Origin of the sequence: Stenotrophomonas rhizophila, from assembly GCF_007667275.1 — a bacterium.
In the GTDB taxonomy this organism is placed as follows: domain Bacteria; phylum Pseudomonadota; class Gammaproteobacteria; order Xanthomonadales; family Xanthomonadaceae; genus Stenotrophomonas; species Stenotrophomonas maltophilia_AE.
This window is the reverse complement of the sequence record NZ_VDQT01000003.1, coordinates 114332-226187: the sequence shown is the minus strand read 5'-3', so window position 1 is coordinate 226187 and position 111856 is coordinate 114332. Positions and strand designations below refer to the sequence as shown.

The window sequence follows — 111856 nt, the reverse complement described above, 5'->3', positions numbered from 1 at the left end:
CTGGTCGGCGACAGCGCGGTGCTGCAGGTGGCGCGGGCGGCGCTGCGCAAGTTCGCGCCGGTCGAGCTGCCGGTGTTGATCACCGGGGAAACCGGAACCGGCAAGGAGCTGGCGGCGCAGGCGCTGCATGCGCTGTCGCCTCGCCATGGGCGCCCGTTCCTGGCGGTCAACTGCGGGGCGATTCCGCCGGCGCTGGTGCAGTCGGAGCTGTTCGGGCATGAGCGCGGCGCGTTCACCGGGGCGGCGACGCGGCGGCTGGGCCTGTTCGAGACCGCCAGCGGTGGCACCGTGTTCCTGGACGAGATCGGGGACCTGCCGCTGGATGCGCAGACCAATCTGCTGCGGGTGCTGCAGGAAGGCACGATCGAGCGGGTGGGCAGCAACCATCCGTTGTCGGTGGATGTGCGGGTGGTGGCGGCAACGCATGTGGACCTGGAGCAGGCGGTGGAACGCGGGCAGTTCCGCCGCGATCTGTTCTACCGGCTCAATGTGCTGCGCCTGCCGATGCCGCCATTGCGCGAGCGCGGCACCGACATCCTGTTGCTGGCGGAACACTTCCTGGCCAGCTTCCGGCGCCGCCATGTGACCCGCGCGCGCGGCTTCAGTACCGAGGCTGCACGGGCGCTGCAGCGCTTCAACTGGCCAGGCAATGTCCGCGAGTTGTTGAACCGGGTGCAGCGGGCGGCGATCGTGAGCGAAGCCGAGCTGATCGGCGTGGCCGACCTGGAGCTGTTGCCGCCGCAGGTGGAGATGCCGCAGCGGCTGCTGCACGATGCACGCCAGGCGGCCGAACGCGATGCCCTGCTGCAGGCGCTGCGCGACAACGCCTTCAACATCACCGCATGCGCGCGCACCATGCAGGTGTCGCGGGTGACGGTGTACCGCTTGTGCCGCAAGCATCAGTTGGCGTTGCCTGAGCTGCGTTGACCTCAAAGCATGTAAGGCACTTTGAACGCCAGGGTGAAATCCGGCGCGTCCGGGGTCAGGCCGATGCCCAGCAGGCTGACCAGCGTGGTCTTCTGGTTCAGCGCATAGGTGATGCCCAGATTCAAGGTGGCGGCATTCGCATCGCTGCCGACGATCTTGACCCACTGGCCGCCCTTGTAGCGGGTGGAGGCGCGGGCGCTGAGCTTGTCGCTGAAGGAGATGCTCAGGCTGGTGCGTTCGTTGAAGGCGAAGGCGACGCCGGCGCCGAAGTAGTAGGAGCCGCCGAGTTTCACGTCGCCGGGGTTGACGGTGTCGGGGTTGGCGTCGAGGTCGTCGAAGCTGTTTTCGAAGGAGTGGACGTAGCCGATGTTGGCGAACAGGATCGCCGGATCGGCGGTCTTCACTGCGGACAGGCCGATGTTGGCCTGCCACACGCCGTTGCCGGTGGGCTGCTCGCTTGGTACGGCGAAACGGATGAAGTCATCGTCGTCGCGCTGCAGCACTTTCCAGTCCAGGCCGTAGGGTTCGCGACCGGTGGGTGCGGTGGCGCCCACGGTGAGCACGGTTTCCGGCAGGCGACCGCGTTCGGAGAACAGTTTGTAGTTGGCGCTCAGGCTGACGTCGCCGATGCCGTTGCCGGTGGTTTCTTCCTGGGCGATGGCCGCGGCCGCGCCGCCGGCGCCGCCCTTCTGGAACACCGTCTTGCGCGCCAGGTAGGGCACGTCCAGGTTCAACGCCAGGCGCGGGGTAAGGCCCCAGCGTGCGGCCAGGTTGTAGGTAAGGGTGTCGGACTCGACGTTCTCGATCGCAATGTTGCCGAGGAAGATGGCGTCGAGCGCGAGGAAGCCGTTCAGGGTGAGCTGCTTGCGGTCGTAGCGCGCGTAGGTGAGGCTGTTTTCCAGGGTGAAGCGCCGGGTGAACAGCGTGGCGGTCTGCTGCTTGACGTCGTCGACGCTGCGCCGCGAGGCCTGTTTGGCTTCCTGGGCTTCTGCCGCGCTGCTGGCGTAGCCGTCGCCGCCGACCGGTGCGGCCGGAGTGGTCGCAGGCAATGGTTCGGGCGCGGCGGCAGCGGCGGCCAGCGGCGCGGTCTTGCCGCTCAGGCGGGCCTGCATGGCCTGCACCTGCATGTCCAGTTCGCGCAGCCGGCGCACTTCCTGGGCGTAGTTGGCCTTGAGCGTTTCCAGCTGCTGCATGAGCGCTTTGACATCGGCTTCGTCGGCCGGCGATACCGGCGCGTTCTGTGCGCCGGTGGGGGCCGGCGATGCCGGGGCGGTCTGCGCGGCGGCGGTGGTCGCCGATGCGAGTGCCAGCGCCGCCAGCGCCAGCGGGGTGCTGCGTATCGAGGTGTGCATTTCCTTGCCCTGCGGTTCTGTGTGGTTCCCCCACCGACCAGGATTACTGGCCGGGCCCAATGCCAACACCGCGCACCAGGTTCATCGCCTGGGCCACGTTCTGGTTGAGCGATCCGCTGCTGGCCAGCGTCTGCCGGACCAGGTCGATCTGCATGCGGTTGCGTACCGCCTGGCCGTCGCTGCTGATCGCGATGCTCTGCCCGACGCTGCCGTTGCGGATCCACTGCTGCACCTGGCCAACGCCCTGGATGTCCAGCTTGACGCTGGCGCTGCTGCCATCCTGCTGGGCCACGGCGCTGACGCCACCCTGCTGCGCGCTGGCCTGCTGCACGCCTGCCTGCTGCACCACGGCTGGCTGCACGCCTGCCGGGTCGGACGCCGGCGGTGCGCTGCCTTCGCGCACGTTCAACTGGGTGCTGTTGCTGGCCACGTTGTTGTCGCCGGCCACCTGCACGCTCTGGGTCAGGCCGGCCACGTTCTGCAGGCCGCTGGAATCCACGCTGCGTCCGGGCGTCACCGGCAGCGGCGCGTCGGCGGCGGTGACGGTCACGCTGGGCGTGAAGCTGACCTTCGGGGCCTGGGTGCCGTGGCTGAAGTCCATGCCCAGGGTCAGCGCGCTCTGCGCCGACTGGTTGCCGGCCTGCCACTGCGACACCATGGTCACGCCGAACCAGGCGACCGACGTCCCGTTGACCGTGTAACGGCCGCGCATGAGGTTGAGTTCCGGATCGGGGATCTCGCTCAATCCCTTGCCGGGCCGTCCCTGCTCGGCGCGCGGCGCATCCGCTGCGAGGACCGGGGCCGTGCCCAGCAGGGCAAGCAGCATCGCGACCGGCGTCCATGGGGTGGTGTTCATGATGTCTCCTAGAACAGATCTGCGTGGGTGAAACCGAAGTCGACCAGTTCCGCGTCGGTGATCGGCCCCTGCCGCGCATACAGCGAACGTGCACTGGGCCGTTCACCGGGCTGCAGCAACACCGTGTTGCGGTCGAAATCGGTACCGATCACGACGAACACGGCCCGCGACGGCCATGATTCGAGAAATTCGTTGATGGGAACGCTGCGGTTGCCCAGGATCGGGTCGGCCACGTCCACCAGATCGCCACGGACCTGCTTGAGGACCACGAAATGGCGGAAGCCGCGTACATCCATCAACACCAGTCCGGGCACGCGCAGTGAGCGCAGGCGCTCTTCGTTGACGCGGTAGCCGCGCCCACGCATGCCCATCGATTCCACATACCGTTTGATGTCCAGCAGCGAAAAGCCGCGCTGGTGGACCAGTTGGGGGTCCGAAACCCCCATCATGCCTTCGATGACCGTGCCTTCGTCCGCGTCCAGGTGGTAGGCGTAACGCAGGATCGTGGCCAGTGCGGCCGCGCCGCAGCTGTAGTCGGTGTGCTGGCGCACCACGTTGCGGAAGCGCCGTTCCTGCATGCTCTCCACCTTCTGGGTGAACACCGCACCATTGGGCAGCACGCCACTGAAGGCCACGTCGCCCGCGCGCGAGGCGCCGACCGGCAACATCAACAGCGACAACGCGCAGCACAGGGCTCGGGTGGACCACATCGGCGAGGCTCCGGGGATGACGCAGGAAAGGAAAGGAAGGAGCCCCTGCCCCAAAGGGGGAGGATGGGACAGGGGCTCCCGGGGGAACCCGGCCATTGGCGGATGACCGGGCTTGTTGCGCTAAACGCGTACTGCTTGCGAAAGCGGACAGGCTTACTCGCCGCCACCGCCGCCCGGGTTGCCGCCGGTGGACGGCTGCGCCACGGCCAGGGCCAGGCTGTTGGCCTGCAGGTTGCCGGTGCCGGCCGCCACGTTCACCCCGATGTTGCCGGAGGCGCCGCGGAACGCATCGCCGGACAGCGAGGCGTTGTTTTCGGCCTTCTCGACCACCCAGCGGGTGGTGGCCACGGTGCCGCTCAGGCTGGCATGCAGGTCGGCATAGCCGACTTCGCCGTAGGCCAGCACACCCTGCTCTTCGGTGTCGAAGGCAAACCCGCCCACGCCTTCGCGGTTCGGGTTCTGCACGGCGCCCTGGGTATCGGAGTCGAAGTCGATATGCCCGGTCGAGTCGCCGCCGGAATGGCTCTCGCCGCTCCAGCTGTCGGCGTACAGGTTCGACTGCTGGAAGGCCTCGCCTTCGCCACGGTAGGCACCCACGCCGATGGCCGCGGTACCGCCGCGCACGTTGCCACGCAGGGTGACCTGGGTGGTGTCACGCATCGCCTTCACGTAACCCTCGTTGGACACGCTGTTCTCGGCGGAGACCTGGTTGGAGCTGATGCTGGCGGTCGCCATGCGCGCAGTGGACACCGAAGCCGCCAGGGCGTTCTTCTGCTCGTTGTTGTTGCCGGCAGCGCTGTTGACGCCGATGTTGCCGGTGGCGCCGCGGAACGCGTTGCCGCTGAGGCTGGAGTTGTTGGCCACGCCGTCGTTGTAGGTGCGGTTGCCGGCGCCGTACTGGTTCACGTACACCTGCGCATCGGACATGCCGAAGGTGAACGATGCATCGGCAGCGGACAGCGACGCGGCGTTGTCCTGGGCATTGTTGTCACCGGCGGCGGTGTTGAAGCCGAGGTTGCCCGACGCGTCCTGCGCCACGTTCTCGCTGATCGACGCGTTGTTTTCCAGCAGCTCGTTGTCGCCATGGTTGTCGGTGATCGACTGGCGGTTGTCGATGATGGCGATCGCCGCCGAGTCGACGGCCAGGTCACCCGACACGGTCGGACGGCCACGGAACTGGATGTCCGCGCCCACCTGCAGGTCCGATTCCAGGTTCACGTCGACGCCGTGGTTGTTCTTTTCCTTGCGCTCGTCGGCGCGGATGTCGCTGTTCTTGGTGACGTTCTCGTTGACGGTGACGTCACGGTTGTGGGTCACGTCGCGGGTTTCGGTGTAGCTCTTGGTGGTGGTTTCGGTGTTGGTGTCGCTGCTGGCGTTGGTGGTGCTGTTGTTGCGTACGCGGGTGCGCGAATCCCAGTCGTTGCGGATGTTGGTGTCGATGTTGGTATCGATGTCCGTATCGATGCTGGTATCGATCGCCGTGGTGATGTCGGTGTCGATGTTGGTGTCGACGTCGGTATCGACGTCGGTGTTGAGGTTGGTGCGCGTCTCCCACACGTTATGGATGTGGTTGATGAACGCACTCTGGTTCTGGTTGTCCTGTGCGGAAGCAGATGCGGTGGCCACAACAGCGATGGCCAGTGCCAGTACCGTCTTGTTCATGGTGTTCATGATGCCCTCTCTCTTCACGGTCAATCGGGTGGATGGAACTGCTCACGGGGTGGATTGCACCGACATGCTCAATTGATTGGCAGTGGTGTTGCCGGTACCCGCGATTTGATTGAGTTGCAGAACGCCGTCGAATCCCTGCAGCGCGGTGTCCTCCACGGCGACACTGCGGGTTCCGGCGGTTCCACCGCGTGCTGCGGTGCCCTGCCCCCCTGCTGACGCGAGTGCCCCCGACGCGGCCAGGGCCTCGTCGTTCGTCTCGCGTATGCCCTGTTGCGCCAGCGTGGCCGTGACGATGTTGAGCGTCGCGTTGCCGATACCGCTGGCCTGGTTGATCATGGCGACGCCGTTGGCGCCGCCGAGTGCCTGCCCGCCAATGCTGGCGCGGGCGTCGAGCGCGGCAGTGGCGCGTACACGGTTGTTGGAATGCAGTTGCCGCGCGTCGATGTCGACCTGCGCGGTGTCGCCGCTGGCGATCCCCAGCAGGTTGGCCTGCTGGTTGAGATCGCCCGCGGCCATGTTGACCACGATCGCGCCATCGGCTCCGCTCAGCGCGCGGCCGTCCAGGCGGGTGTGGTTGAGGTAGCCCAGCATGCCCGCGTAGTCATCGACCTGCTGCGCGCACAGCGGCAGCGGCACCACGGACACCAGGCCCAGCGACAGCAGGACGGCCATGCGCTTCATTTGCCGTTCCCACCGGTCGGCTGGCCCAGCGGGAACTGGGCCAGGGCGCCACGCACCTGGTCGCCGATGCCGCGGGTGGCATTGCCCACCGCCCCCATCGGGCCGCCGATGCTGCGGCCCAGTGAATTGCCGGACAGCACGCCGCTGGTGGTGGCGCGTCCGAGCGTGTTGTTGACCGTACCGGTGGTGACGCGCTCGACCGTAGTGGGGTGGTGGGGCGATGCGATGCCCGCATTGGAGCCAAGCGAGGCGTAATCGTCGTCGCTCAGTTCGTCCATGCCGTTGGGCGTGCCCAGCGCGCCGCTGACTTCGCGGCGCGGCGAGGGATCGGCGATCAATGCCACGCCCGGCGGTGCGGGCCGGTACGCCGGTCGCGCTGAGACGTCGCGCAGCAGGACGATTTCGCCCGGTTGCGGTTTCACGCCCTGGCGTGCGCCCGAGGCCTGTACGGCTGCCGGTGCCAGCAGCAGCGCCGCCACCACCCACGCCATCGTGCCTGCCCTGCCTGCTGCGTGAACGCTGTCCATTGCGACCTCCCGTCAAGATGCGGAGGGAGGGAGCAGTTATCGTGCCAACTTCCAAAGCCACGTTTCATGGGGGTTTCGGCCCGTCTCTGGAGCGCTGCTGCAACGTTGTTGTTACACCTGCGCGGCGTTCACGCCGCCTGAACACGTCGACCACGCTGGCCGAGCCCTTATGACGCCTGCTTCACACCGGGGTGTATCAGGACTGTTACAGCGCGCGATACAGCTGTCACAGCGCGCAGTCAGCCAATGAAAAACGGGCCGGCAGTGCCGACCCGTCCGTATCCAGCCCGTGCCGCTGCGCTCAACGCGCGGCCGGCTCGTCGCCTTCGTCCACGCCAAGACTGGTGGACGGGTTGTCGTACACCTCGCGGTCGAGCAGGCCGGTTTCCTTGGCCACCAGCACCGGCACCAGCATCTGCCCGGTCACGTTGGTCATGGTGCGCATCATGTCCAGGATCCGGTCGATGGCGTACAGGTAACCGATGGTCTCCAGCGGCAGGTTGGCCGCGCTCAGCACCACCGTCGCCATCACCACCGCCGTGCCCGGCACCCCGGCGGTGCCGAAGCTGCCCAGTACCGAAGCGATCAGCACCACCAGATACTGCTCCGGGCTGAGTGGCACACCGGTGTACTGGGCGATGAACACCGCGCACAGCGCCGGGTAGATCGCCCCGCACCCATCCATCTTGATGCTGGCGCCCAGCGGCACCGCGAACGAGGCATAGTCCTTGTTCACGCCCAGGTTGTGGGTGATCGAGCGCATCGCCGCCGGCATCGCCGCGAAGCTGGACGAACTGACGAACGCCACCTGCATGCCCGGCGCGGCGCCGCGGAAGAACTTCAGCGGGTTCAGTCCGTGCACCAGCAGCAGGCTGCCGTACACCAGCACGATGTGCAGCGCGCAGGCGACGTACAGGGCCAGCACGAAGTTGCCCAACGGCAGCAGCTTCTCGAAGCCGTAGCTGCCGACCAGGCCGGCGATCAGGCCGAACGTACCCAGCGGGGTCATCTCCAGCACGAAGCGGGTGACCTGGATCATGATGTCGCTCATCTGCCCGGTCAGCCTGCGCGCCTCGGCGACCTTGTCGCCCAGCTTGACCATGGCAAAGCCCAGCAGGCCGGCGAAGAAGATCACCGGCAGGATCGAACCGCGCCCTGCGGCCAGCACGGTTTCACCCGCCGCGTTGACCCGGGTGCCGATCCCGGTCAGTGCGTAGAACACGTTGGACGGGACCACGTCCATCAGCACCTTGACCACGCTGGGCACCTCGCGCGGGGTGTAGCCATGGTCCATGCTCAGGCTGAGGTTGCCGGTGCCCGGCTGCATGATCGTCCCCACCAGCAGGCCGATGCCGACCGCCAGCGCGGCGGTGATGATGAACCACAGGAAGGTGCGCCCGCCGAGCGCGGCGACCGACTTCTGGCCGTGCAGCGAGGAAATCGCGTTGATCACCGCGAAGAACACCAGCGGCACCGCGATCATCTTGATCAGGGTGACGTACAGGTCGCCAAGCGGGCCGAACCAGACTTCGGCCGCGGGACCCAGCAGCCAGCCGGCCAGCGCGCCCAGCACGAAACCGCCGAGTACACGCTGCCAGAACGGGATCCGCAGCCAGGCAGACACCAGCGCCATGAGCATTCCAGGAAGAGAGTGATACAGCGGATCACCTTAGCCGAACCGGCCCGCGCGGACGAGGCGCACAGGGAAAATCAGCGTGTCATCGGCGTGCCTTGCGGCGTTCTGCATAATGAACGCCCGTTTCATCCGTGAGATCCGCGCGTCCATGCCCCGTTCCACCCCCCTGCTGGCGGCTGTCGCCACCACCCTGCTGCTCGGCGCCTGCGCCACCCCCGCCTCCTCCTCCCGCGCCAGCGCCGGCTCCGTTCAGGTCGATGTACCGGCAGTAGCCCATCCGGCCGGTGAAACCCCGCAGTGGTGGTACCGCAGCGGCGCCGCACGCGCCGCCGGCAGTGGCGCGATGGAAGGCCGCGCGAAGAACGTGATCCTGTTCCTGGGCGATGGCATGAGCCTGACCACCGTGGCCGCCGCGCGCATCTTCGAAGGCCAGCGCAACGGCAACCCCGGCGAGGAAAACCTGCTGTCGTGGGAGCGCTTCCCGGCCACGGCGTTCAGCAAGACCTACAACACCGATTCGCAGACCCCGGATTCGGCCGGCACCATGACCGCCATCACCACCGGGGTGAAGACCCACATGGGCGCCATCGGGGTCAGCGCGGGCAGCCGCAGCGACTGCGCGGACAGTCTGGGCAAGGGCCTGCTGACATGGCTGCAGCTGGCCGACAGCGCCGGCATGGCCACCGGCGTGGTCTCCACCGCGCGCCTGACCCACGCCACCCCGGCGGCGACCTATGCCCATGCGCCCGAGCGCAACTGGGAAAGCGACGCCGACCTGCCGGAAGCGGCAAAGGCCGCCGGCTGCCAGGACATCGCCCAGCAGCTGCTGTCGACCTCGCGCTACGGCCGCGGGCCGCTGGTCGCGCTGGGCGGCGGCCGCGCCCAGTTCACCACCGTGGAAGAGACCGACCCGGAGTACGACGACAAGGTGGGCCTGCGCCTGGACGGACGCAGCCTGGTCGGCGAATGGAAGCAGGCGCATCCGCAGGGCGCGTATGTGTGGAATTCCCGGCAGCTGCAGGCCGCGGCCAGCGCCCCGGCGATCCTGGGCCTGTTCGAACCGGACCACATGCGCTACGAGGCCGAGCGCAGGGAAGACCCCTCCGGTGAGCCGAGCCTGGCCGAGCTGACCCGGGCCGCCATCGCCAACCTCTCGCGCCACAAGGAAGGCTATGTGCTGATGGTGGAAGGTGCGCGCATCGACCATGCCAACCACAGCGGCAATGCCTACCGCGCCCTGAGCGATACCGTGGCCCTCTCCGATGCGGTCCGCGCAGCGGCGGAGGCCACCTCCGACCAGGACACCCTGATCATCGTCACCGCCGACCATTCGCACACGCTGAACTTCGTCGGTTACCCCGCCCGCGGCAACCCGATCCTGGGCAAGGTCAAGGACAAGGGCGGCGAAGACGGCGCCGGCGCGCTGGACCTGGCCCGCGACGGCACCGGCCTGCCCTACACCACCCTGAGCTACGCGAACGGCCCGGGCTTCACCGGCGCCAGCAACCAGCAGCCGGCCGGCCCCAAGACCTACCCGCATGCGCCGAGCAGCTTCGACCCGGTCAAGGGCCGCCCGGACCTGACCCACGTCGATACCGAGCACCGCGATTACATGCAGGAAGCGCTGGTCCCGATGAAGAGCGAAAGCCACGGCGGCGAAGATGTCGGCATCTGGGCCCGCGGCCCCGGCAGCAGGGCGGTGCGCGGCACCATGGAGCAGAACGCGATCTACCACATGATCGTGCAGGCCACCCCGCGCCTGCGCGAGCGCCTGTGCCAGGCCGGCACCTGCGACGCCCACGGCGTGCCGGTGGAACTGCCGACGCCGAAGGCGTTCGAGCGCACCGTCGAGTAGCGCCACGTCCACAACGATTCCGATGGCGATGGATTGCGTCAACGCCGATACTGCAGACGTGCCTGACCCCATCGCCCCGATCAGTCCCCTGCCCCCCGTGCCCGACCTGCCCGCTCCGGTGCTGGTCGGGTTCAGTGGCGGGCTGGATTCGACCGTGCTGCTGCACTGGCTTTCGCAGTCCGCCGTGCAGCGTGCGGCGGGGCTGCACGCGGTGCACGTGCACCACGGTCTGCAGGCCGAGGCCGACCGCTGGGCCGCGCATTGCCAGGCGATCTGCACGGCGTGGTCGATTCCCCTGCAGGTGGTCCACGTCAACGTGCCACGCGACACCGGCGAAGGGCTGGAAGCCGCCGCACGGCACGTGCGCCGTGACGCCTTCGCGAGGGTCCTGCGCGACGGCGAACACCTGGCCCTGGCCCACCACCGCGACGACCAGGCCGAAACCTTCCTGCTGCGTGCGCTGCGCGGTTCCGGCGTGGACGGGCTGGCGGCGATCCGCGCGCATGCGCCGTTCGCCGCCGGGTCGATCTGGCGCCCGCTGCTGCAGCTGCCGCGCAGCGCGCTGCTGGCCCACGCCGAAGCGCATGCGCTGCGCTGGATCGAAGACCCCAGCAACGCCAGCGACGCGGCCGACCGCAATTTCCTGCGCCTGCATGTACTGCCGTTGCTGCAGCAGCGCTGGCCGCAGGCCGATGCGGCGTTTGCGCGCAGTGCCGAGCTGAGCGCCCAGGCGCAACGCCTGCTGGACGCCAGCGACCACGACACGCTGCGGCGCTGCACGGTCTCGCCCGGCGTGCTGGACTGCGCGCGCCTGCAACGGCAACCGCGCGAACGCCGCGCACGGCTGCTGCGGCACTGGGTCCGCAGCGCCGGACAACCCCCGCTGCCGGCGGCCGGAGTGCAGGCGATCGAACGCGAGCTGCTGCCCGCCACCCAGGACGCCGATGCGCAGTTCAGCTGGCAGGGTGTGCGCATCCGCCGATGGCGCGGCCATCTGTACCTGCTGCCGATGGCGCTGGCCCTGCCGCTGGACTGGAGCGTGCACTGGGACGGTTCCAGCCCGCTGGCGCTGCCCGATGGCGGTGAACTGGCCCTGCTGGGCTGCCGCCGACTGGCCACCCCGGTGCAGGTCAGCGCACGCCGTGGCGGGGAGCGCATCCAGCTGCCGGGCCGCAGCCATACCCATGCGCTCAAGGACCTGCTGCAGCAGCGTGGGTTGCCGCCCTGGCAGCGCCGCCAGCTGCCGCTGCTGTATGCGGGCGACACCCTGCAGGCTGCAGGTGACCGGGTGATCGCCGCGCCGCTGCAGCAATGGCTGGATGAACACAGTGCGCAGCTGCGCTGGATCCCGGGCGCGGCCTGAATTGACCCCCCGCGGCGAGCGCATCACACTTGTCGCATGGCCAAGAAATCCCCCACTGACGCCTCCCCGGTCGCCCACTTCGAGCATTCGCTGGAAGAACTGGAGCAACTGGTGGAGAAAATGGAAACCGGCGAGATGAGCCTGGAACAGTCGCTCAGCGCCTACGAGCGCGGGGTCGGGCTGTACCGCCAGTGCCAGCAGGCGCTGGAACAGGCCGAGCTGCGCGTGCGCCTGCTCAGCGACCCCGCCCGCCCGGACACCGCCGAGCCGTTCGACCCGCCCAGCCATGACGGTTGAATCCACGTTCGCGCGTTGGCGCGATCGCATCGAAAGCCAGCTCGACGCCAGCCTGCCCCCGCCGCACCACGCACCACAGCGCCTGCATCAGGCGATGCGCTATGCGGTACTGGGCGGCGGCAAGCGCATGCGCCCGCTGCTGGTCTACGCCAGCGGGCAGATATTCGGCGCCGACGAGGCTGCGCTGGACGCGCCGGCAATGGCCGTGGAGCTGATCCACGCGTATTCGCTGGTGCATGACGACCTGCCGGCGATGGACGACGACGCATTGCGCCGCGGCCGCCCCACCACGCACATCGCCTTCGACGAAGCGACCGCGATCCTGGCCGGCGATGCGTTGCAGACCCGCGCGTTCGGCCTGCTCGCCGACGCCGCGTTGCCGCCGCTGCTGCGCGTGCACTGCCTGCAGGCGCTCACCCACGCCTCGGGCGCGGCCGGCATGTGCGGTGGCCAGGCCCTCGATATCGATGCCACCGGCCACGCGCAGCCGCTGGCCGACCTGCAGCACATGCACGCCCTGAAGACCGGCGCACTGATCCGCGCGGCGGTACGCATGGGCGCGTTGTGCGGCGACGCCGCGCAGGCCGACCTGGCCCAGCTGGACGACTTCGCCAACGCGCTGGGCCTGGCCTTCCAGGTGCGCGATGACATCCTGGACGTGGAAGCCAGCTCCGAGCAGCTGGGAAAGACAGCAGGCAAGGACCAGGCGCAGGCCAAGTCCACGTTCCCGGCATTGTTGGGCATGGACGGCGCGAAGGCCGAGTTGGCCGTACTCAGCGAGCGGATGCAGGCAAGCCTTGCCGGGTACGACGAGCGCGCCGATGCATTGCGTGCATTGGGACGTTTGGCAGTCGAGCGCAATCACTGACGGTAGGTACCAAAAAAAACGCCCGGCATTGCCGGGCGTTTTTTGCATTCCTGCAGGACAGGAATTATTTGATCAGGCGCAGGGTGAACGGGTAACGGTAGGCCTCGCCGTTGTTCGCCTTCACCGCGGCGATGATGCAGAACACGATGTTGAGGATGCCGACCAGCGGCGCCAGCAGGCCGCCGATGATCACGATCATCAGGATGAAGCAGATGATCATCGCCAAGGTGATGGTGATCTGGAAGTTCAGCGCTTCCTTGGCCTGGTCGGTGACGAAGCCCTTGCTGCTGTCGTCCTTGCTGATCAGCCAGATGATGAGCGGGCCGATGAACCAGGTGAAGATGCCCAGCAGGTGCGCGGCCAGCGCCATGGTGCGCTGGTCGCTGGGAACCGGGCCGACGCTGGTCGGCGGCGGCGGCGGGGCGGTGACGTTGTCGAATTCGCTCACGTGAAACTCCTTATCCAGTGTGTGGGTGGTGCGTGGCAGGCTCCCCGCCTGCCCAGGCAGCCGCCACAGGATACGTCAATCGATGCCGTCAATCGTTACCGGCCACGGTCATTCGTCCCACCAGGATCGAGCCGACCTGCACGTGCGAGCGGCGATCGATATCGCTGCCCACCGCTTCGATCGACGCGAACATGTCCTTGAGGTTGCCGGCGATGGTGATGCCGTCGACCGGGTACTGGATCTCGCCGTTTTCCACCCGGAAACCACCGGCACCGCGCGAGTAGTCGCCGGTCACGCCGTTCACCCCCTGCCCCATCAGCTCGGTGACCAGCAGGCCCTCGCCCATCTGCCGCGCCATCGAGGCGAGGTCAAGATCGCCACTCGCACGGACCAGCAGGTTGTGCACGCCGCCGGCGTTGCCGGTGGTCGCCAGGCCCAGCTTGCGCGCTGAATAGCTGCCCAGCACGTAGCGCTGCAGGACACCAGCTTCGATCAGCGCCGAATCGCGGGTGGCCACGCCGTCGCCATCGAAGGCGGTCGAACGCAGTCCACGGCGCAGCAGGGGACGCTCTTCCACCGCGAACCAGTCCGGGAACAGCTGCGTGCCCACGCTGTCCAGCAGGAAGCTGGCCCGGCGGTACAGCGCCCCGCCCGACACCGCGCCCAGCAGGTGGCCGATCAGTGAGCGTGCCACTTCCGGCGCATACAGCACCGGCATCTGCGCGGTGGCCATCGAACGCGGCTGCAGGCGGGCCACGGTGCGCTCGGCGGCTTGGCGCCCGATCGACGCGGCATCCTCCAGGTCTTCCCGGGCCAGTGCACTGCTGTACCAGCCGTCGCGCTGCATGCCATCGCCCTGTCCGGCGATCAGCGCGCAGCCCACCGAATGGTGGCTGCTGCGGTCGCGGCCGATGAAGCCGTGCGAGTTGGCGTACACCGACAGGCTGGTGGCGGTGGCGGCCGAGGCGCCGTCGGAATTGCTGATGCGGGCGTCGGCGTCGCGCCCGGCGGCCTCGCAGGCCAGCGCCAGGTCCACCGCCTGGTCGGCCTGCAGCGCCCACGGGTGCCAGCTGTCCAGGTCGGGGAACTCGCGCGCCATCAGCGCCGGGTCGGCCAGCCCGGCGGCCGCATCGTCTTCGGTATGCCGGGCGATCGCGCAGGCCTGGGCCACGGTGGCCTCGAGACTGGCCGGCTGCAGGTCGGCGGTGCTGGCGCTGCCCTTGCGCTGGCCGAAGTACACGGTCACGGCGATGCCGCGGTCGCGGGTGGATTCCACCGTTTCGACCTCGCCCAGGCGCACGTTCACGTCCAGCCCGCGTTCTTCGCTGCAGCTGACTTCGGCCTGGCTGGCGCCCATCGCCCGGGCCCGGGCCAGCAGCTGCTGGGAAATGTCGGCCAGCTGTTCCAGGCGCTGCAGGCTGTCGTCGGCGGCGGGCGCTTCAGGGGAGATCACGTTCAATGCTTTATCCTGTACGGGTGAGTGCCGGGCGCAACGCCGGGCGCAGTTCTGGAAGTGGAAACAAGACGATGCGCGGACGCGACGAAGAAACCGGTGAATTCCTTGATATCAGCCGCAGCCAGAACCGGCGCGACGCGCTGGACGTGCTGGCCCTGGGCGAGAAGCTGGTGTCGCTGACGCCGGCGCAGCTGGCCCGCGTGCCGGTGCCGGAAGACCTGCTGCCGCACATCGCCGAAGCCAAGCGGATCACCGCGCATATCGCCCACAAGCGCCAGCTGGCGTTCCTGGCCAAGCACATGCGCCGCGAGGACGACGCCACGCTGGATGCGATCCGCGATGCGCTGGACGCCAACAGCGAAACCTCGCGCCGCGAAGTGGCCGCGCTGCACCGCGCCGAAGACTGGCGCGAGCGCCTGCTCAAGGACGGCGACAAGGCGCTGGCCACGCTGCTGGAGGAATTCCCGCAGGCCGACCGCCAGCAGCTGCGCACGCTGGTCCGCAATGCGCAGGCCGAGCGCGCGAAGAACAAGCCGCCGCGCGCGTACCGGGAAATCTACCAGGTGCTGCGCGGGCTGCTGGTACCGGCCGCGCTGGGCCTGGACACCGCCGCCGGCGCGGACGCCGGCGACGACGAACTGGCCAGCGACGACTGAACCGGGCAGGCAGGAGGGATGCATCCGGCGATCAGGCCTGGGTGCCGCCCACGGTGATGCCGTCGATCAGCAGCGACGGCTGGCCCACGCCCACCGGTACGCTCTGACCGTCCTTGCCGCACACGCCGACGCCTTCATCGAGGGCCAGGTCGTTGCCGATCATGCGCACCTTCTGCATGGTTTCCGGACCGTTGCCGATCAGCGTGGCGCCCTTCACCGGCGCGGTGACCCTGCCGTCTTCGATCAGGTACGCCTCGGTGGCCGAGAACACGTACTTGCCACTGGTGATGTCGACCTGGCCACCGCCGAAGTTGACCGCGTACAGGCCCCGCTTGACCGAGCGGATCATTTCTTCCGGGTCGTGCTGGCCGGCGCGCATGTAGGTGTTGGTCATGCGCGGCATGGTCATGTGCGCGAACGACTCGCGGCGGCCGTTGCCGGTTGGGGCCACGCCCATCAGGCGCGCGTTGAGCGAATCCTGCATGTAGCCGACCAGGATGCCGTCCTCGATCAGCGTGGTGCACTGGGTCGGGTGGCCTTCGTCATCGATGTTGAGCGAGCCGCGGCGGCCGTCGAGGGTGCCGTCGTCGACGATGGTCACGCCGGGCGCAGCCACGCGCTCACCGATGCGGCCGGCGTAGACGCTGGTGCCCTTGCGGTTGAAGTCGCCTTCCAGGCCATGGCCCACCGCTTCGTGCAGCAGCACGCCCGGCCAGCCCGGGCCCAGCACTACGGTCATCACCCCGGCCGGGGCCGGGATCGCCTCCAGGTTCACCAGCGCCTGGCGCAGCGCCTCGCGGGCGAACGCCTCCGGGCGGCCATCGGCAAACAGTTCGGCATAGCTGTAGCGCCCGCCACCGCCGGCGTAACCGGACTCGCGGCGGCCCTGCTGTTCGACGATCACCTGCACGTTCAGGCGCACCAGCGGGCGGATGTCGCCGGCCAGCACGCCGTCGCTGCGCGCGATCAGCACCGTGTCCACGCCGCCGGACAGGCTCACCATCACCTGCTGCACGCGCGGGTCGGCCGCGCGCAGGTAGCGGTCCAGGCGCTTGAGCACTTCGACCTTGGCTTCATTGCCCATGCCGTCGATCGGGTCCACGGCCGGGTACAGCGCGCGCGCGTTGCCGCGCACCAGTGCACGCGCCGGCTGCGCGCCGCCATCGCGGGAAATCGCGCGCGCCGACTGCGCCGCCGCCAGCAGCGCGTCGCCATGGATGTCGTCGGAATAGGAGAAGCCGGTCTTCTCGCCGGCGATGGCGCGCACGCCCACGCCCTGTTCGATGGAATGCGCGCCGTCCTTGACGATGCCGTCTTCCACGCTCCAGCTTTCGCGGCGTGCATGCTGGAAGTAGAGGTCGCCGAAGTCGATGCCCGGTCCGAGCAGGGTGCCGAAGGTGCGTTCCAGGCCGCCGGCGTCGAGCCCGGCGGGCAGCAGCAGGCGGTCGTGGGCAAGGGTGAGTGCGTTGTCGGTCATGATCCTGATCTATGGGCGCCGGCCGCCTTCGCAAGCCGGGCGCGGCAAATGGAGCGGTAAGCGGGGAACGTCAACGCACCACCGGGGCCGGTGCGGCCGCAGGCGGCGCTTCGTCGCGGTCGATCACGTCGACCTTGGGCTCGGCCCATGGGCCGGTGACGCGATAGGTCTTGGCACCGATCTGCCCCAACGGCTTGGACAGCACGGCGTTGGCCGCCGCGCCTACCGCGGCGCCGACCGGCCCACCGGCCACCGCGCCCACCACGGTGAGCAGGTTGCCCGCACGCGGATTGACGTCGATGGTCTGGTCGAACTGCTGACGGCGCAGGTCGGTGCGGCCGCGGATGCTGATGTTGGCGGCCGGTCCTTCAATCAGCACCTTGTCGGTGGTCGCCATGCCATCGGCGAAGTCCAGCGTGCCGCCGACCTGGTTGAAGGCGAAGCCCTTGGAGAAGAAATCGCGGAAATCGAACATCAACCGCCGCGGCAGCTGGGTCACGCTGAGCAGGCCCAGCACGCGACCGGCGCCGGGTTCCAGCTCCAGCAGCTGGCCGTTGCGCGCCTGGACCTGCATCCGGCCCTGCAGCGCGCCGAGCTGGAAGTCGGACGGCCCGCCCGCCCAGCCGGCGTCGAGGGTGATCTGGCCCTGGCCGCCGCGCAGCTGGCCGCCGTAATCGAGGTTCTGCATCAGACCGCCCAGGTCTTCGCTGTCCACCTTGACCTCGACATGGGTAGTGGCCGCGGTGCCCATGCCCAGCCAGCGGCCCTGGATGTCGATGGCCTGGCGGGGGGCACGGAACTGCAGCCGGTCCACGCTCAGGCCGTTGCCGAACGGACGCGTGCGCAGCACCGCCTGCCCCAGCCGCGCCTTGCCGAACTGCAGGTCGGCCACGTCCAGCGACAACGGCGGAATCTTCGCCGGGTTGGTGTCATTGGCACTGGCCTGTACGCGTGCCGGCAGCGTGGCATCGGCGGGCAGCGCGATCGGCGCGCCGTCGCCGGGAGCCTTGATCGGCGCCGGCGGCGACTGCCAGTGCACGCGGTCGAGCGTGCCGACGATGGCGGCGCCATCGGCGCTGGGCACGCTCAGGCTGCCGGCCAGCGACGGGCCGTCCAGGCGCACGTCCACGCCGGTTGCGGACGGGCGCAGCTGCAGACGGGTCTGCGGGAACATGCCACCGGCCAGCAGCAGCTGGCCGACCTGCACATCGACCTGGCGCAGCGGCATCGGGTCGGCGTCGGGCGTGCCGCCCGGCGAACGCGCCAGCGCGATCCAGTCCAATGCATCCAGCGAGCCGCTGCGTCCGTTGACCACCAGCCCGCTGGCAGGCGGTTCGCGGTCGACCTTGTCGCTGCCCAGCGTGACCTGTACGCCGGTCTGGCTGTTGTGGGTGCGCGCCGCCAGGGCCAGGCGCTGGCCGAATGCCACGTCCACCCGCCCCGCCCCCATCGGCAGCTGTACCGCGACCGCGGTGGCCAGCGGCGTCCCGGCCGGCTTGTCCAGCGGCGCCGGCAGGTCCAGGCGGGTGCCGACCAGGTCCGAGTGCAGGCGCAGCAGCGTCGGCGGCGGCGCCTTGCTGCCGGCGGCCACCTTGGGCAGGGTCACGCCGATGGTCCAGCGCGACGTGCCGTCGATGTAGGGCTTGAGCCAGGCCAGCTCCGGCGCGCGGTCGAGCAGCAGGCCGGCGCCCAGCGCCGCGGTGAGTTCGGATTCAAACGCCTGCTGCGGGTCGCGCACGTAACCGCCGGCGCGCAGGCTCAACTGGCCGTCCTGGCCCAGGTGGCGCACCGCCAGCGCGTCGGCGCCGAAGCCATCCTGGCTGTACCGGGCCTGCCCGCGCATCGCCTCGAAGGTCAGGTCGAAGCGCTTGTCGGACAGCGTCGCACCGTCCAGCTCGACGCTGCCCTGCAGGTGGCCGACGCCCTGGCCCTGATGCAGCGGCTGCAGCAGATCGAAGCTGACCGCGGCCGGCCCTTGGGCGCTCAGGTTGTCCAGCGAATCGGCGTAGGTCCTGTGCAGCGGGCTCTGCTTGAGCATCGCCAGCAGCGCGCCGGCGTCGCTGCGGCTGTTGGCCTTCACGTACAGCGGGGTGGCGCCGAAATCGACGATGCCGGCATCGAAGTGGTCGACCTTCACACCGGCCAGGTCGCCGCGCCCGTGCATTTCAAAACCCGGGCCGATGAAGGCGATCTCGCCATCGACCTTGTCCATGGTCGGCCAGTCGCGCTGGAAGCGGATGATGCCGTCGTCGATATGCCCACTGGCTTCGAAGCGACCGTTGTTGCGGTCGAACGGCCAGTCTTCCAGCTCGCCGGTGACCAGGCCGATCCCACCGCGCACGTGGCCGCCCACCAGCGCGGCGTCCAGCCAGTCGGTGGCGCCCTTGCTCATTTTCGAATGGATCCAGAAGCGCTTGGCCGCGGTCATCGGCACGTCGTCCAGCTTCGCCGCCAGCTGCAGCCACGGGCGGGTGCCGTTGCCCTGGAACCACACCGTGCCACGCACGTCGGCGGCATAGTCGGTGCCCTGCACGCGCAGCGCCGGCGTGCCGACGCGCCAGCCACCGCCTTCGTCGCGCCAGCCGACCATGCTGCCGGCCAGGCGCACGTCGTGGCGCACCCCGAACCCGCTGGGCCAGTCGAACTGCATCACCCGCGAGGGCTGCAGGTCGAGCCGGAAGCCGTTGGCGTCGCCCTCGAAACGTCCGCCCACGCCACTGAGGCCGGGCGCGTGGCCGGCGGGACGGAACCGGATCTGCTCCAGCTCGCCCTCGAACCGCAATGGGCCATCGCGCTCGCCGGCCACCCGCACCCGGCGCATGCGCAGCTCGGGGGCGGCCTGCTGCAGCCAGCCACGCAGTCCCGCATCGATGCGGTCGGTCAACCCGAGCACGGCCAGCAGCGGCGTGGCGTCGATGTTGTCGCCGGCCAGCGCCTGATGCTGGCCGCCCGCGATCAACAGGCCATCCAGCGTTTCGTTGCGCCCGTTCATGCCGATCCGCAGGCGCGGCGCGTCGGCACGCCAACCGCCCTGCACCCAGCGCCAGCGCGCGCGCAGCTGCAGCGTGTCGAACTGGACCGCCGGGGGCTGGCCGCCGGCCAGGCGCGCGCCGCGCAGCCGCACACGCTGCAGGTCGGCGTCGCTGGTGAGCATGACCACGCGGTGGTCGCGCAGGTCCACCCAGGTGTTGAAGGTGCCGGTCCCCTGCACCAGCGAGACGCCGCCGAAGGTCAGCAATGGAGACCACGCGCGGAAGTCGGCCGGGTCGGCCGCCAGCCAGGCCTGGCCATCGCCGGTGCCGCGATCGAAATCGAGGACCGCCGTAAGCGGCGCGCCCTGCAGGTCGGCCCAGGCGCGCGCGCCGACCGACACGCGATCGCCGTTCACGCGCAGGCGCAGGTCGATGCGCGGCAGCTCGGCCTGCAGCTTCAGCGACGGCGCGTCGACCCGCAGCCGGCCACCGATTACCTGCAGCTCACCCAGGCGGCGCAGCGTTTCCAACGGATCGCCGCCGGCCTTGGGCTGTGGCAGGCCGCGCACCGACCAGCGCCCGTCCTCGGCGCGCTGCAGCTCCAGCGCCAGTCCGCGCAGGCGCAGTTCGGTCAGCGAATGCCCGGGCAGCAGGCCGGAATACAGCGACACCAGGACCTCGGCTTCGCCGATGCGCAGGCCCTCACCTTCACCGATGCGCAGGCCCTTGAGCGCCAGCAGCGGGCCGCGCCGGGTCCAGCGCGTCTGCAACTGGTCGAACGCCACCGGCTGGCCGGCGCGCGCGCTCAGCCAGCCGGCCACCTTGTCCGGGTGGCGTTCGGCCAGCGGCATCAGCTGGCTGACGCTGCCGACCAGCAGCGCCACGCACACCAGTACGATCGCCACGGCATACACGGCATGGCGGCGGATCCTTCGCAGTCGCAGGCGCAGCGGCGCGCTCATCGGTCCCCGGGTGCGCCGGCAGGACCGGTCACGGGCATGCCCAGGTCACAGCAGCACGACATCGAACTGCTCCTGCAGGTACTGCTCGTCGGCCTGGAAGCGGATCGACTTGCCGAGGAATTCCTCCAGCTCGGCCACCGCCGCCGACTCTTCATCGGTGATCCGCGCCACCACCTTGGAGGAGGCGATCACCAGCAGCCGCGCGGCATCGAACTGGCGCACGGCCCGGGTGATCTCGCGGAAGATCTCGTAGGTGACCGTTTCGGCGGTCTTGATCGAGCCGCGCCCGCTGCATTCCGGGCAGGGCTCGGACAGCTGCCGTTCCAGGCTCTCCACGGTGCGCTTGCGGGTCATCTCGACCAGCCCCAGCGGCGAGAACTCGTACACCGTGGTCTTGGCATGGTCGCGCGCCAACGCCTTCTCCAGCGTGCGCAGCACCTGGCGGCGGTGTTCGGCATCGTCCATGTCGATGAAGTCGATGATGATGATCCCGCCCAGGTTGCGCAGCCGCAGCTGGCGCGCCACCGACTGGGCCGCTTCCAGGTTGGTGCGGAACACCGTCTCTTCCAGGTTGCGCTGGCCCAGGAACGAACCGGTGTTGACGTCGATGGTGGTCATCGCCTCGGTCTGGTCGATCACCAGGTAACCGCCGGACTTGAGCGGCACCTGCTTGTCCAGCGCGCGGCCGATCTCATCCTCGACCCCGAACATGTCGAAGATCGGGCGGTCGCCGCTGTACAGCTCCAGCTTCTCGGCCAGCACCGGCATGTACTTGGCCACGAAGGCCTGCAGCTGGGTGAAGGTCTCCTTGGAATCCACCTTCACCTTGTCCACGTCCTTGCGGATCAGGTCGCGCACCGAGCGCAGCGGCAGGCTCAGGTCTTCGTAGATCACGCTGCAGGGGGCCGCTTCGCGACCGCGGCGCTCGACGACGTTCCAGACCCGCGACAGGTAGGCGATGTCTTCGGCGATCGCCTCGGCCGGCTGGCCTTCGGCGTTGGTGCGCACGATGTAGCCATACCCGCCGTGCTGGGCCGACAGTTCGGTCACCAGGGCCTTCAGACGCGCGCGCTCGGCCTCGTCCTCGATCCGCGCCGACACCCCGACCACCTTGGATTGCGGCAGCAGCACCATGTAGCGCGAGGGAATGCTGATCTGGGTGGTCAGGCGCGCGCCCTTGGTGCCGATCGGATCCTTGACCACCTGCACCACGATGTCCTGTCCGTCCCGCAGCAGTTCCACGATGGGCACCGACGAGGGGGGCGGCAGCGTGGTGCCTTCGGTGTCGGCGCTGGCCACCGGGGCCGGGCGGACCACGTCGTTGGCGTGCAGGAAGGCAGCACGCTCCAGCCCGACCTCGACGAAGGCGGCCTGCATCCCGGGCATGACCCGCTGCACCTTGCCCTTGTAGATATTGCCGACCACGCCGCGGCGCCAGCCGCGTTCGATGTGCAGTTCCTGCAGCATGCCGTTTTCGATGACCGCCACGCGGGTTTCACGTGGGGTGACGTTGACCAGGATTTCTTCAGACACGGGCGACTCCCTTCGATTCGAATGCCTGCAGCAACTGTTCGGTCTGCTGCAGGGGCAATCCCATGACGCCCGAATAACTTCCCGCCAGGTGGTGGATGTAGCGCTCTGCACCCCCCTGGATGGCATAGGCACCGGCCTTGCCCATCGGTTCGCCGGTGGCGACGTAGGCAGCGATGGCCGCCTCGTCCAGCGCGATGAAGCCGACCTCCGACGCCACGGTGGTCACCTGCTCCTGCCCCGCGGCGACCAGCGCCACCACGGTAATCACCTGGTGGGTGCGACCGGACAGCCGGCGCAGCATCGCGCTGGCGTCGGCGGCATCGACCGGCTTGCCGAACACCTCCCCGTCCAGCACCACTTCGGTGTCCGCGCCCAGCACCCACGCCTGCGGGTCCTCGCCCAGCACCCGGGCCAATCCGGCGCGGGCCTTGTCCACGGCCACGCGCTGCACGTAGTCCAAGGCGGCTTCCCCGTCGGCCCGTACTTCGGGCACGTCAAGGTCGAGCGCATGGAAGGGTCGGTCCAGGCGCGCCAGCAATTCGGTTCGTCGGGGCGAACGGGAGGCAAGATAAAGCATCGCGGAAGCATAACCTGCGCGCCCTGTCTGAATCGCGAGCAACAGCACCCAATCGCTCGCAACCCCACCCCTTCTCACCAGACGTTCATCGCACCGACACCAACCTCAACGCCTTCACAAGGAGATGCACATGCGCCGCAACCCCCTGTCCCCGCTGCTCCTCGCCCTGTCGCTTGCCCTGGGAACCTCGATGACCGCCCACGCCCAGTCCCAACCCGCCATCGCCGTGCCCGCAGACGGCACCCTGCTCAACATTTCGGCCAACGCCGAAGCCCGGCGTGTGCCCGACGTGGCCACGCTGTCGGCCGGTGTGGTCACCCAGGCGACCGACGGCAACACCGCCATGCGCCAGAACGCCGAGCAGATGGTCAAGGTGCTGGCCGCGATCAAGGCCGCCGGCATCGCCGAGCGCGACGTGCAGACCAGCGGGGTCAACCTCAGCCCGCAGTACCGCTATGCCGAGAACGAAGCGCCGAAGATCACCGGCTACCAGGCCAGCAACACGGTCAGCCTGAAGGTGCGCGACATCGCCAAGCTGGGCAAGGTCCTTGATGCCCTGGCCGCACAGGGCGCCAACCAGATCAACGGCCCGCAGTTCGAGATCGACCAGCCCGAGCCGGTGTACGACGAAGCACGCCTCGCCGCGCTGAAGAAGGCCCAGGCCCGCGCCGAAACCTATGCCAAGTCGCTGGGCCTGCGCGTGCGCCGGATCGTCAGCATTTCCGAGAGCGGTGGCGGCAACTTCCGCCCGGTGATGATGCGGGCCGCAGCGGCGCCGATGGCGGCCGATGTCTCCACCCCGGTCTCGCCGGGCGAATCGACCGTGTCGGTAAACCTGGACGTCGTCTTCGACCTGGGCCGGTAAGGGGTAGCGCCGGCCGTTGGCCGGCCTCGTTATCGCGTGGGCCGGCCAACGGCCGGCGCTACCGTTTTCTGACCGGTAGCCAAACGATGGCCCGCCCCCTGACTTCCGGCCCGCGCCGGGCTGCGGTATTGCTGCCATTGCGGGGCCCCGGCCCCTGCACGTTGATGTTCCCGCACGCACATCTGGCAAGGAGAGTGGAGCATGGTCCGTACGCATCCCCCGATGGTCCAACTGCAGATCGACGTCCCGCGCGTGCTTGGCTGGAGCACGGCGATGGCCCTGCACCTGCTTGCACTGATGTTGTTGCTCATTCCTGCCGCGTACATGGCCGCCCCGCTGCCGCGCGAGCGGACGGTGGTGAACCTGATATCCCCGCCGGTGTCGCAACCCGCGCCACCCCCGCCGATCGTGCCGCAGGAACCGGTTCCGGTGCGTGCGCCGACCACCCAACCGCGCGTGGCGCCGCTGCCGCCGCCCACCGCCAGCGCGGACGACGTGCTGGCGGTGCCGCCCCTGCCTGCCAGCGACGTCCAGACGCCGACCCTCGCGCCGGCCGAACCGGCGCCGGCGGCCTCGGGTGACGGTGTGCAACTGCAGTACCGGACGGCGCCGCCGCCGGGTTACCCGATTGCCGCCCTCCGTGCCGGTGAGCAGGGCACGGTGACGCTGCGGGTGCAGGTCGACGCCGACGGCAAGCCGGCCGCCGTGTCGATCGAACGCAGCAGCGGCTCCCGGGTGCTGGACAATGCCGCGCGGCAGCAGGTGCTGCGCCACTGGCGCTTCGTGCCCGCCCAGGTGGACGGTCGCGCAGTGCCCGCGGTCGGGCTGGTTCCAGTAAGTTTCTCGCTGCCGGAGTAACTACCGGGGTGGGGAGCCGCGCGCTCCCCACCCGATCTTGACGTGCGTCACTAATCGTCCCGAATTAAGCATTTTTTCACAGCTTTATCACCCGAAGGAAACCTAGATTGGCTGGACGCGTCAACTTATTGACGGCGCCCAGTCCCAGTTCCAGGGTTCCAGTAAGGAGAGAAACTGTGAAATACCCGACTCAACCCCGCCGCACCTGCCGTCGCAATACGCTGGCCCACTCCGTTTCCTCCGCATTGACCGGCAGCGTGCTGCTGCTCGCCGGTGCGTTCGCTTCGTCCTCGGCCATGGCCCAGGACCCCGCCACCAACCTGGACCGCATCACGGTCACCGGGTCGAACATTCCCCGCACCAACACCGAGACCCCGTCCCCCGTACAGGTGGTGACGCGCCAGGACATCGACCGCAGTGGCAAGACCACCGTGGCCGAGTACCTGCAGACGCTGACCTCCGACGGCGCCGGCTCCATTCCCAAGACCTTCGGCAACGGCTTTGCCGGTGGCGGCGCCGGCATCTCGCTGCGCGGCCTGGGCGCCGGCTCCACGCTGGTGCTGTTGAACGGTCGCCGCATGGCGACGTATGGCCTGGCCGATGACGGCCAGAAGGTGTTCACCGACCTCAGCACCATTCCGCTGGATGCGGTCGAACGCGTGGAAGTGCTGAAGGACGGCGCATCGGCGATCTATGGCTCCGATGCCATCGCCGGCGTGGTCAACATCATCCTGCGCAGCGATTTCCAGGGCGCGATCCTGCGCGGTTCGTACGGCGTGTCCGGCGACGGCGACGGCGATGCGAAGAAGGCGACCCTGACCGCCGGTACCGGCGACATCGCCGAAGACGGCTGGAACGCCTTCTTCAGCCTGGACGTCGGCAAGACCGATGCGATCAAGATCAGCGACCGCAAGAACCGCGACTGGATCGGCACCGGCGACCTGCGCCAGTGGGGCATCACGGCGCAGGATTCGCAGTTCCTGGGCGGCGCCTTCCTCAACGGCGGCACCAGCGGCGGCGCCGGCCCGAACGGCTCGGTGTTCGACGACCGCAACGTGACCACGGCCAATCCCGCGTTCCTCGTTCCACTGCCCGGCTGCGAAGGCCTTACCACCATTCCGGGCCAGACCGCCGCGTCGATTGCCGAAGACGGCTGCCTGTGGAACCCGGCCCAGCTCTACCGCGACCTGAGCCCGAAGGAGGAATACGTCAACGTGTTCGGCCGCGCCAGCTTCGCCTATGGCGAAGGCGGTGAGATCTACACCGAGATCGGCTACTCCAAGAAGGAAACGGTGTTCAGCAACACCCCGTCGGGCGTCTCCGGCGGCTGGGGTTACCCGGGCGGACCGGTCAACGCCAACAGTGGTCCCGGCGCGGTCGTACTCGGGCCGACCCATCCGGACAATCCGATTCCCGGCCAGGCCTCGCGCCTGCGCTATTCGGCCTGGGACGTCGGCCCGCGCGTGACCACCAACACCAATGAGTTCACCCGCTTCCTGGTCGGCACCAAGGGCAGCTGGGGCGACTGGGACTACGACACCGCCTACCTGCATTCCAGCACCAACCTGGTCAACAAGCGCACCGGCTTCCTGCGCTACAGCGCGGTGCAGTGCGCCCTCGGCGACCCGGCCTGCGCAGGCGGCGTGTGGCGCATCGGCGACGACGCCGGGCAGAACTCGCAGGCGCTGTACGACTACATCTCCCCGCTCATCCAGGCCAACGCCAAGTCCAGCCTGGACATGTTCGATTTCACCGTGTCGCGCAGCCTGGCGGACCTGCCGGGCGGCCCGCTTGGCCTGGCGATCGGTACCGAGTGGCGCAAGACCAGCAACAGCCTGACCCCGCAGACCTACACCGACGCCGGCGACATCATCGGCCTGGGCTACTCGGCCTATGACGGCACCCAGAACGTGTATGCCGGCTATGTCGAACTGTCCGCCCCGGTGCTGGAACAGCTGGAACTGTCCGGCGCGGTCCGTTACGACAAGTACGAAAGCGGTGACGGCAAGGCCACGCCGAAGCTGGGCGTGAAGTGGACGCCGGTGGACTGGATGGCACTGCGTGCCACCTATGCGGAAGGCTTCCGCGCCCCCAACCCGGCCGAAAACGGCGACGGCGGCCTGGCGGCGTTCTCCAACGCGGTAGATCCGGTGCGTTGCGCGGCCAGCCCGCCTGCGGACGTGACCACCAACTGCAGTGCACGCCAGGTGGCCATCATCACCAGCCCCAATCCGGACCTGGAACCGGAAGAGTCCAAGAGCTACTCGCTCGGCATCGTGCTGCAGCCCACGGCCACCACCTCGTTGACCGTGGACGCGTGGGAAATCAAGCGCACCAACGAAATCGCCCAGGGCAGCACCGCCGACGCGATTGCGGCGGGCCAGGTGCTGCGCGACAGTAACCTGATCAACGGCATTCCCGGCACCGGCTCGATCCTGGCGGTCAACACCGCCTACGTGAATGCCAACTCGTCGCGGGTCCGCGGTATCGACACCGATATCCGCCAGACCTTCGACATCGGTCCGGGCCAGCTGGAAATGGACCTGCAGTGGAGCCACGTGCTCAAGTTCGAGCGCACCGAAGGCGACAGCACGGTGGATTACGTGGGCACCCACGGCAACTGCGACGTGACCAACTGCATCGGCACGCCGGAAGACCGCGTCAACTTCGGCACCACCTGGAAGCAGGACGCGTGGAGCGTCAGCGGCGTGGTCAACTACATCAGCAGCCTGGAGAACAAGGACAGCCGCGGTGGCGACTACCTGGCGTTCTACTGGGACGGCACGCCGGTGGAGAAGATCTCCTCGTTCACCACCTTCGACCTGTCCGGTCGCTACAACATCACCGACGCCTTCGAGCTGAGCGCCTCGGTGCAGAACGTATTCGACCGCACCGCCCCGCTCGACCCGACCACCTACGGCGGCGTGAACTACAACCCGCTGCACTTCAGCGGCGCGATCGGCCGTTACTTCACCGTCGGCGCGAAGTACACCTTCAACTGATCCGTTGCGCAACAAAAAAAAGCCCGGGCATTGCCCGGGCTTTTTTCCTTATACGTCACCGACTTCGTGATGCTGAAGATCGCGCGATGACAGCCTGGTGCTATCCACGTGGGTCAGGACGTTTGCCTCTGCCCAAGAACAGCCTGGCAAAAGCCCGGGTAGAAAAGGGAATCATCACCAGCGCGACCAGGGCGCACAGCATCATCAGCGCCTGTAGGCCGCCTGGCATGCCGCGGTGATAGTGGCCGAAGAACGGAAGTCCCCAGCCCAGCACCACCACGCCCGTCAAAGCAGCCAGAAACACGAAGAGCTTGAGAAGGTCGCGCCACATATCTTTGTCCTTTGATCCAGACCGCCTGATCGGCAGGCACAGGGTAAATTGATCTTGGCAAGCCACCCAGCTAGTCACCGCAATCGGTCACCTTGGGCTCTACAGCGCGGCCAAGGCGGAGATAAGCAATGCTGCGCGACGACGGGTACCGCAACCTGACATCGAGGCCAGGCGAACATGATGTAAGGCCGTGTGCGGTAAGTTCCATACAAGGGTTCCTAAACCGATTGTCGGTTTGGGCATCGTTGGCAACGGCGCGTTGCCCAGCCTCGGGAACGACGAAGCCCGGGCATTGCCCGGGCTTCCTGCATCCATCGTGCACCACGCCCAGCGACGCAGGGCGTCGCTCTACGGCGAATCGGACGAGCCAGCGTAGCAGCCACGCCCTGCGTGGCTGCGCGACCCGCCCAGGCACGCGCGTATCGAGACCACCCAACGTAGAGCCACGCCCTGCGTGGCTGCGCGACCCGGCCAGGCACGCGCGCAAAAAAAAAGCCTCACATTGCTGTGAGGCTTTTCAAAACCTGGCGCCCGAAGTTGGACTCGAACCAACGACCCCCTGATTAACAGTCAAGTGCTCTAACCGGCTGAGCTATTCGGGCGGGGTGTGCATTCTAACCAGTTTTTCGCGGCTTGTAACCCATCCGCGCCGTTTTTCTTCACGCGCGGTGGTACGGGTGGTTGGCCAGCATCGCCGCGGCGCGGTACAGCTGCTCGGCCACCACCAGCCGCACCAGCATGTGCGGCAGGGTCAGCGGGCCGATCGACCATTTTTCATCCGCCAGCGCGGACACTTCGCTCGAATGCCCTTCGGGGCCGCCGATCAGGAACGCCAGGTCCCTGCCCTGCCCGCGCCAGTGCTCCAGGCGCTGGGCCAGCTGTTCGGAACTGAGCTGGCGGCCGGGCACATCCAGCGCCACTACGTAGGCGTTCTTGGGCAGCGCCGCGATCACCCGCTTGCCCTCGTCGTCGGTCGCGCGGCGCGCGTCGCGCCCCCTGCCACGCAGGCCGGGCTCGATTTCCACCAGCTCGAACGGCAGCCAGTGCGACAGCCGCTTCTGGTACTCGGCAAAGCCCTGCGCGACCCAACTGGGCGCGCGCTCGCCGGTGGCGATCAGCCTGGCTTTCATCGTCGTGCTCCTTCAAATGACAACGGCGCCATCGGGCGCCGTCGTCGTCACCACGTGCGCAACGCTCAGCGCGCGGCGTAGTCGTCTTCGTCGTCGCCCTCGTCGAGCAGGCTCGGCGGCTGGTCGCCGACCGTCCACAGGCGCTCCAGCGCGTAGAACTCACGCACGCGCGGCAGCATCACGTGCACCAGCACGTCGCCCAGGTCGACCAGCACCCACTCGGCTTCGCGCTCGCCTTCCACGCCCAGCGGCATCACGCCCAGGTTCTTGGCGAACTTCACCACTTCGTCGGCAATCGACTTGACGTGGCGGCTGGAGGTGCCCGAGGCGATCACCATGAAATCGGTGACGCTGGACTTGCCGATCACGTCGATCTCGACCACTTCCTTGGCCTTCAGTTCTTCGGTGGCCTTGCGCACGCACTCCAGCAGCTGCTGGGTGGACGGCGCCGGGTTCGGCATGGTGACCTTGATGGTCTGGGGCTGGGCTTGGTCGCTCAAAGCAGGGAGACTCGATAAATGTGGCGACGATTATACGGCCCATGCAACCTGAACGTGTTCACGGCGCGCGGATCCCGTACAGGCGGTGGTGGGTGATGTAGTCGGCCACCCGTTCCGGCACCAGTGCCCGCCAGTCACCACCATGGGCGATGCGCTCACGCACCTCGGACGCCGATTCGCTGCGCAGCGGCGCCTGCAGATGCAGCAGGCGGCCCGCGGGCGCGGCGAACAACTCACGTTCGTGCCGGGCCCAGCGGCCCTGCAGGGCCTTCTGCAGCGGCGCGGGCAGGCGCTGCTCCAGCGGGCTGCCGGGCCGGTCGGCGACGATGAAGTGGGCCAGCTCGAACAGCGCCTCCCATTCGTGCCAGCCGGGCAGCCCCAGCAGGCTGTCGGCCCCCACCAGCCAGGCCAGCGGTTGGCGCGCACCGAGCTCGGCACGCAGCTCACGCAGGGTGTCGACCGTGTAGGACGGGGTCTGCGGCTGGCGCCGGGCGCGTTCCAGTTCGCGCAGGTCCAGGATCAGGCCGGCGTCATCCTCGATGGCCAGCCCCAGCATCTCGGCGCGCTGGCTGGCCGGAGCACCGGGGGCCGGGCGGTGCGGCGGGTCCGCGGCGGGCAGCAGGCGCACCGCCACCTGGAGCTGGTCGCGTGCCGCACGCGCGATGGCGAGGTGGCCCCGATGCACCGGGTCGAAGGTACCGCCGTAATGGATGCGCAGGCCCATCGGGCTCAGGCACGGGCCAGCAGGCGTACCGCGCGTGCTTCCGCCACTGCCACCAGCAGCCGCTCCAGGCCCAGCCAGGGATCGCCGTCGGCGCGTCCCTTGGCCATGCGGTCGACCAGCCCGGCTTCGGCCACGAAGCGCTCCCAGCGCTTGGCCTCGGGATGGCGCTGCAGCGCGCGCTTGAACGGCGCCTGCCGCGATTCCCAGATGCCACGGCTCTTCATTTCCGCGGCCAGGTTGCCGCCCCGGGCCTGCACCCGGGCCAACGCGGCGGTGGCCAGCATTTCACGGATCACCATCGGCATCAGCGCGGCCACCGCTTCGCCTTCGGCGCGCAGGCCGGCCAGCATGCGCAGCACCGCGGTCGGCTGCCCGGAGAAAGTCGCCTCCAGCAGCCGGAACACGTCGTAGCGGGCGGCGTCGGCCACCAGCGATTCCATGGTGTCCACGTCCAGGCTCTGGCCGCTGGCCAGCAGCGCGAGCTTGTCGATTTCCTGCGCGGCCGCCAGCAGGTTGCCTTCGACCCGCTCGGCCAACCGCTGCACGGCCGCCGGGTCGGCACGCAGGCCCTGCTGGCGCAGGCGGCGCTCGATCCAATCGGGCAGTTCGTGCGGCTTGATCGCCCACGCCACCGAGAGCACACCAACGCGGCTGACCGCGTCGGCCCACTTGCCCTGGTGGGCCTTGCTCCATTCGTTGCAGGTGATCAGCAGGACGACGTCCGGCGCGGGGTTGGCGCAGAACTGGCTGATCACTTCCGCGCCCTCCTTGCCCGGCTTTCCGGTCGGCAGGCGCAGCTCCACCAGCCGACGCGCGCTGAACAGGCTGGGCGCGTTGAAGGTGGCGTCGAGCTGGTTCCAGTCGAAGTCGCGCCCGTCGGCGTCGAACACTTCGCGCTCGCTGATGCCCTCGGCGCGGGCCTTGGCGCGCACCGCATCGGCCGCTTCGAGCACGCGCAGGGTTTCCGGCCCGGCGATCAGGTACACCGGCACCAGCGCCTGGCTGGCCGGCTGGCTGGCGAGTTGTTCGGGGCGCAGTTCCATCGTGCGGCCGGTCCGTGCGCGGACCGGTCAGCCGCCCTGCGGCGGCGTGGCCGGGATCGGCGCTGCCGGCGGGGTCGCGGCAGGTTCGGCGGCCGGCGGGTTCAGGCGACCGCGCTCGATTTCGGCGCGGACCACGCTGTCGATGCGGCGCAGGATCGAGGCCGACATTTCGCGGCGCAGTTCATCGGCCAGGATCTCGCGCTCGGTGGTGGTGCCGGTGGCGTCGCTGGGCGGCGACACGTAGTCGCGCGACAGCTCGATCACCTGCTGCGGCACCAAGTCGCTACCGTCTTCGCGGCGGAACACGAAGATCACCGCGTAGCGCAGGCTGAATTCCTGGGCACGGCCCTGTGCGTCGATGGCGATGGGCAGGTCGCCCCAGCGCTCGGACAACACCTGCAGCTGTGCGGCCGGTTCCTTGCTGTCGGCATCGGCAATGGTCGCGCCCGATGCCATCAGGCCGCGACGCAGCAGCTTGGCCAGTTCGCTGTACGGGGCGGTGGAGACCACCTTCACCGCAGCGGTGTCGGCCGGCAGCATCAGCTTGTTGCGCAGGTGGAAGCCACACCCGGCGAGGGTAGCGGTGAGAACGAAGGCAAGCAGGAATCGGGTCATGTTCACAGTCTGGATGAGCCGGGCGGACCCGGCAACAGAAAAATGGTGACGGTACGATGCCCGAACCCACGTGAACGCAGCACGTAGAGCGGGGCCCTGCCGCGCCGACACGTAGAGCGGGGCCCTGCCCCGCTGGCGCCGACGGCGCAGGGCCCGCCCGATCAACCGGCCACGATGTTGACGATCTTCCCGGGCACGATGATCACCTTGCGCACGCTCAGCCCTTCGAGGAACTTCGCCGCATTCGGCTCGGCCAGGCCCAGCGCTTCGATCTGCTCGCGCGGAGCGTCGGCCGCAACCTCGATGGTGCCACGCAGCTTGCCGTTGACCTGCACGGCCAGGGTCAGCGCATCGCGGACCAGCGCGGTGCTGTCGGCCTGCGGGAACGGCTGGTCTTCCAGCAGCGTTTCGCCATGCCCCAGCACCTGCCACAGCGCATGGCTGGCATGCGGGGTGATCGGGTTGAGCAGCAGCACGGTGGCCTGCAGCGCTTCCTGGCGGACCGCACGGCCCTGGTCGGAGGCGTCATCGAACTTGGCCAGCGCGTTCATCAGCTCCATCACCGCGGCGATGGCGGTGTTGAAGCTGTGGCGGCGGCCGTAGTCGTCACCGACCTTGCCGATGGTTTCGTGGGTCTTGCGGCGCAGCGCCTTCTGTTCGGTGGTAAGCGTGGCCGGGTCCAGCGCCGGAGCGGCACCTTCAGCGGCGTGCTTCTGCACCTGCGCCCACAAGCGGCGCAGGAAGCGCGCCATGCCGTCCACGCCGGCTTCATTCCATTCCAGCGACTGTTCCGGCGGCGCGGCGAACATCGAGAACAGGCGCACGGTGTCGGCGCCGTAGCGGCTGACCATGGCCTGCGGGTCCACGCCGTTGTTCTTCGACTTGGACATCTTCTCGGTGCCGCCGATCTCCACCGGCTGGCCGTCGGCGATCAGCACCGCGCCGGTGATGCGGCCGCGCTCGTCGCGCTGCACGTCCACGTCGGCCGGGTTGATCCAGTCCCTGGAACCGTCCGGATTCTGGCGGAAGTAGGTATCGGCGATCACCATGCCCTGGCACAGCAGGTTCTGCGCCGGCTCGTTGCTGTCCACCATGCGCGCGTCGCGCAGCAGCTTGTGGAAGAAACGGAAGTACATCAGGTGCAGGATGGCGTGCTCGATGCCGCCGATGTACTGGTCCACCGGCAGCCAGTAGTTGCCGCGCCTGTCCACCGCGTCGCGGGCACCCGGCGAGGTGTAGCGCGCGTAGTACCAGCTCGACTCCATGAAGGTGTCGAAGGTGTCGGTTTCACGCTCGGCCGCACCGCCGCATTCCGGGCAGGTGGTCTTGCGCCATTCCGGGTCGGACTTGATCGGCGAGCCGGTGCCCACGAAGTTGACGTTCTCAGGCAACACCACCGGCAGCTGTTCTTCCGGCACCGGCAGCGCGCCGCACTTGGCGCAGTAGATCACCGGGATCGGGCAGCCCCAGTAACGCTGGCGGCTCACGCCCCAGTCGCGCAGGCGGTAGTTGACCCGGCGCTGACCCTGGGCCTTGCGCTCGAAGCGTTCAGCCAGAGCCTCGAAGGCGCCCTGGAAGTCCAGGCCGTCGAACTCGTCGGAGTTGACCAGTTCGGTCTCGCGGGTCTTGTCGCCGTACCAGTCCTGCCAGTTGCGCGGGTCGTAGGCGGTTTCGTCCTTGCGCGGCGACTTCAGCGCGATGACCTGTCGGATCGGCAGGTCGTACTTGTTGGCGAATTCGAAGTCGCGCTGGTCATGCCCGGGAACGGCCATCACCGCGCCGGTGCCGTAGCCCATCAGCACGAAGTTGGCCACCCATACCGGCACCTGGGCGCCGGTGACCGGGTGCACCGCGCGCAGGCCGGTGTCCATGCCGCGCTTTTCCTGGGTTTCCAGTTCAGCCTCGGACACGCCGCCCTGCTTCATCTCGGCCAGCAGCGCAGCCAGCGCCGGGTTCGACTTCGCCGCGTGCAGGGCCAGCGGATGCTCGCCGGCGATCGACACGAAGGTCACGCCCATCACCGTGTCCGGGCGGGTGGTGAACACGCGCAGCGAATCCAGCGCGCTGCCGTCGGCATCGCGCACGTCGAACTGGATCTCCAGCCCTTCGGAGCGGCCGATCCAGTTGCGCTGCATGGTCTTGACCGATTCCGGCCAACCCGGCAGTTCATCCAGGCCGTCCAGCAGTTCCTGGGCGTAATCGGTGATGCGCAGGAACCACTGCGGGATCTCGCGCTTTTCCACCAGCGCACCGGAGCGCCAGCCACGGCCATCGATGACCTGCTCGTTGGCCAGCACGGTCTGGTCGATCGGGTCCCAGTTCACCACCGCGTTGCGGCGGTAGGCCAGGCCCTTGCGCATCAGCCGGGTGAACATGCGCTGCTCATGCACGTAGTACTCGGGCGTGCAGGTGGCGAACTCACGCGACCAGTCGATGGCATAGCCCATGGCCTTGAACTGGCCACGCATGTGCTCGATGTTGGCGTAGGTCCACTTGGCCGGGGCGGTCTTGTTCTTGATCGCCGCGTTTTCCGCGGGCAGGCCGAACGCGTCCCAGCCCATCGGCTGCAGTACGTTGTGCCCGGTCATCCGCTTGTAGCGGCTGATCACATCGCCAATGGTGTAGTTGCGCACATGGCCCATGTGCAGCGCGCCCGACGGGTACGGAAGCATCGAAAGGCAGTAGTACTTCGGCTTGTCCGAAGACTCGGTCACTTCGAAGGCACGGGTGGCGTCCCAGAACTTCTGGGCGGCCGATTCAACCTGCTGCGGATCGTATACGTTGGGTTCGACGCTGGTCATGGAAAACACAGTTGCGGCGGCAAAGCGGCACAGCGTACCGCAGTGCGGCAAACGGCTCCAATCGTCGCCACGGCAGCCCCGCGCGTGCAGCCCCATCCCGTTGATATATCAGGGAATTGGCAGGAACGACATTCCATGCAGGCCTGCGCCAGCGCGCATGACCGCGTCGATTGCGGCCAAACCCGTCAGCTCATCCCTGCCGGACCAGGCCTGCCACGGGCAGCACGGCGGCCAGCCACGCCGCCCAGGACACAAAGGCCACGCGCTGGGCGACCGGCGCCGGCATCACGGCCTGCAGCACGAACGCCCCCACCAGCACCGCCAGCCCCGCGGCCACGTGCAGCGCCGCCAATCGCCCCCAGCCGGGAAGACGGCGCGCGCCGAAGCCGGACATCAGCGCGCCCGGCACGAAGGCCAGCACCCAGACCATCCATGCGCTGGCGTGGAACTGGCTGGCCGGGCTTTCGATGTCGGTCGGGTCCAGCGGCAGGATGCCCATGGCGGCGAAGGCCAGGCCGGACAGCACCAGCATCTGCCCGCCCACCCGCAGCGTCCACGGCGCGGTGACCGGCACCCGCACCAGCAGGCGCACCGCCACCAGCGCGGCCAGCAGTCCGGGCAGCACGAAGCCCAGCAGGTCGAAGGCCAGCGCATGCGGCACCCCGGTGGCGCCCAGCAACGCCACCGGATGGCCCAGCGGCAGGTAACCGGGCAACACCGCGCCGAAGCCCAGCACCGACGCCAGGAACAGCACCGCCGCCAGGGCGCCCCACAGGGGATCGAAGCGTTGCAGGGTCTTCATGTGGCCGTTCTCCGCCGCGCGCGCCCGTGATTGGGGTTGCTTCTCAATATGGGCGGCACCATACACTGGGTACATCATTAAATCGTTGATCCCGACCATGAGCGAACTGTCCCACGTCTTTGACGCCACTACCGAAACCTTCGAAGCGCAGGTCCTGCAGACGTCGCTGCAGACCCCGGTGCTGGTCGATTTCTGGGCCACCTGGTGCGAGCCCTGCAAGACCCTGGGCCCGATGCTGGAGAAGCTGGCCGACGAGTACAACGGTGCCTTCGTGCTGGCCAAGGTCGACGTGGACAAGGAACAGCAGATCGCCGCGGCCTTCCAGATCCGTTCGGTGCCGACCGTGTTCCTGGTCAAGGGCGGCCAGATCGTCGATGGCTTCCCCGGCGCGCTGCCGGAAGGCCAGCTGCGTGAATTCCTGACCCAGCACGGGGTGCTGCCTGCCGAAGCGGCCGAGGCCCCCGCCGAGGTGCCGGCCGCGCTGGACCCGCAGGCACAGGTGGACGTACTGCGCGCCAGCATCGCGGCCGAACCGGACAAGGACGAACTGAAGCTCGACCTGGCGTTGGCCCTGCTGCACACCGGCGGCACCGATGAAGCCAGCGCGCTGATCGAAGCGCTGCCGGCCAACCTGTCCACCGACGACCGCGCGGTACGCGCGCGGGCGCGGTTGGATTTCGCCAAGGCGCTGCAGGACGCCCCGGCGCCGGAACAACTGGACGCGCGTATCGCGGCCGATGCCGGCGACCTGGAGGCGCGCCACCTGCGCGGCGTGCAGCTGCTGCTGGGCGGCAACGACGAAGCCGCGCTGGAACAGTTCCTGGCCATGCTGCAGAAGGACGCTGCCTACAACGACGGGCTGCCGCGCAAGCTGCTGATCGATGCATTCAAGGTGATCGACGACGCCGCACTGGTCGGCCGCTTCCGGCGTTCGATGTCGGCCCTGCTGTTCTGAGCGGCGCTGGCGTCCAGCATCCCGGCGCCGGCGCCGGGCAATAGGTCAATGGCGGTCAAGTTCCAGGCGGCGGCGCACGGCTGAGCCCCTTCGCGGGTGCCGGAAACACTGACTCTGCCCCCTTCCGGCGCGGATTGCGTGGAAAGCAGTAGCGCAAGCCACCCCGTACCGGGTAGAAGTGGTGCGCGCCGACCAGCCGGAGATGCCCGTGTTCGCCAGCGACACCGCCGACGCCCCGCCCACCCTGCCCGACCTGCCGCCCGGCCGGTTGCGCCTGTTGCTGCTCCTGCTGCCGTGAGGCCGCTTGCGCTCTCCTGGCCCCGGCGCATCGTGCTTGCGGTGCTGGTGGGCGTTCTGGCGGCCGTGGCGAGCGGGGGCCAGTGGTTCTGGAAACTGGACGAGGCGATCTACGACACGTTCGTGGGCGGCTGGGAGTATCCCGCTGACCCGAACCTGCTGGTGGTGGCGATCGATGACGCCAGCGTGCAGCAACTGGGGCAGTGGCCCTGGCCGCGCTCCACCCATGCCCGGCTGCTCGACCGGCTGACCGCCGCTGGCAGTCGTCGCGTGGCGCTGGACCTGGTGTTGTCCGAAGCGGACCGCCAGGACAGCGCACAGGATGCAGAGCTGGCGGCCGCCATCCGTCGCAATGGCCAGGTGGTGCTGCCGGTGCTGGCCACGCCGTCCAGCGGGCCGCACATGGCCGAGGAACGGCTGCCGATCCCGATGATCGCCGCCAATGCGTCCACGCTGGGCCACAGCGACATCGAAGTGGACGCCGACGGCGTCGCGCGCGGCCTGTACCTCAGCGCCGGGATCGGCTCGCCGCATTGGCCCGCACTGGGACTGGCGCTGGCCAACATGCGCGGCCCGCTGCCGGGCCAGCGCGACGCCAACCCCGCGCCGACCTCGCCCTACCAGTGGCATCGCAACCACTACGTACGCGTGCGCTTCGCCGGCGCGCCCGACAACGTCCAGCAGGTGTCGTACGCGGACGTGCTCAATGGCGACATCGCCCCGGCCCTGCTGCGCGACCGCCTGGTGCTGGTGGGCATGACCGCCAGCGGCATCGCCCCGCGCCTCCGTACCCCGGCCACGCGCGAGCGCTGGATGAGCGGCACCGAATTCCAGGCCAACGTGGCGTCGATGCTGCTCGCCGGCAAGGCCATCAACGTGCCCGGGCTGCCGCTGCAGGCCCTGTTGAGCGGGCTGCTGGTGGCACTGTGTGCACTGGCACTGAGCCGGCGGCGCGCGCTGGCAAGCGCGATGGTCGCCCTACCCCTGACCCTGTTGGCCAGCTTCGTGCTGCTGCGGGTCGGGTATATGTGGTTCGCCCCCGCCGCTGCACTGGCCTGCATGCTGGCCATGATCTGCGCGTGGCTGCTGTGGCGGTTCAACGCCTGGCGCTGCCAGGCCAACAGCGATGTTCTGACCGGCCTGGGCAACCGCCTGCACTTCGAACAGACCCTGCAGCTGGAACACGACGCGGCCCGCCGCAGCGGTCGCCCGTTGACGCTTGCGTTGATCGACGTCGACCACTTCAAGCGGCACAACGACCGCCACGGCCAGCCGGCCGGCGACGTCGTGCTGCGCCGGATCGCCGCCGAGATCCGCGCCCACGCCCGGCGCCCACGCGACATGGCGGCACGTTTCGGCGGCGACGAGTTCGCACTGGTGCTGCCCGACACCACGGCCGAAGGCGCGGTACAGGTGATCCAGGACCTGATCGCCGCCGTACGGCAGATGTCCCTTGCCGATGGCGCGGCGGCCAACGAACAGATCACCCTGAGCGTCGGCCTGTACACCCACGTCCCCACCGCCACCACCGAACCGCGCCACTACTTCGAAGGTGCCGACGCCGCGCTCCAGCGCGCCAAGGCGTCCGGCCGCGACGGCTACGCAATGGACGAAGGCGCGTAACGCCACGCCCTGCGCGCCGTGACGTCCATACGCCTGCGAATGTTAGACTCGCGCCACCTCCCCTGCGCGACCGCCGCCGATGAAAGCCAGCCTGTTCCGCCTCGGACTCAATCTGTGGCCGCCGTTCCTGTTTACCGGGATCCATGTCACCGAGGTCAGTGCCGACTATCGGTTCGTCCGCGTCGAGCTGCGCATGCGGCCGTGGAACCGCAACTATGTGGGTACGCATTTCGGCGGCAGCTTGTTTGCGATGACCGATCCGTTCTGGATGCTGACGGTGATGCAGAACCTTGGGCGGGACTACTACGTGTGGGATCGGGCGGGCGAGATCGAGTTCCTGAAACCCGGCCGGGGCACGGTCAGTGCCGAATTCCGGCTGGATGAGGCGTTGCTGGACCAGCTGCGGGCCGCCACCGCCGACGGCGGCAAATACCTGCACTGGTTCAGCAACGACATCGTGGACGAGAAGGGCGAAGTGATCGCCCGGGTACGCAAGCAGGTCTACCTGCGCCTGAAGCCGAAGGCACGCACGTAGCGACACGCCACGCGTGTCCCAGGGAGTGTATGGGATGCACACAGGACACGCATGGCATGCAGCGACGCAGCGTTCCCGCAATGGATGTCCCGGCAGCGCGGAAAGGCGCCTCACCGGGGCCGCCGCCCCGCTACAATGCGAGGATGTCGCCCGAAGCCCCCCACCTTGTTCCGCGCCCCTCCCTGCAGCGCCTGTTCCTGACCGGCCTGCTCACCCTGCTGCCGATCTGGCTGACCTGGGTGGTCATCAAGTTCGTGTTCGTGCTGCTCTCGGGCATCAGCAGCCCGGTGGTGGTGCCGCTGTCGGCGCAGATCGCCGCTTCGTTCCCGCACTACCTGGGCTGGGTCAAGGTCGAGTGGATGCAGAACGTGATCGGGCTGCTCGCCACCCTGCTGGTGATCCTCAGCGTCGGCGTGCTCAGCCGTCGGGTGATCGGACAGCGCCTGCTGCGCTGGTTCGGCGCGGTGATCAAGCGCATTCCACTGGCCAGCATCATCTATGAGAGCGCCAAGAAGCTGCTGGACATGCTGCAGACCGAGCCGGGGACCACCCAGCGCGTGGTGCTGATCGACTTCCCGCACCGGGACATGAAGGCGGTGGGCCTGGTGACCCGGGTGATCCGTGAACAGGGCACCGGTCGTGAACTGGCGGCGGTATATGTGCCGACCACGCCGAACCCGACCTCCGGCTACCTGGAAATCGTGCCGGTGGAACTGCTCACCCCGACCGACTGGACGGTGGACCAGGCCATGAGTTTCATCATCTCCGGGGGCGCCGTGGCGCCGGAGACGGTGCCGTTTACCCGTGCTGGTGAGCGCTGAATGGGGGCCTGAGGCCTAGCTATCGGCTTCGGGTTGGATGGCGTGGACACGCGTGGCGTGTCTCTACGCTGTACGTGGGTCGCCTGACCGGGGCGTTGGCGCTGGTCGCGCCCGGATGAATCAGGCAAGCTCCCGGGTCTGTATAGGATTTACGGAAGCGTTTCATGCCCTACCCCGCCCGTGCCTTGGCGCTTGCCATTGCGTCGCTGCTGGTCTTCAGCGCCGCCGCGCCAGCCGAGGCCGCCAAGAAGAAGGCCAGCCGTCCGGCAGCCGCGCAGACGCGCCAGGCCAAACCCAAAGCCAAACCCCGGGCACGGCCCGCCGCCGCGCCGGCCCGCCAGCCGCTGGTGCGCCAGCAGAGCAAGGCCGCCCAGCTCGAACGCATCTACGATGAGTACTGGGATGCCTCGATGCGGCTCAATCCGCTGCAGGCCACCTTCCAGGGCGACAGCCGCCACAACGACCAGCTGCCCAACATCCTCTCGGCCGCGTACCGCCAGCAATCGCACGACTTCACCGAAGAGTGGCTGGGAAAGGTTGAAAAGATCGGGCCCGACGGCCTTACCGGCCAGGACCTGCTGAGCTACCAGATCTTCGTGCGCGACGCGCGCATGTCCCTGGCCAATGAAAAGTATCCCGGCTGGATGCTGCCGGTGAGCCAGTACTACAACCTGGGCAGCATCATGGCCATCCTCGGCTCCGGGTCCGGCGCGCAGCCGTTCAACAGCGTGCAGGATTACGACGCCTGGTCGCGGCGCTCGCTGGGCATCCCGCCGCTGTTCGAACAGGCCATCGCCAACATGCGCGACGGCATGCGAGCCGGCGTGGTGCAGCCGCGCGACCTGATGGAGAAGGTGTTGCCGCAGCTGGATGCGGTGATCAAGCCGACCGCCGAGGAGAGCATCTTCTGGGCGCCGGTGCGCAACATGCCCGATGACTTTTCCGAGGCTGACAAGACCCGCATCACCGCCGAATACAAGCGCATGATCGAGTACCGGCTGATGCCGGCCTACCGCGCCCTGCGCGGTTTCATCGCCACCGAATACCTGCCCGCCACGCGCAGCAGCGATGGGCTGTCCGCGCTGCCCAACGGCCTCGCCTGGTACAGCCAGAACATCGTGCAGAGCACCGCCAGCACGCTGACCCCGCAGCAGATCCACGCGCAGGGCGAACAGCGCGTGGCGCAGCTGCAGGAACAGATCGCGGCGGTGATGAAGGAAAACCGCATCCGCGGCTCGCAGCAGAAGCTGCTGCGCACCATGCGCACCGACAAGGACTTCCAGTACGCCAGCCCGGACGCGCTGCTGGCCCGCTACAAGCAGTTGCAGCAGCAGGTGGGCGCGCGCCTGCCGACGCTGCTGGGCACCCTGCCCAAGGCACCGCTGGAAATCCGCGCGGTGGAGGCCGACCGTGCTGCCAGCGCGGCGGCGGTGAGCTACCAGCCACCGCTGCCCGATGGCATGCGACCGGGCGTGCTGTCCGTGAACACCAGCGCCCTGCCCAGCCGCCGGCGCTGGTCAGCACCGGCGCAGTTCCTGCATGAAGGCATTCCCGGCCACCACGTGCAGCTGGGCCTGCAGCAGGAACTGGACAAGCTGCCGCGTTTCCGCCGCTTGGGCGGTGACGTCGCCTTCGTGGAAGGCTGGGGGTTGTATGCCGAATCGCTGGGCGATGCCCTCGGCGTTTACCAGGACCCCTACGAGCGCATCGGCTACCTGCAAGGCGCCCTGACCCGCAGCGCACGCATGGTCGCCGACACCGGCGTGCATGCTCAAGGATGGAGCAAGAAGCAGGCGGTGGATTACCTGGTCAAGACTGCGGACATGCCGGTCGCGGATGCGACCGCGGAAGTGGAACGCTTCATGGCCCTGCCCGGCCAGACCCTGGCCAACGGCCTGGGCGAACTGAAAATGATCGAGCTGCGCGACAAGGCCCAGCGGACCCAGGGCGCCAGCTTCGACCCGAAGCGCTTCCATGCCGAAGTGCTGCGCGATGGATCGATGCCGCTGGATATCCTGGAAGCGAAGATCGATCGCTGGATCGCCGCGCCCGCCGCCGTGCCGGCGCTGACCCCCTGAAACGGAAGCGGGCCGCAATGCGGCCCGCCGTCCTCCTCAATCTTCGTCGGGTTTCGGACCGAGCTTTTCCTCATCGCCCATGATCATGGCCAGCATGAAATCGATGGTCCACTGGTTCTTGATCATTTCATCGGTGATGGCCTTCCGCTCTTCCGGCGTAAGGTGCGCGAAAGGGTCCGGCGGCGGCTTGGTCGGCGACTCCTCCAAGGCCGTCTGCATGCGCTGCAGCAGCGCCTGCGACTGTCCGGCCGGGGTCAAGGAGGCAGCGGGCGCAACGGCCCCCAGTTTTTCCAGCATCATTTTTCCACTCCAGCAAGGTCTACGGGGAACGGCAACCGTTTGAGCCGGGCATCGATCCCGGCGGCATACGCACCGGCGCGCTGACGCGCGGCCGTTTCCAGTGCAGCGGCATCCACGCTGGCTTCCACGGCCGCCGCGATGGCAGTGACCGGGTCCAGTTCAAACAGCAGCGGGCCGGCCTTGAGCATCGGCAAAGCCGAACGCGTGGGCATGAGCTGCAGCGCAGGCGGGGTCGGCATCTGCGCCAAGGCTGCGCGCACCGCATCAGCCAGCGCGGGGGTTCGATCCGGCACATGCAGCACCAGGTCGCTGGAACCCGACCCGAGCAGCTGCTCGCAGCGCCGGACCACCAGGGCCGCGTCTACGCCTTCGGCGGCCAGGCTGGCGCCAATCACCTCGCGCAGCTGCCCCAGCACCGCCGCACGCAGCGCCTGTACATCACCCAGCGCGGCGGCCAGCAGCGGCACCGCTTCGCTGATCGCATCGGCGTAGCCCTGCTCGAAACCGTCCATGCGCGCCTGCGCCACGGCAGCATCCACCTGGGCCGGAACATTTCCCAGCACGTGGGCCGCGCGACGCCGCGCGGCCGATTCCAGCTGGTCCGCGCGCGCCGCATGGCCCAACGCGCTGGGTGCGATCACCCCGCCCTGTGCATGGCGCAGCGCGTGCTCAGGAAAGCTTTTCAGCATAGGTCACCGCATTCCAGAAGAGATCCATGTCGACGTGCCCGCTGTCTGGCGGACACTCGTTTTCCGCCCGCATCGGCAGGAACGGCAGGCACAGCCGCGTCGACAGCCATGCCGGCAGCAGCAGGCCGAGCGGCTGCAGTTCAGCGCCGCCCCAGCGCAGCAGGGTGTCGGCGAGGCTGACAGCAGGCATGGCAGGCAGCACGACGGGTCGGTCGTCGCCGTAACCCGCGCGCATGAACGCCTGCACGGTGGCAGGCAAGGCCGCGCAGCCGCGCTGTGCCGGTACCCAGTCGCGCAGCCGGGCGGCGCCCATCAGCGTGGCGACCTGCGGCAGCCGCGGCCACAGCCCGATCAGGCGTCGTGCCAACGGGTCGTCCGGCGCCTGCAGCGACGCCGGCAACGGCAGGCGTCGCTGGCGCAGCAGCGCGGTGTTCAACCAACGCTGCTGATCGGCGGTGCCGCCGGCATACACCGCCTGCCAAGGGCGGTAATACGCCGCGGGCGCGTACGCGATGTGCAGGGCCTCATGCGCCACGCCAGCGGCCCCCGGCGGGGTTGTTGCCACGCTGCGCCGACAGCCGCTGCCATAGGCCGCGCACCCTGCTGCCCACGGCAGGCACCAGGCGAACCAGCACCCAGCCGCCCAACAGCAGAAGCACGGCAATGCCGCCACAAGCCACGATCCAGCCCAGGGGCAGGCTGCGATCGGTGCCGGCGGTCACCGCCAGCGTGCGCGGGCCTTCCACCTCGGTCAGGATCACCGACACGTTGTCGTACTCGATGCCGTCGAAGGTATTGCGCAGGAAACGCTTCACCGACTGCAGCAGCACCTCCTCGTCGATCCCGGGATGGTGCGCGACCACCGCCGCCACATGCATGCGGCGGCGTTCGGCGCGACGCCCTTCGGTACCCAGGTTGGCGTCGTAGTTCAGATGCACGCGAGTGGAGTGCACGCCGTCCAGCAGTTGCAGCGATTCCTCCAGCCGCTGTTCCACCGCGGAAATCAGCCGGGCACGTTCGCCCAGAGGGGTACTGACCAGGCTGTCAGCCGGGAACGACGCGGCCACCTGGCTGCGCGGGGCCGACGGCAGGTCGTTGCGCTGCATGAGCTCGATGGCTTCGGGCAGGTCGCGCGGCGAAACGTTCACCTGGAAACCACCCTTGCCCACGTTGAGCTTGTCGGCATCGATATTGTGGCGAAGCAGTACGGCGATGACCTCGTTGGCCTGGCGCTCGTCCAGGCCCTCCAGCAGCGGCTTGCGCGCGCAGCCGGCCAGCAGCAGCAGCGCAAGCACGGGCAGCAGCAGGCGCCGGCCGCTCCAGCGGCGCAGCGCCGCCACGATAGGCGGCATGTTCATGACTTGAGCAACGTCTCCACGGTCTTGTTGGCGTGGTTGGCCAAGCCGGCGGCCACGATCATGCGCTTGGTGTAGTCGGCCAGGCTCAGCTGCAGTTCCAGCAGTGCCGCCGGGCTGGATGCGGTGGCCGGGTTGTTGCTGGCGGCCTGGATCGCCGCCAGGTCCTCGCCTGCGCCGACGTAGGTCCGGGCCAGGGCCTGGCTCATGCGATCGGAAAGCGTTACGGCGCTGCCCTCCGCGACACCGCTGGCATCGATGTCGGTTGCGATCTGGGTTACTAGCACGGGGAAAATCTCCTGCGGGACGTGCCCGCGTGGGGTGCCGACACCGGCGGCATGGCCACCGGTGCCGGTGCGTCATCAACCCAGGTTGCGGGCGTTCTGCTTCTGCATGTCCGACAGGCTCTTGGCCGAGTTCGACTGCAGGGTGCGGTAGGTCGTGTAGCCGGACAACGCGGTCTGGTACTTGGCCAGGTAGGCCGGGTTGGTCGGATCACCCTCGACGCCCCCCTCCTGGCCATCGCCGGCCAGGGCCTTGAAGGCCTCGTCAAGTTGCTCCTTCAACGTCGTGACGCCATGGTCGAATCGATCGCTGTGATCGCCGAGCCAGCCCCACTCCTTGAAATCGGGCGTGTACTTGGACGCCTCGAACTTGTTGGCATCTGTCATTGCATTTACTCCAGGAAAAGGAAATGGATCAACGGCTGCCTGCCGTCGAGAAATCCCAGCGACCCTCGCCCACGGAGAGCAGCTGGTCCTGGGAATACTGGTAGGAACGCCCCTTGAGCAGGTCGTCCCACAAACGAATGCTGATGCGCACGCGGCGCTCGCCCCACTGCTGCACGAAGTCGTCGCGGTAGCGCGCCATGGCATGCAGCGAGGCGTCGTCCAGGAACACATCGTTGGACACGCTCGCGCGCCCGGCCTGTGCGCCGGTGCGGGTACTGATGCCGCGCGCGCGCAGCTCGGCACGGGCGATCTCCACCAGCTGCGCGTCGCCCACCGAACGCACGTCGATGCGGGTGGCATACGGCATTTGCGGAGCCAGCAGCGCCTGCACCTGGCGGCGGCGCCCGGCGTCATCCAGGCCGAGGGCGGTGATCACTACTTCCGGCTCCTGCGGGCTGCGCAGGCGGATCACCGCATACGGCACGCCGGCACTGTCCAGCACCGCGCCGATGCGCGCCGCCTCGGCGTTCCGCTCGCGGTACTGATCATGCAGGCGACCCGCGCGCTGGCTGGCGCGCTGGCCCCAGGCCACCGCCTCGGCGCTGTCGCCGAACGCATACAGGCGCCCGTCTTCGTCGTGCACCACGGTGTAGGTATAGGGGGACCTGGCCAGGGCCGTTTCCAGCGTACGCACCTGGGCGGCCGGGCGCTGCCGGTCGTAACTCCACCAGCCGCCGGCCGCGACCAGCGCGACCACGGCTGCCGCGGCGGCCCAGCCGCGCAGACCGGCTGCACGTGTTGGTCGCGGCGTGGCGTGCGGCGCGCTGCCCTCGTCCACAACCACCGGAAGCCGGTGGTCAAGCACCGCCGACGACCACGCCTCACCTTCCGCCCGCACCGCCAGCGCAAGGCCGGCGACATGCACCACCGCATTGAGTGGCAGTTCCTGCGGCGACCAGCGGTCATGGCCTTCGGCGCGGACTTCCAGCCGTGCGCCTTCGTCGGCCACCTGGATCCGGAACGACGCCGGTGCCAGATCGCCAGGGATGTAGAACACGTTGTCGGCGTTGGCCAGGGTGGCGCCCAGCTGGTTCTCGTGCAGGCTGCGCGCCGAACCAACATGGAACACGGTGTCGCCAGGCGACAGGGTAAATTCCACGCCATCGAGCTGGCCGGAAAGCAGTTTCAACTTGTGGGCGGAGAGCATGGGCGTCCGGGTATAAATCAGGGGCGAATGCGCGATGCAAGAGGGCATTGCGGCGACGACGCGCAGACTGACAGTTACCCTGAAACCCAACCATGAAAGAAGTTTCAATGTCCGCGCACTGCATTTTCTTGTAGTACGGCACGCACGGCGGTGCTGCAGCGAGCCGCGATCAGCAGGTGATCAATACAGCCCGGCGCGGTACAGCGCGGTGACCCGCGTGACGTACTGGCGCGTTTCCTTGAACGGCGGAATGCGATTGCCATGGCGCTGTACCGCGCCCTCGCCTGCGTTGCAGGCGGCCAGCATCAGCTCCAGGTCGCCGCCAAAACGGCGCTTGAGCCACACCAGGTAAGCGGTGCCGGCGCGCAGGTTCTGCAGCGGGTCGAACAGGTCGTCGGCACCGAACCGTTTGCCGGTGGCCGGAATCACCTGCATCAGCCCGAGCGCGCCCGCATGCGAGCGCGCCTTCGGGTTATAGGCGGATTCAACGCTGATGATGGCGTGCAGCAGGCGAGCCTCCACGCCGTGCTCGGCGGCCACCTGCTCGATCATGGCGTTCCAGCGCGAGGCCGCGCGTGGGGCGGCGCGGGGTGCGGGTGATGCCTTGGGTACGACGGGAGAGGGCCGGTACGGCCGGTGTGGGTCGAACGCCTTGGCCCCCTCGCTGGGGGCAGCGCTGATCTGCAGCTGGCCATGACGGTCCAGGCTGGCGTAGAACGGCGCGGCGCTGGCCGGCGCGGTGGCGGCGGCCAGCGCCACCACCCACGCCGCAGGCAGCGTCTTCACTGCAGGGCTTCCGGATCCATGATGGCAAGGTACAGGTCGGCGAGAGTGACCACCTGCTCCATCAATTCCGGATCCGGAAGCCGGCCGCATGCCTCTTCGATCTGGATCAGCAGCGCATGCATTTCCAGCGAATCCACCTGCAGGTCTTCCACAAGCCGCTGCTGCGACCCGATCTCTTCCAGAGGCCGCCCAAGATGGGCGGCCGCCAGTTTTCGCAGGTCCTGCAGGGTCAGTGCCGTGGTCACGTCGCGGCCTGCGCTGCCGCGCGTTTCTGGAACGATTCCGTCAGCTCCTGGATGAGGGCGTCCATGCTGTCAGCCGAATTTGAGATATGGACAGACGGCTGAGCCCTCAGCGCTGCGGTGAGAGACGGCTGGGTCGACCACAGGGTCACGGGCGCTTGGTCAATGGTGCTCTGGCTCTTTGCATGGACGACATGCTCGTGGTGCTCTACATGTACAAGCTTCTCCTCTGGCCCGTCGGTCGACGCATCACTTACCTGGACGTGGCGAACCGGCGCGAACGACAGATCAAGGTCCTGCACACGCGGGTACTTTTGCAGACGCGCCGATTCGACGTCGGCCACCCGCTTGACAGGGGTGTCCCAATCACGTTCGTTCAGTCGTGTGGGCGACCCGTTCCCGGAATCCTGGCTGTCCTCCGAGACGCCTCGCTTAAAGGGCGCGAGGGAATAGGTGTCAGTCGACTCGTCACCGGCAGTCTTCCCGAGTTCCGCAGACCTTCGCAGGCGAAGCATCTGGACAGCCTGCTCAAGCGCGACCATGTGCGCCGACCGCGGCACAGGCGCCGTGCCGTCATTCGCTGCCTTGACGAACGCACCGGGTTGCTGCAGTTCTTCGTTGCGAGGTCTCGGCCCGAGGTTGGACGAGTTCAGCGTTCTTCCAGCGAATACCTGGCTCTGCGGCTGCGGATCCGAGTTCTTGACGATCTGTGCGACGCCGCTTCCAAGGCGCGATGTGCTACGGGCAAACTGCAGCCCTTGATCAACACCCGCCTGGCGCTGCAGCTCACCCCTGGGAGAGCGGGAATCGGCGAGGATCTCGGCGCGCGTTGGGCTGCGGTCGTCGCTGGACGACATCGTATTGGAGAGCGAGCGCAAGCTCACATTGGCGCCCCTCAGATCGGACTGCGCCACCGGACTGGACTCCGGCTGAGCTGAAAGCGTCCGTGGCGGCATTGCGCGAGCTGTCGGGGTACTTGCGGAATACAATGCTTCCATTCTCTTTTTCCTCATTGAAGCGAATGCAAGGTCGAGCGTGGTGTCCGGGCTCCTGATGGCAACCGACGTTGCCTTCGCAGGCCGCCGCTTGTAGTGCTCCAACACGTGCTTCGGGGAGAGATTGCCGGGTCCATGCTTGTCGATAAGCTTGATCAACTCAGGCTTCTCCGCGTCCACAGGCGTCCCGACCCTGCCGGTGCTGAATGGGGTGAACGAATCGCTGGACGCCAGTGCGCGCCGATCGCGGTATTCCGCGAAGTCGCTAGCCAGGATGCTTGGCTCCCCATTTCCGTACTGGACCATCCTGCGGGGACCAATCGGCTGCAGCGGATCGCGCGGACGCGGGGTCTGCTCTCTTCCAAGCGCCTGCAGATACCTTTCGAACTCACCCAATACTGCGGCGCCATCTAACGGTGCTGCGCCACCGGGGTCGAAGCGCTCTGACTGATGCGGTGCCAACACCTGGCCAGCGCCCAGTCGCTGCTGATGAGCATGTCGGTTCGAGCTGTCGGCATGATCCGTCCCGTCAGATTGAAGACTGGCGCGGTCGGGCGCATCTTCCAAGGGCGGAACATCCCCCAGGTCGTCACCCGGCGGCACTACGCCGTTAGCTCCGCGCTGCAGCAAGTCGTGCAGTGGCCGGCTGTCGGAACGGTCTGTCTGATCATCGCCGCCCAGCTGCCGCCGCACGAGCCCGCCACCATTGTCCTGATCCGGCGTCCGGTCAAGGCTACCGTCTGGCGGTATGACACCGTTCGCCGGGTTGTGGAGCTGGTATTGCCGTTGCTGACCGGAGCGATCAATCTCGTCGGTCCCGCCGGTGTGATTCTGCAAGAGTGCCCAGGCCCTGTCGTTGGGGTTGATCGGGCCGAGATCAAGGTCAGGAGGCAAGGCGTTGTTCGACGCATTGCTCAGATGCTCTCGCCCTTGGGGGGGATGTTCTGAGTTATCAGTCTGGTCAACGCCGGCGCCCCTGCGATCTGCCTGGTACCTCCCCGCGTCAAGGTCGGGCATCGAATCCAGCTCTCCGTCCAACGGGCCCGTACCCACCGACGCGTTGTTCCGACGCTCATTCTGCAGCTTCCTGGCGCGGACTTCTCCCGGTCCATTGCGCTCCCGCTCAGCCTGCAGCTCGCGCTCCAGCCGATCAATGTGATGCTCCTGGAAGCGCACGATCTCCGTCAGCCTGCCTCGCTCGTAGGAATCTTCGCGAGCATCGTTAAGGAGGTTGCGAATCTGTTCCAACTGCGCCCCACAGCGGTGGGAACCGCTGGATTGAGAATTGCCGCCGCAGTTGACAACGTTGTATAGAATCGGCGCCCCATCCTTGACACCTTGCTTGACCCACGCAGGGGCGTCCGCCGGCATATCGGGGCGCCGCAACCCGTCCGAATCGTCGCCTTCGCCTCCGCGCTGACTACGCAGGATGTACTCGGGCGTTTTCAGCAGCTGAATGACCGCGCTCTGCAGGTCCTCAGTGCCTCCAGACTCCAACTGAGATTTCAATACTTTATTCAGATGCCATGCGGCCTGTGCCTGCAATACCTCGCTCCACTCCGGCACTCCCTCGGTCTTCAAGAACGTATCGGCACGTTCGGGAAGTCGCTCAGCCAGACTGTCCATCATGGCTTGTGGCAGTACAGCCTGGGCTATACCGGCCAGCAATGCCGGACCGCCGATCTTGGCTGCACAGTGGGTCATGACCTTCTTACCCGCCGCAACCGCGTCGCAGACTTTCTCGGTGGTCGGGTACTGGGCCAAGTAGACCGCGTCGGGCTCAGCCAGCTCACACTTACCGGCCTTGATCCCTGTCTTTACGATGGCATCGTCGAGCTGCTTGAGATGCGTTGCCAGCTTTTCATCACCCGGCGATTCCCGCAGAAGAGCAGCGACGCCCTCCCGCACGGCGCCTATTGCAGTCAAATGGACCAGCAGCACCGGGCCAAGATTGTCGTTAGTACTATAGCTGAGCAACTCCAGTGTTCTACCCAAAGCTTTGGCGTCCTTCCCGGAAGCAGTCTGCATGGCCTCCTTCATGACATCGTGGGCATACCCGATCGCATCGCCATGCGACGTCTGCTCATGAATGCCTGGCGTCCTGCCTAGCTGGCACCGCGAAAAGCTGGGAGCATTGCGCACATCTTTCAGGGATAGCTTTCCCAACACACCACGCAGAAGCGCATTCTGCGGCGGCCGTGCCGCTGCGACCGACCCAACGGGATTTGTGTTTACATGAGGCATACTATCTCTCCAAACATCGATTTAAGCTTGTTTCTTGCGAGCCTCGATGAGACTTCGTTCTTGATTTGCAATGGTCACGTGATGCTCAGGCGCGGGGCGCCCTGACCACGTACTCGGGCGCCTTGAGCAGGTGGAATATCGCGTCCGTCAGGTTGTCGGCACCACCCATTTCCACGCCCACTCTCAAGCGTTGATCCAGCAGACTGGCGTGCCCGGGGTGCAGGACGACGCCGATCTTCGGTGTGCCCTCGGGCTGCTGGAACTTCGCCAACATGTCGGGATCTCGTTCGGAAATGCTGTTCGTCATCGCTTCCGGCAAAATGGCCTGGGCAATTCCACCCAATAACGCCTGACCACCAATCTGGGCGGCGCAGTCAGCCACGACCTTTTTACCAGCGGCGACTGCGTCACTTAACTTCCTGGACCGGCTGCAACCCTTGTAGGGGGAGTCAGGCTGACCGCGCGTGAATCTTCCCGCCCTGATGCCAATCCTTATGATTGCTGCGTCGAGCTTCTCCCGACATTGGGCCAACATAGGGTCACCAGGAACTGCGCGCAGCAAGGCGTCCACACCGGCCCGCGTCGCACCCGTCGCGGTGAGGTAAACCAGCAGCCCAGGACCCAGGTTATCGCCCGTCCGCACACTGAGAAGCGCAAGCGTTCTGTTCAAGGCAGCCGCCTCCCGGCGATTCGCCTTGGCCAGACCCGCGACCATCAGATCGTGGGATACGCCGATCGCGTGCCCGTGCGTCCTTCGCTCGTGTATGCCTGGCGTGTATGCGAGCTGGCAGCGGGTATAGCTTGGAGCATTCCTCACCTCACACAGAGACAGCCTATCCAGCACGCCGCTCAGGAATGGATTGAGAGGCGATTCAATCCGCACCGCAGGGCGGCTCGGGTCAGCGTTCACACCAAGCAAAGTGTCTCTCCAGGCAGCCATGGGTAACAGCCGAAGGTGGAAGGATCGGCTTACGCAATAGTGACGATGGACGAGCGCAGGCTCACTACAACAATTGCGAACTTTCCGCACACCCGCCTACCTGACCTTGCGACTCGGCGAATGCGGATGGTCAGGTGTTGTGCACGTAGGCCTTGTTCGCCTCCGACATCTTGTCAATCGATGAACTGAGGATCTTCACGATGTTGTCGTACTTCTGGGTCATTTCGTTTAGCTTTTCACCCAACACCTTGCTCACGTGCTTGATCTGCTCCATGTTGCTGTCCTTGGAGGAAACCCATGCGTTGTACCGGGCGCTGTCCCACGCGATGGACCAGTCGTCGCCGATTCCCGGATATGACGGCTTCTTCGGCATGCTTTCGACAAGCTGATCGACCGCGGAAAGATCCATCTTTACCTTGAAGCTTCCGTCATCTGCCTGCTGAACGGCCAGCCCTGGAAGCCCCAATGAATCCTTGAAAGATTCGGCCGCTGCCTCGCTCGAGAACGAAGCCAGCGCGTTCTCTGGCAGCGCGTACTTCTTCAGCAGCGCCTCGAGATCCTTCCGGACAATACCGAAGCCAATCATGACATCGCCTTTGTCGCCTTCGGCCTTGACCTTCAGCTTCTCCATGATGTCGGAGAATTCCTTATAGAAATCGAGGAACTTGGCGAGCGCGTCCTGATATTTGCTCAGCCATTCATTCTTCAGCACCTCCAGAAGCTCGCCGATCTGTGCAAAGAACTCGGCGTGCGAGTTCCAGACAAGACCACTGACATCTGTATCGGCAGGATTCTGCATGAGCGGCGATGAGCCTGGCTCGCCAGCCGCTGCGTCCTCGTTCGCCACCAATCCCGGTGCGATCTTTGGCAACAGGAAGGTGAGGGCCTTCTTCAGCTCCGCCTGGGTTCGAAGGGAATCATCCAGCGCAACACGCAGGCTGGACGCAAGGATGCCCTCCTTCTGCTTCTTCCGATTGAATTCCTCCAACGCGGCAGGATCGGCCAGAACCTCCGTATGCGGGGTGCCCAAGGTTCCAAGGCCCTGCTCCATGAGCTGAACGACCAGCGCTGCGCGCGTAGCTGCGGCCCGCGCTGCGCTCCGCATGGGGTGTCCCAGCTGCAGCAGCCGCGAACGGGTTTCCGGATCGAGGGCAGGTGCCTCCAGGATGCTTTGCTTGATATCCCCCTGCGACACCTGCAGAGGGTACGTGGTCACCGGTGTGCCGGCGTGCTTGGCGATTTCCATTGCGTACTCAGCATTTTTAATGATTCTGGCGCTGGTGGGAGACACCAGCCGGGTAAGGGTTGGGTGCGGCCGTGCCGCAGCGCCGCGCATTCCGCGGAAGCGGCCGACTGAGCTTGTCAGGTGCAGAGTGCGTGATCCATGCCATGTCTCTTCTTTGCTGCTGACCAGATGCGCTGTGACAGATCTCGCGCATCAAGTGTTGTGCACGTAGGCCTTGTTGGCTTCGGACATCTTGTCTATCGACGAGCTTAGAATCTTCACGATATTGTCGTACTTCTGGGTCATCTCATTGAGCTTCTCGCCAAGCACCTTACTGATGTGCTTGACCTGCTCCATGTTGCTGTCCTTCTGGGAGACCCATGCGTTGTATTGGGCACTATCCATCACCAGCGTGCTTGGCAGGGGCCAGCCAGGGATGTTCGGATTCTCCATGCTGGAAATGAGGTCATCCACCGCTGAGACGTCCATCTTTACGTGGAACTGCCCATCCTGCGCTGGGCCAGTCACCTTGAGCCCAGGAAGACCGAGCGAATCCCTGAACGCCTTGGCTTCCTTCTCCGATGAGAACGAGGCAAGCGCATTGTCGTCGAGGCCATATTCCTTGGCCAGTTTGGTGAGCTCTGCATGTACCTCGCTGAAGTCGATCTTGACATTCCCCTTGTCGCCCGAGGCGGACGGCTTCAACCCCTCCATGATGTCGGAGAACTTCTTATAGAAATCGAGGAACTTCGCCAAGGCGTCTTGATACTTGCTCAACCATTCATTCTTCAGCACTTCCAGCAGCTCGCCGATCTGTGCAAAGAACTCGCCGTGCGAGTTCCAGACAAGACCACTGACATCTGTATCGGCAGGATTCTGCATCTGTGGCGATGAGCCTGGCTCGCCTGCCGCTGCGTCCTCGTCCGCCACCAATCCCGGTGCGATCTTTGGCAACAGGAAGGTGAGGGCGTTCTTCAGCTCAGCCTGGGTTCGAAGGGAATCATCCAGCGCAACACGCAGGCTGGACGCAAGCGTGCCCTCCTTCTGCTTCTTCCGATTGAATTCCTCCAACGCGGCAGGATCGGCAAGAACCTCGGTGTGCGGGGTGCCCAACGTTCCAAGGCCCTGCTCCATGAGCTGAACCACCAGTGCGGCGCGCGTAGCTGCGGCCCGCGCTGCGCCCCGCATGGGGTGTCCCAGCTGCAGCAGCCGCGAACGGGTTTCCGGGTTGAGCGCGGGTGCTTCCAGGACGCTTTGCTGGATATCCCCCTGCGACACCTGCAGCGGGTACGTGGTCACGGGTGTGGCGGCGTGCTTGATGATCTCCATGGCGTCCTCAGGACTTCTGAATGATATGGGCGCTGGTAGCGGAGATCAGGTTGAGCAGGCTTTCGTACAGCTGTGCTGCTGCGTCGCGCATCTCACGGGAACGGACGGCCTGGTCCTGCTGCTCATCGGCGATGCGCCGGAAAACGTCCGCGACCTGAAGTGCAAGCTGGCGCTCTGCTTCGGTCATCTCGGCCTCGATCTGCACACCTGCCGAGATCGTGTTTCCGAGGCCCGGCCCCAGCATGGTCAGGACTGCGCTCTGGTTGGCCGGAATCTGCGCTTGCGCCATGGAATTTGCATTGGCTTGATGCAGGGGCTCAGGCGTCTGCCCTTCTGCACCATTCCTGGCCGAGTGATTGATTGCGCGCGTGTCCGCGTGCAGATCAGCCTGGATATCCGCGTTGGGCTGTCCGCCATTCCTCTGGGCCTGCACCGGACTCCCGTCCAGGTTCCGCGCATCGCGAAGCTGGTCGGCGGGGGTCCCAGCGGCCTTGATACCGCCGCTCGTCCTCGCATCTGCGACGTTCGCGTTGGTCCCGACATTCTGATTCTTCTTCAGGCTGCTGGCCTGGATGTCGGTCGCCTTGACCGTACGCTGCATCGCCGCACCGCCAATCACGCCGGTGAGTGCCGCCGCTCCCACGGCACCACCGAAGCCCTCCTTCGCCTTTTCAACCCCCTTGTCGCCGGCGATGATCGTGATGTTGCGCTGCATTGTCACCATCTGCGCGCTGTTGTCGCGATCGTGCTTTTCCAGCTTCAGCAGGAGCTGCCGCAGCAGCGCCAGCAGGCTGCTGAAGGGGCTGGAGACCAGCCAGCCACCTGCGTTGGCGGAGCGGTCGGTTGCGTCTGCGTCTACGCCGGTCGTGCCGTCCACCGGCGCGGAAGGTGTTGTGCCGTCGTTGAGTGAGCGGACAGAGCCGTGGGTCGTGACCCCTTCGGCTGCGCGAATGATGGCGCCCTCCTCGGCCTTGGCCGGATCCTGGCTGCCGATCAGAGCGGACAGTACCGTCGGCAGCTTGCTCATGATCCCGGTCAGGCGGACGCTTGCCTCATGTACGGTGATGGTGGCCGGTCGCAGCTGCACCGGCACCGCAGGGCTGCTGCGGTCGTCGCCGGCCTCCGGGCCAACCAACAGCTTCCCAGCGACCGCATCGGTGAGGAGGCGGACGATGTCTTCGTCCATGGGAAGCAGTTCCGACGGGACGGAGGTGTCCTGCCCATGGGCGCCCTTCAGGTTCGACTCCAGGATCAGCGGAGTGGAGCGCGCGGTGTTGAATGTGATTGCGTCAGTCATTGAGTAGTCCTTGAAGGGGTATGCTGTTCGGAGCGCGGCTCAGGCGGCCGCACTACCGATGCGGGAGGTGACGAAGCGTGCGGCGTCGTGCTGTGATTCCTGCACGTTGGTCATTTCCCTGAAGAGATCGGCGACCAGGTTGTTGGTCTGCATGAAGTACTCGAGGATCTTCTGGATGAGGTCACGGAAGATCTTGCTGTCGACCAGTCCGGTTTCCAGTTCCTTCATCACCTTGGCAGCCTTCACGTACATGTCGGCGATCATGACGTTGACGACGCCCTGACTGGTCTGGTTGGCGAACTGAAGCACGTGCGACGCCTTGAGGGCCTGCCCGGTTCGCACCACCAGCGTGTCGGAGTCGCTGCCGATGACCTTGGCGGTCGTCTTGCTGATCGCTTTGGCAACATCGTCCACGGTCTGGCCCACCGCACGCGCGGCTGCCTTGATCATCTGCGGCAGCGCCTTGCTGATGGCCGCGGAAACTGCCCGGGTGACCGCCTGGGCCAACTGCTGCACGGCGGCGGTGCCGGCTACGCGCTTGGTCAGTACCACGGCGGCGATGATCATGGCGGCGACGGCGATGACACCGAGCACGTCCTTGATCTTGTCGACGATATCCTTCGGCAGACCGAGCTGGGTGAGAACGTCGCCGATGACATTGCCAACCACCTTCACCAGCTCCATCACCAGTTTCATGATGGGTTCCATGATCTTGCCCATCACGTTCAGGCCGAGCTCTTCGCCGATTGCCAGGGCAAGACCCACGCCGGCCAGCACCATGCTGGCGCCGCCGGTGAACGGTGCAGCCACCACGGCCACCACGGTCACCACCCAGCCGATGATCTTGCCGATGCAGCCCATCTTCTTCTGCGCTGCTTCGGCCTTGGCCACCTGTTCCTGGTACTCCTGCGAGCGGCGCATGTTCTCGGCCTCGCGCAGGCGCAGCACTTCCTGGATGAGCTTCGTTTCGGCTTCCAGCTTGGCGTCGTTGGCCTTGCCGATGATTTCCTGCAGCACGGCCAGCAGTTCGCCGAGCAGTGCCGCGTTGGTGCGCGCCTTGTCGTCACCGCGCGCACTGACGCTGCCATTCGGGTCCAGCTTGTCGGCCTGGCTCTTGAAGTCTTCCAGATCGGTGAGGGCCTGGTTCAACGCAGCAGACGCCTTGACGAGCTCTTCAATGCCCGCATCCATCTTCAACTGTGCTTCCGCGGCTTTGCCCTTGGCGGCCTCGAGCTCGGCGCGGATGCTGTCCTGGTCCTCCGGCGCGGCTTCCGCCAGAGCCTGCTCCAACCGCTTCACCTCGGCTTCGGCCTGCTTCAGGGCCTCGGCCGCGGCAAGCAGCTCACCCTCGGCAGACTCCATGCCGGCCATGGCCGCTTCCACCACTTCCTGCGCGAGGCGGATGGCGTCAGACAGTTCGGCGGCGGTGGCGGCGCGCTGCGCCAGGCGCTGCTTTACCAGTTCCAGCTGCGAGGACAGGCTGCGGCTGTTCTCGGTAGTGATCAGCTCGCTGAGCTGCATGGCCAGGAAGGTCATGGCCGCTTCCGGCGTCATCGGTGCCTGCACCGCACGGATGGCCGCCTGCTGCTGGGCAGCGCGCAGCAGGCGCGGCAGGTCGGCCCGGCGCAGTGCCGGCGCATTGTCATGGGGTGCTTCCGCCTCGGTCGTCGCCGCGTGACGCTCGCCGGCGGCGTCCGCCAGCAGCTTCTGCACCTCGGCGTCGATGTGCAGGATGCGCTGCAGCGATGCGGCGCCGAAGCCGGCGGCCGCCGTGGCGGCTTCAGCGCGACCCGCGGACGTGGACGTGAAAGCCAGCGGCGTCAGGCCGGCGGAAGCGGTGATGTTCATGCGGAATCGGTTTCCTCGGTGGTATCGGGAGGGGCGTCGCCCTGGTTGGCCAGCGCCTGCAGGTAGACCCGGGCCCGCGAGAGCAGGGCCGGGTCGGTGGAACGCAGCTGCACGGTTTCGAAGCAGCCCTTGGCCATGCCGAGCTTGCCCATGGCGAGGTGGCATTGACCGACATGCAGCATCGGACGCTCGTCGTTTTTCAGCAGCGCGTAGGCCAGCGCATACATGTCGATGGCCTTGGCGTATTCCTTCTTCATCTGCAGCACCGCGGCCAGGCCGAGCGCGTAGTCGCCGTTGTAGAAGTCGTACAGGTACAGGAAGCGGAAGAACGTTTCGGCCTCGTCGAGGCGACCGTCGGTGTAAAAACGGTGCGCATAGGCGTAGACGCTCTCCAGCAGGTCGTCACTGACCCCTTTCAGGTCCTTGATCGCGGCGCCGGTCTGCGCGCCTTCGAACAGCAGCTGGGCCATTTCATCGAGCGCGGCCTGGTCTGCGTCAGTACCGGTGGGGGTGTCGTGGGCGTCGTGGGCTTGGGTCATGGTGGGTACCGGGTTGTGGCCAACGGCGCTGCAGGACAAGCACAGTTTGGCGGGGTTGCAAAGGGGGGGCTTTCGGGATTCCCTCATTCAGGCGTGGCTGCAGGGTCGATCGCATCGGCATCGGGCGTGGCGTCCGCTGCGTGGTTGCGCTCGATGTCCTTCAGCCACAGCAGGATGCGGGTGATGGGTGTGGTCAGCTCGGCCGGAACGAACTGGTAGCGGCGTACCCGCGCGTACACCGCGCGCGCCACCGGGATGTCGCGCACCACCGGCACGCCGACCCGCTCGGCCAGGGCGATGACCTTGCGCGCGCGGTTGCCGCGCTCACGCAGCGACACAAACTGCAGGCCGGGGTAGTCGGGATGGATGTAGATGCCGACCGCGATGTGCGTGGGGTTGGCCAGGATCATCGAGGAACCGGCGACGTCCGACTGGGTCTGCGCCGACAGCTCTTCGCCGATCTCGCGACGGCGCTGCTTGATCTCCGGGTTGCCGTTGTGGTCCTTGTGCTCCTGCTTGACCTCGTGCTTCTCCATGCGCATTTCGCGGATGTACAGCCGGTATTCGATGAACGCGGCCGCCAGTACGATCGGCGCCAGCACCGCCAGCAGCAGCGCGGTGCTGCGCCAACCCACGCTGTGCCAGATCGCCCCGGCGGCCTTGTCCGGCATCTGCACCTGGGCGAACACGGTGGGCGCGAACAGCTTCCAGGCCAGGACCACGAACACCAGCCCGGCCAGCAGGTACAGGGTGGCGGTGATCACGCTCTTGACCGTCTTGAGCGAGAACAGGTTCTTGAAGCCGGAAATGGGGTTGACCCGGGCCAGGTCCACGCGCACCGCTTCGGCGGCGATGACGCCCCGGCTCTGCAGCAGCGACACCAGTACCGCCGCGACGATGGCGGTCGCGCCCACCGGCACGGCAATCCACAGGAATGCCACGGCGGCCTGCCATGCGGCTTCGGCCGGGGTCAGGGTGAAGCCGCGTTCGGCCATGCCGCGATAGAAGCCCTGCAGGGCACGGCTGGAGGTCATCGTGGCCAGTGCGATCAGCCCCGCCACCAGCATGGCGGCGGCGGCGAGATCGCGGCTGACGTAGCTCTTGCCTTTCTTCGACTCCTTCAGCAGGCGGTGCGGGGTGGGCTTTTCGGTCTTCATTGCGGTGCCGCCATCAGCATCTGCAGGGCGTCGGTGCTGTCGCGGATCAGCGGCACGTGCTGGGCCAGCGTGGGCATCAGGTAGAACAGCAGGGCAATGAAGGCGATGTAGGACTTGACCGCCAGCGAGATCGAGAACGGGTTCATCTGCTGCGCGAAACGCGACAGCACGCCGAGCAGCACTTCGACCAGGAACAGCAGCAGCAGCACCGGCAAAGCCATGCGCACCGCGCCGGCCAGCAGGACGCCGGCGAAGTCCTGCACGCGCGCCAGGTCCAGGGTCATGGCGCCGCCCATGGGAATGAGCAGGTAGCTGTCCTGGATCACTTCCAGCAGCACGATCATGCCGTCGGTGGCCAGGAACACCACCACGCTCATCAGCTGCAGCAGGTTCGAGGTCTCGGTGGCCTCCACGCCGCTGACCGGGTCCAGCATGGCGCCGATGCCGGCACCGCGCTGGTTGTCGACGATGGCGCCCATGCCGTGGAAGATGTGGAACGGCAGGGCGACCACCAGCCCGATCGCGCTGCCGATCAACACTTCACGCAGCACCACGCCTGCGGTGGAGACGATGTCGGGCGGCACGATGGCGCCGGCGGTGGACGGCCACAGGCCGATCAATACCATCATGGTGACCACGGTGCGGGTCATCTTTGCTGGCATGACGCCGGGCGACAGGTACGGAATCCATGCCAGGCAGGCCCCGATGCGGGCCATGCCGAGCAGGGCGGTGACCCCATGGTCGCGGGCCAGCGCGACCAGTTCGACGTCGAGCGCGGAAAGCTGCACGTGCCTAGCCGGTCAGTGCGGTGTGCAGGGCCAGCCGGGCGAAATCCAGCATGCGCGCGGACATCCACGCCATCAGCACCAGCAGGCAGGCGATCACTGCCAACAGCTTGGCGCCGTACGGCAGGGTCTGCTCCTGCAGCTGGGTAACGGTCTGGAACAGGCCGATGACCAGGCCGACGATGGTGGCCACCGCCACCGGCGCGGCCGACAGCAGCAGGATCAGCAGCAGGCTCTTGTTGCCCATGAACATGATCGCGTCCATGGCTAGATCGGCACGTCGAGATACTGGCGCACCAGACCCTGCGAGAGCAGGCTCCAGCCGTCCATCGCCACGAACAGGATCAGCTTGATCGGCGCGGAGATGGTCACCGGGCTCATCATCATCATGCCCAACGACAGCAGCACGCTGGACACCACCAGGTCGATCACCACGAACGGCAGGTACAGGTAGAAGCCGATGCGGAACGCATCCTTGAGCTCGCTCAGCGCGTAGGTGGGCATCAAGGCGAACAGCGAGCGCTCATGCGGCTCCAGGTCCGGCACCGGCACCCCGGTGTCGACGTGGCGCGCACGTTCGAAGAACTTCAGCAGCTCCGGATCGGAATACGTGGCCAGGTAGACCTTGTAGCCATCCAGGCTGCTGTCCAGGAACGTGACCACCGCGGCCACCGAGTTCAACGGCGCGTCCAACGCCAGGTAGGCGTCGTACATGGTCTGCACGATGGGCTGCATCACGTAGAACGCCAGCATCAGCGCGAGCGCGTTGAGCACCATGTTGGAGGGCACCTGCTGCAGGCCCAGGCCGTTGCGCAGCAGCACGAACACCACGGAGAACTTCAGGTAGCAGGTGCCGGCGGCGATCAGGAACGGAAGCAGCGCCGCCATCGACATGACCGCGATCAGCGAGATGTCGTTGTTGACGAAGTTCATGGCAGCACGGGCGCCTGCGCCAGTTGCACGCCCAGCTGGTCGCCAACCTGGACCAGTTCGCCGCGGGCGACGACCTGGCCGTTGACGCGCAGCTGCAGCTGCTTCCACGCGTCATGCGGCAGGTTGAAGACGGTGCCCGGCTGCAGGCCATCCAGTTCGCCGATGGACTGCTGCAGCTGGCACAGCACCACGTCCACGGTGACCGGCAGGCGCCGGATGTCGATGCCGGTGGCGGTGGCGGTGCCGGACGGAGCCGGCTCGGGTGCGGCGGGTACGGCGAGGTCGGCGGTGGCGTCTTCGTCGTCGAGGAAATCGAAGGGTGTGTTCACGGAAATGGTCTCAAGGGTGAAATCGAAGGCGTACAGGCGACGGCGCGCGGTGCGTGCGACCGGGGCCAGCTGGTCGAGCAGCACCACCGCGCCGGGTGCCAGGGTGCGCAGGCGGTGCAGCGGCAGCCGCAGGCGGGCGATGCCCAGTTCCACCGGCAGGCGCAGTGCGCGTGTGACCGGCGCAAGCGCCGACGAGGGAGCGGCGTCGATCTGTTCGATCCAGGCGGGCCCCTGCGCGGTCGGCAGGCACGGCTGCGGACCGTCGCCCAGGGCGAGCGCGCTGACCGGGACGACCTCGCACAGGCGGACCTCGGCGTCGGGCGCGCCGGGAATGTCCAGCAAACGCTGCTCCGGCAGCCAGCACGCCAGCGCCTGCGCGTCGACCAGTTCGGACCAGGCCAGGCCCGCCAGTTCGGGCAGCATCGCCGGGCACCAGTGCTCTGCGGCCAGCGTCAGGCGCAGCGCCCCGCTGCGGCCGGTTACCTGGAAGCGCAGCATCGCGCCCCGGGTCGGCAGCGGTTGCCAGGCCGGCGCCAGGCCGGCGCGCGCGCAGCCGGCCAACGTGGCCGCGATGGCGGCGCGGTCCGCACCGAGGACGGGGAATGGCCAGCGTGGCGCGTTCATGACGCGTCCTGGTCGCGATGGCGACGCTGGCGTTCATCGGTAGCGCTGTCGCTGCTTTCCACCGCGATGAGCAGATCGGTACCGGTCGGCGCGACGGACGACGCGAGTGCGTTGCCCACCCGCGCCGTGGACGGCTGCATGTGCAGCAGGCGGCCGCCTTCCAGGCGTGCGGTGACGGAATGCCCGGCGCCCCAGCTGTTGAATGCCACGTGCACCTCGCTGCCTGCCGAGGTACGGCGGGCCATGGCGGTCTGCAGTGCTTCGGCCTGGCGCGCCGCGTGGACGTGCTGGCGCGTGCCCAGGTTCGCCTCGTCGCGGCGTGCATCGGCGCGAGTCTGGCCTTCAGGCGCAGCGCTTTGCTCCACGGGCGATGCAACGGCAGCCACGGCAGGAGGCGCCGAGGTAGTGTCAGCGGCCGCTGCGTCCACCGGGCGCGCGCGCGCCATGGCCGATGGCGGCGACGTGGGCAGCGCACCCTCCGCGCCCACGCCTGCGCTGCCGGCAGTCCCGCGCGGTTGCAGGGGCGCCGGCGTGGACGCTGGCGTCACTTCAACCGCGACCGGTGTCGGTGATGCATGCGGGACGCGTGCCTCGGTTTTTGCCTCAGGACTACCTGCGCCAGCGTCTGCCCGTCCAGGCGACGCGCTGGCGCGGTCTGCGACACCGGGCAGGACCCCGTGGTCTGCCTCGCCGGCGCTCACCGGCGCGGGGGTTGTCACGTTGGTCGGGTCGGCTGTGGGCGCGGCCGCCCCCGTCACGGCGGTGGCGACCGGCGCGAGTGCGGATGCGACCTTCCCTCCCCCGCTAATCGTGTCCTCTGTCCTGGTTTTGCCGGATACCAGGCTGACCACGGCGGATCGCGGCGCCTTCGCGGAAGGCGCGCGGCGATCCGGGCGCGTCGCTGCATCTGCATCGACGGGGCTGCCCGCCTTGCGTTCCGGCGTCGGCATGGCGATGTTGGGCAAGGCGAGCTGCGCGTCCCCGCGCGGCGCAACGGGCGGCTGCAGCTGTTCGACCTGCTCGGGATCCTCCGGCACTGCGGGATCGTCCGACGCCTTCTCCGGCGCGGGCCGTGCTACATCGTCGCGCGGCGGCACAGGCTGGGGCAGCGGTGGCAGGCGGGTGTGCAGGCGTTCGCTCAATGGCACCGCGTCTACCGGTGTCGTGGCGAGGTGGGGGGGCTGCGGGGCGTGGATCGTTACCGACATGCGTGTTCCTCTTGAACCTGGCGCTCCTGGCGGCGCTGTCGCGCCTGCCGGAGCTTCTGATCGATGTGCGCGCCCACCGCCTGCAGGCGACGCGCGCGCGAGTGGTGTACCGCGGCGTCCTGGCGCAACTGCCGCTCTTCGTCGTGCGCAGCGGCCGCTTCTTCCTGCAGCTGGTCTGCGCGCAGGGCGCACTCCAGGACATGCGCGCGCGCAATGGCGACGCCACGCAGGCGTTCGAACAGGCGCTGCCGGTCCAGTCCGTGTTCTTCGCCCAGCTGGGCCTGCTGCAGCCGCTCATCGGCCTCACTGCGCAGCGCACGGGCGTCCGCTTCGCGCTGCGCGGCCTGGTCGGCCTGCGCGCGCGCATCGCGGCGCAGGCGCTGCGCACGATGGGTCAGCAACGTGGCCAGCTGGGCCGGGTCAGCGTGCGAGCGCATCGAGCGCCTCCACTGCCGCGTCCAGCGCAACCGGTTCATGCAGCCCCTGGCGCAGGAATGCCAGCAGGCGCGGTTCGCGTGCCACGGCGTCGTCCTGCTCCGGCTGCGCGCCGGGCCGGTATTCGCCGATGTCGCGCAGCAGCTGCAGGTCATCCAGGCGCCCCATCACCGCGCGCACGCGGGTGGCCGCGGCAGCCTGGGCGGCGCTGGCCAGCTGCGGGTACAGCCGGCTGGCGCTGCGCAGCACGTCGATGGCGGGGAAATGCCCGCGTTGTGCCAGCCGCGGACTCAGGTACACGTGGCCGTCCAGCAGCGATTTCACTTCCTCGCCTACCGGGTCCGGATCGGCGTCGTCCTCCAGCAGTACGGTGTAGAACGCGGTGATGCTGCCGACGGCCGCGTTGCCGGGCCGTTCCACCAGCCGCGGCAGCGCCTCGAACACGGACGCGGGAAAGCCACGCCGCGCCGGTGGCTCACCGGCCGAAAGCGCGACGTCGCGCAGGGCGCGCGCGTAGCGGGTGGCCGAGTCCATCACCAGCAGTACGCGGCTGCCCTGGTCGCGGAAGTACTCTGCGACGCGGGTGGCGACCATCGCCGCGTTGACCCGGGTCGCCGGCGAGGAATCGGAGGTGGCCTGCACGACGACGGTGCGCGCCCCGGTCGGTCCGTGGCGAATCGCGTCGACAAACGAGGCGACCTCACGGCCGCGCTCACCGACCAGGGCCACCACGCGTACGTCGCAGTCCGCGTTGGCCAGCAGCATCTCGACCAAGGTGGTTTTGCCGCACCCGGCGGCGGCGAAGATGCCCATGCGCTGGCCCTCGCCCACGGTGAGCAGCGCGTCCAGCGCACGGATGCCGGTCGCAAACGGGGTCAGGATCGGGCGACGTTGGCGGTAGTCCAGCGGCGCGGCCTGCACCGGCGCGGCCGTGGCGGTCGCGGTCGCCTCGGGTGCCTGTCCTTCGTGCAGCCGTTCCACGATCTCGCCGAAGCCATCCAGCACGCAACCCAGCAGGTGGTTGCCCAGCGCGACCTGGAGCGGTCGCCCGGTCGACGCCACCACCACGTCGGCCGCCAACCGGACCGGTGCGCCGATGAGTGCAAGCGTGGCCACGCCGTGGTCGACGCGGGTCACCACGCCGTGGGTCAGTACGCGGTCGTCGCACGCCGAGCGGCGCACGTGGCAGTGCTCGCCCACGGCCACGTCCGCCAGCGGCACGCGCAGTTCGCCCGCGCGCATCGCCAGCGGCATGGCGCAGGGGCGCCAGCAGGGCATGGCGGCTGTCACCGCAGCAGGGCCTGCAGTTCGAGCACGCGTGCGTGGAAACCCTCGATCGCGGCGGCGAGCAGGCTGGACTCATGCCGGCAGTCGGGCTGCAGCGCGCCGCCGACCAGGCAGCCTTCTTCCAGCTGTCGCAGCGACAGGCAGCCGTTGGCGAAATGTGCGGCCGGCGACGACAACGCGGCGAGCAGCTCGTCGGCGCGGTTGCTGAAGCGGTCGCTCGGCGAGGTCTCCAGCCTTCCCCACAGGTAGACCATGTCGTCGACCGGATCGAGAAGCAGCTCGCCCACGTCGGCAAAGCCCATCACCACGGACGAATGGGTGTCGAACTGGAAGCGGGACGGGTCGCAGCCCAGCTCCTGGAGGGCGGCATTGAGGGTATCTAGCAGGGAGGTCATATGCTTCTCATCACATCAAGGGTGACCGTGTCGGAGATCTCGGCAAACGAGAGCACCGGGGTCGCGGGGAGGCGGTTTTCGATGAAGCGCTTGACGAACCGGCGGATGTCCGGCGCCACCATCAGCACCACATCGGGGCGATGTGCGCTCACTTCGCCCACGTGCAGGGCGAAACGGTCCATCAGCTCGCCGGATTCGGCCGGCTCGAGGTTGAGGTAGGCCGCGCCCTGGCTCTGGCGGATGCCGGCGCGGATCCTGTCCTCGACCTGGCTGGAAACCAGGATCGCGGGGATGCGCCCGTCGCGGGCGAAGCGCGCGGAGATGTAGCGCGACAGCGCGCCACGGACGTGCTCCACCAGCAGGATCACGTCCTTTTCGCGCTGGCCCCATTGCGCCAGGGTTTCCAGCACGACTTTCATGTTGCGGATCGACACGTCTTCGCGCAGCAGGCGCTGCAGCACTTCGGCCACGCGTTGGATCGGCATGTGCCGGTAGGTTTCCTTGACCAGTTCGGGGAAACGCTTTTCCAGCGCGTCCAGCACGTGCTTGGCCTCCTGGATGCCGAACAGCTCGCCCACGTTGCGCAGCACCGCGCCATGCACCAGCCGGCGCAGCTCTTCGTAATCGCTGGACACGTCGCAGCCCAGCGCGCGCACGTCGTCCTGCGCTTCGGTCAGCACCCAGCGCGCGCTGCCACCGTCGTGCGGCACCACCAGGCCCATGTCCAGCGCTTCCAGTTCGTCCTGGCGCCCCCAGACCCGTACATGCCCCCCCACCACGTGCGCACTGGCGGCCGGGATCTCGTTGATCAGCACCGTTACTTCGTGCTCCCGCGCCGGCGCGTGGCCGCGCAGCACCAGCGGTGCCAGCTGCATTCCGGTGTTGATGAAGGCATCGTGGCGCAGCTGCTCTTCCCACTGCCCGGCCACGCCTGCCTCATGCAGCGGCGGCGGCATCAGCAGGATCAGCGGCAGCGTTTCGCTGGTCAGCCGGGCCGGGCCGTTGTCGCCCTGGGCGCCGGCCGCGGCAGCCGTGCCCTGCCCTGCGCCAGGCACTGCGGACGCGCCCTCGGCCGTCCCGGCACGACGCATCCGCCAGAACAGCATGGCCGCCAGGCCCACCGCCAGGCCGGCGAACACCGGCAGCGGGAAGCCCGGCAGGAAACCCAGCAGCAGCACCAGCGCCGCACCTGTGCCCAGCACCAGGTTGCTGTTGAACAGTTCGCCCAGGATGTTCGCGCCCAGGTTGTTGCTCTCGCCACTGACCCGGGTCACGATGAAGCCGGCGCTGATGCAGATCAGCAGCGCGGGGATCTGTGCGACCAGGCCGTCGCCGATGGTCAGCAGGGTGAAGGTGTTGAGCGCCTGCGAGAACGCCATGCCATGCTGCAGCATGCCCACGGCGATGCCGCCGAACAGGTTGACGAACACGATCACGATGCCGGCGATGGCGTCGCCCTTCACGAACTTCATGGCACCGTCGTAGGAACCGTACAGCTGGCTTTCGCGCTCCACGTCGCGGCGGCGCCGCTGCGCTTCCTCGGACGTGATCGCTTCGGCGCGCAGGTCGGCGTCGATGCTCATCTGCTTGCCGGGCATGCCGTCCAGTGAGAATCGCGCCACCACTTCACCAATACGCTCGGAGCCCTTGGTGATGACGATGAACTGGACCAGGGTGATGATGGCGAAGATCACCGCGCCGACCACCAGGTTGTCGCCGACCACGAAATCGCCGAATGCGCTGATGATGTGGCCGGCGTCGGCGTCGAGCAGGATCAGCCGGCTGGTGCTGACCGACAGCGCCAGCCGCATCAGCGTGGTGAACAGCAGCACCGACGGGAACGTGGAGAAATTGAGGATGCGTTCGACGTAGAACGAGCTGAGGAAGATGACGATGGCCACCGCCATGTTCAGGCCGATCAGCAGGTCGACCAGGAAGGTCGGCAGCGGAATGATCAGCATGGCCACGATCACGGCCATCAGCACCACCAGCGCCAGTTCCGGTCGCATCACGCCGCGCACGCGTGCGCCGAGGCCGGCCATCGCGGTGGGGGTCGTGCTGCTCATACGGTCATTCCTCCGGCATGGCCGGAGAGCCGGCGTTCGCGTTTCATGCTTTCCACCACCAGTTCCTCCAGCGCGTCCGCGGTACGTTCGCGTGCGTGTTCATCGCTCCATACCGCGTCCGGCAGCCCACCCAGCGCACGCCGCAGCGCCTGCACCAGGCGCGCGCGTTCCGGCGCCGACAGCGCCACCCGCACCTCGGCCAGCGGTCCGGCGAACAGGCCCGCCCAGTCCTGCAGGCCGCGCACGACGTCGAGCAGGCCGCCGACCATCGCCTCGGCGGTGGTGGACAGCCGCGCCAGCAGCCGGTCGCGGGTGGCCTCCTGGACCAGCAGCTGGTCGGTCGAGCGCAGCACGGCCAGGTTGCGCACCTGTCGCAGCAGCCGCCCGAATTCGAGGTGCGAGGCGCTGGGGTCGAGCGAGTACATGTCCGCGCCCAGCGCCTGTTCCATGAAATCCACCACCTGTGCGCGGCGTTCGAAGCCGAACGTGGCGATCCAGCCGGCGTATTCGCCCACGCAGTCATGGTGGTTGCCGATGAAATCCCGATAGCTCTGGCGCAGCGCGCGCGCCGAGAAGCGGCTGCCGCGTGCGGCGAGCCGCGCCTTGACTGCGACGTTCACCCCGCCGCGCATCGCGGCTGCCGTGCCCTGTCCGGCCTGTTCGGCGAGCAGCTGTTCGAGCGAGGCGCGCAGCAGTTCGCGCAGTTCCTCCAGTTCGTCGTCGGCCAGCAACGCCCGCAGTACCGCCAGCATGTCGCTGGGATCGGGGAAGAACTGCTTCAGCAGGGCCAGCAGCTGCACCGGGCTGCGCAGCCCGTCGAGCAGCGCGCGCAGGTCGGTGATCTTGCTGTGCACCTCGTCGTCGAGGACGTGGTCGATCCACGCCTGGGCTTCGCCGGTGCCGCCACTGCGCTGTCCGTCACGACGTCGCTGCAGCGATGCGATCAACGCGGAGAGGTCGTCCTGCATCGACAGTGCGGTGTGCAGTGCGTTCTTCTGCGACGACCTGCCCGAGGTCGCCAGCGCATCCCTGGCAGAGTCGTCGCGGTCGCCATTGCTGTTCACCTGGCGCTGGGTCAGCGGCAGTGGCGCGACCAGCGGTCGGTTAATGGCCGGCAGCGTCGCCATCCGCGACCTCCCCGGCAGACAGCTGCGGATGCAGGCCACGGAGTGCATCGCGTACCGATTCGCCCACGCCCGGCCCATAGACCTCCGGCATGTAGGGGCCCTCGACGGGGTCGCTGCCGGCGAGCAGCCGCGGCTGGATCAGGAACACGCGCACCAGGCTTTCGGACGTGGTGCTGTCCTGCCCGAACAGCTTGCCCACGCCGGGGATGCGGCGCAGGCCGGGAATGCCGCTGTAGCCCTGCTCGGACTGGCTGCGGGTGTAGCCGCCCACCAGCAGGCTGAGCTGCTGCGGCACGCGCGCGACGGTGTCGATCAGGGTGCGGTTGACCACCGGCAGCGAGGCTACCGAGCGCGTCCCATCGGCCGCGCCATCTTCGATCTTCAGCTGTATTTCCACTTCATTGCCGCTGGAAATACGCGGGTGCACGCTGACCAGGGTGCCGTAGGTGACCTGTTCCAGCGACACCGCGCGGTCGCCGACGAGCTGCGCGTAGAAGGTCTGGTTGCTGTCGAAGTAGGCCGGGATGTTTTCCTGGGTCAGCAGCACCGGGCGCGAGACGATGTGCGCGTCGCCCTTGCTGGCCATGGCCTGCACGGAGGCGAGGAAGCGGCTGCCGTCGAGCGTGCTGACCGACGGCGACTGGTTGATGCCGATGGCCAGCCGGTTGCCGATGTTGATGCCGCCGCTCCAGTTCACGCCGAGTCGGTCGAGTTCGGTCTTCTTGATGTCGATGATCCACAACGACAGTTCGATCTGCTTGCGCGGCACGTCCAGCTCACCCACCAGGCGCTTGACCTGTTCGATCTGGGCAAGCGTGCCGCGCACGATCAGGCTGTTGGTTTCCGCGTAGGCCATCACCACCGCCGGGGTCGGGCCGCTGGGCACGGACGTGGCCACCTGCGTTGCCTGTGGCGCGGTTGCCGCGGCTGGCAGCAGTTCTTCGGTAACGGTGGCCGCGCCCACCGGCAGCGCGGGCTGCTTCACCACGGCGCCGAAGTCGCCCAGCTTCAACACGCCGGCCAGCACGTCGGCCACGCCCGGCAGCGCCTGCTCCTGGCCGCGCAGGCCGTAGCGGCGGCCGTGCACGAAGCTGTGCTCCAGCTTGATCACTTCCACGTGGTGGGGGCTGGCGTCGGCACCCTCGTACAGGTCGTCGAGGTAACGCGCGGCATTGAGCACGATGTCCACGTAGACCGGGGGACCGGCCACATAGAAGGTGCCGTCGGCACCCCCGCCGCGCACCGGATAGCGCGCGTCGGCCAGCCGCGCCTTGCGCAGGAAGTCCGAAAGGGTGGCCACCGAGGTCGAGCGCAGCCGTCCCAGCGCATTCTTCTGTTCGCTGGCGTCGTAGACGTAGATGGAGGTGCCGTCGCTGTACCAGACCAGGCCCAGCTCGGCGGTGACCTTGGCAAGGACGTCGAATGGTCGGGCCAGGTCGAAACTGCCAGTGACCTTCTTCTTCTGCGCCTTGGGGCTGATCACCAGCGCCTGGCGCGCGCGCACGCCGATGGCATTGAGAAGGTGGTCGGCACTGTCGGCACGCGAGACGAAGCCGGATGCGTGCGGCAGGTCGGCGCGATCGGTGATGGCGGTGCCTTCCAGTGGGGTCTGGGCGGCGGCGGAAAGGGTGAACGACAGCAGGAGCAGGTACAACGGCACGGAACGCATGGATTACTCGTTGGGGGTCGAGACCGCCCGGTAGACGGAGAGAGGCGAACAACCGATCAGGGATTTCACGTCTGTGCAGAAATGCGACAGCGACGCGTAGCCGTGATCGGCTGCCAGGTAGGTGAACGAGCGCGCGCGCCCGGGGTAGGCCAGCAGCGCCCGCGCGGCGCGCTGGATGCGCAGCTCGCGTTTGAGCGGGCGGCCCAGCACCTGGCGGCAGCGCCGATGGAACTGGGCCGAGGAAAGGCCATAACGCAGCGCCAGCGCGGCCACGGTGTTTTCGCCGCCCTCCTCGAGCAGGAAGCGCATCAGGCCGTAGCTTTCGCTGCGGGCCAGGTGGCGCAGCAGCTGCGCCGGCGGACTGTCTTCGACCTGCGCGGCACCGCGCGCCAGCTGCCCGATCAGCCAGGCCGCCGCCACGTCCGGTTCCTCCAGCGCCGCAGGCACCGCCCAGCACAGCGGCCCCGGCTCACCGGCCGGACGCTGCACATCGCAGGCGTGGTCGTAATGGGCGAGCGCCCGGGCCATGCCGCTGCCCGCGACCGCGACCGCGTCCTGGCCGGTGCCGCGCGGCAGCGGCAGCCCGGCAAGCAGCAGACGGTCACCCGGCAGCAGGCGCACCGCCTGCCCGCCCACGGTGAGGTCGGCCGGGTCCTGCGCTGCGTTGACGATCACGTGCATCCGACCACTCCCGTTCATGCATACATCGACGCAGTGCAGTGCCTGCGCTGGCTCGACAAGGGCTGCATGGTGAAGACGGGGGTGGGGGGAGCGCTCTACAACAAATTAGAAAGCCGGCGCAACTTGGGGTATTTGTATGGGTCCCGCTCAGACAGCCGCGCCTTGGCGCCACCAGGAATCGATCCCATGACACCGTTGCTCGGCATCCACCACGTTGCTGTGATCTGTGCCGATTACGACCGCTCCCGCGATTTCTACGTCCGCGTGCTGGGACTGGCGGTCAAGGCCGAACATCACCGCGCCGCACGCGACTCCTGGAAACTGGACCTGGCCCTGCCCGACGGCGGACAGCTCGAGCTGTTCTCGTTTCCGGCGCCGCCGCCCCGTCCGAGCCGGCCCGAGGCGCAGGGACTGCGCCACCTGGCGTTCCGGGTGGCACGGCTGGAGCCGATGATCGAGCGCCTGGCCGCGGCCGGGGTGGCCTGCGAGCCGATCCGCACCGACGAGTACACCGGGCAGCGCTTCACCTTCTTCGCCGACCCCGACGGGCTGCCGCTGGAGCTGTACGAAGCGGGCTGAATGGGTTGCCGGCTGCCGCATCGCAGCGTTCCGTACCCGGGCGAATGGGTATACAGTCCAGCTGTCCCGGCCCGGCGCCGGCATCCACGTACATCCCTGGGAGGGGAAACATGCGCAAGACCCTGAAGACCCTGCTGCTGGCGCTGCCGCTGATGATGACCGCCCTGTCCGCTTCGGCCGCCGACGGCGCGGTGGGCCGCTGGAAGACCATCGACGACAAGACCGGCAAGGTGAAGTCGATCGTCGAGATCACCCAGGCCACCAATGGCACGCTGAGCGGCAAGGTGGTGGAAGTGCTGCATTCGGACAAGGGCCCGAACCCGGTCTGCGACGACTGCAGCGGCGCCAACAAGGGCAAGCCGGTGAAAGGCATGACCATCCTGTGGAACCTGAAGCAGGACAAGGGCAGCACCACCAACTGGTCCGGCGGTACCGTGCTGGATCCGGCCAACGGCAAGACCTACAAGTCCAAGCTGGAGCTGCAGCCGGGCGGCAAGAAGCTGGACATGTCCGGCTGCGTGGCGTTCATCTGCCGCGCCCAGACCTGGGTCCGCGAGTAAGCGCGAAGCGTGGGGGGAGCATGCGATAATCCCGCGTTCCCCCCGCACCCGTGCAGCTCATGACCCGCACCGCTCTCGTCACCACCGCCCTGCCCTACGCCAACGGCCCGCTGCACCTGGGCCATCTGGTCGGCTACATCCAGGCTGACATCTGGGTGCGCGCGCGGCGAATGAGCGGTGGCAGGACCTGGTTCGTGTGCGCCGATGACACCCACGGCACCCCGATCATGCTGGCGGCGGAAAAAGCCGGCGTGACCCCGGAAACGTTCATCGCCAACATCCAGGCCAGCCACGAGCGCGACTTCGCCGCCTTCGGGGTTGCGTTCGACCATTACGATTCGACCAACTCGGCCGGCAACAAGGCCCTGACCGAAGCGTTCTACCTCAAGCTCGAGGCGGAAGGCCACATCACGCGCCGCTCGGTGGCCCAGTTCTATGACCCGGCCAAGGGCATGTTCCTGCCCGACCGCTACATCAAGGGCATCTGCCCGAACTGCGCCACCCCGGACCAGTACGGCGACAACTGCGAAGTGTGTGGCGCCACCTACGCCCCCACCGACCTGAAGGACCCGCGCTCGGTCATCTCCGGCGCCACGCCGGAAATCCGCGATTCGGAACACTTCTTCTTCGAAGTGGGCCGTTTCGAAAGCTTCCTGCGCGAATGGCTGGCCGGCGATGTCGCCCTGCCCGGAGTGAAGGCCAAGCTCGGCGAGTGGCTCAATGCCGACGGTGGCCTGCGCGCCTGGGATATTTCCCGCGATGCGCCCTACTTCGGCTTCCAGATTCCCGGCCACCCGGGCAAGTACTTCTATGTGTGGCTGGATGCGCCGATCGGCTACCTCTCCAGCTTCCAGGCGCTGTGCGCGAAGAACGGTGAGGATTTCGACGCGCACCTGCGCGCCGGTACCAGCACCGAGCTGCACCACTTCATCGGCAAGGACATCGTCAACTTCCACGGCCTGTTCTGGCCGGCGGTGCTGCACGGCACCGGCCACCGCGCGCCGACCCGCCTGCACGTCAACGGCTACCTGACCGTCGACGGCGCCAAGATGTCGAAGTCGCGCGGCACTTTCGTCATGGCCCGCACCTACCTGGACGCCGGGCTGGAACCGGAAGCGCTGCGCTATTACTTCGCGGCCAAGTCCTCCGGCGGCGTCGACGACCTGGACCTGAACCTGGGCGACTTCATCGCCCGCGTCAACGCCGACCTGGTCGGCAAGTTCGTCAACCTTGCCAGTCGCTGTGCAGGCTTCATCAGCAAGCGCTTCGACGGCCGCCTGGCCGATGCGCTGCCGGATGCGGCGCAGTACGACCGCTTCGTGGCGGCGCTGGCGCCGGTGCGCGAGGCGTACGAGCGCAATGATCCGGCCGCCGCACTGCGCCTGACCATGGCGCTGGCCGACGAAGCCAACCGCTACATCGACGAGCAGAAGCCGTGGGTGATCGCCAAGCAGGAAGGCGCCGACGCGCAGCTGCAGTCGGTGTGTACCCAGGGCCTGAACCTGTTCCGGGTGCTGGTCACCGCGCTCAAGCCGGTGCTGCCGGCCACCGCCGCGCAGGCCGAAGCATTCCTGGCCGCGCCGGTGCAGCGCTGGACCGACATCGCCTCGCCGCTGCTGGCCCACACCATCGCCGTGTACAGCCCGCTGTTCACCCGTATCGACCCGAAAATGATTGACGCCATGACCGACGCTTCCAAGGACACCCTCGCCGCCCCCGCACCCGCGACCCCGGCCAAGCCCATCAAGCCGGCGGCGCCTGCTGCCGCGCCGGCCGCCGCCCCCGCTGCGACCACGGAAGGCCCGACGTATATCGGCATCGATGATTTCGCCAAGCTGGACCTGCGCATCGGCAAGGTACTGGCCTGCGAATTCGTCGAGGGCTCGGACAAGCTGCTGCGCTTCGAGCTGGATGCCGGCGACCTGGGCACGCGCCAGATCTTCTCCGGTATCCGTGCCAGCTATGGCGAGCCGGACACGCTGGTGGGCCGCAACGTGGTGTTCATCGCCAACCTGGCGCCGCGCAAGATGCGCTTCGGCCTGAGCGAGGGCATGATCCTGTCGGCCGGTTTCGACGGCGGCGCGCTGGCGCTGCTGGACGCCGACAGCAGCGCGCAGCCGGGCATGCCGGTTCGTTGATATCGGCCTGCCGGGAGGGTGTCGATGGAACTGGCCCTGATCGACTTCGACCACACCATCACCACCTGCGATACGTATGGGCGCTTCCTGCGCCGGGTGGCCACGCCCGAGCAGCTGGCGCAGGCGTGGTGGAAGGTCGGCCCGTGGTTGCTGGCCTATCGCCTGAAGCTGATCTCCGCCGCGCGCATCCGGGCGCGGGTGACCCGGCTGACCTTCCGCGACCGCCATGCGGATGATATCGCCGCGCAGGCGGCCGGCTTTTCCCGCGAGGTCCTGCCGGAGGTAGTCCGCCCGCAGATGCTGGAACAGATACGCTGGCACCTGCAGCAGCGGCATACGGTGGTGGTGGTCTCCGGCTCGCTGGACCTGTACCTGCGCCCGTGGTGCGACGCGTTGGGGCTGGAGCTGATCTGCAACCGGCTGGAAAGCCGCGATGGGCGCCTGACCGGGCGCTACGCCGACGGCGACTGCGCCCCGCACAAGGCGGCACGCATCCACGCACGCTACGACCTGTCGCGCTACGTGCGCGTCCATGCCTACGGCGACAGCCGCGAGGACCGCTCGATGCTCGCCCTCGCCCAGGAGCGCTGGTATCGGGGCAAACCCCAGAAATGAAACCACCGCGCAGCCGACGCCACGCATGAACGACACGCCACTTTCCCTGGTTGAACGCCTCGACCGGCTGCTGCCGCAGACCCAGTGCGGGCAATGCGGCTACGACGGATGCCGGCCGTATGCCGAGGCGATGGCGCGTGGCGAGGCGGGCGTGGAGCGGTGCCCGCCCGGCGGCGATGCCGGCGCGCGGGCGTTGGCGAACGTGCTGGGCGTGCCTGCGACGCCGTTCGACCGCAGCCGTGGCGAGCACAAGCCGGCGCAGGTGGCGTTCGTGATCGAGGCCGACTGCATCGGCTGCACCAAGTGCATCCAGGCCTGTCCCGTGGATGCCATCGTGGGCGGCGCCAAGTACATGCACACCGTCATTGCCGATCTGTGCACCGGCTGCGAACTGTGCATTCCACCGTGCCCGGTGGATTGCATCGACCTGGTTCGGGCGCCCTGAGCTGTACAGCCACGCAGGGCGTGGCTCTACGCGGTGGCGTCGGCGTTTACGGCAACGCTGCGGTGATGACGATCTCGACCTTCCATGCGGGGTCGGCCAGCTTGGCTTCCACGGTTGCGCGGGCCGGGGTCATGCCCGCCACCACCCATTCGTCCCAGGCTGCGTTCATGCCGGCGAAGTCGCCGATGTCGGCCAGGTAGACCTCGGCGCGCAGCACGTGCTGCTTGTCGCTGGCCACCAGTGCCAGCAGCCTGTCGATCTCTGCCAGCACCTGCCGGGTCTGCCCGGTGATGTCTTCGCTGGTGTCTTCGGGGATCTGCCCGGACAGGTAGGCGACCTTGTTGTGCACGGTCATCTCGGACATGCGCGGACCAACGTCATAGCGTTCGAACATGGTGAGGTCTCCTCTGTGATGGTGGGCCCATTGTCACCGATGCGACCCAAAACCGCTCGACCAGGGACCGTAGTGACACGCCACGCGTGTCAACGCCATGCCCGGCTTGGCAACGGCAGCGCGGAAGCGCACGATTCGGCGGCAGGCACGATGGCGTGCCCGGAGCCCGCTGTCCCGATGACCGAACCCGTCACTGCCCCCTCTTCCCACCATGGCTGGCGCCGCGCAGCGACCGTGGTGTTCAGCCTGGGAATACTGGCGCTGGCCCTGCACGGCCTGGCCAACGAATTCGACGACCACGGTTACGGTGCCATCCGCACTGCGTTCCGCAACCTGGGCGCGGGCCAGATCGCGCTCACCGTGCTGCTCGGGCTGGCCAGCTACGCCTGCCTGATCGGCTTCGATGCGATCGGCCTGCGCCGCAGCGGACGGCGCCTGCATCCGGCACGGGTGGGCATCACCGCGTTCCTGGCGCACACGCTGGGCCAGACCCTGGGATTTGCCGCCCTGACCGGTGGCGCGGTGCGCCTGCGTGGCTACGGCAGCGCCGGCCTTGGCCTGGCCGAGATCGGCCAGGTGGTGCTGATGAGCACGCTGGGTTTCGTGTTCGGCGCGTGGCTGCTGCTGTCGCTGGCGTTCCTGCTCGAACCCGGCGCGGCTGCCCTGGCGTTGCCGGTGTCGGCGCAGGCGGTGCGCGCGATCGGCGCCGTGGGCCTTCTGGCCTATGCCGGCACCGTGCTGCTGGTGGGCCGCTCGGGCCGCACCTTCCACGTCCGCGGGCACGCGCTGTGGCTGCCGGACCGGCGCACGATGCTGGGCGTGACCGCGCTCAGCGTGCTCGAACTGGTGCTGGCCAGCGCCGCGTTCTATGTGCTGTTGCCGATGGATACGCCGACCGGCCTGCCCGGCTTCGTCGGTCTGTATCTGGTCGCCGTGCTGGCCGGGCTGGTGTCCAGCGTACCGGCCGGGCTGGGCGTGTTCGAGTGGAGCCTGCTCAAGCTGCTGCCGCAGGTGGCGCCTGCGGCGGTGCTGGCCGCGGCACTGGTATACCGGGTCACCTACTACGTGCTGCCGCTGCTGCTGGCCACGCTGCTGGCGGTGGCGCCGGCACTGCGACGCCCGCTGCGGGCAGGCGCCGGCGCCACCCGTGCCGGTTGGAGCGCGTTGCGTCCCTGGCTGCCGCAGATCATCGCGCTGGCGGTGTTCAGCGTGGGCGCCGCGCTGGTGATCGACGGCACCCTGCCGACGCCGCGCCGGCACCTGCTGCATACCTCGTTGCCGATCCTGGAAACCTCGCACCTGCTCGGCAGCCTGGCCGGCGTGGTTCTGCTGTTGATCGGCCAGGGCCTGCAGCGGCGCAGCCATGCCGCCTGGGTGCTGGCCCTGGCGATCTGCGTGATCGCCCCGCTGCCGATCTGGCTGCGCGGCGGCCAGGTGCTGATCGCATTGGCCTCGGTGCTGGTGGCCATGGCGCTGTGGGCCTCGCGCCGCGAGTTCTACCGCCAAGGGGCACTGTTGGACGAAGCCTGGTCCTGGCCGTGGATCCGCAACCTGGGGCTGGTGCTGGTGGCGGTGATCTGGCTGCTGTTCTTCGTCTACAGCCATGTCGAATACCAGAACGAGCTGTGGTGGCAGTTCGCCACCCAGGGCAATGCGCCGCGTGCGCTGCGGGCGTTGCTGGTGGTGGCGATCGCGCTGGCCATCTTCGGCCTGGCGCGCCTGCTGCACAGCACGCGCACGCCCCTGCCGGCGGCCGATGCCGGCACCCTGGACGCGCTGGCGCCGATCCTGCAGCAGGCGCACGACACCCAGGCCTGCCTGGTGCTCACCGCCGACAAGGCGGTACTGCACGACGCGGCCGGGCACGGCTTCGTGATGATGCAGCGCTACGGCGGGTCACTGATCGCGATGGGCGATCCGGTGGGCCCACCGGAGGTGGCCCGCGCACTGATCTGGCGGTTCCGCGAGGAAGCCGACCGGCTGGGCCTGCGACCGGTGTTCTACCAGGTGGGGGAAGCGTACTGGCAGACCTACCTCGACCTTGGCCTGACCCTGGTGAAACTGGGCGAGGAAGCGATGGTGCCGCTGCACGATTTCGGGCTGGAGGGCCGCGAGCGCGCCGACCTGCGCCAGGCCTGGAACCGCGGCAAGCGCGGCGGGTTGAGTTTCCGGGTGGTCGCGCGGGAGGCGGTGCCTGCATTGATCCCGGCGCTGGCCGTGGTGTCGCAGCAGTGGCTGGACGACAAGGCCGGCGACGAGAAGGGCTTCTCGCTGGGCAGTTTCGATCCGGCCTACCTGGCCCGCTTTCCGATGGCGCTGGTGGAGGCCGACGGTCGTATCGTGGCATTCGCCAACCTGTGGCAGGCCCCGGCCGGGCAGGAACTGTCGGTGGATCTGATGCGCCACGTCGATGATGCCCCCAAGGGCACCATGGATTTCCTGTTCATCGAGCTGTTCCTGTGGGGACGCGAACACGGCTTCCAGCGCTTCTCGCTGGGGATGGCACCGTTGTCCGGGCTGGCCCAGCATCGACTGGCCGGGCGCTGGAACCGGTTCGCCAATGTCGTGGCCCGGCATGGCGAGCGCTTCTACGGCTTCAGCGGCTTGCGACGCTTCAAGTCGAAGTTCGCGCCGCAGTGGCGGTCACGGTACCTGGCCGCGCCGGGCGGGATGCATCTGCCAGCGGCGCTGCTGGATGCTACGCGGCTGATCTCCATGGCGCCGCGGAAGGCAGGCGACGCCGCCGCATCGGGATGAACGCAACGCCCTGCGCCTACGCTTTCGGAATGAACGCTTCGGCGATGCGGGCGATGCTGTCGCTGCCGTGCACGGCGTGCAGGGCCTGGTCGGCCAGCGCACGCTCGTCCCATATCCACGCGAGCTTCGGATCTTCGCCCAGCTCGCGCCACACCGATGCCAGGTCCTCGGCGGAAGGCGCGGCGCCGTCGAACAGGGCCTTTGCGTACTCGAGGCTTGCCGGGCGCCAGGTAAGGTACGCCACGGCGCGCTGCGACAGCGGAATGGCGCCGACCGCATCGGGCAGGAAATAGCGGGCGCTGGCCGGCCAGTGCGGCTGCGTCGCGGGCGACGGCGTGGGCGTGTCCATCAGCTGCCGCAAGGAGGCCCCGGTGACCTGCAACGCCTGGGGGGCGCCTTTGCCACCGCCGGTCTTCGAACGCCTGTCGCTGCCCAGCGGGAACGCGTAGGTCCTGTCGGGCTGCGCGCGTTCCGCTACTTCCAGCACCGCGTTGCGCAGCTTCAGGCAGTCCGCGCCGATCGCGGTCGCGCCACCGGCCTTGGTTTCACCCACCAGCACCACGTCATCGCCATGCATCAGCAGGAAGTCGAGCTCGGCCTTGACGTGCCTGCCATCCGCCGGGCGCAGCGCGGGCGGCACGTTGGCGCTGCGGACGATACGGAAACCGTCGGCCTCGCCCGCGCCAGCAGCCTTGTTCATCGCATTGCACAGCACGGTCAGCGCAGCGCCGACCCGGTCCTCGACCGCACGCCCACGCGCGGCGCCGCCGGACGATGCACCCTGCGGCTTCGGCAGCGCCAGCAACGAGATCACGTCCTTGTCCTGCTCCAGGCGTTGTTTCTTTATCAGCAGCGCCCGGTGCGGTTCGAAGCGATCGGCGAGCGCGGGGTCCAAGGCGCGGGCGCTGGACTGGACGCTGTTCCAGTCACCGTGGCCAGCCCGGGCCTTGTCCACGGCTGCGGCCAGCGCCTTCAGCTGCGCCTTTCGCGCCGGATCCGTTTCGCGTTTGATCAGTTCCGGATGCGCTACATCGCCGAGACGCTTCGCCTCACGCAGAGCGACAACGTAGCCCGGGTCGTCGATCAGCAGCCGGTACGCCTTCACTGCGCTGGAGTCATGTTCCATGATCGCCTTGCGCAGCTCGACGTCATCGTCCTTGACCCGCTGCTCGAGGACCGTCTTCAGACCATCGCAGAACAGCGCGCACGTGGATGCTTCCCGGTTGCCGGAACGCCAGAGCGACATGGCGTCCGCCATCTTCTGCGCGGCGGACGTGGGCGACGCCTGCGCCGTACCGCTGTCACTGGCCAGCAGGGAGTACAGCTTCGCTTCGGTGGGGTCGTTGCGGATCATGGACAGTGCCAGACCGGGTGTGGGCGCAGAAGGCTTCGTTGCATTTGACACCTGCGACACCGGCCCAGCGGCGGAAACACGAAGCATGCGACACCCCAGGAACCTTGATCGATTCCCAGCATCGGCTGCGCGGCCGCCGGTCGCTTCCAGGATTCCATCAAGGGGGTGGCAGATGCGCCAGCAGGGTCTTCGCCAGGCGGTCGTAGTCGCCCTTGAAGTGGTGGTCGCCCGGCAGTGCGACCACCGTCGCCTGTCCCGGGGCCAGTTCGGGGCACAAGGCGTCCTGGTCCTGTTCGCCATACAGGCACAGCGTGCGCCCTGCCGGCAGGCGGGCGATGTCCGGTGCGATAGGCCGTCCACCGGCGTCGCCGCCGAGCCAGTTGCTGACGTGGAATTCGTAGTCGGCCTTGCGTCCGACCGACATCAGCCCGATCAGCGCGATCGATTCGCGCGTGCCCTGATCGAGCTGGTCGATCGCCGCAGGCAGCACGTCCGCGCCCTGTGAGAAACCGATCAGCAGCAGCCGTTTACGCTGCCATTGCGCGCCGTAATGGCGTGCGATCCGTTCCAGGTCGCGGGCGAAGCCCTCGGGGGTGCGCGCGGTCCAGAAGTAGCGCAGCGAATCCACGCCGACCACCGACACGCCCGCGTCGCTGAGCGCCGCGGCCACATCCTTGTCCAGCCCGGCCCAGCCACCGTCGCCGGAAACGAAGATGGCCAGCGTGTCGCCGGGCGCCCGGGAGGGAATCTCCACCACCGGCAGACCCTTGAGATCGTCCGGCGGCGGCGCCAGGCTCACCCCCTTGCGCGCGCCCATTACCGCCACCGCGGCCTGCAGGCCGGGCAGATCGGAGCCGGTGGCGGTGCGCTGGAATTCACGCCCCATCGCCACCTTGCGGACGAACGCGGCGGCGGTGCCCGCGGCGCACTGGCGGTCGCCCGCGGCATTCAACCAGGGAAAGTCCAGCTCGGTGGGCTGCAGCCGGCCATGGCTGACACCGGCACCGCACACCGCGCGCTCGTGGGCCTGGTCCGGGCAGAACCCACTGGTGACCAGGCCGGCGAAGATCCCGGTATCGGCCTGGGCCGCGACCGCGTAGGCCAGCTCGGCGCCGGCCCCGTCGCCGCCGATCAACGGCAGGTGGTATCCCGGCACATGCAGGTACGCCTGCACCCAACGCGAGAAATTTTCGACATCGCCGGCGCCGAAGGCGCAACTGCCAGCGCCGTCGGCCGCCAGGCCCCTGCGCAGCGTCGCCACGTCCACCTGCGCCACCAGGGCGCCCTGCGCACGCAGGGCCTCCAGACGCTGTGCGGTGGCACCGGGGTCGCGGCCGCCATCAAACCAGATCACCACCCGTTTGGGATGGCCATCGGGTGCAAGGATCGGAATGTCCTGGAACCGTCCATGGCTCACCTGCTGCGTCGCCGCCGACACGGGCGACACGCCGAGCAGCGACGCCACGCCCAACAGTACGCCAAGGCCCCTGCCCACACTGCTTCGCCGCATCGTCACGCACCCCGTGGAAGTCGTTCAACGATACGCCTCTCCACCGCCAAGGGCATGTACACAGGCTGGCAGCTGCGCTCAGCGCGCGGGGTCGGCCGGCGCGGCAGCGCGTCGCGCCTGGCGCCACGACTGCAGCGCCGCGACGGCCAGCCACAGCACCACCGCGGCAATCACCAGCTTCTGCCCGGCCCCACGCGGCGGCCCACGCCACAGCACATGCAGCCAGAGCAGCGCGAAGCACAGCCACGCCCACCACCATGCAGCGTCGGCCCAGCGCCCCCACTGCGGGTCGGCGCGCAGGTACCAGCTCTGCAGCAGCATGGCCACGCTCACGCACAGGAACGCGGAGTTGGCGGCGATGCCATGGATCAGCGGTGCCAGCAGCGGCGCCCATTCCGGCAGCCAGCTGTCGCCGATGGCCACGCCCAGCAGCCCCAGCCCCGCGGCGCAGAACAGCAGCGGTGCGGCGGCACTGCGCCGGGGCGAGCGGCTTGCGGCGTAAAGCGACCAGGCCAGCAGCATGATCGCCAGCGCCAGCACGCAATACGCGGTGCGCAACGCCAGCCCCCACGGTCCGTGCAGGTACAGGCTGAGGGTGGCCTGCACCCAGTCCAAGTCCTGGCGCGCCCACTGCGTCCACAGCGCGGTGAGTACGAATCCGGCCAGCGCCAGCAGCGCCAGTTGCGCGACATGGGCATGCAGGGGCAGGCGCACGCGCGGCGGCATCACGGCTCCGCTTCGGGATGGCGCAGCCGCCATGCCGCCAACGCGGTCCGGTAGCGCTGCAGTTCGTCACTGTAGAGGTCCAGCACGCACAACGGGCAGCCGCTGCCACAGCATTCGTTGGGACCGGGGGCTTCCGGTGCCTGCGGGCGGGGATCGGGGTCAGGGGTGGGCAAGGGAAGGGGCATGGGCGAGGCGGCAGGGAATCAGCACCGCCAGTGTAATCCACCCACCTCAGCCCCCCAGGCGACGGCGCAGGTTGTCGCGCGCGGCGGCATCCAGGCGCTGGTGGAAGAAATCGCTCAGGAAGATGCGCGGGCTGCGCAGCAGGTGGCGGAGGAAGCGCCGCCGGTTGAGCCGGAACAGGAAACCCGGCACGTGTCCGGCGTACTCCTCGGCGATGCCACGGTCGTAGGCGTCGAAGACGGCGGGCGGCGCGCCCAGGATGGCCATGTCGCAGTCCAGGAACAACGCCGCTTCCGGGTCGACGTCGCCGGCGCCCAGCGTACCGTGCCGGGCGGTCAGCAGGATCAGCTGTTCCACCCGCTGCACGTCCACCCCCGCGCCGGGCAGCCAGCGTTCGACCTGGGCCAGCGCCAGCGCGGCCGAGCGCGCCTCGTTGTCCTTGCGGCCGGCGTCGTAGATCGCGTCGTGGTAGAGCGCGGCCAGCTGCACTTCCCCCGGGTGCCGCCAGCCGGGGCCCTCGGCAACGGCCTGGCAGTGCGCCAGCACCGCGCGTACATGCGCATACCCGTGATAGGCCCGCGGCGGGACCGCGTAGGCGGCTTCGAGGTCGGCCTGCATGGCCGCCGGCAGGGAGAGCGGTGCGAAGGTCATGGCCGCATCATTGGCCGGCGCCGGGGCCGATGGCAAGCACGTCGCCGCGCGCCACAGCCCGACAAGCGGCGCGCCGATCGCCGCCACCGGGCCTAGACTCAAGCCACGAACGTCATGTCGACCCTGCACGGTGACCGCGATGAACGGCTGGAAATCCCTGCTGCTGCTGGCCCTGCTGGCACCTGCCGGCGCCCCTGCCCTGGCCGCCCCACCCGCCCCGGCCGTGGCCGGGACGCGCGTGCAGCCGGTGCCCTCTCCCGAGCAGATCCTGGCCATTCCCGCGCCGTTGCAGGCGCTGCTGCAGCAGCGGGTGATCGCGCCGGGCCATTCGCGCGAACAGCGGCTGGAACGGCTGGTGCACCTGGTGTTCGACGAAAACGGCATGCACCTGGCCTACGACCCATACGCCACCCACACCCTGGCCGAAACCTGGGAGACCCGGCGCGCCAACTGCCTGTCGTTCACGCTGATGTTCGTCACCCTGGCGCGCGCGGCGGGGATCGATGCCCGGGTGCAGGAGGTGGCGCAGGTGGTCACCTGGCACCAGGACGAAGGCGTGATCTACAACGTCGGCCACGTCAACGTGGGACTCACCCTCGGCGGGCGCACCGCAGTGGTCGACCTGGACCGCAACGTCCTGTACGACCGCTATGGGCCGCGACCGATTACCGGGCAGCGCGCGCTGGCGCACTTCTACAACAACCGCGGGGCCGCGGCGATGGCCGACGGCGACACGGCGCAGGCGCGGGTCTACCTGGACGCGGCGCTGGCCATGGCACCTTCCTTCGCCGCCGGCTGGAACAACCTGGGCGTACTCGATACCCGCAGCGGGGACCTGGGCAAGGCGCGGCAGGACTACGACACCGCGCTGCAGCTGCAACCCCGGCACGTGGCCGCGTTGACCAACGCCAGCGCGCTGTACCGACGGCTCGGCGATGCACGCCACGCCGAACGGCTGGCACGGCGCCTGCAGCAGGTACAGAAGACCGACCCGTTCGCGCAGTTCCGGATGGGCAACGACGCAGAGCAACGCCGCGACTATGCGCTGGCCATCGACTACTACCAGCGCGCGATCCGCCTGTACGGCACCGCGCACCAGTTCCATTTCGGGCTGGCGCGGGCGTACTTCCTGGCCGGCGACAGCCGCCGCGCCTCGCTGGAGATGACCCGCGCCCGCGACCTGTCCGGCGAAGGCACCGACGTGCTGCGCGCGACCTACCAGGCCAAGCTGGACAGCCTGCAGCGGTTACGGCAGCGCACCGCCGCCAATTGAGGCATGTCGACCGGCGATGGCTGCCTAGGCCTTCTTCAGGAAACAGGTCTTGAGCACCAGCCCCTTGATCTTCTCCGAGTTGCCTTCGATGTGCTCGGCGTCGTCTTCCACCAGGCGGATGTTGCGGATCACCGTGCCCTGCTTCAGCGGGATCGACGACCCCTTCACCTTGAGGTCCTTGATCACGGTCACTGTATCGCCGGCCACCAGCACGTTACCGTTGCTGTCGCGCACTACCACGGCCTGGCCACCCGAATCCCCGGCCGCCCATTCGTGGCCGCAGTCGGCGCAGATGAACAGCGCGCCGTCGGCATAGGTGTTCTCCAGGGTGCATTGCGGGCAGGCGGGTACGGCGGACATGGTGAAGCCTTGAAGGACGGAACAGCGGCCATTGTAACCGCCCGGCCCGGGCGGCCCTTGCACCGGCGGTCCGCTTGGCGCACAGTGCGCGCCCCCTGACCTTCCGGCCCGGCCCGCATGAAAATCGGCATCGACTTTGGTACCAGCAATTCCGCCGCCGCCGCCGTGGTGGAAGGCCAGGTGGTGCCGATCCGCTTCGGCGAGGCCGAACAGTTCCGCACCACGGTGTACTTCCCCGAGGTGATGCGCGACCCCAACGACTTCGAACTGACCCCGGCGCTGGAACACGAGCTGGCGCGGCTGATGGACGCAGCGGCACGCGACGCGCGCGCGGCCGGACAGGAACGCGCGCCGGACGCGCTGCGCCGCGAAGCGCTGCGGGTGGTGCGGCGGCAGTGGATGGAAGAGCAGATGCGGGCGCCGCTGAGTTCGACCCGGCTGCTGCAGAACGCGCTGTACGGCGACGACGCGCTGGAAGCCTATTTCGAGGAAAACGAAGGCAACCTTGTGCAGAGCCCGAAGTCGATGCTGGGCTACAACCTGCACCCGCGCGCGCGCCAGACCATCACCGGCATCGCCACCCACATCCTCGAGCACATCCGCCTGACCGCCTCGCGCCAGCTGGACACGCCGGTGCGCACCGCCACGCTGGGCCGCCCGGTGCAGTTCCGCAGTTCGATCGGCGCGGCCGGCAACGACCAGGCGCTGGACATCCTGCATACGGCGGCGATCGCGGCCGGCTTCGACAGCGTGGACTTCCTCGAAGAACCGGCAGCGGCGGCGATGCATTACCACGCCGAAAGCACCCGGGAACATGATGCGGTGGTGGTGGACATCGGCGGCGGTACCACCGACGTCGCGCATGCCCGGGTCGGCGGCGTGCAGGCACCGAAGATCCACCGCGCCTGGGGCATCGCGCGTGGCGGCACCGATATCGACCTGGCATTGAGCCTGGGTGCGTACATGCCGCTGTTCGGCCGCGGCAGCAGCCGGGTGCCGGCGCACCACTACGTCGAAGCGGCGATGGTGCAGGACATGACCCGCCAGCGCGATTTCCGCCAGCATGCGTATCGCGACGTGGACGCGCCGTGGGGCAAGCGCCTGCAGGCCCTGCAGGACACCGGCAACACCGCGCGCCTGTACCGCGAAGTGGAACGCTGCAAGATCGCGCTGAGCGCAGCGCAGTCGCACGACAGCGCACTGGGCTTCATCGAGCCCGGGCTGGGTGTGGCGGTGGAGCGGTCCCGGCTGGAAGCGGCGGCGGGCAGTTACCTGGCCGAGCTCACCGCGCTGCTCGAACAGGTCCGCGCCGACATCGGCCACGACCCGGCCGCGATCTTCCTCACCGGCGGCATGTCGCGTGCCGGCTACCTGCAGGCTGCCGTGGAGGCCGCGTTCCCCGGGTCGACCCTGGTGCGGGGCAATCCCTCGTTCGGGGTGGTGCATGGGCTGGCGTGGGCCGCCAGCCACTGAGCCCCGCCCCGACTGAAACCCTTGCGGGACAAGGGCCCAGGCCCGTGGAACCCGCGTATTAACAAAACGTTACGCCGAAAGCGCTATCATCTTTCGGCTTCGATGCGCAATGCGCATGTCGTACCCAGCCTCCAAGAGGCCACCACCCTTCATCGATACCCGCGTCGTCCGGATCCGTCCGCGGCGTTGGCGTCGCTCACCGCTGGGATCCGGCTCGCTCCCCGCACGCTCCATTCCCGAGCCGCCAAGAGAGATTCCGATTGGGCGAATCCGCCGAGCCTGACCCCATCGACTGCCGCCGCTGCGACGCAGTGTGCTGCCGGCTGTCGGTGACCGTCATGCCTGACGACGCGGTACCCGGCCACCTGCTGGATACCGACGAGGCGGGCCGCACCGTGATGGCGCGCAACGACGAAGGCTGGTGCGCCGCGATCGACCCCTACCACCTGCGCTGCACGATCTATTCGCAGCGTCCCGCAATCTGCCGCCAGTTCTCGATGGGCGGCGATGACTGCCGCTCGGTGCGGCAGGACTACCGTCGACAGCAGTACGAAGCGTCGACGTTTTTTCCCACGTAACACCCATGACAGGAGCATCCATGGCCCGTTCGCCAAAGACCTCCCCCAAGGCAGGCAACACCGTTCGCGTTGACCGCAAGCAGGGTTCCAACACCGCACTGAGCAGCGCCAGCATCGCTGCCGACCTGGCCGCGTTCCGCAAGAGCGGTGGCAAGATCGAAGTTCTGGGCAACACCCTGGCGCTGAAAAAGGCCGGCTGACGCCGCAGCCGTCCGCACCGGCCCCGGGCCGGTGCGGGGGCCGCACTCAGCGGCCGTCCAGCGTGACCCGTACGTTGCCCGAATGGGCATTGATCGAAATATCCCCATCGCCACCGCCCAGCCGCGTGTCCAGGCTGCGGCCCGGGCCATAGCGCGGCCGCTCGACCTGGCCGGCATCGGACTGGATGTCACCGCTGAAGGTCTTTACCGCCAGCTGCGCGGACACCTTCGCTGGCAGGCGCAGCGCGATCGAACCACTCACCGTCTGCAGGCTCACCCTGCCGCCGGGCGCCAGGCCCGCTGCGGCCACCGTCAGGCTGCCCGACACGGCCTCCGCGTCCAGCCGCTGCACCCGCGCCGCATCCAGGCGGATGCTGCCCGACACCGTTTCCGCGGACACCTCGCCGGCCGCGCCACCGCCGGCCTGGATCGAACCACTTACGGCACGCAGCGACAGCCGCGGCGTCTGCACCTGCGAGCGGATGCTGCCGCTGACCGAGGCCAGCGAAGCGTCCGTGCTGCGCCCGGCGGCGGCGATGTCGCCGCTGACCGCATTGGCCTGCAGACGACGCAGATCGACCTCGGCCACGTCGATGTCCGCGCTGACCGTCCCGAGCTGCACGTCGACCGAACGCGGCACCCGCAGTTCCAGGGTGGCCCCGCCGCTGTTGCCGTTGCGCGGGTAGATGACCTCCCAGCGCACCCGGTTGGCACTCTTGTCCTGCTGCAGGCGCAGGCCATCGGCCATGCTGCCGCTCAACGCCACTTCGTTGCGGTCCCAGCCGCGCACGGTGACCTTGCCGGCGATGTTGCTGATCTCCACCCGCCCGCCCGCCGCCAGCGGATGGCGTTCGTCGACACGGGTGGCGGCCTGCACCGCCAGTGGCAGCAGCAGGGCGAGGGCAACGATGAAACGCGTGGAAACTTGCATGGGACTCTCCGTCAGGTTGGCAGGCCAGCGGCGTTTACGGCCTGCTGGGTCAATTCAAGCCGCAGCGCGTAGGTGCGCTGCAGCTGGGTAAGCAGGAACCCGGAGCGCGGGCTCTCGGCGATCGCGGCGCGGATCGAGCGCGCGCTGGTATCGAGCTCATGCAGCGCCGGTTGCCATTCCGCGCCGATCTGCGCGGCAGGCAGGGTCGCCATCGCCTGCTGGTACTCGGCGGCGATGACGTCGGCCTGTCGCTGCAGCGGCGACGGCCGCGGCGTCGGCGGGGTGGCGGTGGGCACCACCATCAGCACGGCCAGTGCTGCCGCCAGGCCCAGACCGATGCGCAGCGGCCAGCGGCGCGCGGCGTGCACCGGCGCCGGCGCAGGTACGGCTGCGGCGGGCGCGCGCGGCGGCAGCTGCGTAGCGATCCGCTGCCAGGCCTGCGGCGGCGGCAGCCGTTCGGCCGGCAGCGCGCGCAGGCGTGCCTGCAGGTCGGTATCGAATGCGTGGGGGTCGTGGTCGTTCATGCGGGTTCTCCCAGTCGCGCGCGCAGCAGGCCGCGGGCGCGATGCAGCTGTGCCTTGGAACTGCCGACCGCCATCTGCAGCTGTTCGGCGATTTCGTGGTGCTTCCAGCCCTCGATGTCGTGCAGGACCAGCACGGCACGGGCGCGTGGCGGCAGGGTTTCCAGCGCGCGCTCCAGGTCCAGCGAGGTGCCCGCACAACGCTCCAGCGCGGGCATCGAGTCCAGCAGGTCGCCGTCGTCGTCGCCGCTGTCGGCGGCGTCGCGGGCCGCGTTGGCACGCAGCTCCATCAGCGCGGCATTGACCCCGAGCCGATGCAGCCACGTGCCCAGGCTGCTGTCGAAGCGGAAGCCGGGCAGCGCACGCCATGCCTGCAGGAAAGCCTCCTGCAGCGCATCCTCGGCGCGTGCGGCCTGGCCGCCGCACAGGCGCCACAGCACCGCGTACAGGCGTGGCGCATGCCGGTGGTAGATGCGCTCATAGGCGTCCCTGTCGCCGGCCACGGCGGCCCGCACCAGGGCGGACTCGTCGCTGGGGTCGGCGTCGTTGGCGGCGCGGAGTGCGGGCATGGTCGTATCGAGCATATCCCTTGGATGCGACGGCGATCGAAAAGGTTTAAGCGGGTCGGGTTAAACCTTTTCGCCCGGTGCCGCATCCAATCCCCTGTCACCCGCGAGGGATCGCCCAGGAGCTTCCCATGTCGCCCAGTTGCCTCGCCCTGCTGTTGTCGCTGGCCAGCGCCTGCACGCTGCCGGGCAGTCCGTTGACCGTGCATGTCTTGCTGCCACCGCAGCCGGACCTGTGCATCCGCTACCGGCAGCAGGCGCCGGTGTGCGTTTCGGCGATCATCGCGCTGGTCCAGCCGGGCAGAGCCCGGCTCACCCTGCCCGGGGCCCGGCACGACCGGCCGGGGTAAACTGCGGCCCCCACGTCACTACCTGCCGCTTTCCATGAAAGAACACCTGCCTGCCTGGACCCACGAGTGGCTGCACTACGGGGTACCTGCCCTGCAGATCGTGCTGACCCTGCTGGTGGCATGGCTGCTGCGCCTGGTGGCCCGGCGCCTGCTGCGCCGGGTGGGCGAGCACTACACCCTGCCCCCGGAAATGGTGATGGGCGCGCGCCGCGTGTTCACCTTCGTGGTGTATTTCGCCGTGCTGATGGTGGTGCTGCAGATCATCGGCGTGCAGGCGAGCGTCCTGTGGACGGCCTTCACCGGTTTTGCCGCCGTGGGTGCGGTGGCGTTCTTCGCGGCATGGAGCGTGCTCTCCAACATCTTCTGCACGCTGCTGATCTTCACCACCCGTCCGTTCCGCCTGCATGACTACATCGAGGTGCTGGAAAACGGCGAAAAACCCGGCCTCAAGGGACGGGTGATCGACGTCAACCTGATCTACACCACGCTGCAGGAAAATAGTGGCGGGCACGAAGGCACGGTGCTGCAGATACCGAACAACATGTTCTTCCAGCGCACCGTGCGCCGCTGGCGCGACCCGTCGCAGGCACCGGGCGGGATCCAGGGCGACGGTTGATGCCGCATGCCGACCAACGGTCGGCACCTACCGGGGATGGCGACCAACGGTCGGCACCTACCGGGTAGGCAACGACCGTTGGTCGTTGCTGCAATGTGCAAGCACCGTCAGCGCAGCTGGCTGTCCTTGCTGCCGCGCCGGTTGAAGCCGCCCGCATCGGACTGCGCCGCATCTTCGGCTTCCTGGCAGCGCACGCACAGGCGTACGCCGGGCACGGCGCGTCGGCGCGCTTCGGGGATGGGCGCTTCGCATTCCTCGCAGTGGGTCAGCCCGGGACCGTGGCGCAGCTGCGCGCGGGCGCGCTGGATGGCGTCGTCGACGGTGGCGTCGATCTGGTCCTGGACTGCGCCGTCTCCTGCCCAACCTGTCGCCATGACCTGTCTCCGGATAACCGCCTGCGATCAGCTTAGTCCCGGCAGGTGCAGGTGTTGCGAAGGCTGGCTGAATGCCGGGGTCGCGACTGAATGCTTCAGGCACATCGCGGGCGACGATGCGTGGCGGAAGCGTTACCAGATCAGGTCGTCAGGTACCTGGAACTGCGCGTAATAGGCATCGTCGTCGGCATTGCCGGTGCTCGGCTCGGTCGATGCGCCGCGGTCCTGGCCGTTGTCCAGCACGATCACAGTGGCATCGCGTTCGCGGATCTTGTCGGCGGCAGCGCGCGGCACCAGTTCAAAACCTTCACCGAGGCGCACGATCACCAGGCTGCCCACGGCCAGCTGGCGGCGAAGCACGTCGCTGACCAGCATCGTGCGGATCAGGGTGCCGTCATTGAAGCGATACTCGGTTTCGCCTTCGCGCTTGACCCGGTTGCTGTCGATGATCTGGCGGACCTGCGCCTGCAGTTCCTGCTGCCGGCTCTTTTCCTTGCGTTCGGCCTCGATCGCGCGATCGCGCTCGGCCTTCTCCGCACGCAGGCGATCGGCCTCGCGCTGGCTGTCGGTGGGCGCCACCGGGGCCTTGCCATGGCGGGCCTTCACCTGTTCGCGCGCGGCCTGGGAGACCTGGGACTTCTTGACCAGCCCGGCCTTGAGCAGCTGTTCCTGCAGGGGATTTGCCTTCGCCATTGCCTGTACGTCTGTTGGTGCGGGATTCCAGGGGCCATCATACTGCCCTGGCCACCGCTCCCCAACCGCTGCATGACCGCCCTGAAATACCTTGCCGGCTACCCCGACGCCCTGCAGCAGCAGGTGCGCGAGCTGATCGCGGCCGACCGCCTGGGGCCGTGGCTGGAACGGCGCTACGCCGAGCTGCATACGGTGCGCAACGACCGCCAGCTGTACGACTATACCCAGGCGCTCAAGGAGCGCTACCTGCGCCAGTCGGTCCCCTTGTCCAAGGTGCTCTATGACAGCCGCCTGCAGGTGCTGAAGCATGCGCTGGGCACCCACACCACGGTGTCGCGCGTGCAAGGCAGCAGGCTGAAGGCGAGCCGCGAGATCCGCATCGCCAGCGTGTTCCGCGAGGCCCCGGCGCCGTTCCTGAAGATGATCGTGGTGCACGAACTCGCGCACCTCAAGGAATCGGACCACAACAAGGCGTTCTACCAGCTGTGCACGCACATGGAAGCGGACTACCACCAGCTGGAATTCGACCTGCGCCTGTACCTGACCCACCTGGAACGCGACAGCGGCTGACCCTCACCCCACCCCGGCCCAGCGCAGCAGTGCCGCCGCAGCCGCGCCCAGCACCACCACCAGCAGGAACGGCAATCGCAGCAGCAGCGCTACCGCCGCCACCGCCAGTGCGCCAAGCCGCGCGTCCAGCGCCACCGCCGCCCCATTGGCTACCGTGTTCATGGCGGTCAGCGACGCCAGCAGGCCGATGGTCAGGGTGCCGGCAACCCGGGTCATTCGCGGCGATTCCAACCAGCGTGCCGGTACGCGCCAGCCGACCAGTTTGATCGCATACGCAGCCGCGCATGCCAACAGCAGCCATCCCCACAGGCTCATGCGCGCTCCTGGGTCGAACGTGGCTCGACATCCGGCTCAAGCCCCTCGTCTCGCGGCCCCGGTACCAGCGCGCCCCACAGCGCGGCCACGGCGGCGGCCAACAGGATCGGAATGCCGGGCGGTACCCACGGCAGCGCCAGCACGGTCACCAGCGCGGCCACGATCGCGATGGCGACGGCATCGCGCTGGCGCAGCCGGGGCCACAACAGCGCCAGGAAGGCCGCCACGGCAGCCCCGTCCAGTCCCCAGCGGCGCGGGTCGCCGAGCGCATCGCCGGCCAGCGCGCCCACGGCGGTAAACACATTCCAAAGCACGAACACGCCGATGCCGGCGGCCCAGAACCCGCGCCGCTGTTCCAGTGCCACGACCTGGCTGGACGCGGTGGCCGCCGATTCATCGATGGTGACCTGCGCACCCAGCCAGCGCCGCCAGCCGCGCAGACCCAGCATCCGGTTCATCTGCATGCCATACACCGCATTGCGCACGCCCAGCAGCGTGGCGGCGGTGAACGCGGCCGACCCCGCGCCGCCGCCGGCGATGACCCCGATGAACGCGAACTGCGAGCCGCCGGTGAACATCAACAGGCTCAGTGCCTGCGCCTGCCACGGGCTGAGCCCGGCGGCCACTGCCAGGGCACCGAAGGAAATGCCATACAGGCCGGTAGCCACGGCAATCGATAGGCCGACTTTCACGGCAGGGGACGCGCGCCAGTTCATCATCGGATCATGCCAGCACCGCTTCTCCAGCGCAGCCCGCGACGCGCGGCAGGCGCCAAGCCAGTACACTCCCCGCCCGCGTCCTGCCTTATGTTGCCGCCCCGATGACCGACCCGATCCGACTCGACAAACGCCTGACCCACCTGATCGGCTGTTCCCGCGGTGACGCCCAGCGCTACATCGAAGGCGGCTGGGTCACCGTCAACGGCGTGGTGGTCGAGCAGCCGCAGGCGATGGTGACCGATGAGGCGGTGGTGCTGCGCGAGAATGCCGAGGCGACCCGCGCCGAAACGGTCAGCATGCTGCTGCACAAGCCGGCCGGCGTGCCCGCCGACCAGCTGTGCGCGATGGTGACCCCGGACAGCCGCAGCGAACTGGATGCCACCGGCGTGACGCTGCTGCAGCGGCACTTCCACGCCCTGCAGCTGGCGATGCCGCTGCCCGCCGAAGACAGCGGCCTGGTCGTGGTCAGCCAGGACGGACGCGTGCTGTCGCACCTGCAGGACCGTGGCGCCACGCTGGAACAGGAATACCTGGTCGAGGTCAGCGGCGAGCTGGTGCCCTATGGCATGAAGCGCCTCGCGCATGGCCTGAGCTTCCGCAACTGGCCGCTGCCGCCGTGCAAGGTGAGCTGGCAGAACGAAACCCGCCTGCGCTTCGCGATCAAGCCGGTGGCCGCCGGCCAGCTGCGCGACATGTGCCGGCAGGTCGGGCTGGAGGTGATCAGCGTGCGCCGCCTGCGCATCGGCCGGGTGGCGATGGGCAAGCTGGCCCCGGGCCAGTGGCGCTACCTGGCGCCCGACGAGCGCTTCTGATCGGCGCGGCCGTGCACTCGCAGTGCACGTGCAGGCCGCTTACGATCAGGCGATGACCAAGACGATGCCGCTGTGGCGCCGGTTGCTGCGCGGATTCTGCGTACTGCTGGCGATTCTGATCCTGCTGGTGCTCAGCGGACTGCTGCTGGGCGACCACCTCACGCCCAAGGCGATGGGCCCGCACAGCACGGTGCTGCCGCTGCAGCCTGCGCAGGGACCGATCGACCGCGAAGTGGTGCGCCTGCAGGCCGAGCACCCCGGCCACTCCGGGGTGGCGTTCCTGTCCGAAGGACTGGACGCGTATGCGGCGCGCGCGGTGGTCACCCGCCACGCCGCGCGCAGCCTGGACCTGCAGTACTACATGTGGAAGGACGACCTGATCGGCCACCTGATGGCGCGCGAGCTGTACCAGGCCGCCGAACGCGGCGTGCGCGTGCGCCTGCTGCTGGACGATATGAACGCGCAGGACAAGGACGCGCTGATGATGGCGCTGGACGAGCATCCCAACATCGAGATCCGCCTGTACAACCCGTTCCGCAACCGCGACGGGCTGTGGCGGCTGGTGGAGATGGTGCAGCGTTTCTTCAGCGTCAACCACCGCATGCACAACAAGCAGTGGATCGCTGATGGACGGGTAGCGATCGTGGGCGGGCGCAACATTGGCGAGGAGTATTTCAGCGCCCGCAGCGACGTGAATTTCCGCGACCTGGACCTGCTGATGGCCGGCCAGGCCGTGCAGCAGGCCAACGCCATCTTCGATGATTACTGGAACAGCGACGCAGCGGTGCCCATCTCCGCCCTCGCCTTCCATACGCCCGCCGAACTGCGCCTGCTGATCCTGGAATCGGACAACGAAGCCAGGCTGGCGGCAGCGCAGCCGTTCCTGCAGCGGGTGCGGCGCGCAGCGTCGGCGCAGTCGTACTACCGCAACGAGGTGGACCTGCACTGGTCGCCGCGGGTGGAAATCCTCTCGGATCCGCCGATGAAGCACCGCCGCGACGATCCCGGCAACTGGCTGGTGACCCGCCTGGTACGCGAAATGGAAGTGACCCGGCACAAGGCCCTGCTCATCTCGCCCTACTTCGTGCCCGGCGATGCCGGTGCGCGCGGGCTGGGCGAACTGGTCCGGCGCGGCGCCTACGTGGGCGTGGTGACCAATTCGCTGGCGGCCAACGACGTGGCCGCGGTGCACAGCGGCTACATGCACTACCGCCTGCCGCTGCTGCAGGACGGCGTGCACCTGTATGAGCTGAAGTCGCGCGGTCGCGGCGGCGGTGGCAGCGGCCCGTTCGGCAGCAGCGGTGCCAGCCTGCACACCAAGGCGTTCCTGATCGACGACCGGCGTGGTTTCGTCGGCTCGTTCAACCTCGACCCGCGCTCGGCCTACCTCAACACCGAAATGGGCGTGATGTTCGAGGACCCGGCCCTGGCGACGCAGCTGCGCGGGGAGTACCTGCGACTCGCCGCCCCGGACCTGAGCTACTGGGTGACCCGCACGCCAGACAACCAGGTGCGCTGGCTGGATCGCGCGGCACACCCGCCGCAGCTGCTGGACCGGGAACCGGATACCTCATGGCGGCAGCGCGCGATCGCGCGGGCGATCAGCTGGCTGCCATTGGAGTCCCAGTTGTAACGCAGCGCGCGGCCGGCGTCAGCCTTCGCCGGGTTCATCCCCGTCGAGGGTTTCCACGCCCCGTCCGTGCAGGCGCCGCCAGATCCATTGCAGTGCGTGCGCCGGGGTGCCCGGGAGCTGCTCCAGCAAGGCCATGGCCTGCGCCTGGCTGATCCGTCCGTGCCGGCACAGCAGGCTGGCCGAAGCCGCCGCGCGGGCGAAATGCAGGCTGGCCGCCAGGCCGGCACCGCCGGGCGCAGGGTCGCGCAGCAACGCCTCGTGCACCGACGCCGGCAGCTCCCAGGCCGCCGCGATGCGACTGGCGACCGGCAGGCTCCAGCTGTCGAGCAGGTCCGTGGCCAGTGCCTGCGACGGCACCGCGCCCAGCTGCCAGGCGGCATCCAGCAGCTGCCGCATCACCAGTGCCGCGCCCAGGCCCTGGGTCAGCCCCATCCACTGCGCGGCGAACGCATCTTCGTGGGTGACCAGGCGGGCGTGGTCGGCGGCGGCGCGCGAGGCCAGCAGGGCGTGCTCCCACACCACCGTGCCGAACTGCGGGAAGGCATCGCTGTGCAGCTGCATCACCGGCTGCACCAGTACCGCGCTGATGATCTGGCGGATGCCGTCGGTGCCGACCAGGGTCACGGCGCGCTGCAGGCTGTCCACCGGCTTGGCCTGCAGGCGGTATACCGGACTGTTGGCGATACGCAGCAGGTTGCCGGTGAGCACGGCGTCCTGGCCGATGATCGCGGCCATGTTGCGCGCCGAGGCGTCGCTGTCGTTCACGGTCTGGATCAGCTGCGGCAACAGCTGCGGCCGGCGCGGCAGGTGCCGGGCCGACCAGTCCTGGGTGTCCAGCGCCGCGGCCACGGCGGCCTGCAGCGCGGCATCCTGGGCGCCGGCCGCGCGGTCCACGCCGCCACTGGCCGGTACCAGCGCCAGCGCATGCAGGCCGGCCTGCAGGATCCCACCGGGATCGACGTCGGCAGGCAGCGTGGCCGGTGCAGACGGGCGGGCGTCCGGCTCGATCCGGCTCCGCGCCACGGGCCTCGCTGCCGGTCGCCGGTACAGGCCCCAGCCCACGCCCGCCGCCACCAGCAGGCCCGCCGCCCCCACCAGGATCGCGGTCATCGTCCCGGTCCGGTCATGCCGCAGCACTGCACCCGAATTGTCGCCCCTGCTCCCACGTCATGTCGTCCTGGCTTACCGGTACCGCGCACCGTTGCCACGGCATCGGCCGGGACGGCGCCAACTTTAGGACGGTTCTCCGCTGGTCACCACGCGCAGACAACGCCGTCCGGCGGAATGCACTAGAATGGCGCCGCGCGACCGTCATGCCGAACCACGACGTCGCTTTTTTTGTTTTTGCACCTCACCTTTTCCTGGCACGTTTGCCGGCGTTTGCCGACATTCGCAGCATCGGAGTCACCATGTTATTTGAAACCCTCGAAACGTCCGGCCACGAACAGGTGGTGTTCTGCCACAGCCGCGATGCCGGTCTGAGGGCGATCATCGCCATCCACAACACCACCCTGGGGCCGGCCCTGGGCGGGGTGCGCATGCGCCCGTATGCCAGTACCGACGAGGCGTTGGCCGACGCGCTGCGGCTCAGCCGCACCATGACCTACAAGAACGCCCTGGCCGGGTTGAACGTGGGCGGCGGCAAGGCGGTGATCATCGGCGACCCGCGCCGGGACAAGACCGAGGTGCTGTTCCGCGCGTTCGGCCGTTACGTGGACTCGCTGGGCGGGCGCTACATCACCGCCGAGGACGTCGGCACCGATGTCAACGACATGGAAAACATCTACCTGGAAAGCGAGTACGTCACCGGCGTGCACCAGGTGCATGGCGGCTCGGGCGACCCGGCGCCGTTCACCGCGTATGGTGCGTTGCAGGCACTGATGGCCGCCATGCAGCACAAGCTGGGACACGAAGAGGTGGGCAAGGTCAGCATCGCGGTGCAGGGCTTGGGCCATATCGGCATGGAACTGGTGAAGCTGCTGCGCGACCGCGGCGCCAAGCTGTTCGTCACCGACCTGGACCCGGCGCTGGTGGAACGCGCGGTCACCGAATACGGTGCCGAAGCGGTGAAGCCGGACGACATCTATGACGTCAACGCCGACGTGTTCGCGCCGTGCGCGCTGGAAGGCGCGATCAATCCGCAGACCCTGCCGCGGTTGAAGTGCAGGATCGTGTGCGGCACCGCCAACAACCAGTTGTCCAGCCTGGAGGTCGGCGACGAACTGCACGCGCGCGGCATCCTGTATGCGCCCGACTATGCGGTCAACGCCGGCGGGGTAATGAACGTGTCGCTGGAAATCGACGGTTACAACCGCGAGCGCGCGATGCGGTTGATCCGCAGCATTTACCACAACCTTGGCCGCATCTTCGCGTTGGCCGAACAGGAGGGCATCGCGCCGCAGCGCGCCGCCGACCGCATCGCCGAGAAGCGGATTCATTCCATCGGCAAATTGAAGATGCCGCTGGGCCGGGCCACGCCGCGGCTGGGGACGCTGCGCGGCGGGTGAGGCACGGCAGCCGGGCAGAGCCCGGCTCCACGCCCAGGTAATGCCGGGCTCTGCCCGGCACCCCTAGATCAGAACGCCGCGCTGTACCGCAGCGCCACCTGGCTCAGGTCGCCGCGCGGGCCGAACCGCTGGTCGTAGCCGAACGACAGCTGCGACGCGCGGCCCAGCATCGCCGCCACCGAGACCCCGAACAGCCCGCCCGAGCGTGCCGGCTGCAGGCCGGCCAGCGGCGCCCATGCGTCCACGCCGACGAAACTGGCGTCAAAGGCGGCACCGTCGCTGGCGAGGATCTGCTGCCATTCGGCGTAGCCGCGCAGCGACCAGTTGCGCCGCTGGGTCTCCGCACGCACACCGGCCAGCGCCTGGCTGCGGCTGGCGGTGTTGCGCTCCGCGCGCAGACCGAAGCCGAAGCCACCGCTTTCGCTGAAGCGATCATTGTCCACGCGCGCGTAGTCCGCCCCCAGGTACGGGGTGAGCGACGCCGCCGCGCCGCCGAAGCGGTAACCGGACTCCACGCTGGCAGTGCTGAAGGTACCGCCGTAGCGCGCGTTCACGCCGTACTGGCCGGCGCCCAGCAACAGCTGACGGTCCAGTTCGCGGGTGAACTGCCCGGCCCCGAACTGGGTCAGCGCATAGGCACCGCCCTGGTTCCAGCCCGCATACAGCTGCGCCTGCGACTGCCGATCGCGGCCGCGGTCGCCCGACCAGTCAGCGCCGCTGCTGGTGCGCGTTTCACCGAAGGCGAAGCCCATGACGCCCTGGCTGCCCAGCGCCATGTCCTGGCCCATCACCCAGCCCTGGCTCTGGAAGCCACTGGCCGAGAAGCTGCCCTGGCCCGCTTCACCCAGCGCGCTCTGCCACGCACCGCGCAGGCGCGGTGCGGTCGCCACGTCGTCGAACCGCGCCGACAAGGCACGGCGGTTCATGTCCAAGGTATCGAAGGTCATCGCCGTGGCGAGGCCATGCGCCTTGCCCGACAGGCTTTCCAGGCTGGCCTGCAGCGCGGACGCACCTTCCACGCGTTGCAGGTCGCCTGCGGCACCGGCAAAGCCCGGACCGTCGCCGCGGCCCTGGTCGAGCTCGACGAAGGCCTGCTCCACCCGGGTCGCCGACGCCGTCGCGATGCGGCCGAGCGCGGCACTGGCCGCCACGGCGCTGACATTGGCGCGGCGGATGTTGAGCGACGCCGTCGTGGCGTTGTACACGAACGACGCGTCCAGCAGGGACACCGTGCCCCCGCGGCGCAGGGTCGCGAACTGACCGGTCAGCCCCTGCGCCGCCTGGATGAGCGGCTGCACCTGGTTGTCGCTCGGCACATAGCCGGCCACCGCCTGCTCGACGGCCACGGTGCCGCCCTGCAGCGTGGCGGTGCCGGTGACCTGCAGCGCGGACGCACCGAGCGCGGTCAGGAGCTCACCATCGGAACGCTGCACGTAGTTGCCGTCGATGACCGCCGTGGTGTTGGCGGTTACCAATGCCACGCGGCCCTGGTTTTCCACGTTGCCGGTGATCCGGGTGGTGCCCGCGCCGAGCTGCAGGGTGGGCGTCGGATAACTGATGTCGTAGGCCGAGATACGGACCGATGAGGCAAGGGTGGCACCGTCGCGCAGCGACAGGGTTCCGCGCACCACGCTGAGGTCGCCGGTGAACGTGTTCTTTCCGGTAAGCGCCAGGATGCCGTCGCCGTCCTTGTACAGGCCGTTCGGGCCGCTGATGTCGTTGCTCCACACGCTGGTGCCGGCGCTCAACGGCACGTTGGCGCGCAGATTGCCGAACTCGGTGCTGGCGGGGCCGTTGAGCGCCTTGGCGACGTTCAGCAGGCCGTGGCCGAACACAGGATCCACGCCCGGCGCGCCGAGATCGGTGGCGGTGCCCAGCAGCGTGCGCTGCACGTCGACGTTGCTGAAATACGGATACTTCTGCCATACCAGCGCAGCCGCGCCGGACACCAGCGGCGCCGCGTAGGACGTGCCCGCACCCCAGTAGATGGCAGGGTTGGGCGCGCCCTTGTTGTCGGGATCGATGAACACCGCTTCGCCCGGCGCGGCCAGGCAGTAGTCCGCCGCGATGCCACACGCATTGGCGTAGGACGCCAGTTCGGTGGGCTTGCTGGAGTTGACCGCGGTCACCGCCAGCCAACCCTCCTCCAGCTCCTGCGCCAGCGTGCTGCCGGCCGGTGCGGGCTGGCTCGGCAGGGCCGCCATGTCCGACGGATTGGCCTTGCCTTCGTTGCCGGTGGCGAATACCACCAGGCCGCCATGGTCGAACACGAACGGCGCGTACTCGGCCGCGATCGCGGCAGTGGTGCTGGCGTCGTTCCAGTACAGCCCGCCCCACGAGTTGTTCATGATCTTGACCCGGCTGGCGATCAGGTCGGCATGCACCGGTGCCAGGCCCAGCGAGCCTTCCACCGCGTTGCCGTCGCCGCTGCCGTCATCCACCGGTGCCTTGTCGGCGATGATCCGTGCCGAGACGATCTGCGCGCCGGGTGCGACGCCACCGGGGTAGCTGCCCGACGCACTGCCAGCGGCCAGCGAGGCCACGGTGGTGCCATGGCCGACGACGTCGTCGACGTTCAGGTTGTTGGTGGCCGGGTTGACATAGGTATAGCGCTGCACCACGCGCCCGGACAGGGTGGGATGGGACCGGTTGACGCCCGAATCCACGATGCCGATGACCACGCCGGCGCCGGTCAGTCCCTGTCGATCACCGGTATTGATGACGGACAGATGCGCATCGGCCGTGGGCTGCTGCGGACCGTTGGGCGTTGTGGGCGGCGGCGTGACCGGCGGGGTCACGGGCGGCGTCACGGGCGGCGTCACCGGAGGCGTCACCACCGGTGCACCGCCGCCGGGCCCATCCACGCGCACGTTGCCGCCACCACCGCCGCCACCACATGCGCTCAACGCCAACGCCAACGCGGCCGCCAGGCCGGTCCTGCCCACTACGATCTGCTTCATCCCTGTTCCCCAAGCTGAGTGTGAAACCACGCCTGGTGTCCTGCCTGCCCCGAGGACACCCGTGGTGAAGGTCGACCCGATGTACCGGGCTGCTGACGAAGTCTGACGTGAAACCTGACACCTTTCCATCGGCGAATTCCGACCCCCTCCGGAAAGTCGGCCCGCCGCCGGCGACCCGGTGCTGGAGCCCGACCCTCTATACTGGGTGTTCCCCCGCAGTCTGACGGGAATCGCGGCAGCAACCTGCGGCACGGTTCCCAAATCCGCTCACGCAACAAACGAGATTGCCATGTCCAACATTGTCATCGCCGCCGCCAAGCGGACCGCCATTGGTTCCTTCCTCGGCCAGTTCAACGGCGTGCCCACCCCGACCCTGGGCGCCGCCGCGATCGCCGCCGCCCTGGAACAGTCCGGCGTGCCGGCGGCGGATGTCTCCGAAGTGATCATGGGCTGCGTGCTGCCGGCCAACCTGGGCCAAGCCCCGGCCCGCCAGGCCGCGGTCGCCGCCGGCATTCCCTATTCGACCGGTGCCACCACACTCAACAAGGTCTGCGGCTCGGGCATGAAGGCGATCATGCTGGGGCATGACCTGATCAAGGCCGGCTCGGCCAGCATCGTGGTCGCCGGCGGCATGGAATCGATGTCCAATGCGCCGCACCTGCTGCCCAATTCGCGTACCGGCAACCGCTTCGGGAATTTCCAGGCGGTCGACCACATGGCCCACGACGGGCTGGTCAATGCCTACGACGGCAAGGCCATGGGCGAGTTTGCCGAATGCGCGGTGGACAAGTACCAGGTGACCCGTGAGGAACAGGATGTCTATGCCATCGAGTCGGTGCGCCGTGCGCAGGCCGCCCAGGCCGACGGTGCGTTCGACGACGAGATCGTCGCGGTGAAGGTCGCGGGGCGCAAGGGCGAGGTCGAGTATCGCCTGGACGAGCAGCCGGGCCGTTCCGACATCGCCAAGATCCCGACCCTGCGCCCGGCGTTCAAGAAGGACGGCACGGTCACCGCCGCCAGCTCGTCGAGCATCTCCGACGGTGCCGCCGCCGTGGTCCTGCTGGCGGAAGACGATGCTGCGGCGCGCGGCCTGCAGCCGTTGGCGCGGATCGTGGCGCATGCCACCCATTCACAGGAGCCGGAATGGTTCACCACCGCGCCGATCGGCGCGATCCACAAGGTGCTTGAAAAGGCCGGCTGGCGCCTGGACGAGGTCGACCTGTTCGAGATCAACGAGGCGTTCGCGGTGGTCGCGATGGCCCCGATCCGCGAGCTGGGCATTGCGCACGAGAAGGTCAACGTGCACGGCGGCGCCTGCGCACTGGGCCATCCGATCGGTGCGTCCGGTGCGCGCCTGGTGGTCACGCTGGTCAACGCCCTGCGCAAGCGTGATGCAAAGCGCGGAATTGCTACACTGTGCATTGGCGGCGGCGAAGCCACCGCCATCGCCATCGAATTGATTTGATTGAAATTAACACCCGTTTCGCAAAAATGAATGCGGGATCGCTTGACAGCCCAACGTGGCTTGTCATCATGTGGCCGGGCGCGCAATAGCGCGTTGCCTAATCTAACGACGAGGATTCACACTAATGAGCATCAACAAGCTGCTGATCGCAATGGCCCTGGGCCTGGCTCTGACCGCCTGCTCGAAGCAGGAACAGGCTGCTGACGCCGCCGCTTCGGCCAACGAAGCCGCTGCCGACGCCCAGGTCGCTGCCGACCAGGCCGCTGCTGCTGGCGCCCAGACCGCTGACGCTGCCCAGGCTGCCGCCGACACCGCCACCACCGCTGCTGACGCTTCGGCCGATGCCGCTGCCCAGGCTGGCGCTGCTGCCACCGACGCTGCTGCCGACGCTGCTGCCGACGCTGCCAAGGCCGGTGAAGCCACCGCCGAGCAGGCCAAGGACGCTGCTGAAGAAGCCAAGAAGTAATAACTTCTTTCTTCAAGCAAGTCTGAAGAAGCCGCTGGTTCGCCAGCGGCTTTTTCTTTGCCCCTGGATTGACGCATTCCCCGTTCACCGGGCCGACACGGCCCGATGAATAGCATCGGCCCTCCCTGAGACCCTGATGGAGAGCGCCATGAAGATTCGTTCGATCACCACGCCGCTGATGGCCGCTTCGCTGCTGCTCGCGCTGGTTGCGTGCAAGGGCCCGGAAGCCGAGCAGGCGCGCGCCGACGCCGCGCAGGCCGCCGACAGCACCGGCGAGGCCGCGCGTGCAGCGGTCGACCAGGCCGCCGCCTCCACCCGCAATGCCGCCGACGAGGCCGCTGCCGCATCCGAACGTGCCGCCGCCGACGTGCAGCCGGCGCTGGATCGCGCGGCCGATGCCACCGCTGCGGCCGCAGCCGATGCCAAGGTCGCCGCTCGCGACGCGGCCGCCAACGCCAGCGACGCTACCGCCAATGCCGCTGAAAAGGTCGCCGACAAGGCCCGCGACGTCGCCGACGACGCCCGCCAGAACGCGAATGACGCCAAGCATTGATTAATTGATTGCCGCGCGCGGTTGCGACAACCGCGCGCGGCCTCATGGCAGCGCGCGCTGCATTACCGCCTGGCAATCCACCGCCTCATCCAGCGTCCCGAACGCCATCCCGTGCACCCCGCCCAGGCGCGAACGCACGAACGCCTCCGCCACCGGGCTGCCCGCCCGCAGCAGTACCGAGGCCTGCAGCAACAGCGCCAACCGCTCGGTCACCGCCCGCGCCTGGGCTTCAACCGGTGCCGCAGCAAGTACGCCGCGCAGCGACTGCAGCGCGCGATCGTAGTCGGCATCGCGGCCGGCCACCGCATCCAGTTCCGCGTCCAGCACCGGCAGCGCCTGCGGTTCGCGCGCCAGCGCACGCAGTACGTCCAGGCACTGGATGTTGCCGCTGCCTTCCCAGATCGAGTTCAGCGGCGCCTGCCGGTACAGGCGCGGCAGCATCGACTCTTCCACATACCCTGCACCGCCCAGGCATTCCTGCGCTTCGTTGACGAACACCGCCGCCCGCTTGCAGACCCAGTACTTGCCCACGGCGGTGGCGATGCGGGCGAAGGCCGCTTCCCGCGCATCATGCGCGGCCTGGTCGACCGCACGCGCCACGCGCATGGCGAACGCGGTCGCCGCCTCGGATTCGATCGCCAGGTCGGCCAGCACGTTGGCCATCAGCGGCTGATCGCACAGCCGCCGGCCGAACGCCGTGCGATGGCGGGTGTGGTGCAGTGCCTGCGCCAGCGCCATGCGCACTTCCGCGGCGGCACCGAGCATGCAGTCCAGGCGGGTCATCATCACCATGCCGATGATGGTGGCCACGCCCCGCCCTTCTTCGCCCACCCGGCGCGCCCAGGCACCACACAGTTCGACCTCGCTGGACGCGTTCGACCAGTCGCCCAGTTTGTCCTTCAACCGCATCAGCCGGAAGGCATTGCGGTTGCCATTGGCCAGCCGGCGCGGCATCAGGAAACAGGTCAACCCCGCCGGCGCCTGCGCCAGCACCAGGAAGGCGTCGGACATCGGCGCGGAAAAGAACCACTTGTGCCCCACCAGCGCGTAGCTGCCGTCTTCGCGAAGCTCGGCGCGCGTGGCATTGCTGCGGACGTCCGAGCCGCCCTGCTTCTCGGTCATGCCCATGCCCAGGGTGATGCCGGCCTTGTCGGCCATCGGCACATCGCGCGGGTCGTACACCGGTGCGGCGGCCTTGTCGGCCCAGTCGGCCAGCAGCGGATCCTGGCGCAGTACCGCCACCGCCGCGTGGGTCATGGTGAGCGGACAACTGGTGCCGGCCTCGGCCTGGTGATGCAGGAAGCTGAGCGCGGCGCGTGCGACGTGCGCCCCGGGGCGGCCGTCCTGCCAGGACAGCCCTGCCACGCCATGGCGTTTGCCCAGCTCCATCAGCTGGTGGTACGCCGGGTGGAACTCCACCGTGTCGATGCGGTGGCCCTGCGCATCGTGGGTACGCAGTCGCGGACGGTCGCGGTTGGCGTCGAACCCCAGCCGATACAACACATCGCCGGCGATCGCACCGTAGGCCTGCAACGCCCCGGTGAACGCGCCCCCGCCCTCGCGCTGCACCGCTTCGGCCAGGGCGACATCGTCGGCCCACAGGTTACGCCCGCCGAACGGCGGCGGCTGGTTGTCGACTTCGTGGGTTTCAAATGCAGGCAGAACGGACGTCATCGTGCAGGCCCTCCTGGCGGACAGGCCGATTCTGCCGCATCCACGCGCAGGCCGCCGTTCAGGCGGATTCTCACCTCGTGCACGAGCGCGACGGCACAGTGCAGGCATGAGCATGACTGCTGCGGACAACGATCTGGTGGTGCTGCGCCCGGAAGGCCTGTACTGCCCTGCGGGCGATTTCCATATCGATCCATGGCGGCCGGTGCCGCGCGCGGTGATCACCCATGGCCACGGCGACCACGCCCGCGGCGGCATGGGCCAGTACTACAGCACCACCGGCAGCGTGCCGATCCTGCGCTGGCGGCTGGGCGATGTGCCGCTGCAGGCTTACGAGTACGGTGAATCGTTCACCCTGGGCAAGGTGCGCGTGTCATTGCACTCGGCCGGGCACGTGCTGGGCTCGGCGCAGGTGCGCATCGACGACGGGTCGCAGGTCTGGGTCGCCTCGGGCGACTACAAGCGCCAGCCCGACCCGACCTGCGCGCCGTTCGAGGTGGTGCGCTGCGATGTGTTCATCACCGAAGCCACTTTCGCATTGCCGATCTATCGCTGGCAGGACACCGCCGAAGTGGCGGCCGAGATCGTCGCCTGGCGTCGGGAGTGCGCGCAGCGCGGCGAAGCGGCCATTCTGCTCTGCTACGCACTGGGCAAGGCGCAGCGGGTGCTGGCCGAGCTGCTGCCGCTGGACGATCAGCCGGCCTGGCTGCACGGCGCCATTGCCAATGGCGTGGCGGTGTACCGCGAGGCGGGCATTCCGATGCTGGAAACGCACACGGTGGCCGAACAGGGGCGCGAGCCCGATGCGGCCGGCAAGTTGATCCTGGCACCGCCGTCGGCTGCCGGCACCACCTGGCTGCGGCGGTTCGGCAAACATCAGCTCGGCTTCGCGTCGGGCTGGATGCGGCTGCGCGGCAACCGCCGGCGCCGCAACTACGACCGGGGATTCGTGGTCTCCGACCATGCCGACTGGCCCGCGCTGCTGCAGACCATCGAACAGACCGGCGCGCGCCGGGTGATCGCCACCCATGGCAACACCGATGCGCTCATTCCGTTCCTGCGCGAACGCGGGATCGCCGCCGAGGCCTTCCGCACCGATTTCGGGAGCGAGGAATGAAGGCCTTCGCCGCGCTGTACCAGCGCCTGGACCGCAGCACCGCGACGTTGGACAAGCGCGCTGCGCTGGTGGCGTACTTCCGCGACGCGCGTCCGCACGATGCGGCGTGGGCGCTGTACCTGCTCAGTGGCGGCAAGGTGGGTGGTGCGCGGCGCAGGATCGCCGCCAGCGGTGAACTGCGTGCGTGGATCGCCGAGGCCGCTGCGCTGCCGCCATGGCTGGTGTCCGACAGTTACGACCAGGTCGGCGACCTGGCTGAAACCTTGACCCTGCTGCTGGATGATCCGGCCGAAGCCGCGCCGGACCGACCGCTGGCCGAGTGGATCGAACAGCATCTGCTGGCGGTCGCCAACCAGCCCGAAGCGGTGCGCCGCGCGGCCGTCGAAGCGGGCTGGACGCAGCTGCCTGCGGCCGAGCGGCTGGTGTTCAACAAGCTGCTTACCGGCGCCCTGCGGGTGGGCGTGTCGCAGCGGCTGGTGCAGCAGGCACTCGCCGAACTGTCGGGGATCGACATCGCACGCATCGCCCAGCGGATGCTGGGCGAATGGGTGCCCTCGCCCGGACTGCTCACCTCGCTGCTCAGCGCCGAGGAGCTGCCGCAGGACCGGCAGCAACCGTATCCGTTCTACCTGGCGTCGCCGATCGAAACCGACGTTGCTGGATTGGGCCCGATCGGCGACTGGACGCTGGAATGGAAGTGGGATGGCATTCGCCTGCAACTGCTGCGCCGCAAGGGGGAAGTGGCGCTGTGGTCGCGCGGCGAAGAGCGCCTGGACGGGCGTTTTCCCGAAATCGAAACGGCGGCGATGCACCTGCCCGATGGCACGGTGATCGACGGCGAACTGCTGGGCTGGCGCGACGGCGAGGACCAGCCGCTGCCGTTCACCGCATTGCAGACCCGCATCCAACGCCGCAAGCCCGGTGCGAAGACGCTGGCCGATACACCGGTACGCGTCCTGGCCTACGACCTGCTGGAGCTGGATGGCGAAGACCTGCGCGCGCTACCGCTGGCCGAGCGCCGCGCGAAGCTCGCCGGCGTGCTCGACACGCTCGGTGATCCGCGACTGGTGCTGTCGCCCACCCTTGCCGCAAACGACTGGGACGACGCCGCGATGCAGCGCGCGCAGGCGCGCGAACGCGGCGTGGAAGGGCTGATGCTTAAGCGCAGCAGCTCGCCCTACCAGAGCGGGCGACGCCGCGGCGACTGGTGGAAGTGGAAGATCGAGCCGCTCACCATCGACGCGGTGATGATCTACGCACAGGCGGGCCATGGCCGACGCAGCACGCTGTACACCGACTACACCTTCGGGGTCTGGGACGGGGAACGGCTGGTGCCGGTGGCCAAGGCTTACTCGGGCCTGGACGACAAGGAAATCCTGCTGCTGGACCGGTGGATCCGCGCGAATACGGTCGAGCGCTTCGGCCCGGTGCGCAGCGTGCGCGGCGAACAGGTGTTCGAGCTCGGCTTCGAAGCCGTGAACCGCAGCAGCCGGCATAAATCCGGCATTGCCGTGCGCTTCCCGCGGATCCTGCGCTGGCGCCACGACAAACCGGCCAGCGAAGCGGACACGCTGGCGCAGCTGCAGGCCTTGGCACGGTGACGCGACGCGAGGCGATGGCGCGGCTGACCGCGTGGTTTGCCAGCCGCGGCTGGGCGCCACTGCCGTTCCAGAAGACGATGTGGCGCCACTACCTGGCGGGCGAGTCCGGGCTGCTGCACACGCCCACCGGCAGCGGCAAGACGCTGGCGATGTTCGGTGGTCCGCTGCTGCAGGCGCTGGCCGACCCGCTGCCGCGCACGAGCACCGGCCGCACCGGCAAAACCGTGCCGGCGCTGCAGGTGCTGTGGATCACCCCGCTGCGCGCACTGGCCAGCGATACCGCCCGGGCGCTGCGCGAACCCCTGGCCGCGCTGGGGCTGGACTGGCAGGTCGGGCTGCGCACCGGCGATGCCAGCGCGCGCGACAAGCGCCTGGCGCGCGAAGGGCGGGTCGACGTGCTGGTGACCACGCCCGAATCGCTGGCCCTGCTGCTCAGCTACCCCGACACGATGGAGCGGCTGCGCAGGCTGCGCTGCGTGGTGGTCGACGAATGGCATGAACTGCTGGGGAACAAACGCGGCGTCCTGCTGCAGCTCAACCTGCGCCGCCTGCGCGATGCCCTGCCCACGCTGCAGGTCTGGGGCCTGTCCGCCACGCTGGGCAACCTGGACGAAGCACGCCAGGTCCTGCTGCCCGACCTGCCGGATGCGCCCATGGTGTCAGGGGCCCGTCCACGACCGGTGGCGGTGGAAACCCTGTTGCCTGCGCAGGGCGAACGCTTCCCCTGGGCCGGGCACCTGGGACTGTCACAGCTGCAGCGCGTGCAGCAGAAACTGCTGGCCGTGCGCACGAGCCTGCTGTTCACCAACACCCGCGCGCAGGCCGAGCTGTGGCACCAGGCGCTGGCGGCGGTGTGGCCGGAAGACCCTGACACGCTGGCGCTGCATCATGGTTCGCTGGATCCCGCACAGCGTCGGGTGGTCGAGCAGGGCCTGCGCGACGGCGCATTACGCTGCGTGGTGGCCACCTCCAGCCTGGACCTGGGCGTGGACTTCCCCGCGGTGGACCAGGTGCTGCAGGTCGGCAGCCCGAAAGGCATCGCGCGGCTGGTGCAGCGCGCGGGCCGCGCGCGGCATCGCCCGGGCGAATCCGGCCACATCGTCTGCGTTCCCTCGCATGCGCTCGAGCTGGTCGAGTACGCCGCCGCGCGCCGTGCACTAGCCGCGGGCGTGATCGAAGCGCGCCGCCCCCTGCAGCTGTCGCTGGACGTGCTTGCCCAGCACTGCGTGAGCTGTGCGCTGGGCGGCGGTTTCGAGCCGGATGCGCTGCTGGCGCAGGTGCGCCGCACGCATGCGTTCGCAGCACTGGACAGCGCGCACTGGCAGGGCGTGCTCGATTTCATCGTGCAGGGCGGGCGGGCGCTGGCGCAGTACCCCGACTTCCACAAGGTGGTGCGCGACGAGGACGGCATCTTCCGCGTGCACGACCGCCGCGTGGCGCTGCGCCACCGTCTTTCGATCGGCACCATCACCAGCGATGGCAGCGCCGTGGTGCAGTTCCTGCGCGGGGGCCGGCTGGGCACGGTGGAGGAACAGTTCGTGGGTCGGCTGCGGCCTGGTGATCGGTTCCAGTTCGCCGGGCGCCTGCTCGAACTGGTCCGGCTGGAAAACCTGACCGCGTACGTGAAACTGGCCAAGGGTGGCGACGGCGTGGTGCCGCGCTGGCAGGGCGGACGCCTGCCGCTGTCCGAGGCGCTGGGCCAGGAAATGGAAGCCGTGCTCGCCAGCCCCCCGGACAGTCCGGAGATGCGCTGGCTGGAACCGCTGCTGCGACTGCAGGCCCGCGTGTCGGCGTTGCCGGGTCCATCGCTGCTGCTGGTGGAACAGGTGCGTCGCCGCGAAGGCCAGTTCGTGTTCGTGTATCCGTTCGCCGGCCGCCAGGTCAACGAAGGCATGGCCGCACTCATGGCGCTGCGCTGGACCCGGCTGCAGGCCAACACCTTCGGGTACGCGGCCAATGATTACGGATTCGTGCTGGCACCGGCGCGCGCGGTCGAGATCGATGCGGAACGCGTCGGCACCCTGCTGCAGCCCGAGGGCCTGTTCGAAGATCTGCGTGACAGCCTCAACCTGAGCGAACTGGCGCGCCGCCAGTTCCGCGACATCGCGCGCGTCTCGGGCCTGCTGATCCCGGCGCTGCCGGGGCGCACGCCGCGCAGCATGCGCCAGCTGCAGGCCTCGGCCGGCCTGCTGTACGACGTGCTGCGCCAACATGATCCGGAGCATATCCTGCTGGGCTTGGCCGACCGCGAAGTCCTGCACACCCAGCTCGAACTGGGCAATCTCGCCCACGCGCTGCGCCGCTGCCAGTCGCGCACGGTGTGCGTGCAGCAACCCGCCACGCTGGGGCCGTTGTCGTTCCCGCTGTGGGCCGAACGGCTGCGCGGCCAGCTCAGCAATGAAGACTGGAAGACCCGCGTACTGCGCGCGGTCGGCCAGCTGGAGAAACGCCATGCGGACTGACTGCGCGATCACCCTGGCCGGCGAACCGGTCCACCTGCTGGGCGAACGGGCGCTGTACTGGCCCGCACGCGAAGCCCTGCTGATCGCCGACCTGCACCTGGGAAAGGCAGACCTGTTCCGGCGTGCCGGGATCGGGCTGCCCAGCGGCGGCACCGGCGATGACCTGGAACGGCTGACCCGCCTGCTCCGGCAGCACCCGGCGCGTACGCTGTGGATCCTCGGCGACGTGCTGCACGGGGCGGCGCACCGCGCGTCCTGGTACCGGCAATGGCAAGGGTGGCGCGAGCAGCATGAAGCGCTCGAGATCGGCGCGTTGGCGGGCAACCATGACCGCGTACTGCCCAAGGCGGACCTTGGCATCACCCTGCTCGGCGAACGGGTGCAGGAAGGCCCGTTCCTGCTGCGCCACGATCCGCAGCCGCACCCGAGCCTGCACGTGCTGTGCGGCCACCTGCATCCACTGGCGCGGCTGCCGGGCATGCAGCGGCGCTGGCCCGCGTTCTGGTTGCGTGACGGCCTGACCGTACTGCCGGCCTATTCGCGTTTCACTGCGGGGATCGCGCCGGTACTGGACGCGGGTGAACGCCTGGTGGCGTGCGTGGAAGACGCCGCGATCGCGCTGCCGCCATCGCGCTAGGGCCTCAGGCGGCGTCCATCAACCGGATTTCGGGTGCGTGGGGATTGCGCCGCACCGGTTGGCCGAGGACCTCGGCCAGCATCGAACGCGCCACCGAGCGGATCCGCGCGTGGTGTTCAGGTGCTGCATGGGTGACCAGGCTGGTGACATGAAAATCGAAGACATCTTCCATCACATCCGGCTGATCCTCGTGCAGCATCTGCAACAGTCCGCGCAGCTTGCAGAGTTCGGATTCGAGAACGTCGGCCGGGAACAGCATGTCTTTCTCCTTCAGGGGTACGGGATCCTTGTGCCACGAACGAGGTGACTCCCCTGTCAATGATTGGGGGTTGCCCGTTCATCCTCGACGACGCGCGCCGCCATCGAGGCGACGAAACCCGGCGACAGTCCGAGCGTTCCCCACCAGCCACGCTGGGTGCCGCTCAATACGCGCAGCATGTGTCCACGCCCGCCCGGCAGGTTGCCCATCGGCTTGAACAGGACGTTGCGCGCCCCCGCCAGCACATCGCGCTCGGACTGGAACACCGGAGTCAGCCAGCGGCTCCAGAACTGGTAGACACCTACGTGCGCGCTGCGCTGCGCCTGGTAGGCCTGCAGCGCGACGTCGGTGGCCGGGTGTTCGCGCAATGCATCGCGCAGCGCCAGCGCATCCATCAGCGCCATGTTCACCCCCTGCCCCAGCTGCGGACTCATCGCATGGGCCGAATCTCCGGCGAGCACCAGCCGGTCGCGGTGCCAGTGCGTCATCACCGTGTCGCGATAACCGGCACGGGCCAGCTGGGCGCAGTCGGTGACGCCCTGCAGGCGTTCGTGCGCCTGTGGCCACAAGGCCTGGACTTCCTCCAGCCAGCGCGGCAGGCCATCGCGCTCCCAGTGCGTGAAGCGGTCACGCGGCAGGCTCCAGAAGAAACTGAGTCGCGGCTGCGCGTCACCGGGTCGCGTCCCCACCGGCAGCAGGCCGATCATCTTGCGTGCGGCCACGTAGCGTTGCCGCAACTCGTCGTGGTGCGGCCAGTCACCGCCCGGCAGCAAACACCACAGCGCGCCCCACGGATACTCGCGGTCCAGCCGCGTGCCCTGCACCAGCGTGCGCAGCGATGACGCCGAGCCGTCCGCGGCGATGACCAGGTCATAGGGGCCATGCCACTGCCCGCGCGCGTCGCGGAGGCGTCCCGCAGCGCAGTCGACGTCGACGATGGCGGTGTCGGCCTGCAGGTGGCCCGGCTGTTCCCAGGCCTGCGCCAGCAGCGAGAACAGGGCCCCGCGCTGCATGCCGATGCCATGCAGGTGCGCGTGCAGTGCGGCGTAGCGCATGTCCATCACTGCGCGTCCGCACGGCGTGTCGCCGTACAGGCGGCGCACCGCTGCGCCGTGCTGCAGCACCTGCGGCAGCAGGCCCATCTGCCACAGCACGTCCAGACCGCTGGGTTGCAGCAGGAACCCGGCGCCCACCGGCCCCGGTGTCGGCGCGCGCTCGAATACGTGCACCTTGTGATTGTCGCGTGAAAGCAGCACCGAGAGGGCCTGCCCTGCGGTGCCGTAACCGACGATGGCGATGCTGCGCTGCTTCATCCGACATCCTGTCCAGGTGCTAAAAAAAACCCCGCCGAAGCGGGGTTTTCAATGCGCGATCGGGGAAATTACTCGCCGACCGGCACGATGTTCGAGGCCTGGGCGCCCTTCGGGCCCTGGGTCACGTCATAGGTGACCTTCTGGTTTTCAGCCAGGGTGCGGAAGCCCTTGGCGTTGATAGCGGAGAAGTGCGCGAAGACGTCGGCGCTGCCATCCTCCGGAGAGATAAAGCCAAATCCCTTGGCGTCGTTGAACCACTTCACGGTACCGTTCGGCATGGTAATGCAAGACCTTCTTCAATGAATGGGTGGTGTACGCTCAACCAGCGCACTGCCGGAGTATGCAAACCTTGTCAGGCAATGACAATCACCCGCGTGCCAATTCGCCAATCAGTTCCGGCAATCCGGCGGAAGCCGCGTCAACATTGGCCAGCACCTCGGCCATCGTGATCTCGTCGCCATCGCCACAGCCGGCCGCCCAGTTCGCCACGATTGCCAGGCAGGCGTAATCCAGCCCAAGCTCGCGGGCCAGCCCCGCTTCGGGCATGCCGGTCATGCCGACCAGGTCGCAGCCATCGCGGCGCATGCGCGCGATTTCCGCGTTGGTTTCCAGGCGCGGGCCCTGCGTGGCGCCGTAGCAGCCGCCGTCCTGCAGGCGCACGCCGGTGACCTTGGCCGCGGCCAGCACCTTGCTGCGCAGCATCGGCGTGTAGGGATGGCCGAAATCGACATGCAGCACCTCGCTGCCCGGCTCCTCGCTGAGCGTGGAGATGCGGCCCCAGG

The 111856-nt window shown here is 68.3% G+C and carries 108 protein-coding genes and 1 tRNA gene (2 of these 109 cut by a window edge); 37 read left to right on the top strand and 72 right to left on the bottom strand.

What is annotated here, in order from left to right:
- Positions 1-927, top strand: the 3' portion of a protein-coding gene (locus FSZ13_RS11610; RefSeq protein ID WP_145479816.1) for a sigma-54 interaction domain-containing protein. Its footprint begins 411 nt before the window's first position; only the last 927 of its 1338 coding nucleotides appear in the window; the start codon falls outside the window, past its left edge; it ends in the stop codon at positions 925-927.
- A 2-nt stretch (positions 928-929) separates the two neighbouring features.
- On the opposite strand, the gene FSZ13_RS11605 is transcribed toward FSZ13_RS11610, so the two are convergent.
- The 7 genes from FSZ13_RS11605 to FSZ13_RS11575 form a co-directional block, all read right to left on the bottom strand.
- Positions 930-2279, bottom strand: a complete 1350-nt coding sequence (locus tag FSZ13_RS11605; RefSeq protein WP_145479814.1) for a transporter — start codon at positions 2277-2279, stop codon at positions 930-932.
- Between the two features lie 43 nt (positions 2280-2322).
- Complete coding sequence (locus tag FSZ13_RS11600) at positions 2323-3135, bottom strand: hypothetical protein (protein WP_260844160.1); 813 nt, start codon at positions 3133-3135, stop codon at positions 2323-2325.
- 8 nt (positions 3136-3143) lie between these two features.
- Complete coding sequence (locus tag FSZ13_RS11595) at positions 3144-3845, bottom strand: C39 family peptidase (protein ID WP_145479812.1); 702 nt, start codon at positions 3843-3845, stop codon at positions 3144-3146.
- A gap of 153 nt (positions 3846-3998) precedes the next feature.
- Positions 3999-5516, bottom strand: coding sequence for an adhesin (locus FSZ13_RS11590; protein ID WP_145479810.1), 1518 nt, complete (start codon positions 5514-5516; stop codon positions 3999-4001).
- 42 nt (positions 5517-5558) lie between these two features.
- On the bottom strand, positions 5559-6188 hold the full coding sequence (locus FSZ13_RS11585; RefSeq protein ID WP_428999991.1) for a hypothetical protein: 630 nt from the start codon (positions 6186-6188) through the stop codon (positions 5559-5561).
- Positions 6189-6193: 5 nt separating this feature from the next.
- Positions 6194-6724 carry a hypothetical protein gene (locus tag FSZ13_RS11580; protein WP_145479806.1) on the bottom strand — a complete coding sequence of 177 codons (531 nt, stop codon included), beginning with the start codon at positions 6722-6724 and terminating at the stop codon, positions 6194-6196.
- Positions 6725-7025: 301 nt separating this feature from the next.
- Entirely contained in the window at positions 7026-8357 is a 1332-nt protein-coding gene (locus FSZ13_RS11575; protein WP_145479804.1) for a dicarboxylate/amino acid:cation symporter, read from the bottom strand.
- A gap of 151 nt (positions 8358-8508) precedes the next feature.
- On the opposite strand from FSZ13_RS11575, the gene FSZ13_RS11570 reads away from it, so the two are divergent.
- From FSZ13_RS11570 to FSZ13_RS11555, 4 genes are all read left to right on the top strand, one after another.
- Positions 8509-10215 carry an alkaline phosphatase gene (locus tag FSZ13_RS11570; protein ID WP_145480345.1) on the top strand — a complete coding sequence of 569 codons (1707 nt, stop codon included), beginning with the start codon at positions 8509-8511 and terminating at the stop codon, positions 10213-10215.
- A 79-nt stretch (positions 10216-10294) separates the two neighbouring features.
- Positions 10295-11578 (top strand): tRNA lysidine(34) synthetase TilS, encoded by a 1284-nt coding sequence (tilS, locus tag FSZ13_RS11565; RefSeq protein ID WP_428999999.1) that lies wholly within the window; start codon positions 10295-10297, stop codon positions 11576-11578.
- 36 nt (positions 11579-11614) lie between these two features.
- Positions 11615-11875, top strand: a complete 261-nt coding sequence (locus FSZ13_RS11560) for an exodeoxyribonuclease VII small subunit (RefSeq protein ID WP_145479800.1) — start codon at positions 11615-11617, stop codon at positions 11873-11875.
- A complete protein-coding gene (locus FSZ13_RS11555) occupies positions 11865-12743 on the top strand; it encodes a polyprenyl synthetase family protein (RefSeq protein WP_145479798.1) in 879 nt (292 codons plus the stop codon). Before FSZ13_RS11560 ends, FSZ13_RS11555 begins: the two co-directional genes overlap by 11 nt.
- Positions 12744-12807: 64 nt before the next feature.
- On the opposite strand, the gene FSZ13_RS11550 is transcribed toward FSZ13_RS11555, so the two are convergent.
- Positions 12808-13191 (bottom strand): DUF4870 domain-containing protein, encoded by a 384-nt coding sequence (locus tag FSZ13_RS11550; protein WP_145479796.1) that lies wholly within the window; start codon positions 13189-13191, stop codon positions 12808-12810.
- An 88-nt stretch (positions 13192-13279) separates the two neighbouring features.
- Positions 13280-14650, bottom strand: coding sequence for a metalloprotease PmbA (pmbA, locus tag FSZ13_RS11545; protein WP_145479794.1), 1371 nt, complete (start codon positions 14648-14650; stop codon positions 13280-13282).
- A gap of 68 nt (positions 14651-14718) precedes the next feature.
- Here pmbA and yjgA point away from each other — a divergent pair, with 68 nt between their 5' ends.
- Positions 14719-15303, top strand: a complete 585-nt coding sequence (gene yjgA / locus FSZ13_RS11540; RefSeq protein WP_145479792.1) for a ribosome biogenesis factor YjgA — start codon at positions 14719-14721, stop codon at positions 15301-15303.
- A 31-nt stretch (positions 15304-15334) separates the two neighbouring features.
- Here the strand turns inward: yjgA and tldD are convergent, their stop codons facing one another.
- The 4 genes from tldD to FSZ13_RS11520 form a co-directional block, all read right to left on the bottom strand.
- On the bottom strand, positions 15335-16780 hold the full coding sequence (gene tldD, locus FSZ13_RS11535; RefSeq protein WP_145479790.1) for a metalloprotease TldD: 1446 nt from the start codon (positions 16778-16780) through the stop codon (positions 15335-15337).
- A gap of 70 nt (positions 16781-16850) precedes the next feature.
- A complete protein-coding gene (locus FSZ13_RS11530) occupies positions 16851-20714 on the bottom strand; it encodes a YhdP family protein (protein ID WP_145479788.1) in 3864 nt (1287 codons plus the stop codon).
- Positions 20715-20759: 45 nt separating this feature from the next.
- On the bottom strand, positions 20760-22247 hold the full coding sequence (gene rng / locus FSZ13_RS11525) for a ribonuclease G (RefSeq protein WP_145479787.1): 1488 nt from the start codon (positions 22245-22247) through the stop codon (positions 20760-20762).
- The gene (locus tag FSZ13_RS11520; protein WP_145479785.1) at positions 22240-22824 is read right to left on the bottom strand and encodes a Maf family nucleotide pyrophosphatase; all 585 of its coding nucleotides are present in this window, start codon (positions 22822-22824) and stop codon (positions 22240-22242) included. The genes rng and FSZ13_RS11520 overlap by 8 nt, the downstream gene beginning before the upstream one ends.
- Positions 22825-22954: 130 nt before the next feature.
- Between FSZ13_RS11520 and FSZ13_RS11515 the strand changes: the two genes are divergently transcribed.
- The 3 genes from FSZ13_RS11515 to FSZ13_RS11505 all read left to right on the top strand — a co-directional run bounded on the left by FSZ13_RS11515 (position 22955) and on the right by FSZ13_RS11505 (position 27549).
- On the top strand, positions 22955-23689 hold the full coding sequence (locus FSZ13_RS11515; protein ID WP_145479783.1) for an SIMPL domain-containing protein: 735 nt from the start codon (positions 22955-22957) through the stop codon (positions 23687-23689).
- Positions 23690-23890: 201 nt separating this feature from the next.
- Positions 23891-24547, top strand: coding sequence for an energy transducer TonB (locus tag FSZ13_RS11510; RefSeq protein WP_145479781.1), 657 nt, complete (start codon positions 23891-23893; stop codon positions 24545-24547).
- A 176-nt stretch (positions 24548-24723) separates the two neighbouring features.
- Positions 24724-27549 carry a TonB-dependent receptor gene (locus tag FSZ13_RS11505; RefSeq protein WP_145479779.1) on the top strand — a complete coding sequence of 942 codons (2826 nt, stop codon included), beginning with the start codon at positions 24724-24726 and terminating at the stop codon, positions 27547-27549.
- Positions 27550-27649: 100 nt separating this feature from the next.
- On the opposite strand, the gene FSZ13_RS11500 is transcribed toward FSZ13_RS11505, so the two are convergent.
- The 9 genes from FSZ13_RS11500 to FSZ13_RS11460 all read right to left on the bottom strand — a co-directional run bounded on the left by FSZ13_RS11500 (position 27650) and on the right by FSZ13_RS11460 (position 35495).
- Complete coding sequence (locus tag FSZ13_RS11500; protein WP_145479777.1) at positions 27650-27880, bottom strand: hypothetical protein; 231 nt, start codon at positions 27878-27880, stop codon at positions 27650-27652.
- A 525-nt stretch (positions 27881-28405) separates the two neighbouring features.
- A tRNA-Asn gene (locus FSZ13_RS11495) sits at positions 28406-28482 on the bottom strand.
- 57 nt (positions 28483-28539) lie between these two features.
- Positions 28540-29010, bottom strand: coding sequence for a 23S rRNA (pseudouridine(1915)-N(3))-methyltransferase RlmH (gene rlmH, locus FSZ13_RS11490; RefSeq protein WP_145479775.1), 471 nt, complete (start codon positions 29008-29010; stop codon positions 28540-28542).
- Between the two features lie 65 nt (positions 29011-29075).
- The gene (rsfS, locus tag FSZ13_RS11485; RefSeq protein ID WP_145480343.1) at positions 29076-29471 is read right to left on the bottom strand and encodes a ribosome silencing factor; all 396 of its coding nucleotides are present in this window, start codon (positions 29469-29471) and stop codon (positions 29076-29078) included.
- A gap of 97 nt (positions 29472-29568) precedes the next feature.
- Positions 29569-30234, bottom strand: coding sequence for a nicotinate-nucleotide adenylyltransferase (nadD, locus tag FSZ13_RS11480; protein WP_145479773.1), 666 nt, complete (start codon positions 30232-30234; stop codon positions 29569-29571).
- 5 nt (positions 30235-30239) lie between these two features.
- Positions 30240-31277 carry a DNA polymerase III subunit delta gene (gene holA / locus FSZ13_RS11475; protein ID WP_145479771.1) on the bottom strand — a complete coding sequence of 346 codons (1038 nt, stop codon included), beginning with the start codon at positions 31275-31277 and terminating at the stop codon, positions 30240-30242.
- A gap of 27 nt (positions 31278-31304) precedes the next feature.
- A complete protein-coding gene (lptE, locus tag FSZ13_RS11470) occupies positions 31305-31892 on the bottom strand; it encodes an LPS assembly lipoprotein LptE (protein WP_145479769.1) in 588 nt (195 codons plus the stop codon).
- Between the two features lie 161 nt (positions 31893-32053).
- Positions 32054-34693 carry a leucine--tRNA ligase gene (leuS, locus tag FSZ13_RS11465; RefSeq protein ID WP_145479767.1) on the bottom strand — a complete coding sequence of 880 codons (2640 nt, stop codon included), beginning with the start codon at positions 34691-34693 and terminating at the stop codon, positions 32054-32056.
- A 190-nt stretch (positions 34694-34883) separates the two neighbouring features.
- Positions 34884-35495 (bottom strand): DUF998 domain-containing protein, encoded by a 612-nt coding sequence (locus tag FSZ13_RS11460; RefSeq protein ID WP_145479765.1) that lies wholly within the window; start codon positions 35493-35495, stop codon positions 34884-34886.
- A 97-nt stretch (positions 35496-35592) separates the two neighbouring features.
- Between FSZ13_RS11460 and trxA the strand changes: the two genes are divergently transcribed.
- The 5 genes from trxA (at position 35593) to FSZ13_RS11435 (ending at position 41804) form a co-directional block, all read left to right on the top strand.
- A complete protein-coding gene (gene trxA, locus FSZ13_RS11455; RefSeq protein ID WP_145479763.1) occupies positions 35593-36450 on the top strand; it encodes a thioredoxin in 858 nt (285 codons plus the stop codon).
- A gap of 294 nt (positions 36451-36744) precedes the next feature.
- Positions 36745-38370 (top strand): CHASE2 domain-containing protein, encoded by a 1626-nt coding sequence (locus FSZ13_RS11450; RefSeq protein ID WP_145479761.1) that lies wholly within the window; start codon positions 36745-36747, stop codon positions 38368-38370.
- A gap of 79 nt (positions 38371-38449) precedes the next feature.
- Positions 38450-38905 carry a DUF4442 domain-containing protein gene (locus tag FSZ13_RS11445; protein WP_145479759.1) on the top strand — a complete coding sequence of 152 codons (456 nt, stop codon included), beginning with the start codon at positions 38450-38452 and terminating at the stop codon, positions 38903-38905.
- A gap of 143 nt (positions 38906-39048) precedes the next feature.
- Positions 39049-39726: a DUF502 domain-containing protein gene (locus FSZ13_RS11440; RefSeq protein WP_145479757.1), complete on the top strand. Its 678-nt coding sequence runs from the start codon at positions 39049-39051 to the stop codon at positions 39724-39726.
- Positions 39727-39890: 164 nt separating this feature from the next.
- Positions 39891-41804 carry a DUF885 domain-containing protein gene (locus FSZ13_RS11435; protein WP_145479756.1) on the top strand — a complete coding sequence of 638 codons (1914 nt, stop codon included), beginning with the start codon at positions 39891-39893 and terminating at the stop codon, positions 41802-41804.
- A 36-nt stretch (positions 41805-41840) separates the two neighbouring features.
- Here the strand turns inward: FSZ13_RS11435 and FSZ13_RS11430 are convergent, their stop codons facing one another.
- The 29 genes from FSZ13_RS11430 to FSZ13_RS11295 all read right to left on the bottom strand — a co-directional run bounded on the left by FSZ13_RS11430 (position 41841) and on the right by FSZ13_RS11295 (position 70167).
- Positions 41841-42101: a hypothetical protein gene (locus tag FSZ13_RS11430; RefSeq protein ID WP_145479754.1), complete on the bottom strand. Its 261-nt coding sequence runs from the start codon at positions 42099-42101 to the stop codon at positions 41841-41843.
- Complete coding sequence (locus tag FSZ13_RS11425) at positions 42101-42793, bottom strand: hypothetical protein (protein WP_145479752.1); 693 nt, start codon at positions 42791-42793, stop codon at positions 42101-42103. Before FSZ13_RS11425 ends, FSZ13_RS11430 begins: the two co-directional genes overlap by 1 nt.
- Positions 42774-43328: a hypothetical protein gene (locus FSZ13_RS11420; protein ID WP_186308915.1), complete on the bottom strand. Its 555-nt coding sequence runs from the start codon at positions 43326-43328 to the stop codon at positions 42774-42776. The genes FSZ13_RS11425 and FSZ13_RS11420 overlap by 20 nt, the downstream gene beginning before the upstream one ends.
- Positions 43318-44151: a type III secretion system inner membrane ring lipoprotein SctJ gene (gene sctJ, locus FSZ13_RS11415; RefSeq protein WP_186308914.1), complete on the bottom strand. Its 834-nt coding sequence runs from the start codon at positions 44149-44151 to the stop codon at positions 43318-43320. Before sctJ ends, FSZ13_RS11420 begins: the two co-directional genes overlap by 11 nt.
- On the bottom strand, positions 44148-44435 hold the full coding sequence (gene sctI, locus FSZ13_RS18405) for a type III secretion system inner rod subunit SctI (RefSeq protein ID WP_186308913.1): 288 nt from the start codon (positions 44433-44435) through the stop codon (positions 44148-44150). The genes sctJ and sctI overlap by 4 nt, the downstream gene beginning before the upstream one ends.
- 75 nt (positions 44436-44510) lie before the next feature.
- A complete protein-coding gene (locus tag FSZ13_RS11410) occupies positions 44511-44819 on the bottom strand; it encodes an EscF/YscF/HrpA family type III secretion system needle major subunit (protein WP_145479747.1) in 309 nt (102 codons plus the stop codon).
- Positions 44820-44847: 28 nt separating this feature from the next.
- Positions 44848-46026: a PrgH/EprH family type III secretion apparatus protein gene (locus tag FSZ13_RS11405; RefSeq protein WP_186308912.1), complete on the bottom strand. Its 1179-nt coding sequence runs from the start codon at positions 46024-46026 to the stop codon at positions 44848-44850.
- Between the two features lie 180 nt (positions 46027-46206).
- Positions 46207-46812, bottom strand: coding sequence for a lytic transglycosylase domain-containing protein (locus FSZ13_RS11400; protein WP_145479744.1), 606 nt, complete (start codon positions 46810-46812; stop codon positions 46207-46209).
- On the bottom strand, positions 46809-47057 hold the full coding sequence (locus FSZ13_RS11395; protein WP_186308911.1) for an acyl carrier protein: 249 nt from the start codon (positions 47055-47057) through the stop codon (positions 46809-46811). The genes FSZ13_RS11400 and FSZ13_RS11395 overlap by 4 nt, the downstream gene beginning before the upstream one ends.
- Positions 47054-50077 (bottom strand): hypothetical protein, encoded by a 3024-nt coding sequence (locus FSZ13_RS11390; RefSeq protein ID WP_145479740.1) that lies wholly within the window; start codon positions 50075-50077, stop codon positions 47054-47056. Before FSZ13_RS11390 ends, FSZ13_RS11395 begins: the two co-directional genes overlap by 4 nt.
- A gap of 301 nt (positions 50078-50378) precedes the next feature.
- On the bottom strand, positions 50379-50963 hold the full coding sequence (locus FSZ13_RS11385) for a hypothetical protein (RefSeq protein WP_145479738.1): 585 nt from the start codon (positions 50961-50963) through the stop codon (positions 50379-50381).
- Between the two features lie 400 nt (positions 50964-51363).
- Positions 51364-52479: an IpaD/SipD/SspD family type III secretion system needle tip protein gene (locus tag FSZ13_RS11380; RefSeq protein WP_186308910.1), complete on the bottom strand. Its 1116-nt coding sequence runs from the start codon at positions 52477-52479 to the stop codon at positions 51364-51366.
- Positions 52480-52671: 192 nt separating this feature from the next.
- Complete coding sequence (locus tag FSZ13_RS11375) at positions 52672-53787, bottom strand: IpaD/SipD/SspD family type III secretion system needle tip protein (protein ID WP_145479734.1); 1116 nt, start codon at positions 53785-53787, stop codon at positions 52672-52674.
- Between the two features lie 7 nt (positions 53788-53794).
- A complete protein-coding gene (locus FSZ13_RS11370) occupies positions 53795-55084 on the bottom strand; it encodes a hypothetical protein (RefSeq protein WP_145479732.1) in 1290 nt (429 codons plus the stop codon).
- Between the two features lie 39 nt (positions 55085-55123).
- On the bottom strand, positions 55124-56932 hold the full coding sequence (gene sctE, locus FSZ13_RS11365; protein ID WP_145479730.1) for a type III secretion system translocon subunit SctE: 1809 nt from the start codon (positions 56930-56932) through the stop codon (positions 55124-55126).
- Positions 56929-57471, bottom strand: a complete 543-nt coding sequence (locus FSZ13_RS11360) for a SycD/LcrH family type III secretion system chaperone (RefSeq protein WP_222116615.1) — start codon at positions 57469-57471, stop codon at positions 56929-56931. Before FSZ13_RS11360 ends, sctE begins: the two co-directional genes overlap by 4 nt.
- Before the next feature lie 83 nt (positions 57472-57554).
- On the bottom strand, positions 57555-58628 hold the full coding sequence (locus FSZ13_RS11355; RefSeq protein WP_145479728.1) for an EscU/YscU/HrcU family type III secretion system export apparatus switch protein: 1074 nt from the start codon (positions 58626-58628) through the stop codon (positions 57555-57557).
- On the bottom strand, positions 58625-59416 hold the full coding sequence (sctT, locus tag FSZ13_RS11350) for a type III secretion system export apparatus subunit SctT (RefSeq protein ID WP_145479726.1): 792 nt from the start codon (positions 59414-59416) through the stop codon (positions 58625-58627). Before sctT ends, FSZ13_RS11355 begins: the two co-directional genes overlap by 4 nt.
- A gap of 4 nt (positions 59417-59420) precedes the next feature.
- Positions 59421-59678, bottom strand: coding sequence for a type III secretion system export apparatus subunit SctS (gene sctS / locus FSZ13_RS11345; RefSeq protein WP_145479724.1), 258 nt, complete (start codon positions 59676-59678; stop codon positions 59421-59423).
- A 2-nt stretch (positions 59679-59680) separates the two neighbouring features.
- Positions 59681-60346 carry an EscR/YscR/HrcR family type III secretion system export apparatus protein gene (locus tag FSZ13_RS11340; protein ID WP_145479722.1) on the bottom strand — a complete coding sequence of 222 codons (666 nt, stop codon included), beginning with the start codon at positions 60344-60346 and terminating at the stop codon, positions 59681-59683.
- Complete coding sequence (gene sctQ, locus FSZ13_RS11335) at positions 60343-61299, bottom strand: type III secretion system cytoplasmic ring protein SctQ (protein WP_145479720.1); 957 nt, start codon at positions 61297-61299, stop codon at positions 60343-60345. Before sctQ ends, FSZ13_RS11340 begins: the two co-directional genes overlap by 4 nt.
- On the bottom strand, positions 61296-62507 hold the full coding sequence (locus FSZ13_RS11330; RefSeq protein ID WP_145479718.1) for a hypothetical protein: 1212 nt from the start codon (positions 62505-62507) through the stop codon (positions 61296-61298). The genes sctQ and FSZ13_RS11330 overlap by 4 nt, the downstream gene beginning before the upstream one ends.
- Positions 62498-62944, bottom strand: a complete 447-nt coding sequence (locus FSZ13_RS11325; protein ID WP_145479716.1) for a hypothetical protein — start codon at positions 62942-62944, stop codon at positions 62498-62500. The genes FSZ13_RS11330 and FSZ13_RS11325 overlap by 10 nt, the downstream gene beginning before the upstream one ends.
- Entirely contained in the window at positions 62928-64220 is a 1293-nt protein-coding gene (locus tag FSZ13_RS11320) for a FliI/YscN family ATPase (RefSeq protein WP_145479714.1), read from the bottom strand. The genes FSZ13_RS11325 and FSZ13_RS11320 overlap by 17 nt, the downstream gene beginning before the upstream one ends.
- Positions 64221-64228: 8 nt before the next feature.
- Positions 64229-64624 carry a hypothetical protein gene (locus FSZ13_RS11315; protein WP_145479712.1) on the bottom strand — a complete coding sequence of 132 codons (396 nt, stop codon included), beginning with the start codon at positions 64622-64624 and terminating at the stop codon, positions 64229-64231.
- A complete protein-coding gene (locus FSZ13_RS11310; protein ID WP_313955407.1) occupies positions 64621-66690 on the bottom strand; it encodes an EscV/YscV/HrcV family type III secretion system export apparatus protein in 2070 nt (689 codons plus the stop codon). Before FSZ13_RS11310 ends, FSZ13_RS11315 begins: the two co-directional genes overlap by 4 nt.
- Positions 66687-67817 carry a type III secretion system gatekeeper subunit SctW gene (sctW, locus tag FSZ13_RS11305; RefSeq protein ID WP_186308909.1) on the bottom strand — a complete coding sequence of 377 codons (1131 nt, stop codon included), beginning with the start codon at positions 67815-67817 and terminating at the stop codon, positions 66687-66689. The genes FSZ13_RS11310 and sctW overlap by 4 nt, the downstream gene beginning before the upstream one ends.
- Positions 67795-69486 carry a type III secretion system outer membrane ring subunit SctC gene (gene sctC / locus FSZ13_RS11300; RefSeq protein ID WP_145479708.1) on the bottom strand — a complete coding sequence of 564 codons (1692 nt, stop codon included), beginning with the start codon at positions 69484-69486 and terminating at the stop codon, positions 67795-67797. Before sctC ends, sctW begins: the two co-directional genes overlap by 23 nt.
- A gap of 3 nt (positions 69487-69489) precedes the next feature.
- Positions 69490-70167, bottom strand: a complete 678-nt coding sequence (locus FSZ13_RS11295; RefSeq protein WP_186308908.1) for a helix-turn-helix domain-containing protein — start codon at positions 70165-70167, stop codon at positions 69490-69492.
- Between the two features lie 186 nt (positions 70168-70353).
- On the opposite strand from FSZ13_RS11295, the gene gloA2 reads away from it, so the two are divergent.
- The 5 genes from gloA2 to rnfB all read left to right on the top strand — a co-directional run bounded on the left by gloA2 (position 70354) and on the right by rnfB (position 74504).
- Complete coding sequence (gene gloA2 / locus FSZ13_RS11290; RefSeq protein WP_145479704.1) at positions 70354-70746, top strand: SMU1112c/YaeR family gloxylase I-like metalloprotein; 393 nt, start codon at positions 70354-70356, stop codon at positions 70744-70746.
- A 110-nt stretch (positions 70747-70856) separates the two neighbouring features.
- Positions 70857-71306 carry a DUF2147 domain-containing protein gene (locus FSZ13_RS11285; protein ID WP_145479701.1) on the top strand — a complete coding sequence of 150 codons (450 nt, stop codon included), beginning with the start codon at positions 70857-70859 and terminating at the stop codon, positions 71304-71306.
- A 59-nt stretch (positions 71307-71365) separates the two neighbouring features.
- Entirely contained in the window at positions 71366-73444 is a 2079-nt protein-coding gene (metG, locus tag FSZ13_RS11280) for a methionine--tRNA ligase (RefSeq protein WP_145479699.1), read from the top strand.
- A 24-nt stretch (positions 73445-73468) separates the two neighbouring features.
- Positions 73469-74059 carry an HAD family hydrolase gene (locus FSZ13_RS11275; protein WP_145479697.1) on the top strand — a complete coding sequence of 197 codons (591 nt, stop codon included), beginning with the start codon at positions 73469-73471 and terminating at the stop codon, positions 74057-74059.
- Positions 74060-74084: 25 nt separating this feature from the next.
- Complete coding sequence (gene rnfB, locus FSZ13_RS11270; RefSeq protein ID WP_145479695.1) at positions 74085-74504, top strand: Rnf electron transport complex subunit RnfB; 420 nt, start codon at positions 74085-74087, stop codon at positions 74502-74504.
- A 46-nt stretch (positions 74505-74550) separates the two neighbouring features.
- Here the strand turns inward: rnfB and FSZ13_RS11265 are convergent, their stop codons facing one another.
- A complete protein-coding gene (locus FSZ13_RS11265; RefSeq protein WP_145479693.1) occupies positions 74551-74898 on the bottom strand; it encodes a RidA family protein in 348 nt (115 codons plus the stop codon).
- A gap of 177 nt (positions 74899-75075) precedes the next feature.
- Here FSZ13_RS11265 and mprF point away from each other — a divergent pair, with 177 nt between their 5' ends.
- Complete coding sequence (gene mprF, locus FSZ13_RS11260) at positions 75076-77655, top strand: bifunctional lysylphosphatidylglycerol flippase/synthetase MprF (RefSeq protein ID WP_145479691.1); 2580 nt, start codon at positions 75076-75078, stop codon at positions 77653-77655.
- A gap of 16 nt (positions 77656-77671) precedes the next feature.
- Here the strand turns inward: mprF and FSZ13_RS11255 are convergent, their stop codons facing one another.
- From FSZ13_RS11255 to FSZ13_RS11235, 5 genes are all read right to left on the bottom strand, one after another.
- Complete coding sequence (locus FSZ13_RS11255; protein WP_145479689.1) at positions 77672-79009, bottom strand: hypothetical protein; 1338 nt, start codon at positions 79007-79009, stop codon at positions 77672-77674.
- A 157-nt stretch (positions 79010-79166) separates the two neighbouring features.
- On the bottom strand, positions 79167-80519 hold the full coding sequence (locus FSZ13_RS11250) for a virulence factor family protein (protein ID WP_145479687.1): 1353 nt from the start codon (positions 80517-80519) through the stop codon (positions 79167-79169).
- 78 nt (positions 80520-80597) lie between these two features.
- Positions 80598-81245: a DUF998 domain-containing protein gene (locus FSZ13_RS11245; RefSeq protein WP_145479686.1), complete on the bottom strand. Its 648-nt coding sequence runs from the start codon at positions 81243-81245 to the stop codon at positions 80598-80600.
- Positions 81245-81430 (bottom strand): oxidoreductase-like domain-containing protein, encoded by a 186-nt coding sequence (locus FSZ13_RS11240; RefSeq protein ID WP_145479685.1) that lies wholly within the window; start codon positions 81428-81430, stop codon positions 81245-81247. The genes FSZ13_RS11245 and FSZ13_RS11240 overlap by 1 nt, the downstream gene beginning before the upstream one ends.
- A gap of 46 nt (positions 81431-81476) precedes the next feature.
- Complete coding sequence (locus FSZ13_RS11235) at positions 81477-82079, bottom strand: HD domain-containing protein (RefSeq protein ID WP_145479683.1); 603 nt, start codon at positions 82077-82079, stop codon at positions 81477-81479.
- 139 nt (positions 82080-82218) lie between these two features.
- Between FSZ13_RS11235 and FSZ13_RS11230 the strand changes: the two genes are divergently transcribed.
- Positions 82219-83352: a transglutaminase-like domain-containing protein gene (locus tag FSZ13_RS11230; RefSeq protein WP_145479681.1), complete on the top strand. Its 1134-nt coding sequence runs from the start codon at positions 82219-82221 to the stop codon at positions 83350-83352.
- Between the two features lie 24 nt (positions 83353-83376).
- Here the strand turns inward: FSZ13_RS11230 and FSZ13_RS11225 are convergent, their stop codons facing one another.
- Entirely contained in the window at positions 83377-83712 is a 336-nt protein-coding gene (locus FSZ13_RS11225) for a zinc ribbon domain-containing protein YjdM (protein ID WP_145479679.1), read from the bottom strand.
- Positions 83713-83829: 117 nt separating this feature from the next.
- Here FSZ13_RS11225 and FSZ13_RS11220 point away from each other — a divergent pair, with 117 nt between their 5' ends.
- From FSZ13_RS11220 to FSZ13_RS11210, 3 genes are all read left to right on the top strand, one after another.
- Complete coding sequence (locus FSZ13_RS11220; protein ID WP_145479676.1) at positions 83830-85185, top strand: Hsp70 family protein; 1356 nt, start codon at positions 83830-83832, stop codon at positions 85183-85185.
- A 338-nt stretch (positions 85186-85523) separates the two neighbouring features.
- A complete protein-coding gene (locus FSZ13_RS11215) occupies positions 85524-85763 on the top strand; it encodes a YkgJ family cysteine cluster protein (protein WP_260844159.1) in 240 nt (79 codons plus the stop codon).
- 20 nt (positions 85764-85783) lie between these two features.
- Positions 85784-85963 carry a hypothetical protein gene (locus FSZ13_RS11210; protein WP_068853593.1) on the top strand — a complete coding sequence of 60 codons (180 nt, stop codon included), beginning with the start codon at positions 85784-85786 and terminating at the stop codon, positions 85961-85963.
- A gap of 46 nt (positions 85964-86009) precedes the next feature.
- Here FSZ13_RS11210 and FSZ13_RS11205 read toward each other — a convergent pair whose 3' ends face one another.
- Genes FSZ13_RS11205 through FSZ13_RS11195 form a run of 3 tightly spaced genes read right to left on the bottom strand, consistent with a single transcriptional unit; the run spans position 86010 to position 87999 of the window.
- Positions 86010-86894 carry a DUF4097 family beta strand repeat-containing protein gene (locus tag FSZ13_RS11205; RefSeq protein ID WP_145479674.1) on the bottom strand — a complete coding sequence of 295 codons (885 nt, stop codon included), beginning with the start codon at positions 86892-86894 and terminating at the stop codon, positions 86010-86012.
- An 11-nt stretch (positions 86895-86905) separates the two neighbouring features.
- Positions 86906-87418, bottom strand: coding sequence for a hypothetical protein (locus FSZ13_RS11200; RefSeq protein ID WP_145479672.1), 513 nt, complete (start codon positions 87416-87418; stop codon positions 86906-86908).
- The gene (locus FSZ13_RS11195; protein WP_145479670.1) at positions 87415-87999 is read right to left on the bottom strand and encodes an RNA polymerase sigma factor; all 585 of its coding nucleotides are present in this window, start codon (positions 87997-87999) and stop codon (positions 87415-87417) included. Before FSZ13_RS11195 ends, FSZ13_RS11200 begins: the two co-directional genes overlap by 4 nt.
- Positions 88000-88112: 113 nt before the next feature.
- On the opposite strand from FSZ13_RS11195, the gene FSZ13_RS18400 reads away from it, so the two are divergent.
- Positions 88113-88331, top strand: a complete 219-nt coding sequence (locus FSZ13_RS18400; protein ID WP_186308907.1) for a hypothetical protein — start codon at positions 88113-88115, stop codon at positions 88329-88331.
- A 34-nt stretch (positions 88332-88365) separates the two neighbouring features.
- Positions 88366-88947 (top strand): mechanosensitive ion channel family protein, encoded by a 582-nt coding sequence (locus FSZ13_RS11190; protein ID WP_186308906.1) that lies wholly within the window; start codon positions 88366-88368, stop codon positions 88945-88947.
- Between the two features lie 107 nt (positions 88948-89054).
- Here FSZ13_RS11190 and FSZ13_RS11185 read toward each other — a convergent pair whose 3' ends face one another.
- Together FSZ13_RS11185 and FSZ13_RS11180 are read right to left on the bottom strand one after the other, a co-directional pair.
- The gene (locus FSZ13_RS11185) at positions 89055-89321 is read right to left on the bottom strand and encodes a DksA/TraR family C4-type zinc finger protein (protein WP_145479668.1); all 267 of its coding nucleotides are present in this window, start codon (positions 89319-89321) and stop codon (positions 89055-89057) included.
- A 132-nt stretch (positions 89322-89453) separates the two neighbouring features.
- Positions 89454-90014 carry a DUF2058 domain-containing protein gene (locus tag FSZ13_RS11180; RefSeq protein WP_145479666.1) on the bottom strand — a complete coding sequence of 187 codons (561 nt, stop codon included), beginning with the start codon at positions 90012-90014 and terminating at the stop codon, positions 89454-89456.
- A 72-nt stretch (positions 90015-90086) separates the two neighbouring features.
- On the opposite strand from FSZ13_RS11180, the gene FSZ13_RS11175 reads away from it, so the two are divergent.
- On the top strand, positions 90087-90584 hold the full coding sequence (locus FSZ13_RS11175) for a M48 family metallopeptidase (protein ID WP_145479664.1): 498 nt from the start codon (positions 90087-90089) through the stop codon (positions 90582-90584).
- Between the two features lie 3 nt (positions 90585-90587).
- On the opposite strand, the gene FSZ13_RS11170 is transcribed toward FSZ13_RS11175, so the two are convergent.
- The gene (locus FSZ13_RS11170) at positions 90588-90899 is read right to left on the bottom strand and encodes an AzlD domain-containing protein (protein ID WP_145479662.1); all 312 of its coding nucleotides are present in this window, start codon (positions 90897-90899) and stop codon (positions 90588-90590) included.
- Positions 90896-91615, bottom strand: coding sequence for an AzlC family ABC transporter permease (locus tag FSZ13_RS11165; RefSeq protein ID WP_145479660.1), 720 nt, complete (start codon positions 91613-91615; stop codon positions 90896-90898). Before FSZ13_RS11165 ends, FSZ13_RS11170 begins: the two co-directional genes overlap by 4 nt.
- Positions 91616-91719: 104 nt before the next feature.
- On the opposite strand from FSZ13_RS11165, the gene FSZ13_RS11160 reads away from it, so the two are divergent.
- Together FSZ13_RS11160 and FSZ13_RS11155 are read left to right on the top strand one after the other, a co-directional pair.
- Positions 91720-92430, top strand: a complete 711-nt coding sequence (locus tag FSZ13_RS11160; protein WP_145479658.1) for an rRNA pseudouridine synthase — start codon at positions 91720-91722, stop codon at positions 92428-92430.
- Positions 92431-92482: 52 nt separating this feature from the next.
- Positions 92483-94063 carry a phospholipase D family protein gene (locus tag FSZ13_RS11155; RefSeq protein ID WP_145479656.1) on the top strand — a complete coding sequence of 527 codons (1581 nt, stop codon included), beginning with the start codon at positions 92483-92485 and terminating at the stop codon, positions 94061-94063.
- Positions 94064-94081: 18 nt separating this feature from the next.
- Here FSZ13_RS11155 and FSZ13_RS11150 read toward each other — a convergent pair whose 3' ends face one another.
- Positions 94082-95173 carry an HDOD domain-containing protein gene (locus FSZ13_RS11150; RefSeq protein WP_145479654.1) on the bottom strand — a complete coding sequence of 364 codons (1092 nt, stop codon included), beginning with the start codon at positions 95171-95173 and terminating at the stop codon, positions 94082-94084.
- A gap of 299 nt (positions 95174-95472) precedes the next feature.
- Here FSZ13_RS11150 and FSZ13_RS11145 point away from each other — a divergent pair, with 299 nt between their 5' ends.
- Positions 95473-96570: a Glu/Leu/Phe/Val dehydrogenase dimerization domain-containing protein gene (locus FSZ13_RS11145; RefSeq protein ID WP_145479652.1), complete on the top strand. Its 1098-nt coding sequence runs from the start codon at positions 95473-95475 to the stop codon at positions 96568-96570.
- A gap of 68 nt (positions 96571-96638) precedes the next feature.
- On the opposite strand, the gene FSZ13_RS11140 is transcribed toward FSZ13_RS11145, so the two are convergent.
- Positions 96639-99530 carry a S8 family serine peptidase gene (locus FSZ13_RS11140; protein WP_145479650.1) on the bottom strand — a complete coding sequence of 964 codons (2892 nt, stop codon included), beginning with the start codon at positions 99528-99530 and terminating at the stop codon, positions 96639-96641.
- A gap of 289 nt (positions 99531-99819) precedes the next feature.
- On the opposite strand from FSZ13_RS11140, the gene FSZ13_RS11135 reads away from it, so the two are divergent.
- The 3 genes from FSZ13_RS11135 to FSZ13_RS11125 all read left to right on the top strand — a co-directional run bounded on the left by FSZ13_RS11135 (position 99820) and on the right by FSZ13_RS11125 (position 102014).
- Positions 99820-100995, top strand: a complete 1176-nt coding sequence (locus FSZ13_RS11135) for a thiolase family protein (RefSeq protein WP_145479648.1) — start codon at positions 99820-99822, stop codon at positions 100993-100995.
- 124 nt (positions 100996-101119) lie between these two features.
- On the top strand, positions 101120-101461 hold the full coding sequence (locus FSZ13_RS11130; RefSeq protein WP_068853606.1) for a hypothetical protein: 342 nt from the start codon (positions 101120-101122) through the stop codon (positions 101459-101461).
- Positions 101462-101609: 148 nt separating this feature from the next.
- Positions 101610-102014, top strand: coding sequence for a hypothetical protein (locus FSZ13_RS11125; protein WP_145479646.1), 405 nt, complete (start codon positions 101610-101612; stop codon positions 102012-102014).
- Positions 102015-102056: 42 nt separating this feature from the next.
- Here the strand turns inward: FSZ13_RS11125 and FSZ13_RS11120 are convergent, their stop codons facing one another.
- The gene (locus FSZ13_RS11120) at positions 102057-103688 is read right to left on the bottom strand and encodes an acyl-CoA dehydrogenase family protein (protein ID WP_145479644.1); all 1632 of its coding nucleotides are present in this window, start codon (positions 103686-103688) and stop codon (positions 102057-102059) included.
- Positions 103689-103800: 112 nt separating this feature from the next.
- On the opposite strand from FSZ13_RS11120, the gene FSZ13_RS11115 reads away from it, so the two are divergent.
- From FSZ13_RS11115 to pdeM, 4 genes are read left to right on the top strand one after another with little or no spacing between them, the layout of a single operon-like run.
- On the top strand, positions 103801-104802 hold the full coding sequence (locus FSZ13_RS11115) for a ligase-associated DNA damage response exonuclease (RefSeq protein ID WP_145480334.1): 1002 nt from the start codon (positions 103801-103803) through the stop codon (positions 104800-104802).
- Positions 104799-106403, top strand: a complete 1605-nt coding sequence (locus tag FSZ13_RS11110; RefSeq protein ID WP_145479642.1) for an ATP-dependent DNA ligase — start codon at positions 104799-104801, stop codon at positions 106401-106403. Before FSZ13_RS11115 ends, FSZ13_RS11110 begins: the two co-directional genes overlap by 4 nt.
- Before the next feature lie 14 nt (positions 106404-106417).
- Positions 106418-108865, top strand: coding sequence for a ligase-associated DNA damage response DEXH box helicase (locus FSZ13_RS11105; RefSeq protein WP_145480332.1), 2448 nt, complete (start codon positions 106418-106420; stop codon positions 108863-108865).
- Positions 108855-109502 carry a ligase-associated DNA damage response endonuclease PdeM gene (gene pdeM, locus FSZ13_RS11100; RefSeq protein WP_145479640.1) on the top strand — a complete coding sequence of 216 codons (648 nt, stop codon included), beginning with the start codon at positions 108855-108857 and terminating at the stop codon, positions 109500-109502. The genes FSZ13_RS11105 and pdeM overlap by 11 nt, the downstream gene beginning before the upstream one ends.
- 4 nt (positions 109503-109506) lie before the next feature.
- Here pdeM and FSZ13_RS11095 read toward each other — a convergent pair whose 3' ends face one another.
- The 4 genes from FSZ13_RS11095 to FSZ13_RS11080 all read right to left on the bottom strand — a co-directional run.
- On the bottom strand, positions 109507-109761 hold the full coding sequence (locus tag FSZ13_RS11095; RefSeq protein WP_145479638.1) for a hypothetical protein: 255 nt from the start codon (positions 109759-109761) through the stop codon (positions 109507-109509).
- A 56-nt stretch (positions 109762-109817) separates the two neighbouring features.
- The gene (locus FSZ13_RS11090; RefSeq protein ID WP_145479635.1) at positions 109818-111074 is read right to left on the bottom strand and encodes an FAD-dependent oxidoreductase; all 1257 of its coding nucleotides are present in this window, start codon (positions 111072-111074) and stop codon (positions 109818-109820) included.
- A 68-nt stretch (positions 111075-111142) separates the two neighbouring features.
- Positions 111143-111352 carry a cold-shock protein gene (locus FSZ13_RS11085; RefSeq protein WP_145479633.1) on the bottom strand — a complete coding sequence of 70 codons (210 nt, stop codon included), beginning with the start codon at positions 111350-111352 and terminating at the stop codon, positions 111143-111145.
- Between the two features lie 88 nt (positions 111353-111440).
- A protein-coding gene (locus FSZ13_RS11080; protein ID WP_145479631.1) for an S-methyl-5'-thioinosine phosphorylase crosses the window boundary here: on the bottom strand, positions 111441-111856 show its 3' portion. Its footprint extends 331 nt past the window's final position; the window shows 416 of its 747 coding nt (coding positions 332-747); its start codon lies off the right edge, out of view — the gene reads right to left on this strand; its stop codon occupies positions 111441-111443.

Coding starts and splice junctions, on each gene's coding strand:
- FSZ13_RS11605 (WP_145479814.1), bottom strand. CDS start 2,279: ATGCACACCTCGATACGCAGCACCCCGCTGGCGCTGGCGGCGCTGGCA.
- FSZ13_RS11600 (WP_260844160.1), bottom strand. CDS start 3,135: ATGAACACCACCCCATGGACGCCGGTCGCGATGCTGCTTGCCCTGCTG.
- FSZ13_RS11595 (WP_145479812.1), bottom strand. CDS start 3,845: ATGTGGTCCACCCGAGCCCTGTGCTGCGCGTTGTCGCTGTTGATGTTG.
- FSZ13_RS11590 (WP_145479810.1), bottom strand. CDS start 5,516: ATGAACACCATGAACAAGACGGTACTGGCACTGGCCATCGCTGTTGTG.
- FSZ13_RS11585 (WP_428999991.1), bottom strand. CDS start 6,188: ATGGCCGTCCTGCTGTCGCTGGGCCTGGTGTCCGTGGTGCCGCTGCCG.
- FSZ13_RS11580 (WP_145479806.1), bottom strand. CDS start 6,724: ATGGACAGCGTTCACGCAGCAGGCAGGGCAGGCACGATGGCGTGGGTG.
- FSZ13_RS11575 (WP_145479804.1), bottom strand. CDS start 8,357: ATGGCGCTGGTGTCTGCCTGGCTGCGGATCCCGTTCTGGCAGCGTGTA.
- FSZ13_RS11570 (WP_145480345.1), top strand. CDS start 8,509: ATGCCCCGTTCCACCCCCCTGCTGGCGGCTGTCGCCACCACCCTGCTG.
- FSZ13_RS11560 (WP_145479800.1), top strand. CDS start 11,615: ATGGCCAAGAAATCCCCCACTGACGCCTCCCCGGTCGCCCACTTCGAG.
- FSZ13_RS11555 (WP_145479798.1), top strand. CDS start 11,865: ATGACGGTTGAATCCACGTTCGCGCGTTGGCGCGATCGCATCGAAAGC.
- yjgA (WP_145479792.1), top strand. CDS start 14,719: ATGCGCGGACGCGACGAAGAAACCGGTGAATTCCTTGATATCAGCCGC.
- tldD (WP_145479790.1), bottom strand. CDS start 16,780: ATGACCGACAACGCACTCACCCTTGCCCACGACCGCCTGCTGCTGCCC.
- FSZ13_RS11530 (WP_145479788.1), bottom strand. CDS start 20,714: ATGAGCGCGCCGCTGCGCCTGCGACTGCGAAGGATCCGCCGCCATGCC.
- FSZ13_RS11520 (WP_145479785.1), bottom strand. CDS start 22,824: ATGCTTTATCTTGCCTCCCGTTCGCCCCGACGAACCGAATTGCTGGCG.
- FSZ13_RS11515 (WP_145479783.1), top strand. CDS start 22,955: ATGCGCCGCAACCCCCTGTCCCCGCTGCTCCTCGCCCTGTCGCTTGCC.
- FSZ13_RS11510 (WP_145479781.1), top strand. CDS start 23,891: ATGGTCCGTACGCATCCCCCGATGGTCCAACTGCAGATCGACGTCCCG.
- FSZ13_RS11500 (WP_145479777.1), bottom strand. CDS start 27,880: ATGTGGCGCGACCTTCTCAAGCTCTTCGTGTTTCTGGCTGCTTTGACG.
- rlmH (WP_145479775.1), bottom strand. CDS start 29,010: ATGAAAGCCAGGCTGATCGCCACCGGCGAGCGCGCGCCCAGTTGGGTC.
- rsfS (WP_145480343.1), bottom strand. CDS start 29,471: ATGCCGAACCCGGCGCCGTCCACCCAGCAGCTGCTGGAGTGCGTGCGC.
- nadD (WP_145479773.1), bottom strand. CDS start 30,234: ATGGGCCTGCGCATCCATTACGGCGGTACCTTCGACCCGGTGCATCGG.
- holA (WP_145479771.1), bottom strand. CDS start 31,277: ATGGAACTGCGCCCCGAACAACTCGCCAGCCAGCCGGCCAGCCAGGCG.
- lptE (WP_145479769.1), bottom strand. CDS start 31,892: ATGACCCGATTCCTGCTTGCCTTCGTTCTCACCGCTACCCTCGCCGGG.
- leuS (WP_145479767.1), bottom strand. CDS start 34,693: ATGACCAGCGTCGAACCCAACGTATACGATCCGCAGCAGGTTGAATCG.
- FSZ13_RS11460 (WP_145479765.1), bottom strand. CDS start 35,495: ATGAAGACCCTGCAACGCTTCGATCCCCTGTGGGGCGCCCTGGCGGCG.
- trxA (WP_145479763.1), top strand. CDS start 35,593: ATGAGCGAACTGTCCCACGTCTTTGACGCCACTACCGAAACCTTCGAA.
- FSZ13_RS11445 (WP_145479759.1), top strand. CDS start 38,450: ATGAAAGCCAGCCTGTTCCGCCTCGGACTCAATCTGTGGCCGCCGTTC.
- FSZ13_RS11440 (WP_145479757.1), top strand. CDS start 39,049: ATGTCGCCCGAAGCCCCCCACCTTGTTCCGCGCCCCTCCCTGCAGCGC.
- FSZ13_RS11435 (WP_145479756.1), top strand. CDS start 39,891: ATGCCCTACCCCGCCCGTGCCTTGGCGCTTGCCATTGCGTCGCTGCTG.
- FSZ13_RS11430 (WP_145479754.1), bottom strand. CDS start 42,101: ATGCTGGAAAAACTGGGGGCCGTTGCGCCCGCTGCCTCCTTGACCCCG.
- FSZ13_RS11425 (WP_145479752.1), bottom strand. CDS start 42,793: ATGCTGAAAAGCTTTCCTGAGCACGCGCTGCGCCATGCACAGGGCGGG.
- sctJ (WP_186308914.1), bottom strand. CDS start 44,151: ATGAACATGCCGCCTATCGTGGCGGCGCTGCGCCGCTGGAGCGGCCGG.
- FSZ13_RS11410 (WP_145479747.1), bottom strand. CDS start 44,819: ATGACAGATGCCAACAAGTTCGAGGCGTCCAAGTACACGCCCGATTTC.
- FSZ13_RS11405 (WP_186308912.1), bottom strand. CDS start 46,026: ATGCTCTCCGCCCACAAGTTGAAACTGCTTTCCGGCCAGCTCGATGGC.
- FSZ13_RS11390 (WP_145479740.1), bottom strand. CDS start 50,077: ATGCAGACTGCTTCCGGGAAGGACGCCAAAGCTTTGGGTAGAACACTG.
- FSZ13_RS11380 (WP_186308910.1), bottom strand. CDS start 52,479: ATGGAAATCGCCAAGCACGCCGGCACACCGGTGACCACGTACCCTCTG.
- FSZ13_RS11375 (WP_145479734.1), bottom strand. CDS start 53,787: ATGGAGATCATCAAGCACGCCGCCACACCCGTGACCACGTACCCGCTG.
- FSZ13_RS11370 (WP_145479732.1), bottom strand. CDS start 55,084: ATGACTGACGCAATCACATTCAACACCGCGCGCTCCACTCCGCTGATC.
- sctE (WP_145479730.1), bottom strand. CDS start 56,932: ATGAACATCACCGCTTCCGCCGGCCTGACGCCGCTGGCTTTCACGTCC.
- FSZ13_RS11360 (WP_222116615.1), bottom strand. CDS start 57,471: ATGACCCAAGCCCACGACGCCCACGACACCCCCACCGGTACTGACGCA.
- FSZ13_RS11355 (WP_145479728.1), bottom strand. CDS start 58,628: ATGAAGACCGAAAAGCCCACCCCGCACCGCCTGCTGAAGGAGTCGAAG.
- sctS (WP_145479724.1), bottom strand. CDS start 59,678: ATGGACGCGATCATGTTCATGGGCAACAAGAGCCTGCTGCTGATCCTG.
- FSZ13_RS11340 (WP_145479722.1), bottom strand. CDS start 60,346: ATGAACTTCGTCAACAACGACATCTCGCTGATCGCGGTCATGTCGATG.
- sctQ (WP_145479720.1), bottom strand. CDS start 61,299: ATGAACGCGCCACGCTGGCCATTCCCCGTCCTCGGTGCGGACCGCGCC.
- FSZ13_RS11330 (WP_145479718.1), bottom strand. CDS start 62,507: ATGTCGGTAACGATCCACGCCCCGCAGCCCCCCCACCTCGCCACGACA.
- FSZ13_RS11325 (WP_145479716.1), bottom strand. CDS start 62,944: ATGCGCTCGCACGCTGACCCGGCCCAGCTGGCCACGTTGCTGACCCAT.
- FSZ13_RS11320 (WP_145479714.1), bottom strand. CDS start 64,220: ATGCCCTGCTGGCGCCCCTGCGCCATGCCGCTGGCGATGCGCGCGGGC.
- FSZ13_RS11315 (WP_145479712.1), bottom strand. CDS start 64,624: ATGACCTCCCTGCTAGATACCCTCAATGCCGCCCTCCAGGAGCTGGGC.
- FSZ13_RS11310 (WP_313955407.1), bottom strand. CDS start 66,690: ATGAGCAGCACGACCCCCACCGCGATGGCCGGCCTCGGCGCACGCGTG.
- sctW (WP_186308909.1), bottom strand. CDS start 67,817: ATGGCGACGCTGCCGGCCATTAACCGACCGCTGGTCGCGCCACTGCCG.
- sctC (WP_145479708.1), bottom strand. CDS start 69,486: ATGCGTTCCGTGCCGTTGTACCTGCTCCTGCTGTCGTTCACCCTTTCC.
- FSZ13_RS11295 (WP_186308908.1), bottom strand. CDS start 70,167: ATGCACGTGATCGTCAACGCAGCGCAGGACCCGGCCGACCTCACCGTG.
- gloA2 (WP_145479704.1), top strand. CDS start 70,354: ATGACACCGTTGCTCGGCATCCACCACGTTGCTGTGATCTGTGCCGAT.
- FSZ13_RS11285 (WP_145479701.1), top strand. CDS start 70,857: ATGCGCAAGACCCTGAAGACCCTGCTGCTGGCGCTGCCGCTGATGATG.
- metG (WP_145479699.1), top strand. CDS start 71,366: ATGACCCGCACCGCTCTCGTCACCACCGCCCTGCCCTACGCCAACGGC.
- FSZ13_RS11275 (WP_145479697.1), top strand. CDS start 73,469: ATGGAACTGGCCCTGATCGACTTCGACCACACCATCACCACCTGCGAT.
- rnfB (WP_145479695.1), top strand. CDS start 74,085: ATGAACGACACGCCACTTTCCCTGGTTGAACGCCTCGACCGGCTGCTG.
- FSZ13_RS11265 (WP_145479693.1), bottom strand. CDS start 74,898: ATGTTCGAACGCTATGACGTTGGTCCGCGCATGTCCGAGATGACCGTG.
- mprF (WP_145479691.1), top strand. CDS start 75,076: ATGACCGAACCCGTCACTGCCCCCTCTTCCCACCATGGCTGGCGCCGC.
- FSZ13_RS11255 (WP_145479689.1), bottom strand. CDS start 79,009: ATGATCCGCAACGACCCCACCGAAGCGAAGCTGTACTCCCTGCTGGCC.
- FSZ13_RS11250 (WP_145479687.1), bottom strand. CDS start 80,519: ATGCGGCGAAGCAGTGTGGGCAGGGGCCTTGGCGTACTGTTGGGCGTG.
- FSZ13_RS11245 (WP_145479686.1), bottom strand. CDS start 81,245: ATGCCGCCGCGCGTGCGCCTGCCCCTGCATGCCCATGTCGCGCAACTG.
- FSZ13_RS11240 (WP_145479685.1), bottom strand. CDS start 81,430: ATGCCCCTTCCCTTGCCCACCCCTGACCCCGATCCCCGCCCGCAGGCA.
- FSZ13_RS11235 (WP_145479683.1), bottom strand. CDS start 82,079: ATGACCTTCGCACCGCTCTCCCTGCCGGCGGCCATGCAGGCCGACCTC.
- FSZ13_RS11230 (WP_145479681.1), top strand. CDS start 82,219: ATGAACGGCTGGAAATCCCTGCTGCTGCTGGCCCTGCTGGCACCTGCC.
- FSZ13_RS11225 (WP_145479679.1), bottom strand. CDS start 83,712: ATGTCCGCCGTACCCGCCTGCCCGCAATGCACCCTGGAGAACACCTAT.
- FSZ13_RS11220 (WP_145479676.1), top strand. CDS start 83,830: ATGAAAATCGGCATCGACTTTGGTACCAGCAATTCCGCCGCCGCCGCC.
- FSZ13_RS11215 (WP_260844159.1), top strand. CDS start 85,524: ATGCCTGACGACGCGGTACCCGGCCACCTGCTGGATACCGACGAGGCG.
- FSZ13_RS11210 (WP_068853593.1), top strand. CDS start 85,784: ATGGCCCGTTCGCCAAAGACCTCCCCCAAGGCAGGCAACACCGTTCGC.
- FSZ13_RS11205 (WP_145479674.1), bottom strand. CDS start 86,894: ATGCAAGTTTCCACGCGTTTCATCGTTGCCCTCGCCCTGCTGCTGCCA.
- FSZ13_RS11200 (WP_145479672.1), bottom strand. CDS start 87,418: ATGAACGACCACGACCCCCACGCATTCGATACCGACCTGCAGGCACGC.
- FSZ13_RS11195 (WP_145479670.1), bottom strand. CDS start 87,999: ATGCTCGATACGACCATGCCCGCACTCCGCGCCGCCAACGACGCCGAC.
- FSZ13_RS18400 (WP_186308907.1), top strand. CDS start 88,113: ATGTCGCCCAGTTGCCTCGCCCTGCTGTTGTCGCTGGCCAGCGCCTGC.
- FSZ13_RS11190 (WP_186308906.1), top strand. CDS start 88,366: ATGAAAGAACACCTGCCTGCCTGGACCCACGAGTGGCTGCACTACGGG.
- FSZ13_RS11185 (WP_145479668.1), bottom strand. CDS start 89,321: ATGGCGACAGGTTGGGCAGGAGACGGCGCAGTCCAGGACCAGATCGAC.
- FSZ13_RS11180 (WP_145479666.1), bottom strand. CDS start 90,014: ATGGCGAAGGCAAATCCCCTGCAGGAACAGCTGCTCAAGGCCGGGCTG.
- FSZ13_RS11175 (WP_145479664.1), top strand. CDS start 90,087: ATGACCGCCCTGAAATACCTTGCCGGCTACCCCGACGCCCTGCAGCAG.
- FSZ13_RS11170 (WP_145479662.1), bottom strand. CDS start 90,899: ATGAGCCTGTGGGGATGGCTGCTGTTGGCATGCGCGGCTGCGTATGCG.
- FSZ13_RS11165 (WP_145479660.1), bottom strand. CDS start 91,615: ATGAACTGGCGCGCGTCCCCTGCCGTGAAAGTCGGCCTATCGATTGCC.
- FSZ13_RS11160 (WP_145479658.1), top strand. CDS start 91,720: ATGACCGACCCGATCCGACTCGACAAACGCCTGACCCACCTGATCGGC.
- FSZ13_RS11155 (WP_145479656.1), top strand. CDS start 92,483: ATGACCAAGACGATGCCGCTGTGGCGCCGGTTGCTGCGCGGATTCTGC.
- FSZ13_RS11150 (WP_145479654.1), bottom strand. CDS start 95,173: ATGACCGCGATCCTGGTGGGGGCGGCGGGCCTGCTGGTGGCGGCGGGC.
- FSZ13_RS11145 (WP_145479652.1), top strand. CDS start 95,473: ATGTTATTTGAAACCCTCGAAACGTCCGGCCACGAACAGGTGGTGTTC.
- FSZ13_RS11140 (WP_145479650.1), bottom strand. CDS start 99,530: ATGAAGCAGATCGTAGTGGGCAGGACCGGCCTGGCGGCCGCGTTGGCG.
- FSZ13_RS11135 (WP_145479648.1), top strand. CDS start 99,820: ATGTCCAACATTGTCATCGCCGCCGCCAAGCGGACCGCCATTGGTTCC.
- FSZ13_RS11130 (WP_068853606.1), top strand. CDS start 101,120: ATGAGCATCAACAAGCTGCTGATCGCAATGGCCCTGGGCCTGGCTCTG.
- FSZ13_RS11125 (WP_145479646.1), top strand. CDS start 101,610: ATGAAGATTCGTTCGATCACCACGCCGCTGATGGCCGCTTCGCTGCTG.
- FSZ13_RS11120 (WP_145479644.1), bottom strand. CDS start 103,688: ATGACGTCCGTTCTGCCTGCATTTGAAACCCACGAAGTCGACAACCAG.
- FSZ13_RS11115 (WP_145480334.1), top strand. CDS start 103,801: ATGACTGCTGCGGACAACGATCTGGTGGTGCTGCGCCCGGAAGGCCTG.
- FSZ13_RS11110 (WP_145479642.1), top strand. CDS start 104,799: ATGAAGGCCTTCGCCGCGCTGTACCAGCGCCTGGACCGCAGCACCGCG.
- FSZ13_RS11105 (WP_145480332.1), top strand. CDS start 106,418: ATGGCGCGGCTGACCGCGTGGTTTGCCAGCCGCGGCTGGGCGCCACTG.
- pdeM (WP_145479640.1), top strand. CDS start 108,855: ATGCGGACTGACTGCGCGATCACCCTGGCCGGCGAACCGGTCCACCTG.
- FSZ13_RS11095 (WP_145479638.1), bottom strand. CDS start 109,761: ATGCTGTTCCCGGCCGACGTTCTCGAATCCGAACTCTGCAAGCTGCGC.
- FSZ13_RS11090 (WP_145479635.1), bottom strand. CDS start 111,074: ATGAAGCAGCGCAGCATCGCCATCGTCGGTTACGGCACCGCAGGGCAG.
- FSZ13_RS11085 (WP_145479633.1), bottom strand. CDS start 111,352: ATGCCGAACGGTACCGTGAAGTGGTTCAACGACGCCAAGGGATTTGGC.